Origin of the sequence: Priestia sp. FSL P4-0332, assembly GCF_038005845.1 — a bacterium.
Classification (GTDB): Bacteria; Bacillota; Bacilli; order Bacillales; family Bacillaceae_H; genus Priestia.
Genome location: NZ_JBBOUA010000001.1, coordinates 2,151,638 through 2,266,469 on the forward strand (window position 1 = coordinate 2,151,638; position 114,832 = coordinate 2,266,469).

The window sequence follows — 114,832 nt, forward strand, 5'->3', positions numbered from 1 at the left end:
ATTGCAGGTGTAGGAGCACTGGGCGTCATTTTAGCTCTTGTTTTAGCTATTCGTAAACAGCGTAAAAATTCGTTGACGAACTACCTAGGAGCCGCAGCGATGGTTGTCTTACTTGCGATGCCGGCGTACTGGGCGATGACACCAATTATTTATGGTGGAAATAGCATGCTTCCATCAGCAGGTCCTGATTCTTCAAGCGGTATGGGAGGACCTCCAAGCACAGCTACAAATAGCAAACAGTCTGGCTTTAACGGCATGCAACCTCCAGGAATCTCTAGCGGCAATTCATCATCGAACAATCAAATGCAGCCGCCAAGCGGTTCATCGAACGGCGGTCAAATGCCGGGCGGTTCGTCCAATAATGGTCAAATGCAGCCGCCAAGCGGTTCTTCAAACAGTGGTCAAATGCAAATGCCAGGCGGTTCATCCAATAATAGTCAAATGCCAAATAGCTTTTCAAGCAAATCATCATCTTCAAAACGAAAAAGTGGAGGGATGAACGCAGAAGTAAACCAAAAGCTACTAAACTATTTAACAAAAAATAATACAGGTGAAAAATATTTATTTGCCACAACGGATTCAACTTCAGCTGCGCCTTACATTATCAAAACGGGCAAGCCAGTAATGGCAATGGGTGGATTTAGCGGTTCAGATCCAATTTTAACGGTAAGTAAATTAAAAGCCATGATTAAAAAAGGTGAAGTGAAATATTTCTACTTGTCTGGAATGGGCAAGGGAGGTCAATCTGACGTTATCACGTGGATTAAAGAAAATAGTAAGGAGATTCCTTCTTCCAAGTGGCAGTCTACTTCATCAAGTGCTCAGCAAGGGCCATCTGGAAACGGAACACTATACGAAATAACGCTTAAATAAGGAGGGCATGAACATGAGTTCCATTGTTAAATATTCTATTGTTGTTCCTGTCTACAACGAAGAAGAAGTGATTCATGAAACCTACCGCCGTCTCACAGAAGTGATGCGTTCAACGAAAGAAGCTTACGAGCTTCTTTTCGTGAACGACGGCAGTAAAGATCGAACAGCAGAAATCATTAAAGAGTACAGTGAGCAAGACCCAGCGGTTGTTTTATTAGATTTTGCCCGTAACTTTGGTCATCAAATTGCTATTACAGCTGGTATGGATTATGCAAGAGGAGAGGCGGTCGTTGTGATTGATGCTGATTTGCAAGATCCGCCCGAATTGATTTTAGAGATGATTGAAAAATGGAAGCAAGGGTTTGACGTTGTATATGCTAAGCGTACAAAGCGAAAAGGAGAAACATACTTTAAAAAACAAACGGCTGCTATGTTTTATCGCTTCTTACGTGCGATGACCGATATTGATATTCCGCTTGATACAGGGGATTTCCGTTTGCTAGATCGCAAAGTGTGCGATCAAATGAATAGCATTCAAGAAAAAAATCGCTTTGTTCGCGGATTAGTAAGCTGGGTTGGCTTTAAGCAAATAGCAGTAGAATATGAGCGAGACGAGCGTTTGGCCGGGGAGTCGAAATACCCTTTGAAAAAGATGCTGAAGCTTTCAATGGATGGCATTACATCTTTTTCCTATAAACCGCTAAAGCTAGCTAGCTATGCTGGTGTAACTCTATCTGGTATCGGTTTTATTTATCTTTTAGTGGTGATGTATTTGAAGTTATTTACAGACAGCACCATCACCGGGTGGTCGTCATTAATTGTCATTCAGCTATTCTTTAGCGGCATCATTTTAATTATTCTTGGGATGATTGGAGAATATATTGGCCGCATCTACGATGAAACAAAAAATCGTCCACTCTATATCGTCCGTGAAAAGTATCAGCTTGAAACACGCGAGGAAGTATCACTTCGTGACTAACAAATGGATATCTTTTATTAAATTTGCGTTAGTAGGAGTTGTAAATACACTGATTGATTTTGTAGTATACGCACTTTTAACAACAATCGGTGTTAACTACATACTAGCGCAGTGGATTTCATACAGTGTGGGCATTTTAAACAGTTATGTCATGAATCGCAAATGGACGTTTGAGAGAAAAGAAAAAAGCAGTAAGCGTGAAGTGATTTCATTTGTGATCGTAAATTTGATCACTTTATCCCTAACATCATTTCTGTTGACTGTTCTATATAATAAATGGGGTATACCGCTGCTAATCAGTAAACTTTTAATTACAATCGCAAGTGTCGGTATCAACTTTATTGGTACTAAACTATTTGTATTTACTACTAAAAAAGAAAGAGGGATTCATATATGACGATAAAAAAAGCAGTTATTCCAGTAGGCGGTTTAGGAACTCGATTTTTGCCAGCGACAAAAGCGCAGCCGAAAGAAATGCTGCCAATTGTCGATAAGCCTGCTGTACAATATATTGTAGAAGAAGCTGTGAAATCAGGCATTGAAAGTATTATTTTTATTACAGGACGAAACAAAAAATCAATTGAAGACCATTTTGATAAATCAATTGAGTTAGAGCAAATGCTTGAAGAAAAACACAAGTTTGACATGTTAAAAGAAGTACAAACGATCTCATCAATGGCCAGCATTCACTATATTCGTCAAAAAGAGCCGTTAGGACTCGGTCATGCTATTCTTTGTGCTGAGCAGTTTATTGGAGATGAGCCGTTTGCCGTTCTTCTTGGAGATGATATTATGACTTCTGAAGAACCTGCGCTCAAACAGATGATCCAAGCGTATGAAACGACTAATCAATCAGTTATCGGAGTTCAAAAAGTGGATGTTGAAGAGGTATCGAAATACGGAATCATTCAGCCAAAAAATAAATCCGGCAGCCTTCATGAAGTGAGTGACTTGATCGAAAAACCATCGATAGAACAAGCTCCGTCAACTATTGCCGTTATGGGCCGCTACATTTTAAACCCTTCTATTTTTTCTTATCTAAAAACCATTGAAAGAGGGGTAGGAAATGAATTACAATTAACAGATGCACTGCGTGTAGTATGTGAAAAAGAGCGGCTGTTTGCTCTTGAACTGGAAGGACAGCGCTTTGACATTGGAGATAAGATAGGCTATATGAAAGCAATGGTAGAAGTGGCGTTAAAGCGTAAAGATTTACGTCAAACGTTTTTATCGTATTTGGAAGGAATTGTAGAAAAAGAACGAGCAAACAACTTCAGCTAATAAGAGTTAATCAGTTTGTTCATATTCAGTTCATATTTGAAGTATAAAATCATTGTATGATCTTATGTGGCTCTCTGTTTACGATAAACAGAGAGCTTACTGTGCGTAAAAGCTGGACAAACTTAGGAATAAGGAGAGACATGTATGATTCAAATATTAGTTGCAGATGATGATCAACATATTCGAGAGCTGATATCATTATATTTAGAAAATCAAGGATTTAAAATTATAAAAGCAGCAGATGGTGAAGAAGCGTGGGCGAAAATGGAAGAGTTTCGAATTGATCTAGCGGTCGTTGATATCATGATGCCATTTAAAGACGGATGGGAACTAACAAAGGAAATTAAGGAGTATTTTGATATACCGGTTTTAATGGTAACAGCTAGAGGCGAATCGCATGATAAGCTAAAAGGATTTGATATCGGAACAGACGACTATGTCGTGAAACCTTTTGATCCTCAGGAAATGGTTGCTCGTGTAAAGGCTCTTTTACGCAGGTATCGAGTAGAAGCTAACAATGTAATCTATATGGGGAATATAAAACTAGACCGTACCAAATTAGAGATGAGTGCAGGAGAAACAAGCGAACAGCTGCCGTTAAAAGAGTTTGAATTACTGTTCACGTTAGTTAGTTCTCCAGGAAAGATTTTTACTCGTGATCAGCTTATTCAATTAATTTGGGGATATGATTATGAAGGCGATGAGCGCACGGTAGACGTTCACATAAAACGTCTGCGAGAGAGGCTTAATCATATGAAAAACGTCGGTATGGAAATCAAAACAATTCGCGGACTAGGCTATAGAGCAGAAGGGTGTTAACGTGAAATCAATTTATGTAAAGCTGGTTCTGTCGTTCATCATTACAATTTTATTGAGCGTTGTGATTACCGTTGTCGTCACGACGTTTCTTAGCAAGCAGAAGCTCGAAATGCGATTAGGTCAGGATATGGTGAAGATGGGAGAAGATTTTATCGATTTGTACGGAGCAGAAGACTCCGACAAAGCTGCAAGGTTTTTATCTAATTCATCATTCATTCATTTTTCGTTTATTATTATTGATGATCAGCATGAAGAAAAAGTATTAGGACAGCCAGGACCGCCTATTCCAATTACACCGCAAGAAGTAGATCAAGTATTAGACGGGAAGCGTTATTCTAATTTAAACGAGGAGAAAGGTGATCGTCCACAGCCAAACGTAGTGGGTCTTCCTTTTAAAGAAAATGGACGGTCGTATGCTCTATTTATTCAGTCACATCCACAGCGGCAATTTTCAGTTATTCAAGATGTTCAAAATATCCAGCTTATTACAATTTTATTAGTAGGTATTGTATTATTTGCATATGTTTCAACGATTATTATTAAACCGATTAAGCGTCTCAGTACAGCGATGAAAGTTGTCGGACAAGGCGAATACAATGTGCAAGTCGAGCACGCGACAAATGATGAAATTGGTTTGTTAACTAAAAACTTTAATCAAATGACTAAAGAATTAAACAAAATAGAAACGATGAGGCAAGAGTTCATTGCTAGCGTTTCGCATGAGATTCAATCACCGCTGACCTCTATTCGTGGTTTTTCAGCGGCACTTAAAGATGATATCGTCAGTGAAGATAAAAAGATACAATATTTAACGATTATTGAAAAAGAAAGTACAAGACTTTCTCAGCTTAGTTCCAATTTGCTAAAGCTTGCTTCTCTAGACTCTGAACATCAAACGCTAACGCTGCAGCAATACCGGTTAGATGAACAAATCAGGCATGTGGTCATGGCTTTAGAACCTCAGTGGACAAAAAAGAACATAGAAATTGACCTTGATTTATCCAATGTTCAAATGGAAGCAGATAAAGATTTGTTGGAGCAAGTTTGGCTGAATTTAGTAACAAATGCTATTAAATATACGCCTGAAAATGGATTGGTGAAAATATCCATTCATCAAAAAAACGAAGAGATAGACGTGGAAATAAAGGATAATGGAATTGGTATTGCCGAAGAAGATCAAAAATATATTTTTGAAAGCTTTTATAAAGTAGATAAATCCAGAACGTTAAAAGGAAGCGGCCTCGGTCTAGCCATTACAAAAAAAATTGTTCGGCTGCATGAGGGCGCAATACGTGTTGAAAGCAAAAAAGAACAAGGAAGCATTTTTACGGTAACCCTGCCTATCCAAAAAAATAGGACTAAAAAAGACTCGTCTGTGTAAGTTCATGCAGATGAGTCTTTTTTATTAGGTCAAAGATATAAAAAAATTTAATAATATCTATTTATTTTTTTAATCCCTACTTGACATATAGGTAAAGTGTAAATAATATAGATAGTATAAATCTTTTGAAAAAATTGGGATGCTAAAGAAGCTGATCGGTCAACCGAAGGCTCATACTTGTTCGCTACTAGTGTGGGCCTTTTCTGTACATTGGTTGTGGTCATTAAAATCTCAATCTTCAACTGAACATATGGGGAGGATTACCATGTATTTATCTTCTGCACATTATACAAGTACTTATAGATGTTGTTCGCTTTGTTTATTCAACTGCAACTAAAATATAAATTTATCTATGAATAGGAGAATGATAAAATGGCTTCAATTACACAAGAAAAATTAGATTATATTGTTAAATTACTAACTGAAATCAACTATGGATCTGTACTAATTACTCTTCACGACGGACAAATTACTCAAGTGGACAGCACGGAAAAAAACCGCTTTTTAGCTAAAAGCAAAGTAGCAAGCCACAAATAAGCCTATTTAAATACGTATTTAGAGAAACTGAAGGGACAGCCTAGCTAGCGAATGCTTGACGGCGGGGCAAGCAAGTACTTTATTAAATATAGAAAACGTGCGTATTCGAAGAAAAATTGACTTTTTTTCCGGTCAAAGATTTAGAATTTTTTGAATTAAAATTATAGGTTGTACGAGTATGACGATGAGAAGTGTAAAGCTGCTAAAGCAGCAGCTTTATACTTTTTAAAATTATGAAAATCTGACAGTTTCATTCCTGTGCTGACCGGATTACCGAAGGCTTCTGACCTGTGTTAGAAGTCTTTTTTTTATTCTTAAATTAATATAATAGGAGGAGAAAAGATGGAAAATTTATTACGAGCAGCGGTGCGGCAAAGAAAACAATACCTCATTGAAGAGTTACTGAAAAAAGGGATTTACAAAAAAGAAAACCATCATCTTTTTGAACTCACACTCTCTGACTTAGAAAAAGAGTATCAGGCACGCAGTAAATAAGGAAAACACGTAAAAAGAACTAAAATAAGTGTAAAAAAGATTAAAAACCTAGTTGACTAATAGGTAAAGTGTGTTTATTATAAAAACAAGAATAAATTGTCTTTTCAGAAAGTATCTTCTTTTTATTCTTACGAATAAATTTAATAAGAATAATTTAAGAGCATATACGCTGATCAGACTAGCTGAAGGCTGCTTCTCTTTTCAAAGAGATAGCAGCCTCTTTGTATTTTTTTATAAAAAGGGGAGTAAAACATGAAGAAAAAAGCAGTTCAGTTTTTAATGGTGCTAACAGCATTGCTCGTCGTGCTAGCAGGTTGCGGCAATGGGAAATCTACTGAAACAGCAGGGAAAGATAGTTCTGTGAGTAAAAACGATTCAAAAAAATCAGTAGAGCTTTTAAACGTTTCATATGATCCTACACGTGAGCTTTATCAGGAGTTCAATAAGAGCTTTGCATCTTATTGGAAAGATAAAACAGGGCAAGACGTTACTATCAAGCAATCACACGGTGGCTCTGGTAAGCAAGGCCGAGCAGTTATTGACGGTTTGGAAGCGGATGTAGTAACGCTGGCGCTTGCTTACGATATTGATGAAATCGCTCAAACTCGCCAATTATTAAACAAAGACTGGGAAAAAGAATTGGCTCATAATTCTACACCATACACATCAACAATTGTTTTTTTAGTTCGTAAAGGAAATCCAAAGGGAATTAAAGATTGGGATGATTTAACGAAAAAAGGTACATCCGTTATTACGCCAAATCCAAAAACTTCTGGAGGCGCACGCTGGAATTATTTAGCAGCTTGGGCATACGCGAAGAATAAATATAACGGAGATAACAAAAAGATTGAAGACTTCATGAGTAAACTTTATGGAAATGTCGAAGTGTTAGACTCAGGCGCACGCGGAGCGACAACTACGTTTGTAGAACGGGGCATTGGAGACGTGTTAATTGCATGGGAAAATGAAGCTTACTTATCGTTAAATGAGCTAGGAAAAGATAAATTTGAAATTGTAACACCGTCATTGAGTATTTTAGCAGAACCGCCTGTTGCTGTAGTAGATAAAGTAGCTGAAAAGAAAGGCACAACAAAGGTAGCAAAAGCATACTTGAAATATCTATATACAGAAAAAGGTCAGGAAATCGCAGCGGAAAACTACTATCGTCCTCGAAATGAAAAAGTATTAGAGAAACACAAAGATCAATTTCCTTCTCTTAACCTAGTCACCATTAAAGATTTTGGCGGCTGGAAAAAAGCTCAAGAAACTCATTTTAACGATGGAGGAACATTCGATCAGATTTATCAGCCAAAGTAATATGATGCATTAAAAAAAGTAAATGAGGAAGATACGAATGGTAATTCGTATCTTCTGTGTACATGTATCTTGAAAGCAGAGAGAGGTGTAAGACGTGAGCGTGTTACAACGACAGAAGAAAAAGAAAAGCATCTTACCTGGATTTGGGCTTTCTTTAGGTTTTACGATGTTTTATGCAAGTATCCTTGTGCTTTTTCCGTTAGCTATGATTTTTTTAAATACGGCATCTATGGGATGGAGCGACTTTATTAAAACTGTTACAGACTCTAGAGTAGTAGCATCATATAAATTAAGTTTTGGAGCAGCATTTGCAGCAGGCATTATTAATGTTATTTTTGGAACCATTATTGCATGGGTATTAGTGAGATATCATTTTCCTGGAAAGAGGTTTATTGATGGACTTGTAGATTTGCCGTTTGCTTTACCAACGGCTGTTGCCGGCATTGCCTTGACCACTCTTTACGTCCCAAAAGGATGGATTGGTCAATTATTTACGTTTAAAATCGCATTTACGCCTATCGGAATTATTATCGCTCTGACATTTATTGGTCTGCCGTTTGTTGTCCGAATGGTGCAGCCAGTATTGCAAAACTTTAATGCAGAGATTGAAGAAGCATCTGCTAGTTTAGGAGCCAGCCGAATGCAAACGTTCAGAAAAGTTATTTTTCCAGAGCTGGTGCCTGCTATTTTAACAGGCTTTTCTCTTTCATTCGCAAGAGCGCTTGGAGAATACGGGTCAGTTGTTTTTATTGCTGGAAATATGCCGATGAAAACTGAAATTACGCCGCTTATTATTATGACAAAACTCGAGCAGTACGATTATGCGGGCGCTACTGCTATTGCATCAGTCATGCTCGTTGTATCATTTTTTCTGTTATTACTTATTAATATTATTCAATGGTGGACAAATCGTAAATTTGTACATAGTTAAGGAGGGATGGCATTGGCAGGACATGTTCCAATGCAGCATGCAAAAACGAATGTGGAACTTAATCATTCTAGTTTAAAAGAGCCCAAAGTCGTCCGATGGCTGCTTACATTTATTGCGCTGGCTTTTTTAGCTCTATTCTTAGTGCTTCCGCTCATCACCATTTTTATGACAGCTTTTCAAAAAGGGTGGGAAACGTATCTAGCTGCGATTACGAATCCGGATGCTTTGGCTGCTATTAAACTAACGTTAATCGTTGTGCTTATTACCGTTCCTTTAAATGCCGTTTTTGGCGTAGTAGCTGCATGGTTAATTACGAAGTTTGATTTTAAAGGGAAAAATCTTTTAATTACGCTTATTGATTTACCGTTTGCCGTTTCGCCTGTTATTGCTGGATTGGTTTTTATTTTATTATTTGGTGCACAAGGGTTATTCGGAGAATGGCTGTTTAATCAAGATATTAAAATTGTATTTGCTATTCCCGGTATTATTTTAGCTACGCTTTTTGTAACGCTGCCGTTTGTTGCTAAAGAATTAATTCCACTTATGCAAGCTCAAGGATCAGCAGAAGAAGAAGCATCGTTAACGTTAGGAGCCAGCGGTTTCAAAACTTTTTTTCTAGTGACGTTACCTAATATTAAATGGGGCTTATTATATGGCATTATTTTATGTAATGCGCGGGCGATTGGGGAGTTTGGAGCTGTTTCCGTTGTGTCTGGGCACATTCGAGGAATGACAAATACGATGCCTCTTCATATTGAAATTCTCTACAATGAATATCAATTTGCAGCCGCATTTGCGGTAGCTTCTTTAATGTCAGTTTTAGCTATTTTTACCTTAATTGTGAAAAACATTATCGAGTGGAAAGCCAAGCATATTTAAATAGGAAGGAGCTTATGAGATGAGTATCCATATTAAGCACGTATCAAAGAACTTTGGTGATTTTAAAGCGCTGGATTCTATTAACATTGATATTCAAACGGGTGAATTAGTAGCTTTACTCGGTCCGTCCGGTTCTGGAAAAACATCTTTGCTTCGCATCATTGCCGGTCTTGAACACCTTGATCAAGGAGCTATTTTATTTGATGGAAAGGAAATTACGCACGTAAATCCAAAGGAGCGGAATGTAGGGTTTGTTTTTCAACACTATGCTTTGTTCAGACATATGACTGTATTTGATAACGTTGCGTATGGTTTAAAAGTACGACCTAAAAAAACACGACCTTCTAAAGCGGACATTAACAAGAAAGTAGCCGAGCTGCTGCAGCTTGTGAAACTAGAGCCGCTTGCAAATCGCTATCCCTCTCAATTATCCGGCGGACAGCGGCAGCGAGTGGCGCTTGCTCGAGCGTTAGCAGTGGAACCTAAAGTACTGCTATTAGACGAACCTTTTGGAGCTTTGGATGCAAAAGTTCGCAAAGATTTGCGCAGGTGGCTGCGTAAATTGCATAATGACTTTCATATTACGAGTATATTCGTTACGCATGATCAAGAAGAAGCTTTAGATGTGGCCGATCGTATTGTTGTGATGAACAACGGAAAAATTGAGCAGATTGGAAGTCCTGAGGAAGTATATGATCATCCTAACAGTCCGTTTGTGTACGATTTTTTAGGGAACGTCAATTTATTCAAGGGCCGCATTCATAAAGGCAGACTAAAACAAGGAAGCTTTGAAATGGATGTTCCAGAATTTAGCGGAAGAAATGAAGAAGCAGCTGTTGGTTATGTGCGACCTCATGATATTCACCTTGAAAAGGTAAACACAAGCGCAGATGCCGTTTCTGCAACCGTTAGCCATATTCATGTGATAGGACCTATCGTGCAAATTGAATTAAAAAGAGAAGATGCAGAAGAATTTTTAGAAGCTGAATTAAGCAAAGAGCATTATAAAACACTCAGCCTTCAAGTCGGAGATCAGGTGTATGTAAAGCCTAAGCAGCTAAAAGTATTTATTCCAGAAGATTATTCTATTTGATAAAAAGCGTAAAGGGTATGCCTTTGCGCTTTTTATCTAACAATAAATTAGTACCAGATATTAAAGGCAGATGTTATAATTAAGTATCAACTGATTTGAGGTGGAGAAATGATACAATCAAAAGCTAGAATCACGGGAATGGGGATATATACACCAAAGCAAAAATTAACGAATGACCATTTAAAAGAAATGGTTGATACAAGTGACGAATGGATTGTACAGCGTACGGGAATGAAAGAACGACGAATTGCAGGAGAAGGCGAATACACGTCCACGCTTGCCATTCAAGCCGTTGAAAATTTGCTTAACCGATATGATGTAAAAATAGAAGATGTAGATGCAATTATTGTTTCGACAACAACGCCTGATCACTTTTTTCCTAGCGTAGCATGTCAGGTTCAAGATTACTTTCATATTGATCAAGCTGCTGCATTTGATTTAAGTGCCGCATGCGCCGGTTTTACATATGGACTTCATGTGGCGAACGGCTTAGTGACGTCGGGATTGCATAAAAAGATTTTAGTTATTGGTGCCGAAGTAATGTCGAGAATTACAGATTATACGGACCGTGCAACATGCGTGCTGTTCGGTGACGGAGCGGGAGCGATGCTTGTAGAATACGACGAGCATAACCCAAGTTTCTTAGGATGTCACTACGGAACGGACGGGAGCGGAGGGGGAAATTTATATCGTTCTAATTTATCTAATACTCTTTCAGGAAAAGAAATTAACTCGAGTGGAAATTTAGTTCAAAACGGACGTGAAGTATATCGCTTTGCTGTACGAACGATTCCAAAAGGAGTAGAAGCATTATTAAAGGATACTTCCATTTCTCTTTCTGATGTAAATTGGTTTATTCCGCACAGTGCAAACCTTCGAATGATCGAAGCTATTTGTGCTAAAACAGATGTTTCAATGGATAAAACGTTAACGAGTGTGCAATACTGCGGAAATACATCTTCAGCTTCTATTCCGCTTGCTTTAAACGAAGGAATAATGACAGGAAAAGTACAGGATAATGACCTCCTTATTCTCTATGGGTTTGGAGGAGGATTAACGCACTGCGGTCTGTTAATCAAATGGACGTGTAAAGAAAAAAGCTAAAAGGCGTCGCCTTTTAGCTTTTTTCTTTTTCATTACAGAGCTTTTTATTGTCGTTATAAGAAAGTTTTTTCTTTTTATAACAGCAGGTTTACTGTATTTTCAGCGCAAACATATATAATAGAAAAAACCCGCTTTTTTATAGCGGGTTTTCAGCTGGCTTTTGGAATGGTAAAACCTACTCCAAAGACGTCGCGCACATCGTGGACGACCACAAAAGCCTGTTCGTCAACTTTATGAATAATGCGCTTCAACTCCAGAAGTTCTTGTTTGTTCACAACGACGTACAATACGTCTTTTGCTTCTTTTGTATAGCTTCCATGAGCAGAAAAGACGGTGACTCCGCGCTCCATCTTTTTATTGACTTGTTCGGCTACTTCAGCTGAACGGTGTGAAATAATGGTGATTGCTTTGCGAGGGTTGAGTCCTTCAATGATATAATCAAGCACCTTTGTTCCGATGTAAAGAGAAATAACCGTATACATCGTCTTTTCTCCACCGATAACAAAATAAGCGCTTGCTACAACTAATAAGTCAATTGCCAGCATCGTTTTGCTAATATTCCAGTCTAGATATTGATTAGCTAAACGGGCAATAACTGCAGAGCCTCCGGAAGTTCCGCCTCCTCTAAACACAAGTCCAAGTCCTACACCAGCTAAAATACCAGCAAAAATAGCCCCCAGTAACGTATCGTCAAGAGGATTTCCCAGTCCTTCAGTTATATGTAGGAATAGAGACGTGAAAATAATACATATAATTGTGTAAGCAATAACACGTTTGTGAAGCAGTTTGTATCCGATCAGTACCAGCAAACCGTTTAATATAAAGTTTGTGATACCGGGAGACCAGCCTAATACATAATAGGTAATCATTGTTACACCGGTTACACCGCCTTCAGCTAATTCATTTGGAATGGCAAAGTAATTAATGGCCAGTGCAAAAATGAGGCTCCCTAGAATAATGAGGATAATTTCTTTTATTTTATTAATCATGAACGTTACCTCCAATCATCAAAAACTCCGAAAACACAGTCATGACAATGTATTATACCAACTCTAGAGACCGAATTAAAGATGGGATATTATTATTTTTTTAAAAATCAGTTTCTGCTATTAACATAAAATCTTTTGACAGTTTTTATGGAGTATGAAAAAATGAATTGTTTGCTTTTATTTTGATTAAAAAGTTTTGCAATGAGAATGTTCGTTCGGTAAAATAGAAGCAAGAGTCAAGGGGGAGAATGAACGTGTATCAAGATGAACTAAAACAGTATGCAAAGTTAGTAATGCCCGAGCATTTAGAGAAGATGAAGAAAATGTACAGTCCCGAGGCGCATAAGCAGTCTTTAGGGTTGAAAAAAGAAAAGATTGAGCATATTGAAAATGTCATTATGAACAGTTACTCGGAGCATCATCCAGTAACGCTTCACGTCTATGAAGCAGGACATATTCAAAGGTATGAACGAGTGACGATTGATAAAGTCTCGCTGCAGTCGAATACGCTGATGGTTACAGGCCCTTGTTATACATATTCGATTCGAGCGGATGCAGTAATTGAAGCAGATGTATGGAAAGATGAAAGCTACTCTAGCTAAGAGTAGCTTTTTTGTTCGTTTTGTATCTTTTTTTTAACGCATGCATACAATACATAAAAGCATATTCTGCGAGTAGTAACTTCTAGCTACTAGGAAATTTTAATTAAAGAAGGGATTATTGTATGCAAAATGAAAAAACTCAAGTAAGAGAAATCGAATTAACGCAGTTCATTAAAAAAAGACTCGTTCGTTTTATCTCAAGTTTAGCTATTTCTTCTGCCCTTGCTTCCATATTATATATGCTTCTGTTTTTATTTAAATGATGGGTCACTTTGAGTTGTCCAAAAAGGTGGACAACTTTTTTTGTGTGTAGGCTTTTATGAAATCAGGATAAGCTATACTCGATTCAGTCAGAAAAATTCAATCGGTCAAGAAATAGTCAAAAACAGTCATAGCTAATTGAGTAGAAGAAAACCTTTACATATAATGAGAAAAGTAGACAAATTCTTGAATTACCAGCATATTTCCTTTTGTACGAACTATTATTAAACCAAATACAAATCTAATTATTCGTTCAAAAAACTTTATTTTGTAATTAAAAAAATGAATGTTTTTGATTTTTTATGATTGATTTTGAATGTAAACCGTGATAAAGTAAGTACATGAAATAAATGAAAACGCTTTTTTGAAAAAGGAGCTAGAACATGTTAACGCCGGAGAGACATCAACTAATCTTAAAACTTTTAAAAGAGAAAGAACTTGTAAAAGTGCAAGAGTTTATCGAAGTTACAGGCGCTTCGGAATCCACCATTAGAAGAGACTTAAGTCAACTAGAAGAAGAGCAAATGCTCAAACGTGTTCACGGTGGCGCTTCGCTTATTCGCAGTAAACGAATCGAACTGAGCGTTATCGAAAAATCTGCTAAAAATGTTCAAGATAAACGAAACATTGCAGAGTATGCGGCTTCCATTATAAATGAAGGTGACTGTATTTTTTTAGATGCAGGAACTACAACGTATGAAATGATTCCTTTTTTAAAGCAAAAAGATGTAGTTGTCGTGACAAATGGTTTAATGCATTTAAACCCGATGCTAGAACAAGGTATCACCCTCTATTTAATTGGGGGATCTGTTAAACATAAAACGGGCGCTTTAATTGGCAATGGAGCTCTTTTAAGTCTTGAGCAATATCGTTTTGATAAGTGCTTTATGGGAGCGAATGGAATTCATCATCAATATGGATATACAACTCCTGATCCAGAAGAAGCATTGATCAAGCAAACGGCAATGAAGCTGTCTAGAGAATCTTATATTTTATCAGATTCCACTAAGTTTTTTGAAACAAGCTTTGCGAAAATAGCCGATTTACATGAAGCAAAAATTATAACAAATGACGTACCTAGCGATGTACTTATACAGTATGCAAACAAAACAGACATAAAGGTTGTGAAATCATGATTTATACATGTACGTTGAACCCATCCGTTGATTACGTAGTACATGTTTCAGCATTCGAAGAAGGCGGGCTTAACCGCACAACGAATGAAGCCAAGTTTCCAGGAGGAAAAGGCATTAACGTCTCTCGCGTTTTAAAGCGATTAGGTGTTGATAATAAAGCCCTCGGTTTTGTAGCCGGCTTTACAGGAACCTATATCGAAGACTACTTAAAAGCGGAGAATATCGAAACAGCTTTTACAAGAGTTGAGGGAGATACCCGTATTAACGTAAAGTTAAAAACAGAAAAAGAAACAGAAATTAACGGTCAAGGACCTGCTATTACAGACGAAGCGCTTCAGTCTTTATTGACTCAAGTAAAACAAATGACTGAAGGCGATATCTTCGTATTAGCGGGGAGTATACCGAAAACGCTTCCAAGTTCTGTGTATAAAACGTTAACTGAACTAGCAGCAGCGAACGGAGTAAAAGTTGTAGTAGATGCAAGTGGAAAAACTTTGCTAGACGTCGTGTCCCACAAGCCGTTTTTTATCAAACCCAATCATCATGAACTTGCAGAATTGTTTGATGTAGAAGTAAACAGTGCAGAAGATGCGCTAGTGTACGGTAAGAAGCTCGTGGAACAAGGAGCGCAAAACGTCGTTGTGTCTATGGCAGGTGATGGAGCACTTCTTATTAACGAAAGCGGTGTCTACAGTGCCACAGTCCCTAAAGGAACGGTAAAAAATTCTGTTGGAGCTGGCGATTCACTTGTAGCTGGATTTATTGCTTCTTATGTAAAACAAGGAGATTTATTAGAAGCTTTTCAAACAGGAGTAGCTTCAGGAAGTGCCACAGCATTCTCACTTGAATTATGTACAGCAGAAGATGTAAAGACGCTTCGTGAACAAGTGTCAATCACAAAGGTAGAGTAGGGGGAGACGAGAATGAGAATTACTGAATTATTAAAAAAAGATACAATCATTCTTGATTTAAAAAGCACGTCAAAAGCTGATGTTATTGATGAATTAGTTGGAAAATTAGACGAAGCTGGTCGCTTAAGCGACCGAGCTGGCTATAAAGAAGCAATTTTGAATCGTGAATCTCAAAGCACAACGGGAATTGGGGAAGGCATTGCCATTCCGCATGCGAAAACAAGCTCGGTAAAAACACCGGCCATTGCATTTGGACGCTCAACAGAAGGTATCGATTATGAATCATTAGACGGACAGCCTGCGCACTTATTCTTCATGATTGCAGCGAGTGAAGGAGCGAATAATGCTCACTTAGAAACACTATCTCGTTTGTCTACGTTATTAATGGATGAATCGTTCCGAAAAACGTTGCTAACAGCATCATCAATTGATGAAGTCATTAAAGCAATTGATGATAAAGAAACTGAAAATGAAGCGCCGGAAGAGGAAGTAGATACAGCTTCAGATCAATTAGTGCTTGCTGTAACGGCTTGTCCAACGGGAATTGCCCACACATATATGGCAGCGGACAGCTTAAAAGCAAAAGCGAAAGACATGAATGTGACGCTCAAAGTTGAAACAAACGGTTCCAGCGGAGTTAAAAACGCGTTGACGAAGGAAGAAATTGAAAACGCTACCGCTATTATCGTTGCAGCGGACAAGCAAGTAGAAATGGAACGTTTTGCAGGTAAAAAAGTCATTCAAGTTCCAGTAGCTGAAGGAATTCGCAAGCCGGAAGAATTAATTAACCGCGCGTTAAAAGGAGACGCTCCTGTATACAGCGGCGGCGGTGGCAGCAAAGAAGGCGGAGAAAGTAAAGGATCAGAGCGTACAGGGTTTTACAAGCATCTAATGAGCGGTGTATCCGCAATGCTTCCGTTTGTTGTAGGGGGCGGGATCTTAATTGCCATTTCATTTATGTTTGGCATTCACTCAGCAGAGCCGAAAGATCCAACGTACAATGCATTTGCAGCGGCGCTAAAAACAATTGGCGGAGATAATGCATTCTTCTTACTAGTACCAGTACTAGCAGGGTTTATTGCAATGAGTATTGCTGATCGTCCTGGTTTAGCTCCCGGTATGGTGGCAGGTCTTTTAGCAGCTTCTGGCGGAGGCGGTTTCTTAGGTGGTTTAATCGCTGGTTTCTTAGCAGGTTATGTAGTAGTGGGGTTAAAGAAATTATTCAGCGGTTTACCGCAAGCGCTTGATGGAATTAAGCCAGTTCTTCTTTATCCGCTATTTGGGATTTTTATCTCAGGATTGATTATGCTTTATGTTGTAAATGAGCCAGTTAGTGCAATTAACAAAGGATTAACGCACTGGTTAAGTGGATTTGGTACAGGTAACTTAGTATTATTAGGTATTATCTTAGGCGGTATGATGGCGATTGATATGGGTGGTCCTATTAATAAAGCAGCCTTTACATTTGGTATTGCAATGATTGATGCTGGAAACTATGCACCACACGCAGCGATTATGGCAGGCGGTATGGTTCCACCATTAGGTATGGCTATTGCGACAACTTTGTTCAAAAACAAATTTACTCGCCAAGAGCGCGAAACAGGTAAAACGTGTTATGTAATGGGTCTTTCATTTATCACAGAAGGTGCGATTCCATTCGCAGCAGCTGACCCAGGACGTGTGATTCCCGCATCGGTTATCGGTGCTGCAGTAGCAGGTGCTTTAACAATGATGTTCCACATCGGTTTACCAGCGCCACACGGCGGCGTATTCGTTATCGGAATTGTACAAGGAAATCCTCTTTTATATGCACTAGCAATTTTAATTGGTGCAATTGTAACAGCGGTCCTTGTAGGTGTATTAAAAAAGCCAAAAGCAGAATAACAAATAAAGACTGATTTTACATGATGTAAAATCAGTCTTTTTGTGTTTTTGTGGTAGACATTTGTTCTTTATGAGAGTACAATTACGGTAGTATTCCTTTAATTTTTAGAAAAGTTAGATAGATAAGCTTTTCTACTTGATAAAATATGGTACAATAATCGAATATTAAAAACAAAGTAAGGAAGTGTCTCAAACATGAAGGTTGCGAAGTTTGGCGGGAGTTCAGTTGCAAGCGCAGAGAAATTTAAACAGGTTGCGCATATTGTAACGTCTGATAAAGAGAGAAAGCTGGTGGTTGTATCAGCTCCGGGCAAGCGATACGGAGAAGATACAAAAATGACAGATTTGCTAATCGCACTTTCTGCCAAAATACAGCTTGGAGAAGATTACGTCGATGAGTTTGGGCAAGTAATTGATCGCTATCGTGAAATCGTTGTGGACTTGTCTATCCCAGAAACGATTATTACTGACATTATTACGAATTTACAATCACTTATTGATTTACATAAAAACGATCCATTTCGCTTATTAGACTGTCTAAAAGCAAGTGGAGAAGATAATAACGCAAAGGTAATGGCTGCTTATTTAAACCATTTAGGGTTTGAAGCTCATTATGTAAATCCAAAAGAAGCAGGTATTTTTGTTTCTGATGAACCCGGAAGAGCAAGAGTGCTCCCACTGTCTTATGAAAAATTGCCGAAGCTAAGAGAGCGTTCGGGTATTCTAGTGATCCCAGGATTCTTTGGCTACTCCGAAGAAGGGAACATGGTTACGTTCTCGCGCGGTGGTTCAGATATCACAGGCTCAATTGTAGCAGCGGGAGTAAAAGCTGATTTGTATGAAAACTTTACCGACGTAGATGCTATTTATAGCGTAGATCCAAGACTTGTGGAAAAGCCTCATGAAATGAAAGAGGTAACATACAGAGAAATGCGTGAACTATCCTATGCAGGTTTTTCTGTCTTCCATGATGAAGCGCTAGAGCCGGTTTATAAACTAGGCATTCCTGTATGTGTAAAGAATACAAATAATCCTGAAGCAAAGGGTACATTCATTGTAGCTGAGCGTCCTCACGGAGATACGCCGGTGGTTGGAATCGCTGGGGACAAAGGTTTTTGCAACATTCACGTGAGCAAATACTTATTAAACCGTGAAATTGGTTTTGGCAGAAGATTGCTTGAAATTTTAGAGGATGAAGGTATTTCATACGAACATACCCCTTCAGGAATTGATAATATCTCTGTCATCATGCGCGAGCATCAGCTTACGCCAGATGTGGAAAAGCGTGTATTTGCTCGAATTGAAAAAGAACTTGAAGTGGATGAAATCTTTATTGAACGTGATCTTGCTATGGTTATGGTAGTAGGAGAAGGAATGAATAGCACAGTAGGAATTGCTGCAAAAGCTACAGAAGCTTTTGCTCGTGCTGAAGTGAATCTTGAAATGATCAACCAAGGTTCTTCTGAGGTGAGCATGATGTTTGGTGTGAAAGCAGATGCTTTAGACCGTGCTGTTCAAGCTCTATACAATACGTATTTTAACAGCATGTACAGTATTTCTTATTCGAATATAAAATAAACAAGACGAAAAACCCCGCTTTCTTTTTAGAGAGCGGGGTTTTCTAGTGAAGGCGTATAAAAATCAAATTTGTGGACATAAAGGGAAGGAAGAGTGAAGTCAAAGGAGGAAATACAGTGAAGAAACGACCCTTTTTCATATTCTTTTCCCTTATAGGTATTAGCGTACTTTCAGCATGCCACAATGATGATGCAGCACCGGCAAAAGAAGCTCAAAATAAACAAGGTGTGACGAATGGCGGAACGCCGATGAGCTATGATAATCAAAGCGAAAACACATCTTTTAACTTTTCAAAATTTGATTTAGAAGTAGACTATAAGGGGCTCAACAATGATTATGAAGCCGACTACGAAAATGAAAATGATGAGATAGAAGCCAAAGTGGATGATAATATTAACGATGAGCACTTGAACGGAGACAAAGCTTTTAATAAATTATCTTCAAAATTTAAAAAGTTAAATTTTGATCAGCGCACCCCCGATGAAGATGTAAAAAAGGAAGTAATCGATGCGTTTGGCCTAAAAAAAGATTTTCAGTCGTTTGAATTAGAAGTTCGTTTTTCAAACGGAACGGAAAAAGAATACAACTTTAAACAAAAGTAAGACGTTAAAGCAAAATATTTTAGTTGAAGGAAAATCCGAACGATGAATTGAGGTTCTTCATTAAGAATCCAACTCGTTCGGATTTTTTCATTGGTAAGGTGAACGTATGTCTCAATCTTATTTTTGATGTCTAAAAAAAGGAAAATAGTGAAAGGATGGTGATAAATAAGAAAAAGGAGGAATTACGGATGCAAAAGTTAATAATGAACGGATGTGTAGTCTTTGTTCTGTTATTGTTAGGAGCATGCAGCATGGTAAAAGAGCAAAATAATGCTCATGAAAACCACTTGAAAACAGAGGAAGCGAAAGAAACAAGCGAAGTATCGGTAGAACCTGTTAAAGTGGATTTAACGAATACATCGGGCAAAAAAGTAGGAGAGGCTACCCTGTCAGAAGCAAAGAACGGCGTGCAAATTAAATTAACTGCTCAAGGTCTTTCACCGGGAAGACATGGATTTCATATTCATGAAATAGGAAAATGTGAGGTGCCGGATTTTAAAACAGCGGGTGCCCATTTTAATCCTTTTAAACGTGAACACGGTTTTAAAAATACAAAAGGCCCGCATGCAGGTGATTTGCCCAATCTAGAAGTTGCTCCAAATGGCAAAGTAGATACAGAAATTTTTGCTTCTCTTGTCACGCTGCAAGAAGGAAAGCCGAATTCTCTTTTGGATATGGATGGATCGGCATTAGTGATACATGATAAAGTCGACGATTACACAACGGATCCTTCAGGAAACTCAGGAGATCGGATTGTTTGTGGAGTGATTACAAAATAAGCCAAAAAGCTGTGAAATCATTCACGGCTTTTTTATTTCAGTAACGAGCGTCTTCTAAATTGCGGTGAGCTTCTTTTTTTTGCACAATAGAAGAAAGAGCAAAGAAGGTGAAAACATGCATAAGCAAGTTGTCGTAATAGGCGGAGGAGTAGGTGGGTTAACAGCGGGAGCGCTTTTAGCTAAACTTGACTATGAAGTGACGGTTTTAGAAGCTTCTCGAGAATGGGGAGGCTGTGCAGGGAAATTTCAGCGCCATTTGTATACGTTTCCTGTTGGAGCGACGCTTGGAATGGGATTTGAGCACGGAGGGATACATGAGCGAATCGGCATGTACCTTGGCCTAGAAATTGAAAAGGTTTCTCTTGAGAAAATCATGAAAGTTCATCTTCCTCATCGTACACTGATTTATTATCAAGACCGGTATCAGCATATTTCCTATCTTCAAAAACAATTTCCTCATAAAGCAAAAAATATTAGGAGCTTTTATGAAAATGTTTTTAGAATTGCAAAAGAAATTCGCAAGCTTATGCAGTCTCTGCCGGTTCTTCCTCCTCTGACAGTCGGTGAGTGGAGCAGGCTGGTAAGTTCGTTGAATTTTGGTTCTGTGAAGCTGTTGCCTTATTTTCATCAATCGTTTAGTTATTTACTAAAAAAACACAGCTTGTTAGACGAAGCGGACTTTCTTCATTTTGTTGATGGTCAATTAATAGACAGCATGCAGACAACGAGTGAGAACTGTTCAATGCTTATTGGATGTTTAGCGTTGGATATTTATCACGAAGGAGCTTTTTATGTGAATGGCGGCTTATACAAAGTCGCAGAAGCGCTGCAAAAATCGATTAAAGCCAACGGAGGAAAAACGACTCTAGGAAGGAAAGTAGTAAAGATAGAGCGTGATAATGACGGGTGGATCGTGCATGATCATAGAGGTAACCGTTACCGTGCATCAGACGTTGTATGCAACGCCCCGGTTCAAAGCTTAAAGTCTTTGCTGCATGATGAAGATTACCAACATATTCATAAGCGGGCAAAAGAAAAAAGCGAGCTTCCGCAGTGGGGAACGTTTTCGATGTATTTTGCCATTGATGAAAGAGATCTGCCGCAAAAGGTAGAGTTGTTTCAGCAAGTACTTCAATCCGAACAAGGGGAAATGACAGAAGGAAATCATTTATTTATCTCAGTCTCTCATCCTGATGATCGTTTTCGAGCGCCTGAAGGCAAGCGTACAATTACAGCGTCTACTCACATTGATCTTAGCAAGTGGAGTAACAAAGAAGCCTATGACCTTCAAAAACAAGTTCTTGAGAAAAAAATGGTAGCAGGCATTAAAACCATTATTCCTAGCATTGAAAAAGCAGAGCATCAAATTTCGGGAGCTCCTAAAGCATGGGAAAGGTTCACTTCTCGCCCAAACGGCGGAGTGGGAGGCTTTCCGCAAACGTTAGATCATGCCTTGTTCAACAGCATTTCGCATCGATCTGGCTTACAAGGACTGTGGTTATGCGGAGATACAGTGTTTCCAGGAGCGGGAACTATAGGCGTATCGGTAAGCGGCTATCATGTGTTTCAAAGTATAACGTCTCACCGCCATACGTTACCTTAACATTTCTTACATACAAACTACTATTGTTCATACCATTAAAAACACCGGCCCCATTACCATAGGGCCGGTGTTTTCAGGAGAGAAACAGCTTCCACCACTTCCGTTTTCGCTTCATATCAGCAGCGGCGGTTTGTCTAAAGGTTTGGACGAAATCACTAAACATCTCTTCGCGTTCAGCTACGCTTTGACGATGAAGCTTACGTTCTTTCTCCATTTCTTTTAAATAATAGACTCGTTCCTCATTCATTGAATCAATTAAATCACGAAGCTCTTCTGTCGTATTAGTTGAAGAATTATTTAATTTTTCAACCATAAATTTTACTTGATTCATCGCAACGGTGGAGTTGCTTGAGAATCGGTCTAATAAATACTGCATTTCTTTAGAGGATTCATCCGCATTCTCCATGACATCTTTCATGAACAGGCGCATATCCTCGGTTTTCTCTTCAGCGATTGTTGAATAATCTTCAATCAAAGAAGTGACTTCATCAAACGATTTTTCGTTAGAACGGATAATTTTTTTAGACATATTTTCTACATCTCTTGCGCTGCGTTCTGAAGACTCAGAAATGTATGCCCCGACCGACTCCACCATTTCTACAGTTTGGGTAGCACTTTTTTCAAGCTCTCTTTTTACTTCTCCGACAATTTCTTCGCGAACTTCATTTCGCATACCTTCTCGCATTTCTTTTAACAAATCAGCTTTAAATGTATCAAGTACCTCAAACACATCTTCATAGCGGCGAACAGCTTCTACTAATTCCCCTTGAAGCAGTTCTTTTTCATTCACAACAAGGTCGTTTGGTTTTGGCTCTTCAATAGAAGCAGAAATAGCCTGCTTTTCTTCTTCAGTAGCTAATCGTGCTTCAGGTATAGGAGGGGTCTTCTCTTGCTTATTTTCTGAAATGCTTTCCTGCTTTTCAGCAGCTTTTTTCTTTTCTTGCTTTATTTGTTTGTTGGAATGTTCTTGAAAATCAATGACGTTTTCTTTTTTAGAAGTTTTCAACTTTGCTGGTTCCTCTTCTTTTGAAACCGCTGCCTCTGATTCCATCACTAAATGCTCCTGTTCTTCTTGTTCCTTTATCAGCAGCTGAACATATTCTTTGACTTCATCTAACGTACATTGTTCATCAAACAGCTGTTTAATATCATTAAATAATTCAATTTGTTCCTCTGTATAGACACGAGCCCCATCTACTCGTTCAATTGTTAAATAGCTGCCCAATAATTTTTCCCATTGTTTTAGCGTTTTCTTTTCTACCTCTAATTGATCACTTACTTTTTTAATTGTATATGTCTCCATCATTTTTCATTTCCTCCCTTATCTATTTTCATCCAACTATGTAATGGATTATTTGTTGTATGTTGTATTCACCATATCTTCACTTGTTTTCCTGCTAGGTGACAAAGGTTGTCAAAACTAGACGACATTAGCCTTCTATGTAAAGAAAACGCATATTTTGTAAAAAAATGTACAGAAATGCGCAAATGGCAAAAATGGAAAATATAAAAGAAAAGGAGAGTATAGAAAACAGTTGACGGGAAAAAATGAATCCTATAAGATAAGTTTAAATGTTTAAGTTCTTAAACATATAAACATAAGGAGTGAACACTATGTCACAGCATTATGCGCTCATCACCGGTGCGTCGGGAGGAATAGGTAAAGAGTTAGCTTATCAATTCGCAAAGGATGGGCATCCTGTAATTTTAGTTGCCAGAAGCGCTGATAAACTAACAGCGATTGGAGAGAATTTAAAATCTACTTATAATATTGAAGTGATAACGGTTGTTAAGGATTTATCAAGAGAAGAAGAGATACAGTCATTATATGAAGAACTTAAAAATAAAAAAATGCACGTTGATTATTTAGTGAACAATGCTGGTTTTGGACTATACGGCAAATTTATTGAAACAGCTTTAGATGAAGAGTTAAACATGATTGATTTAAATATTCGAGCATTAACTCATTTAACAAAATTATTTTTACCGGATATGGTCAAAAGAAATCGCGGAAAAATTTTAAACATTGCATCTGTTGCTGCATTTATGCCAGGTCCGCTTATGACGGTATATTACGCAACGAAAGCGTACGTGTTATCTTTCACAGAGGCCCTTGAAAATGAATTAAAAGGTACCAATGTAACGGTAAGTGCTCTATGCCCGGGTCCAACTAAAACTGGTTTTAGCGACCGAGCCCAGCTAAGCAACTCCAAGCTTTTTCAAAGCGGTGCAATGGATGTAGAAACAGTAACGAAAGTTGGCTATAAAAAATTTATGAAAGGGCAGACGGTTATCGTACCAGGAGTACAGTTTCATCTTGCTACGTTCATCCCGCGCTTCGTGCCAAGAAAGTGGCTTACATCCGTTGTCCGAAGAACACAAGAAATTAAATAAAGGAGAATATATATGAGTGAAAAAGCAGTCGAGTTATTTCGTGCCAGCATTCCTGTTTTTCAGGCTCTAAGTGATTCAGCAAGACAAGATATTATTTTGCTGCTCGCCGAAAAAGAGCCTTTAACCGTTAATGAGATTGCAAACGAGTCTACTCTATCACGACCGGCAATTTCTCATCATTTAAAAATTTTACGCGATCAAAAGCTTGTGCAAATTGAGCAAAAAGGGACGCAGAGATATTATTCACTAGCTTTAAGTGAGGCAGTTGAGCTATTAAAAAGCTTGCTTGCTACAGTTGAAGCCGAATGTTTATAGGGAGATGAAAGAGATGAACCACGAGCGATTTTATATCACAGATGAAACGGTCATTGAACATATTGTCTCTACACAAAAGCAGTATTTCTATGCGCAAAAGACAAAGAGTATCAACAGCCGTATTCAAGCGCTGAATAAGCTAAGAGACGCAGTCAAACAAAACGAGCAGAGAATTATGGATGCTTTAAAACAAGATTTAAATAAATCTGAAGTAGAGGCCTACACGTCGGAAATTGGGATTTTACTAGAGGAAATTCGATTTACGCTTAAACATTTAGCAAAATGGATGAAGCCTAAAAAAGTAAAAACCGCTTTAACACATGTGGGCTCTAAAGGGAAAATTGTTCCTGAACCGTATGGAGTCGCGTTAATTATTGCTCCGTGGAACTATCCGTTTCAATTAGCACTGTCTCCTTTAGTAGGAGCGATTGCCGCTGGAAACACGGCGATTATAAAACCTTCTGAATTAACGCCTAGCGTATCTCGCGTTATACAAGAATTACTAGCTGAAGCTTTTGACCCAGCATTTGTGACGGTGGTTGAAGGGGCTGTAGACACTACAAGTCTGCTTTTAAAACAGCCCGTTGATTATATTTTCTTTACGGGAAGTGTAAATGTAGGGAAAATTATTATGCAAGAAGCAGGGAAGCAGCTTATTCCCGTCACGCTTGAGCTAGGCGGAAAAAGTCCGTGCATTGTACATGAAGACGCAAACCTAGATCTTGCAGCGAAGCGAATTATGTTTGGTAAAGGGATGAATGCAGGCCAAACGTGCGTTGCTCCTGATTATTTGCTCGTGCATAAAAAGGTAAAAGCGCAGCTTGTAGAGAAACTTCGCGAAGCGATTTCTCAATTTTACGGTAGTAATCCGCTTGAAAGCGACCGCTATGGCCGTATTGTCAGTGAGCGCCATTTTACTCGGCTAGTTGAGTTTTTAAAAGACGGAAATGCTATAGTTGGAGGCGGGTACAATAAAAACACGCTAACAATAGAACCTACGGTGTTAAGTGAAGTAAGCTGGACCTCAGATGTCATGCAAGAAGAAATCTTTGGGCCTATTCTTCCTATGATTGAATATGAAACACTAGACGAAGTCATTCATAAAGTTCAAGAAAAAGCTAAGCCGTTAGCTCTTTACTTATTTACAGAAAGTGAAGATGTGCAAAACGCCATAACGGAGCGTCTTTCATTTGGAGGAGGCTGTATAAACGATACGCTTATGCATATCGCTACGCCATATTTACCGTTTGGCGGAGTGGGAGAAAGCGGCACGGGTCAATATCATGGAAAAGACAGCTTTCAGACATTTACTCATTTTAAAAGCATGCTGTCTCAAACAACCAAGTTTGATTTGTCATTCCGCTATCCTTCGGAAAAACAAAGCTTGAAAATGATCAAAAAATTACTGAAATAAAAGAGCCTCCTGATAGGAGGCTTTTTCGTTATTTTGAAAGTGAAAGCTGAGAAAGCGGCCATTTTTCTTGGGTATATGCCATTTCCCAAAATAAATACTCGAGTTCACAGCTTTTGATGAAGTGATCTTTCATACGGTTACGTTCTTCTTCAGTCGCTTGTTCGGCGAGTTCATCGAGCTTGTTACAAAACCATTGTGTTGTGCCATTCATTTCTTCATTATTATAAAACTGAATCCATTCATAAAAAGGATGAGAAGGAGATGGATTTACTTGTTCTGTAATGCGCTGCCCAATTTCAACGTACGTCCATGGACATGGAAGAAGCACTGCAATGATTTCTGCTAAGCTGCCTGTATGCGCAACGCTTGTCATATGGTTAATGTAGTGGCTGGCTGTCGGTGAAAGCGTCTCAGTGTGAAGGTCTTCATAACGTACGCCTGCTACTTCACAAAAATTATTGTGAGGGTGTACTTCACTATGTAATACCGTAGAAATGCCGGCATTAAAGGCTTCCATTTCGGTACGCGTGCGGCATTTCGTTAAAGCAGCGCCGTAAATGCGAACAAATGCTGTTAAGTATTCGTAATCTTGAGAAACGTAGTGAATAAGCGCTTCTTTTGGCACGTTTCCTTCAGCAATTCCTTTAATAAAAGGATGGTTAAAAATGGCTTCGTAAATATAGTTTGCTTCTTGTCTTAATTGAGATGAAAATGACATCAAAATCCTCCTTTAATATGAGGAAGTCACAAACAAGCACATAAAGGAAATAAAAAACACTCCGTTTATAAACGGAGTGGCAAAGGACAGTAAAAAACTGAACATTGCCACTTTCCTACGCTGGTATGAGCCAGATCAGGTTCAAAGGGATCAAGAAAACTTGTCTCAGCCGGTGGGCACCCCTAGTGGACTTCCTATTAATCTATGTTTAACTTACCATATATTCTGAAAAATAGAAAGCGTTATGGGAAATTGTGTGCTAACCGCTTTTCTTTCTTAAAGAGGAAATTTCTTAAAGCTATTTTTAATCATTTTTGTTTAAAAATGCATATTTTTAGGGAAGAAGAGGTATTAATGAAGGGAAGAGCCGTTTTCGTCTCCGAAACACTCCCATATAAATAGAAGAAAGGAGAGAACAAAATGGCGAAATTTCGTTTGTATGCTGTATTAAATACAGTAGGCTTGGCTATTACACTGCTTGTGAATTATTTAGCAAATGCCATTCCAATAGGAGGCAAAACAACGGGAGAAGCTTCTGCGCAAGTTCCTACGTTGTTTACACCAGCGGGTTATGCCTTTGCTATCTGGGGCGTTATTTATTTATTATTAACCATTTGGGTTATACGCCAATTTTTTGCAAGAGAAGATCAAAAGGAAATATATGCACGTATCGGCATTTGGTTTTTTCTAAACTGTTTGTTAAATAGTGCGTGGATCTTTATTTTCCAAAACGATTACTATAAGTTATCTCTTTTAGTTATGCTCTTTATTCTAGGCACATTAATGATTGTATATTCCATTATTCAGCATTCTCGGATGACGACATGGTTTATGCGTCTGCCGATTTCGCTTTATCTTGGATGGATTTCTGTTGCGACTATTGTCAATGTGTTTGTCGTATTTCAAGCAAATGGAATACAGCATTTGCTTGGCCTGAGCGAGTTAGCATGGACGATTATTATGCTGCTGGTAGGAGCTGCGCTGGGCATTATGTTTACATTAAAAAACCGAGACGCTGTTTATCCGCTTGTTTTTATTTGGGCTTATATTGCCATTGCAGTGAAGCAAAGTGGAAATCAGCCAATTGTCATTACTGTCATCATTTCAGTTGTTTTATTAGCAATTGCCATTATTGTGGGATTGATTAAACGCTATAGACGTTTTTAAAAAGAAGCTCTAGCTTTTGTAAGCTAGAGCTTTTTATGATGCTCTTTTGATTGTAAAAAAGCAGCTGTAAAAGCAATTAAGCTAATTAAAATACCAAAAGGAACAACAATTGGTACGAATGATAAAATAAATGTCATAAGTGTAACCTCCATGTTGCATCGGTGCATAATGAAAAATTCAACTTTTTTAAATTGAAGTTCCGCTATTATAGTATGCTAGGCTTTATGTTTGGAGCCTATATGTTTAGAAATAAACGAAAAAGGCAACATACGTTACATACAGGTTGTATTAGGAGGAGTTAAAATGGAAACATATTTAGTCGCTTACACAGATAAAGATGATATGGAATATAAACAAGTGACGTGCGAGAGTTATGAAGATGCAGAGCGTACGGTCCTTCGTTTAGAGAGAGAAGGGCATATGCATATTGAAGAAATTTCAAATCAAGAAGCCTACCGGGGAGATGAATCATCGTACAGAGAATAAATTTTGAATAGAAACACCAACCTTAAAATGAAGAAGCAGCTGCTTCTTCATTTTTCTATTCTATATAGATATCGTTTTATAGAAAAAAGTAAAACGGGAATGATTTTCTTCTGCATTTATGGTACAGTACTAATCAGGTGAGTTTTGAGTTTAGAAGAGGAGAGAGTAACATTATATGAGTAAAGGAAATCAGTGGTCTTCACGCCTCGGTTTTATTTTAGCATCTGCTGGGGCAGCAATTGGTCTAGGAGCGATATGGAAGTTTCCATACGTAACGGGAACCAGTGGCGGTGGAGCGTTTTTTGCGTTGTTTATTTTATTTACGATTTTTATTGGATTGCCGCTTCTGTTGGCAGAATTTATCATTGGAAGACATACGGGAAAAGAAGCGATTAGTGCTTATAAGGCAATTGCTCCAAAATCCGCTTGGGTATGGATTGGCAGGCTGGGAGTACTAAGCTGTGTCGTTTTGCTTTCCTTTTACAGCGTCGTTGGCGGCTGGGTGATTTTATATACGATTATGAGCGTAACCGGTATGCTAAGCGGAAAAGAGTACGGCCCGTTGTTCAATGCCGTCATTAGCCAGCCTTATGTAGTATTAGGTGCGCAGGCGCTGTTTTTATTAATTACAGTGTTTGTTATTTCAAAAGGCGTACAAAAAGGAATAGAGCGTGCTAATAAATACATGATGCCGCTGTTATTTATTTGTTTTATCATTATCGTGGTGCGTTCTTTAACATTAGACGGAGCAATGGACGGAGTAAAGTTCTTTTTGAAACCAGATTTTTCAGCCATTACAGGGTCATCTGTTCTCTATGCGCTCGGTCAGTCGTTTTTCTCGCTTTGCGTGGGATTATCCTGCATGGTGACATATAGCTCTTATTTAGGGAAAAAAGTAAGCTTGACGCGTTCAGCTGGCACTATTGCTATTTTGAACTTGTTTGTTTCGCTGCTGGCGGGCTTGGCTATTTTTCCAGCCGTTTTTTCATTTGGATTAAAGCCAACTGAAGGACCTGGACTTTTGTTTGTGGTCTTGCCAACAGTATTTGAGAAAATGCCGTTTGGTACCGTCTTTTTAGCACTGTTTTTAATTTTATTTCTATTCGCTACGCTTACCTCTGCTTTCTCACTGCTGGAAATTATCGTAGCTGCTTTAACCAAAGACGATCAGACAAAACGAACTCGCTACGCTTCTTTATCAGGGATTCTTGTGTTTGTGGTAGGTATCCCATCAGCGCTTTCGTTTGGTGTACTAAAACATGTCTCACTTTTTGGCAGAAGTATATTTGACGTAGCTGACTTTTTTGTGAGCAACTTAATGCTGCCTCTTGGAAGTTTAGCCATTGCGATTTTTGTGACATTTAAAATGAAAAAAGAAGCCGTGTATGAAGAGTTTATTTCAGGAAGTACAAAAGGCGCTAAATTATTCAATGCATGGTTCTTTCTAGTTAAATACGTATTGCCTATTATAATTATAGTTGTTCTATTAAGCTTACTTGTTGCATATTAAATAGGCTGAGACAAAAAATATGTTAGTTGAAGAAAGCTCCGAACGATGAATCGTTCGGAGCTTTTTATTGTGATAGTGAAGGTAAGTTTAATCGATTTAATTGCTTCTAGCTGTTGATTGGAGCGCAAGACCAAGACTCCTGCGGGAAAAGCGGAACAGGTGAGACCCCGCAGGAGCGTAAGCAACGAGGAGGCTCACCGGCCGCCCGCGGAAAGCGAAGACTTGCACGGAAATCAACAGCGGTGTCACAAGCAATCCATACGAGCTCCTTTACGCCATTTGTTCGCCTTTGGATTGGAGCAATTTTTTATGTCTCAATCTTTTGTTTATTTTGCAAAAACGTGATTTCCGATCGTAATCGTAACCTGTTTTTGACGAAGCCATTGGTCGCTTGTTTTATCTGGATTAAAGAAGAATAACGAACCTTTTCCTTGACCTCTAAAAGCTAGTGCTTCATTTACAGCTTTTTTTGCGTCAGCATCCGCTGCTTTATTAATTTCACCGTTTTGTACAGGTGTAAACTGTGTACCTTGATAAATGACATCATGAATAGAGTTTGGGAAAGAATCGCTATCCACGCGGTTTAAAACGACTGTTGCTACAGCCACTTTGCCAGCGTAAGGTTCGCCTTTTGCTTCAGCTTGTACAAGGCGAGCTAACAATTCTTTATCACTTTCGCTAATAGAGTTAGGGATTGTTAATGTTTCATTTGCATTAATAGAGTCGGTAGATTTGTGATTCGCTTCTTTTAACTGTTTAACCGTAACGCCGTATTCAGCGCCAATCTTGTAAAGAGTCTCTCCGGCTTTTACGCGATGGGTTGTTTCAGCGGCATTTGCCCCGTGACTCATGCCGAACATAGGAACTGCTAGTGCTCCAATAATTGCTAGTTTCTTAAACATAAAGTAAGTACCTCCTGAAATCCTTTTGAACGCCCCTTTTATCACGGATCGGTGCGTGCTGTGCACCGAACTTTATATGTACGTTTCAAAGATTAACAGGTGTCAATACATCTTGTCACTGCTTAAAACATACCAATCTAGGAAGATATTATAATAGTTAACAGATAATTTGAAAAATACGTTGACTGATAATAAAGGAGTGAATTATAATGAACGAGTAAATAGTTAACCGTTTAACTGGAGAGATTTTATGGGAGAAAAGATAACGATTCGTGATGTAGCAAAGCATGCAGGGGTGTCTGCAGCTTCAGTATCTTACGTCTTAAACGGAATTAACAAAGTATCCGATGAAACAAAAGAGCGAATTTTAACAGCGGTAAAAGAATTAAACTACGAACCAAATTTAACCGCCGTTAGTCTTTCGAAACAAAAGTCAAATATGATTGGCGTTATGTTCCCGCTTACAGATGATTCACTTTCTACTATATTTAAAGATAACCATTATTACAGTGAAATGATTAGTGGAATTGAATATGTAATCCGTAAGCATGGTTATGATCTAGTCATATCTGGAGCGAGTAGCCCAGCTGATTGCCTAAAATGGATTCGAACGAGAAATATTGATGGTCTTCTGTTTTTAGGAGCCTTCCCGCATCGATTGTATGAGAAAATGAAAGCGTTATCGAATCCGATTGTGCTAGTAGATACATACGAAAGGTACGAACGCGATTATCATCATATTTCTGTAGACGATGAGTATGGAGGATATCTAGCTACAACACATTTAGTGAATTTGGGTCACAAAGAAATTGCCTTTGTTGCTCATCACCTCGTCAATAGTCCAGTGGATAAAAAGAGGTATATAGGCTACGAGAAAGCATTAAAAGAAGCGGGCATTACACCATCAAAGACGTTTGTTTTTGAAGTGAACGAAAGTTCGTTTGATAACGGTTACAATTTAGGGAACAAGCTGCTGCAAGATCATAAGGATATTCGGGCGGTTTTTGCATCCTCTGATACGCTGGCGCTTGGAATTATGAAAGCACTGCAAGAAAAGGGGAAAAAAATTCCGCAGGACTACTCAATCGTAGGGTTCGATGACATAACGTTTAGTAGCTATGCATCTCCAAGTCTAACAACCATTCGTCAAGATGTATTTAACAAAGGAGTCGTCGCCGCGACGTCTGTTATTCAAGCAATTGAGCACCGTTTCAGCACGCTGCAGCATGTGAAATTATCGGTTGAACTTATTATTCGAGATTCGACTGCTAAGCGCGGGTGAATCAGAGTAAGTTAACCGGTTAACCAAAGTTTAGCATTTATGAAAAAAGGGGATATAAGTTAGCATTCACAAAAAAAAGGGGATATGAAAATGATTAATGTTACAGTATGGAATGAAAATCGTCATGAACAGAAAAATCCGGTTGTAAGAGAAATTTACCCTGAAGGCATTCACGGTGCCATCGCTTCTTTTTTAGAAGAAGGAGGGTTTCGTACACACACCGCAACATTAGACGAAGTAGAACACGGGTTGACTGAAGAAGTATTAAATCAAACGGATGTTTTAGTATGGTGGGGTCATTTAGCACATGACGAAGTGAAAGATGACATCGTTGAGAAAGTAAAGCAGCGCGTGCTAGACGGTATGGGGCTTATTGTCTTACACTCAGGTCACTTTTCTAAAATTTTTAAAACGTTAATGGGCACAAGCTGCGACTTAAAATGGCGTGAAGCAGATGAAAAAGAGCGCTTGTGGGTAGTAGAACCGAGTCATCCGATTGTGGAAGGTATTGGTGAATTTATCGAGCTTGAGCGCGAAGAAATGTATGGAGAGCACTTTGATATTCCAGCACCTGATGAACTGATTTTCACGAGCTGGTTTGAAGGCGGAGAAATTTTCAGAAGCGGCTGCACGTACAAACGCGGAAACGGAAAAGTATTTTATTTCAGACCTGGACATGAAACATATCCAACATACCATAACAAAGACATTCAGCGTGTCATTATGAATGCTATTAAATGGGCGAAGCCAGCAGAGAGAAAACGTCCTGTTTACGGCAATGCGCAACCGCTTGAATCAATCGCTGTTAAAAACTAATTAATAATGCTTAAGCAAAGGGGATAGGAAAGATGGAAAAAGTAAAAATTGGCGTTATTGGGTGCGGAAGCATTGCGCAACACCGTCACTTACCAGAATATAAGATGAATGAACAAGTAGAATTAGTAGCCGTTTGCGATATAAACACAGAACGTGCAAACAGCGTAGCGCAGCAGTACGGTGTAAAAGCTTACACAAACTACGAAGAACTTTTAGCAAGCGGTACAGTGGAAGCAGTGAGCGTATGTACGCCCAATTATCTTCATGCGCCTATTTCGGTGGCAGCGTTAAACAGCGGAGTTCATGTCCTGTGTGAAAAGCCGATGGCAACATCAGAAGAAGAAGCGAAAGCAATGATTGAAGCAGCAAAAACAAACGGTAAAAAACTAATGATCGGACATAATCAGCGCTTTGTAGCTTCTCATCAAAAAGCTCGTGAACTTATTGGAAAAGGGGAAATCGGTAAAATTTACAGTTTCCGTACGGCTTTTGGCCACGGTGGTCCTGAAGGTTGGAGCGTGGACGGAAAAGACAGCTGGTTCTTTAAAAAAGACGAAGCGTTTATTGGTGCTATGGGGGATTTAGGCGTTCATAAAACCGATATGCTCCGCTACATATTAAATGAAGAAATTGTAGAAGTCGGTGCATTTGTAGAAAGCAATGCAAAAGACTTTGCAAATGTAGACGACAATGCTGTGTGCGTATTAAAAACGGAAAGCGGGATTATCGGTACGCTTGCGGCAAGCTGGGCTTACAATGGAAAAGAAGACAACTCCACGATTGTTTACGGCGAGAAAGGGATTCTTCGTTTAGAGGACGATCCGACGTATTCATTAGTTGCCCAATATGCAACAGGTGAAGTGGTGAACTATGAGTTAGGAAAAATCCAGTCGAACGATGAAGGCGGACAAAGTAATTCTCACGTCATTGAACAATTTGTAGATGCAGTTGCAGAAGATAAAGAATCTCCTGTTCCTGGTGAAGAAGGATTAAAATCACTTGCTGTTATTTTAGCAGCTTTAAAATCAAGTCAAACGAAACAAATTACGCGCGTGTAAGAGGTGAAAAACGTGAGAATTGGCATAATCGGAGCAGGAGGGATTGCTGTAAGCAGGCATATCCCAGCATTCAAACAACTGGGTGATGAATGTGTGATTTGGGGGCTTAGCGATATTAATAGTGAAAGAGCCACAGAGGTAGCCAATGAGCATAATATCCCTCACGTATTTGTTGATTACAAAGATATGTTTAAAGAAGTGGACGCTGTATGTATTTGTACACCGAATAAATTTCACGCCGAGTTTGCAGTAGAAGCGCTAAAAGCAGGCGTTCACGTCCTATGTGAAAAGCCAATGGCGATGTCTAAAGAGCAAGGTGAAGAAATGCTTGCTGCTGCTAGAGAATCAGGTAAGCAGTTAGCGATTGCGTATCATTACCGATTCATGAAAGAAGCGCAGGCTGCGAAAAAAATGATGACAGAGGTAGGGCGCCCATTAGTTGCACGTGTCAGAGCAATGCGTCGCCGAAAGGTTCCCGGTTGGGGGGTATTTACGAACAAAGATCTTCAAGGAGGAGGCAGCTTAATTGATTACGGCTGCCATTTGCTTGATTTAACGCTTTGGCTGATGGGAAACCCAAAGCATACTGAAGTGCTGGGAAGTACATATAATGACCTGAGTAAAACGCCTAACCAATTAAATCAATGGGGAGCATTTGATCATGAAACATTCAGCGTGGATGATCATGTAACGGCCTATATTAAATTTGAAAATGGAGCGTCGCTTCTTTTAGAAACTTCTTGGGCAGCTAATATCGAAGATGATGAAGAGCACGTAAGCATATCAGGGGTAGAGGGCGGTTTAAGTGTGTTTCCGTTTGAACTATACACGTCTAAAAACGGTATGCTCATGAACAGTACGTCACCTTGGATAGATGGAGAAGATGATTACAGCCTAAGTCAGGCTAAAAATTTCGTTGAAGCGTGTAAAGGAAATGCTGAATTAGTGGTAAAGCCACAAGAAGCGCTTCAAGTCTCAGCTATTATTGACGAAATATATCGCACAGGGGGAAATTAAAATGAAACTTGGAGTATTCACGGTCTTATTTGCGGATCTTTCTTTTGAAGAGATGTTAGATAAAGTAAAAGCAGCAGGTCTTCATGCTGTTGAAATCGGAACGGGCGGCTATCCGGGAAACAGCCATTGTCCGCTAGATGAGCTGCTTGAAGATAAAGAAAAAAGAGAAGCCTATATGAAGCAGATAAAAGACCGCGGACTTACAATCAGCGCATTTAGCTGCCACGGCAATCCTATTTCACCTGAGGCAAGTTTTGCAAAAGAATCTGACGAAACGCTTCGCAAGACCATCCAACTAGCATCATTAGTAGATGTTCCAGTGGTGAACTGTTTCTCTGGAACAGCAGGAGATCACGAAGAAGCCAAGTACCCAAACTGGCCTGTTACTCCTTGGCCTAACGAGTATGGAGACGTATTGAATTGGCAATGGGAAAATAAGCTTGTTCCTTATTGGAAAGAAATTGGAGAACTAGCCGAGGAGCATAATGTGAAAATTGGTTTAGAACTTCACGGCGGATTTTTAGTTCATACTCCGTATACGCTCCTAAAGCTTCGCGAAAAAACAAGTCCAGCGATTGGCGCTAACCTTGATCCAAGTCATTTATGGTGGCAAGGAATTGATCCGGTAGGAGCTATTAAAATTTTAGCAAAAGAAAATGCGATTCATCATTTCCATGCAAAGGATACGTACTTGGACCAGGATAATATTAACATGTATGGCCTGACGGATATGCAGCCATACGGAGAAGTCCAAACGCGTGCATGGACGTTTAGATCCGTAGGGTGCGGACATGATGTAAAAGAGTGGTCTGATATGATGAGTGCACTTCGCACATACGGATACGATTATGTAGTCAGCATTGAGCACGAAGATCCAATCATGTCGATTGAAGAAGGATTTAAACGCGCGGTTACAAACTTACAAAGTGTATTAATTGAAGAAACTCCCTCACAAATGTGGTGGGCGTAAGCAAAAAGAAGCATCTCTAAAAAGAGGTGCTTCTTTTATTTTCGTTAGTAAATCAATTCGCCTTTGGTTCACCTGAATTTCGATACAAAAGGGTGATTGGCAACCCAAAAGCGCCAAGGGTAATCCTTCGCTTCACCAGAATTATCAATGCCAACGCGAGGTCCGGCGGAAATCTCTGAAGGAGTGAAGCCACGAGCAATATAAAGAGGAGGGCTGGTTAAATCATGACCGTACAAATCCATTGAAACCCCTAGTGCTTTTGTTAGTTTCCCAGGACCGTTTGTCCAATTTATTTCATTTTCCATCCCTCGACGTCTATTTTTCATCAAATTTTTTCCGCTAAATGGCTCAATAGCTCGAATGAGGACGCCTTCTGGACAATCGATGTCGCTGCTTACAACATTGAGTAAACAATGTGTATGCATTGTATGCGTATAGGCATGACCAGGAGGACCGAACATTACCTCCGTTCTTTTTGTGCGCCGGTTATTAAAGCTATGAGCTGCTCGGTCGAAAGGCCCTTTATAAGCCTCTGTTTCTACAATAAAACCAGATGCAGTTCCTTCTGCCGTTTCGTGAACAAGAAGACATCCTAACAGCGACTGAGCTAATTCAAGTGTAGGCTGTTGGTAAAATAAAAGAGGAAGTGGTTCAATCGCTAAAAGAGAACGCGTCATTTGCTGTAGTCCATCCTTTCAAAACAGAGTCATTCACGCTGTTATGCGCATCTTTTATTATGATGTTTTCTTTGTTATTTTGCAAAGGGAGGCACTGATTAATACAGTAATCTTTCTTATCCCACGTTCAAGTATTTATCATGATTCAACTCACTCTATGAAATTATTTTATTTTAAAGAATGGTTTCGTTTTGCACGTATAGGGGGAATATTTTACTACAATACTTCGCTTTTGCTGCTGGTATGATATACACAGTTCATCCATATTTTACATGCTTTTAGTTTTAAAAAATAGTGATCCGTCTTTTCTTTATTTTCGTTCTACACATGAAAGCAAAATAAAAAGATTGAATTGTAGAAAGTTCTTTATAAATGGAAATAAAGAAAAAATATCCTTCAAAGAGTCTTTAAGGGATTTTAGAACATATTAAAAATAAAATTTATACACTGTGAGGAATAGCTATGAACATCCACTTTGATACATTAATGAACTTATCAATTAAACATATTTTTGGGCCTGCATCTCAAACGATCAACCATCTGACATATCATTCAAAGCAGGTTCACGACGGATCAGTATTTTTTAGTATAAAAGGTGAAAATGAAGATGGACATCAATATATCAAAGAAGCTATAACTAGAGGAGCCGTAGCAGTCTTTGGGACAAGCATTGAGGAGCTGCGTCTTTTGAGTACTCAGTATTCTCACTGTACGTTTTTAGCTGTTGATGACGTTCGCAAAGTAATGGCGTCTTTTTCTAAAATGTATTTTGATTATACGGATGAAAAAATTGAGACAATTGGCGTTACAGGTACAAATGGTAAAACAACCGTAGCAGCTTACGTAAGGTCGCTTTTAACTCTTTTAAAATTGCCGACAGGATCGATTGGAACGACCGGCATTTGGTCATCAAAGAAGAAGTTAGTTTATAAAAAAAGTACGCCTACAACACCTGAATCGGTAGACTTACATAAAATTTTTTATGATTTGTATACAAGAGGCGATGAAGCGGCAGTGATGGAAGTATCTTCAATTGCGATTGATCAGCAGCGAGTAGAAGATATTTATTTTGATGTAGCCATTCACACAAATCTTTCAGAAGAGCACTTAGAGTATCATAAAACGTTTGAGCACTATAAAAAATGCAAGATGAAATTATTTCAGCAGGCAAAACATGCCGTTATTAATATAGATGATCAGGGCATGGGGAAAGACTTGAGCAGGCTATTTGAAGGACCTAAAGTCACGTATAGCTTATTAAATAATGCGGAGGCAACTCTGCAAGCAAAAAACATTACTGTCAAAGAAGGGGGCTCTTTCTTTGATTTACTGTATAAAGGACAGTCATACAAAGTAGCAGTGCCTGTATATGGCGATTACAACATTGCTAACGTGCTAGCGGCCATTGGTACAGCTCTTCATTTTGAATACCACATTGAGGATATTATTAGCGTGCTTCCTCAATTGGAAAGTCCAGAAGGGCGCTTTCAAGTGGTAGAAGGTCCCAATAACCAAAAAGTGATTTTAGACTATGCCCATACGCCTGTTGCCCTTACGCGTCTAGTAGAAGAAGTAAAAAAGATGGAGTATAACCAGCTAATTGTCATGATTGCAGGAATCGGCATTCGAGATTTTAATAAAATGCCTAAAATGGCGCGTGTCATTGAAGGAAAAGCGGATGAAATTATCGTAACGGTTGATCATCCAGGTCATCATGATCCGAACGTAATTGTAGATCAAGTGATGACGGGTTTTTCAAATCCGAGCGCAAGTAATATTCACCGCGCCCCTACTCGAACAGAAGGAGTATTAAAGTCGCTTTCTTTAGGAAAGCCGAATGATATTATCTTACTTACAAGCGGCTGTATTAACGGCGCTCAGCTTGTAAAAGGAAACGAAATTCCGCATTCCGATGAAGAAATTATTGCTTCTTATTATACATCGTTAAGCAATATTTCCTAATACTCTTCTTCATTTATCTATCGAACGAACGTGTAGAAATTGAAACAGCATACGAAAGAAGGTCTCTTACTATTTTTAGAGACCTTCTTTTTGCATCAAAACTATAGGCTGTTTTCTCGCTGTGTTTTTGGTTCTTCAATTTTTACATCATGTTCTTTAGCCAGCTTTTTAATAGCTGCAGTGTAACCGCGTATGCCTTTTCGTGCTTCATCAAGCATAGCGTTTGCCTCAGCAATAAGGTTGCGGTCCTGCTTTTCTAAAGCGCTGACAATTTTAATGAAAGCATTATACTGGGTATTGGCAGCCTTTATATAGCTTTCATGAATCTTTCGAAGATCGTCGGTTTCTACATCGATGTTTTCTAGTTCGTCAACAAATTTACGATAGGTAGGAATGACTTCACTCGTCATCGTATCATACATCACTGCGTCACTTGTGTAGTTAGCGCCTGTAACAGAATCGTATGCGTCAATCGCTTCTTTTTCAAGCTGAGCCGCTTTTTTTAAATCTTGATTGTTATAGTCGATTAAATCATCTTGAACAGGATCACTAAAGCAGGCGGATAATAAAAACAAAAGAGGGATAAGACAAAATAAAACCTTCTTCAATGAATTTCACCTCCGTTTAACAATGTATGAAACATCTGCTTGGCAAAGTCGGTTTTAATAACTGGAGAAAAAGAAGGGAGTGTATAAAAGGATTTTTAAAGGTCGACAGTGAATTTATTCATAAGTCGGTTTGTAGTTGACCACCCCTTAGTAGCAGGAAGGAAGAGAAAATGATTAAAATAAAAAGAGACCACTTAATGAACAATGAAGTTATTGAACTGGTAAGTTCTCACCTTCAAGGAATGAACTTACATTCACCCCCTGAAAGTATTCATGCTCTAAATATTGAAAACTTAAAGCAACGTGATATTACGTTTTGGAGCGTGTGGAAAGACAGTCAGCTAGCAGGGTGCGGGGCTTTAAAAGAGTTAGATGAGCATCACGGAGAAATTAAATCGATGCGAACAGCTACCGCCCATTTGCGGAAAGGAATCGCTAAAGAGCTGCTGCAGTACATAATAAACGAAGCACAAAAACGAGGGTACCGACGCTTAAGCTTAGAAACAGGATCCGCGTCTGCTTTTGAACCGGCTAGAAAGCTGTACGCCAGTTTTGGATTTTACGAGTGCGAACCGTTTTCTACCTACAAAGAAGATCCATACAGTGTATTTATGACAAAGAAATTGAATGATTAAAAGAGGATGGGACAAAAGTATTTTAGTTGAAGGAAAATCCGAAAGAGGAATCGAGATTCTTGATGGAGAATCCAACTCGTTCGGATTTTTTCATGGTAATCGACAGCGGTGTAACAAATGATTCATACCTGATCATTTATCCCGTTTGTGTGTCTTTAGATTGAATTGATTTAGTTATGTCTCAACCTCTTTGTTTTTTGTTTTGTCATAATTCATATAAAAAGGTATAAACTAGGTTTTCTTACTAGACAAAGAGGTTTTTCCTAAGTAGTATAGGTATCAGATAATACAAAACGAATGTTCAGTATAAATAATAAATGTGCGGGGCGGTGGAAATAGCTTGAATAAAAAAAAGCTTCAAAGTGAACAAACCAAAAGAAAAGTGGCAGATGCCGCTAAAGCATTGTTTTCTCAAAAAGGCTATAAAGCTACATCTATTGAGGAAATTGTAGAGGCTACGGGAAGCAGTAAAGGGAATATTTATTATCACTTTAAAAGTAAAGAAGGGCTTTTTCTCTATTTAATAGACGAATGGGATCTCGAGTGGGAACGAAACTGGAAAGAAAGAGAGTCTCTTTACAAAACAACAAGAGATAAGCTTTTTGGAATTGCGGAGCAAATCATTTTAGATGATTTAAATCATCCTCTTACGAAAGCCGCCGATGAGTTTTTTAACAACGAGGAAAAGGGCAGCGACATCGAAGAGCGAATTGATGAGATGGTGAAAAGACACGTGGAGTTTAACCGGGAACTTTTGCAAAAAGGCATTGATGAAGGAGAGTTTTCTCCTAAAAATGCAGAACAGCTTGCAGTGATTTTAGAAGGGCTGTTTGTTGGAATGAGCCGTATGTCTCGAAAAACGAACACGGAAAATGCCCTGCAGCTTTACCATTCAGCAATTGATGTATTTTTAAACGGAATTATAGCAAGGTCTTCTTAAATAATCGGGGATGCTTATTGCGGTAATGAGTAATCCCTCATTATTTTGTATTTTTATAGACCGAACGTTCAGTATTTTTGTAATCAGGAGGTTTATATGTCATTATTGTTAAGAAATCGAGCGGCGATTCTGCTGCTCATGCTAAATATTTTTATTATTTTTACAGGAATCGGTCTCGTTATTCCAATTATGCCAACATATATGACGGAGCTTCATATCAACGGCAGCGTGATGGGGCTTTTAGTAGCGGTGTTTTCACTAACTCAATTTCTGTTTTCACCTTTAGCGGGCCGGTTATCAGATTCGTTAGGGAGAAAGAAAATTATTGTAGCGGGAATGATTGTTTTTGCCTTGTCTGAATGGTTCTTTGGTTCAGTGAGTACACCTCTTTTATTATTTGTATCGAGAATGTTAGGCGGGGTCGGGGCCGCGCTTATTATGCCTGCTGTTATGGCTTATACAGCGGACGTGACGTCTGCTAAAGAACGCGCTAAAGGAATGGGCTATGTGACGGCGGCGATTACAACAGGATTTATTATTGGGCCCGGTATCGGAGGCTTTTTAGCTGAATACGGCATGCGTGTACCATTTTATATGGCCGCAGTAGCAGGAGGCTTGGCTGCAGTGATTACGCTTTTTGTTTTGCCAGAGTCTCGTCCTGTACAAAATCATGCTGTTTCAAACAATGAGAATCCAAAAGAAGATCGGCTGCTACTGCAGCTTATGAATTCCTATAAAGAACCTTATTTTCTAAGTTTAATTATTGTTTTTGTGACATCGTTTGGATTATCCAATTATGAAACGATTTTTTCACTATTTGTTGATCATAAATTTAGCTTTACGCCAAAAGATATTGCGTTTGTTATTACGTTTGGCTCTATTGCGGGGGCTGTAGTGCAGGTTACGATTTTTGGCTGGATTTTAAATAAGTTTGGTGAAAAAAGAGTGATTTCGTTTTGCTTGATGATGACGGGACTTTTTATTTTACTTACGCTATTTGTGCACACGTACTGGCTTATTATTGTTGTGACATTCATCGTCTTTTTAGCAACAGATATTTTACGTCCGGCAATCAGCACTCAAATGTCGATGATGGCACAAGACGACCAAGGGTATGTAGCCGGACTAAATTCTGCTTATACAAGTCTTGGGAATATTATTGGACCAGTTGTAGCAGGCTTCCTCTTTGATATAAACATTAATTATCCGTACGTATCAGCTGCACTTGTACTGCTGCTTTGTTTTCTTTTATCTTTAAGAGCAGGGAAGGACAGAAAAACAGCTGTGAGAAATCAAGCGGTTCAAGAGAAATAACCATAAGGAAAAAATAATAGAATTCTTAGGGAATAGAAGATCTCTAGTAGCTTACTGGAGGTCTTTTGATTATTCTTTTAGTAAAGGTGTAAGGTTTACAACGCCACTCAGCCTATAGAGAAGCTTTATTTTATCGGCAAAACAGTGAAATGGTTGCAAATAAAAAAGGTTAATAGTAAACTTTAAACGTAACAAGAATAGTATGGGAGCTTGCGCGGGGCAGGCTGAGAGTACAGGGACGCCTGTTGACCATTTGAACCTGTTGGATAATGCCAGCGCAGGGAATGTGAGTACATACCAAAGCACTTTGCGCATGCAAGGTGCTTTTTTGTCTTTTTTTTGCAGTGTTAAAACTAAATGAAAAGAGTGAGAGAATATGGATATTAGTAAAATTTCAGCTCAATTAGAAAAAGTAAGAGATACAAGTCCGCTTGTTCATAATATTACGAATGTTGTGGTAACCAATTTTACTGCAAATGGACTGCTTGCACTAGGAGCTTCACCTGTTATGGCTTATGCGAAGGAAGAAGTGGCTGACATGGCACGAATCGCCGGAGCGCTTGTTTTAAATATGGGTACACTGACGGCTCAAGAGGTAGAAGCGATGAGAATAGCAGGAAAATCAGCAAATGAAAATGGCGTGCCGGTTATTTTCGATCCTGTAGGAGCCGGAGCGACACCGTTTCGTACAGAAGTAGCACGTCAGCTTGTAGAAGAATTAAATATTGCAGTTATTCGTGGTAACGCTGCTGAAGTTGCGAATGTAGTAGGCGAGTCATGGCTCATTAAAGGCGTTGATTCATTAGAAGGGCAAGGAGACGTCATTGAACTTGCTGAGAAAGCAGCGAACAAATTAGATACAGTGATTGTTATCACAGGTAAACAAGATGTAATCACAGATGGAAACACAACGTATACAGTAGACAACGGTCACCCGTTATTTACGAAAGTGACGGGTACTGGGTGTCTGCTGACATCAATTATAGGAGCTTTCGCTGCTGTAGAAAAAGAATATGTCGAGGCAAGCGTTGCTGCTTTAAGTTTTTACGGAGTGGCAGGTGAGATCGCCGCAGCGAAAAAAGGTGAAGAAGGGCCGGGAAGCTTTCAAATTGAGCTGTTAAACCAGCTTCATCTTTTATCTGGGCAGGATATTGAATCATATGCAAGAGTACATCAACGTTAAAAGGAGCCGGAAAATGACAAACGAAGAAATCAAAAAGCTGCTGCAAGTTTATTTTATAATGGGCAGCAATAACTGTAAAAAAGATCCGAAAGAAGTGTTGAAAGAAGCAATTGAAGGCGGCGTTACCGTGTTTCAATTTCGTGAAAAAGGCGAAGGTGCCTTAACAGGAGAAGCGAAATATCAGCTGGCGAAGGAACTTCAGCAAATTTGTCAGCAGCACAGCGTTCCTTTTGTTGTGAATGATGATCTTGACTTAGCGATCCGCTTACAAGCAGATGGCGTTCATATTGGACAAGAAGATGAAAAAGCTCATATTGTTCGAGAGAAAATAGGAAAAGGGATTGTGGGCGTCTCTGTTCATAATGTACAAGAGCTGCAGCAAGCGATAAAAGACGGGGCGGATTATGTAGGAATGGGACCTGTTTTTCCTACTTCTACAAAAAAAGACGCAAAAGCAGTGCAAGGTACAAAATTAATTGAAGAAGTGCGAAACCAGAATATTGACTTTCCAATTGTAGGAATCGGTGGCATCACGCCTGAAAATGCCAAACAAGTAGTAGAAGCAGGTGCAGATGGCGTTTCTATTATTACCGCGATTAGCTTAGCAGCGTCTCCAAAAGAAAAAGCAGCTCAATTGAAAGAAGCGGTAGGAAAATAAAAAAAGCGCACAGTGTGCGCTTTTTTTATTATAGCTGAACAGTTTGAGGAGTTTCTTCGCCTTCATTCATAAAGCGAATTTCGTTCGGCGTAATTTCAAGAACAACATACTCAGGGTCATTTGGACCGTCAAACCATTCTTTCATGTGATCGTTCCATATACGCCCTTTTAATTGATCACCAGTACGAAGAACAGCTGTACCAGATAATTCTAAGTATTGATCGCCATATCCTTCACCGCTGTAGCCCAATAGTACGTGCACGTTCGGATTGGCTTCGATTTCTTCTGCCTTATGTGTATTGATATTTGTTGGTGTGTAAAGAGCGATACCCTCTTCGTCGCTAAAGAATGTCATATAGCGAGAATGGGGTTTGTTGTTTACAACTGTGGCTAATGTTCCTACACGATTTCCTTCTAATACTTCGTTTACTTTTTTAGCAATTTTTTGTTCATTCATTTTATCCATCTCCTTTATTACTTTTTATGTTCCTCAATCGAAGATAAATAAAACATACATGTCTAAAAAAAATATAAGTTAACAATAAAATAGTTATGTAAACTAATAAAATGAAAAATAAAAAAAGCTAGCTACAGCTAACTAAAAAATAAGCCCGCACTGCCGTAACCCTAAGTGTCTTAAATACCCAGATCTACTAGGTGGGTGCCCTCATAGCCGGGTTTAGCGTCCCAAGAAGGGCGTGCTATCTGCAGCTAAATTTTGAGCTCCCTTTTAACACTCAAAGGTTTAAGACAACATGAGTATACGCACAGCGCAGGTATGTATAACAAATGTAAATAAGATGCCGATATATAAATGTTTTCTAATTAATCAACTTTCATCGTACAAGAAATGATTATAACGGAATAATGAATGGAACGCAAGACTTTTATTTAAAGTTTTTCTTCTCTAACATCTTGGCGGGGAAGCAGTAACAAAATAAGAAAAGGGCCCGCAACTGGAATGAAACATAAAAGAAGGTAAGGCCGGGATGCAATCCTTTCTTTTGTCATAACGGAGTAAGAAAGCCACGTTAAAACAAAAAAATCAGCGGTCATCACGCTAACAAGCTGTGACTGCATAAAAGCATCTCCATAAGCTTTTATTGAACCTACGGATAGTCCGTATACGTAACCTGAAATCGTGAGCGCTAAGCACAGTCCAATCCATAGACGAGAAGAAATGATAGCAATGAAGCGTGAAGAAATACGCGAACGTGTTCGAACTTTTTGTCCTTTCCAATGATAATAGAACAAAAGAGAAAAAGCTCCAAGCGCAAATGATAGAAGAGAAAATGGCCATCCAGGCAGTTTGTATGTATCTTTTTTACAGATCATTATCATAAACAATACTGGGAAAAGTCCTAAAAAAGAGAATACCATAACCACGAGCGGATCTACCTGTTGAAAATCTCCCGTGATAAGATTTTTAAACAGCAAATCATTAGCGGCGCTTGCTCCCGGAGCTAGCAGCAAGGCGTATAGTACAAGCATAGCCCATACAATGATATACATATTCTCAACTCCTTTTACTTGTTTTAATGTACAAAAACCATTTCAGTATATTTCCCCGTCTTGTGACGAAGGGAAACGCTTGAAACTCTTCTTTAATTAGGTGTAATATTACACTAAAGAAATGTACGTGTATAGAAAGAAAGGGCTGTGAAAATGAATAAACAAGAAGTAATTAAATCAGTATCGGATAAAATACGATTAATTCGTTTAGAAAGAAACTATTCACAAGACAGAATGGCTGAAGTCATTGGTATTTCCAAAAAAACATTGGTTCAAATTGAAAAAGGGCGCACGGAAGCAGGGTGGACGACCACTGTTGCAGTATGCGGTTTGTTTGGTGACAGTGAAATCCTTCAATCGGTTTTAGGAGACGTTCCTTTAGAAGTAGTAGAAATCATTGCTCATAACGGCGTATCTTCTCCAAAAGATAAAACGCTCGGAGGAAGAGTATGGTGGAAAGAAATTCAAAAAGAAGGCTCTTTTCGTCTGCAGCAAAATATGATTAGTCAGCACTATCGCATTTTAGATGACCAAGACTATCGATGGTTTAGTTCATTTGATAAAAGCGAAGCGGTAAAAAGGTTTGAAGAATTAACGAATGAATAAAAAAGAGGCCGAGACGTAACGAAATCACTGCATATATGAAACCTACGTTCACCCTATCCATAAAAAAATCCGAACGAGTTTGATTCTCCATCAAGAGTCTTAATTCATCGTTCGGATTTTTCTTCCATTGCTATACTTTTGTCTCAGCCTCTACTGATTCATTAAGGTACCTGATGAGGGACGACTGAACCAATTCCATAGCTCTACATCTCCAAGTGACGCATATGTGATCGACGGATCATTTTTTAATTTCAGAAGCTTTTTTGTAGGCCCTGTAATCACAACGCCGTACACACCGACGCCATGTTTTTTCACATAAGAATATCGCTGCTTTAGCAACAGATCCGAATGGTCTAGCTGACGAACTTTTTGGACCGTTTCTTCATTATCAGCTAATAGTTTCATCATATTTAAAACGTTCGACTTGCTAGTAGAGTGGGTTTGATTTCCTTTGTGTTCGTAAGGTAAGTCTAGAAACTCTGGAAAGCCAAATGTTGATGTTAAGTCAATTAATGGCTCGTCTTTTGTACTTGTTTTTTGTTCGTGCCCTGTATTAAGCGCGTACCAAGAGGTAGAAAAATCACGGCTGTCGATGGCGTTCATTTTTTGCTGAACTTCTTTTAGCGAGTACGTATCATCAAAAGAAATAGCCACTTCGCTTACCGTTCCTTTTGGCAGATTTTCTAATGCTTTCCATGTTTCATTTGTCCATTCCTTATACTCTTTTGTATGTAGCTTTAGTTTTTTTGGATCAGGATAGACAAAAGAAAGGTTAAGATCGTATTTGCCGCCAGGAAATTCTTTTTCTACACCGCTTGTTTTATCAAACAGCTGATGAAATGTAAACGTCCCAATGGCCTGCTCTTCACGTCCAATTTGCTTATAAGCTTCCATTTGCGACTGCATGCGGAAAAAGGACTGTGTATCAGAAGTGGTTTCACGTATATGAACGTTCGGAAAAGCAGATTCGATAGCCGCTTGATTCACGCTGTTTATGTATTCGGTTTTTGATTGATGATAATATACAATAGATAAAAAGCTGCCGATTATCCATAGCAGAACGACAGAGCCAATGACAGTTGTCACATTTGAAAGGCGCTGCTTCCATTTGGCGATATAAATGGACTTTTTAACTTTTTTATTATCCAACATCGTATCGTCACTTAATGAAGTAGCTGATGCAGTTGGCGATAACGGTTCATCTTCGGTTAGCAAGTGCTCCAAATGAGCTGAGCATGCTTCACAATTTTCCGTATGTTCTTCAAGTGTTTCTGCTTCTTTGTCTGTCAAAGTGCCGTTTTTATATTTTTCCCATTGATGCTTCATATCTTGACAGCTCATCCGTCCTCTTCCTTTCTTTTTTTCAATTGTTGACGACCACGATACAAGTCCATTTTCACTTTTGACAGAGTAAAGCCAGTCATTTCTGCAATCTCTTCATATGTGAAGCCGTGATAATCTCGTAACAGTACAATATTCTGCTTAGCCGGAGGCAAAGCAGATACATCAGAAAGCCAGCCGTCGATTTCACTTTGAATCATCACTTGTTCTTCAGCACTTGGCTGAGGAGTAAAGTGCCATTCTTCTATTTCGACAGTAGGGCGTTTTTTTTCTTTTCGATACCAGTCAATAAAGGCGTGATAAGCAATTTTGAACAGCCAAGGCTTCACTTCCTCGCCTTTATATGTTTCTAAGTGTAAAAGTGCCCGGTAAAAGGTCTCCTGCATTAAATCTTCCGCTGATTCTTTTCTGCGAGTAAGAGAGAGAAGATAGCGCAGCAAATCATGCATGTGCTGTTTATAAATGTGTTCAAAGTTATGCTGTTGTGCCATTTTCTCCCCCTTTCATTTAATCAACGCAATTTGTGGATAAAAGTTTCGGTTTTTTTATTAAAAATCGTATGTAATAGATAAAAGATGCTTAAAATACGATATATAGCTTATCATACTAAAAAGAAAACCATATGAAATTCGACATAATTCCGTGTAATTTGTCATTTTTTTAAAAAACTAAAGGGTAATTGGTGTTCGAAGGAAACAGAAAATGTTATGATAGAACAAGGATGTGCTCTTACAAAAAACAGCTACATACATAATAAAAAATACAGCGTTTGTTTGCAAAATAAAAATGGACAAACACATGTTGTTTAACCATGGATGTTTGTGGGAAAATGAACTAAGTATTTTCAACAAAAAGTAAATTAAATTGTGTTTTCACTTATAAAAAACACGGTAAATTGGAAAAGGTGGGGTCATGATGGACGTAGAAAATACACAAGGTACAGAAGAACAAGCACCTAAAGTCAAAGCAGCTAAAGTTGGCGATACGATTCAGCCAAAAAAAGGCGACTATAAAGGATTTAAAGGAATTGTTATGGTAGTGCGAGACAATTCGGTTATCGTAGATTTTGGGAAAGATGCTGAAACGGGCGAATCCATGAAAACAGTTGTTAATCATAAAAACTATAAAATCGTAAAAAAGTAGGTGAATAACCTACTTTTTTTTACTGAATATATGTTTAAAGGCTGCGATTTTTCTATCGGAAACCTTAGAGAAAAGCGTAGGTAAAGCAATTCTTTGAGATGAACAATGTTTTTTAGTAAACTATAGAAAGTATGCAGAAAGAAAGGATTTTTGTTATGTCAATTCAACTATCACAATTATCATTACCGCAAGAGGTTCTTTCGCTTTTAGCGAATCGTAAATATGAAAATTTGTCCGATGCTGATCAGCTATTAATTGGAAAAGGCGGCTATACAGCAGAAGAAGCAGATATTTTAGAAGATGCCATTATTGCCTTGTCACTAGGGAAAAACGTACTTTTAAAGGGGCCAACAGGTTCAGGTAAAACAAAGCTGGCTGAAACGCTGTCGCATTTATTTTCTCAGCCGATGCATAGCGTTAACTGCTCGGTTGACTTAGATGCAGAAGCGCTGCTTGGTTTTAAAACAATTGCTGAACAAGAAGGGAAAACAGGTATTGAGTTTGTGGAAGGACCTGTTATTCAGGCAATGAAAAAAGGCCATTTATTATATATTGATGAAATTAACATGGCTAAACCTGAAACGCTTCCTATTTTAAACGGGGTTCTTGATTACCGGAAAATGATTACGAACCCATTCACTGGAGATGTAGTACGCGGTCAGCAAACGTTCGGCGTAGTAGCGGCTATTAATGAGGGGTATGTTGGTACTGTTCCATTAAACGAAGCATTAAAAAATCGTTTTGTTGTTATTGAAGTTCCGTATATTCAAGGAGGCAGCTTAAAGCAAGTTCTGATGTCTCAGTCTCAGTTAAAAGACGAAAAATTAATTGATAAATTTGTCACGCTCTCTGCAGATTTAATTACTCAAGTTCAAAGCGGCCATGTATCAGAAGAAGCTGCGTCTATTCGTGCGCTTATCGATACGTGTGATTTAGCTCTTTATATGCCGCCTCTTCGCGCGATTAAACGCGGTATTATTGAAAAGCTAGAAGATGAAAGGGAAAAAGCCGCCATTCAAAATATTGCTGAAACATTATTTGAGTAAGGAGTGGCGCTATGCGATTTATTAAATTTAACGACAAAAATGTAGATTCCTTTCTCTATATGGAGCTGGCAGATTTAACGAAAACATTAACAAAAAATGATGAAATTGAAGTAGAGTATCGCGTTTCGTCTTATTATGATCCTGTACACGGCATTATTTATCTCAGTCACTTTTGGGATAACCGTCCAGAACAAGACAAAGTGTACGGCTTAAAAAGTGATGTATTTTTAAGAAGTATTGGAAGCTATAAGCATTCAAACTTCAAAGAAATTAATGCATATTTAAAGAAAATAAATAAAACCTCGGTACCTAGCTTAGCTAAGCAGCTGTTTATGCTGTTTGAAGATATTCGTTTAGAAGAAGTATGCAAACGCGAACGTTCTGGAACGAAAAAAGCCTTCGCCGTCAGAAGACAGCTCTATAGAAAATATTTTGCTACACAAATGAGCGCAAATTTAACAAAAAGCGTGTATACGGATGCACTTTTTAACGGCATCTACTTGCTATTGACGGCCGAAAATCCATTTGAAGAAATTCCTTCAATGAGTGAATCGATTAATTTAGCGATGCCTTTTATTCGCAGACAGCTAACAAATGTATATGAAGCTAAAACAACAAAAGATGTATCGCGCATCTGTCTTGAACTTGTAGATGTTTTTGATGATATTATTGAAAAAGATATGCTTAATACTTATTTCTTCTTGGCTGAACTCCAGTATGATCAGTTAGAAGAAGGGTTAACATTTGAAGATTTAAAGCGCAAAGATTCATTAGTGAACGATGATATTTTAGAGCATGAAAAAGACGGGGATGAAGACATTCACGAAGAGAAAATGGAAATGTGGCATCGAGAGACAAGCGAAGCGACGCAAAGTTTTCTACAGTTTGATATGGATCAAGGCTCAAAAACAGACATGCTAGGCGATGGTGTTCGTGAAGGCGACGATGGAGATCAAGCAATGGGCATGGTGCAAGGGTCTTCTCAAAAAACATCGCGCAACGATTATTCTCAAATCGAAGCCATGGAGCAAACGCATCCGGAAAAAGACGGGGAAGCGGATTATGAGTATGGGAAAGAAAATAAGCATGCCTATGCTGTTTTTATAGATTCTAAACTTCCGAACGACGATCACGTTGTTCAGTATGATGAGAATAAAAAAATTATTGCATCGTATCAAAAGAAATTAAAGCAAATGATTGAAAAAACGCTTGAACATAAAAAAACGCTTCCTAGAAGCGAGCTGCACTTTGGCCGATTGAATAAAAAGCTTCTAAAACTATGGACAGACGACAATCCTCGTTTGTTTTATAAAAAAGATGAAGATTCTGCGCAAATTGATGCCGTCTTTTCTCTTTTAGTTGACTGTTCCGCATCGATGTACGACAAAATGGATGAAACGAAGCTTGGGATTACGCTATTTCATGAAGCGTTAAAGTCTGTTATGGTGCCTCATCAAATTGTAGGGTTTTGGGAAGATACAAATGATGCCACCGAAACGAGCCAGCCTAACTACCTGCAGACGGTTATGGACTTTCAAGCATCGTTAAAGCGTAAAAGCGGTCCTGAAATTATGCAGCTTGAGCCTGAAGAAGACAACCGTGATGGGTTTGCTATTCGCCATATGACACGCCGTTTGCTTCAGCGTTCTGAACAGCAGAAGTTTTTACTTGTGTTTTCAGACGGTGAACCAGCCGCTATGGGATATGAACAAAATGGTATTGTAGATACGCACGAAGCGGTATTAGAAGCACGCAAGCACGGAATTGAAGTCATCAACGTCTTTTTATCCAACGGAGAAATTGATGAAGGACAAAAGAAAACCATTCAAAATATGTACGGGAAATATAGTATTCTAGTACCAAACATCGAAGAACTTCCCGATGTGCTATTTCCTTTACTGAAGAAATTACTTCATAAAAGCATTTAAAAAAGTCGAAGCATATTGCTTCGACTTTTTTTGCTATTGACCGTTAAAGAGGAGCGAGGTAAGTTAAATATATATGAAAAAGAGAGAAGGAATGGCAAGTGGAAGGAGTTCAAACGTCATCTAGAAGAGCATGGGGGCTGCTGCTTGTAATCATTGGTGCCACAATGTGGGGAGTATCTGGCACGGTGGCTCAATATTTATTTCAGCATAAAAGTTTTAACGCAGAATGGCTGGTCGTCGTTCGTATGTTAGTATCCGGATTGCTGCTTTTGGCAATAGCCTCTAAGCAGCGCAATATTTTTGCAATTTGGAAAACAAAAGAAGAGAGGACTTCGCTGCTTTTGTTTGGTGTAATCGGTATGCTCGGCGTGCAGTATACATATTTTGCAGCTATTGAAGCAGGAAACGCTGCTACAGCTACAGTGCTTCAATATACGTCGCCAATATTTATTATTGGCTATTTAGCTGTGCAAGCAAGAAAGTGGCCGGTGAAAGTAGAAATGATTTCTGTTGCGCTCGTCATAACGGGGACATTTTTTCTTGCAACAAGCGGAAATTTTAACGAGCTGTCTATTACAGGATGGGCGTTGTTTTGGGGGATTGGGGCAGCTGTGACGTCTGCTTTTTATACGCTTCAGCCTAAACGCCTTCTTGCGAAATGGAGCTCAATTGAAGTAGTAGGCTGGGGAATGGTGATAGGTGGAGTAAGTTTTTCATTTATTCACCCGCCGTGGCATATAGCAGGTGAGTGGTCGCTATTGTCGCTGTGTGCGGTGTTATTTGTAGTCATCTTTGGAACGCTTATTGCATTTTATTGCTATTTGGAAAGTTTGAAGCATATTAGCGCTTCTGAAGCCATTGTTCTTGCGTCAGCAGAGCCTTTATCAGCAGCGGCGCTCTCTGTTCTATGGCTTCATGTGACCTTTGGATGGACGGAGTGGTTAGGTACGATTCTTATTATCGCTACGGTATTTTTACTTTCTCAGCGAAAGCCAGAGGTGACGTCATAAGTAAAAAGGACTTTCATTTGAAAGTCCTTTTTACTTTTATAGAGGTTTTAGTGTAAACGTGTTTGTATACGAGCGGTTAGCATATAGTGTGTAATCAGGATGTGTTTTAGCTCCCCAGCTGTCGTCTCCGCCAACGCCCATTTGCTTGTAGTTAACCCGCACGGTTACTGAATCGCTTGACGGCAATTTGTAAAAATGATCGTAAGCCTCCAGTTCAAAAGGTGAGTAAGGTAAAGCGTTCAGCTCGACTGTTGGCAAACCTTTTATCAAAAAGCCGCGTCCTTGATCGTTTGTAATAGTGGCCCATCGAACGTCCGTTTTATTTCCGCATTCTTGAGGGCGTAAATACGGTGTAACTTGCTCTTTTACACTGCCTTTATGAAGGGCCAGCTTAGCGCCAGTTTTACGGTCCCAATAATTTTCATGAGGTCCTCTTCCGTACCACGTTAAAGAATCAAAAGCCGCATTCATCATAAACAGCATGCCGATTTCAGGAATTTCAGGCATTGTCTCAGAAGGTGCTAAAGATTGTTCAATCTTCATTTCACCATCGTTATATAGCGTATACGTTACATAGCAAGAAGCAAGAGAGTTGTCTAAAGCTAGTTCAACCGAAATGATAACAAAGTCAATTTGCGGCTGAACACTTATGTTTTGCACATGCTGCCCTAAGCTTGCTTGACGCCACGTTTGACATCTTTCATGCAGTTTATTCCCGAGGTCATTATCGGTTACTGCACGCCAAAAATTCGGACGGAAACCCGACGCAAGCAGCTCGGTGTGCTCATAGTTGTAAGAAATAAACTGTCCTTTTCGCTTATCAAAAATAGCCGTGAAGTTAGTTCCTGTAACCGTAAGCGTTTGTTCATTTTGGTCAACGGTTAAAGCAGGATGAGCAGCTTTTACTGAAGGTACAGCGGTTTTGGCAGGCAGTACAAACTGTTCGTATGCCACTTCATATCCAGCTGAAGCCCAAGCTGTATCTTTGGACAATCTGAGAGAAAGAGTTAAAACAAATTCATCAGTTTCATTTTCTTGCTCATAAAGAGGATAAGAAAGCGTCAGTTCTTCTGTACCATCAGGAGCTACATTTAAAAGAGACGCATGCTTTTCAACGAGTTCACCGTTTTTTTCAACAGTCCAAACAAAATCATAGGCGTTCAAGTTTGTAAACAAGTGTTTGTTTTGAACGGAAAACTTTCCTTTAGCAGCGTCGACTGCTGTCCACTTTACGGGCTGATAGCATTTTTTTACTTCTGCAATTTTAGGGCTAGCTGTCCCATCAGCAAAGATTAAGCCGTTTCCGCAGAAGTTACCATCGTTAGGCGTATCACCAAAATCTCCCCCGTAAGCTAAGTAAGAAGTACCGTCTTCTGCTGTTGTTTGAAGAGCTTGATCTTTCCAGTCCCATATAAAACCGCCTTGCAAGATCGGATATTGATCGAACAGCTCCCAGTATTTGTATAAATTCCCGCATGAATTGCCCATTGCATGACTGTATTCACATAAGATGTAAGGTTTTTTCGGATTCATTAATGCATAGCGCTCTACATCTGCTGGCTTAACGTACATCGTGCTTTCTATATCTGAAGCATCATAGTCGCGATGATGGAAGATTCCTTCGTAATGAACAAGTCGTGTGGAATCTTTTTCTTTAAAAAAGGTATACATATGGTGAAAGTTTTCTCCGCCAAATGATTCGTTTCCAAGCGACCAAATAATGATAGAAGGGTGGTTTTTGTCACGTTCGTACATCGAACGACAGCGATCCAATACGTTTTCTTTCCATTCTGGCTTGCTTCCTGGAACGGCTTTTTGCTCACCTTCTTGTAAATAAGTCCACGTTCCGTGCGTTTCTAAATTGGTTTCATCAATAACGTACAGTCCGTATTCATCACACAGTTCATACCATACTGAATCGTTAGGGTAATGGGATGTACGCACGGCGTTAATATTATGCTGTTTCATCAGCAAAATGTCGTGAAGCATGTCTTCGCGCGTGATGCCTGCCCGGCCTTTTACTGAATCAAATTCGTGGCGATTCACTCCTCGAAGTACAATACGTTTGCCGTTGATTGTCATAAGACCGTTCTTTAGTTCAAATGTACGGAAGCCGACTTTACAGCTTTCTGTTTCAATAATAGAACCAGCAGAATTCTTTAAGCTGAGTACAAGCGTATACAAATGAGGGCTTTCTGCACTCCATTTTTCAGGGCTTTTAATGTGTGTACGCAAGGAGACTGTACGTTGATCGCTCACACTTAAATTTATTTGCAGCGGAGCTTGTAGTACTTCTTGGTCATTCGCGTCATACAGCGTGGCTTCAAATGTTAGACCTTGAGTATCGTGCTCAAAGTAGTTTAAGATATCAGCTGAAACGATAAGTTCACCATCTTGGTAGTTGTTATCAAGCGACGAACGAACGCTAAAGTCATAGATGTGAACTGGTGGAGTAGAATAGAGATACACATCTCGGAAGATGCCGCTCATTCGCCAAAAATCTTGGTCTTCAAGCCAGCTTGCATCACTCCAGCGATATACTTCTACTGCTATCGTATTTTCACCTTCTTGAAGGTAAGAAGTTATATCAAATTCAGCTGGAGTAAAGCTGTCTTCGCTGTATCCAACAAACTCACCGTTAATCCATACGTAAAAAGCAGATTCGACGCCTTGGAAGCTGACGTACACCGGCTGATCTTTCCATTCTGGTTTAGGTGTAAAAGTACGGATGTACTGACTGACAGGGTTATATTTAGTCGGTGCAAAAGGAGGTTCGAGCTCTTCATTTTCAACCCAAGGGTATGCCACGTTTGTATATTGAGGATAGTCATATCCTTGCAGCTGCCAATGTGAAGGAACTGAAATAGAGTCCCATTTCTCATATGAAAACTCAGGTGCGAAAAAGTTTTTGACGCGGGCATCTGCATTTTCAGCAAAATGAAAATACCAGCTGCCATTTAAGCTTTGATAGTAAACAGAAGATTTTCTATCATTTTTTAAGGCCTCTTCGACCGTTTGATAAGGCATAAGTAAAGCGTGTGCTTTTGAACGGTTCAATTGAAAAATTTCAGGGTTGTTATTCCATTCAGGGTATCCGTTTGCAGGTGCTGTATAATGAAATTTCTTGCCGGTTTTTAACACGTCGATCCCTCATTTCTAAAGTACTAGGTTATTAGTTTATATGGAAATGATAACGTTTTCTGAAAACCTTATCAATCTAATTATTTTCATGATAATATAACTATATTCACATAAAAAGGGGGAAGTAATGTGGACCGTATGTACTTTCCGGCTCTTTCAGATGAAGATATGAAACTGCCATTCTATGTTACAAGCGCTGGAAGCTGGAGGCACCAAAAGCATATTAAGCGTCAGGGAGAGTTTCCTGATTATCAATGGATTCAATGCATAAAAGGAAGAGGCGAGCTTCGTGTAAATGATGAGGTTTATATTATAAAAGAAAATGAAGGGATGTTTCTGACGCCGCACGTTCCGCACGAATACTATCCCGTTACGAGCGAATGGCAAGTATGCTGGGTTTCTTTTAACGGAAGTGTGATTGATGATATCATGCTTTCTCTTCAATTTATTAATTCGGGAAAAATCGTCCTTACAAATGCTGAAAGTCTTTACAGGATGCTTCAAGAACTAATGGATCGGTTAGAAGAAAATCATACCTCTAGCACCATGCAGTGCTCTGAACTACTATATAGCGTCATTTTAAAACTTCGCCAAGACAGCGTATATATAGAAAGCAAAAGTCGCCTGCAGCAAATTACTCAGCTAAACCCAGTCCTTCGTTATATCGAGGAATATTATCATCAGCCGTTAACGCTAGAAGTACTGGCGCAGCAGCTCAACGTAACGGAGCAGTATACGTGTTTGCTTTTTCAACAATCTCTTGGCATCCGGCCATTTGAATACGTAACGCGCGTGCGGATTCAAAAAGCAAAGAAACTGCTGCTTAAAAACAACCAAATCTCTGTACAAGATATAGCAAGACAAGTAGGGTATGAACATCCAAGCTACTTTATCAAGCGTTTCAAAGAACAGGAAAACGTTACGCCAACTATTTTTCGAAAAATGTATTTTTCATAAGCTACATACATCAGGGTTTATCTAGGTCATAAGACACGAAGTGTATGCTAGTTATTCCGTATGAGTTTTAAAAAAGAAATTAAATGTAGTTTTAAGTGAAAACGGGGAGGAAAAGTAGAGAGAAGAAACAAAAAGGAGGGATAAACGTGTTTGGGTTAAATGATCTTCCAAAGTTTGTGTGGTCATTCTGTCTTGTATTGCCACTTGTATCATTTGTTCATCAGCTGGGGCATTCCGTCATGGCAATTATTTTCGGAGGGAAGGTCGATTTTACTATTGGGCGAGGGAAAACGATTCTTAAAATGGGGAAGTTTAAAATTAAGTCAGTCTATTTTTTAGACTCGTTTTGTAAATATGAAAATCTTAAGAATGACAGTCGCATTTCTCATGCAGTGGTGTATGCGGGTGGTGTACTGTTTAATGTGCTTACTATTTTTATAATAAATGGATTAATTATGGCTAATATTCTGCCTGAAGATATATTTTGCTATCAATTTGTTTATTTTTCAGTCTATTATGTTATTTTCTCACTGCTGCCAATTCAATATACAGAGACATCTGCAAGTGATGGACGTGCTATATATAACGTATTACGGTACGGGAAAACGTGTGATCCAGATTAAAGGGCTGTGTGTAGCAGCCTTTTTTGGTGCGTTTTTTCTCGTTCATTTAAATAAAAAAAGGAAAACTTTACGAAAAGAAAATAGTAGCGGATAATAAAGATAGTAGATGTTGGAATGTAAGAAAGGAGAGGATTCATACGATTATTGAGACAGAACGAATGACGTTGCGAGCCATGGCCGAAAGCGATGCAGAAAATTTACTGAAAATCTTTGAGGATGCTGAAGCAATGAAGTATTATTCTTCTACTAAAAGCGAACAAGACACACGCCGCTGGATTCAATGGATGAAGCAGCATTATCAAACGTACGGCATTAGCATGTGGATCGCTGAGGATAAACAGAAAGGAGAGTTTCTAGGGCAGTGCGGCATGGTTCTTCAAAAAGTAGACGGAAAGGTAGATCCAGAACTTGGTTATTTATTCTTACGCAGCCGCTGGGGGAAGGGCTATGCGAGTGAAGCAGCAAAAGCTTGCTTAGATTATGGACTTCATACGCTGAAATTTCAGAAAATTACATCATTGATAGATCCTGACAATTACCCATCGATTAAAGTGGCTGAAAGAATTGGCATGAAAAAAGAAAAGCAAGTTAACAAATGGGACAAATCATTATTCTTTTATAGTATATATAATGAAAAATGAGAGTATAGGAGTGTTAGCATGATCAAAATTAAGAGCGTTTCGGTAAAACGAGCAGAAAAAGAAATTTTAAAAAACGTGTCGTGGTTAGTGAAAAAAGGGGAACATTGGTGTTTGCTTGGGTTAAATGGTTCCGGAAAAACGACGCTTTTAAATATAATCAACGGATATATCTGGCCTACAAAAGGCCAAGTAGAAGTTCTTTCAAGGAAATTTGGAGAAACAAATCTGTCTGAGCTCAGAAAAGAAATCGGGTGGGTAAGTTCTTCGCTTCAGCAGCGGTTTCAAGATGACGATACGGTTTTAGAAATGATTTTAAGCGGCAAATTTGCATCTATTGGTTTGTATGAACAAGTGGAGCAAAAAGATATGAACCAAGCTATAGAATTAATGAAGCTGCTAAATTGCGAAGATTTACAAAATCAGGCGTACGGAACACTTTCTCAAGGAGAGCGCCAGCGAGTGCTAATTGCCCGAGCTCTTATGGCTTCACCAAAGCTTTTAATACTTGATGAGCCATGTACAGGACTAGATATAATGGCCCGAGAACAGCTTCTTCAGCTGATTGCAAAAATGGCAGAGCAGCCAAAAGCGCCTACGCTTATTTATGTTACTCACCATGTAGAAGAAATTTTGCCGTGCTTTACCCATACGCTTTGTATGCGCCAAGGAGAAGTGTTCTCTTCTGGAAAAACGAAAGACCAGCTCACTGAGCCGCATCTTTCTAAATTTTTTAATCACTCCGTAGAGATTCAGCAGCAGAAGGAACGCACTTGGCTGTCATTAAAAGAACCGGTAAAAAGCTGAGCTAGCGTCGAGAAACCTTCTTACATACCATGGGAAAAAGAGCGCTGCTTGCAATGGAAACAAGCTCATTGTGGAGATAATGTTTACATGCTACATAAATAGTGGTGCTGCAAATAATATCAATTAGTAAAAAAGCAGCAATGTCATGTTTATCAATGGTTACAAATACAAAAGAAGAGGAATCATAAGCTGTCATCGTTGGCTCCTTTGATTATATCGTTATGTTACTTTATTCACAAAAGGCTTGGGCTATACGAACTTTTAAAGAAGTAGGATGACGACAGCTGATTCTCTTTTCTACAGCTGATAATATTCTTGTTCGAGTATACTCATGATAAGATCTGTCTGAAATGCTTCTTCAATAAAAGCACCTTCACGCTCTATTCCTTCTTTTACAAAACCGCATTTTTCATAACAAGCAATGGCTCTATGGTTGTATTCGAGCACTCGTAAATCGACTCTGTGCAAGTGAAGGTGTTCAAATGCGTACGCAAGTACCAATTTTGTAACTTCGGTGCCTAGCCCTTGATTCCAGACGGAAGAATCAAATAAACCAATTGCATACCGTGCGCGCCGGTCGTGCTCGTTAACGGTCAGCCGTGCTTCTCCAACAAAACGCTGCTCATATTCAATACACCAATTCAGCTTTTGAGACTTTATGTACTCGACGTGCCGCTTGGCATCTTGTAATGTAAGAGGTTTTAAGTTTCGGGTATCGCCTCCGTACATGCGAATAAGTTCTTTTGTTTGTTTGCATGCTAGATAGTCATTTACATCGCTGTCTTTTGGTTTTCTTAGTATCACGTTTTTTCCTTTTAAAAGTGGTGAAACATTATTCATTTGATGCATCCTTTCTTTTCTAACATTTAAAAAGGTATTCCACTTGTCTCCTAAAAAACCTGCTTTTATGTATAAAAGAAATTCAGACATAACTATGTCCATCGAATCTTAAAACAAATGGGATCGGCACGCTAGTATGGAGTGCTTGTTACACCGCGGTTGACTTCCGTGCAAGCCTTGGCTTTCCATTAACTGCTCTACATACATGAAGCCTACGTTCATTCTACAAATGAAAAAATCCGAACGAGTTGGATTCTCAAGCAAGAATCTCGATTCATCGTTCGGATCTTCCTTCAGCTAAACTACTTTTCTCCCAGCCTCTTTACGAAGAATGTTTTTTTGCGTAGTGAGCAAGTGCAAGAAGAGGAAAAATATCATTGTAGCTGTGGTACTGAATATAAAATTGTCCAGGAAGACCAATTCCCGTGGGGTAATGAGTTTGCTGCTCTGTAAGATTTGGATTCAGTAAAAATTTAATTCCTTTTTCAACGGCTCGATCTTTTAATGGACATATTGTCATTAAAGCATCGAGAGCCCAAGCCGTTTGAGAAGGGGTGCTAAACGATAGTGGCACATATTTTTTTAAAGAAGCGCTATAGCATGATTCTCCGAATCCACCGTCTTCTTGTTGAATGCTTTTGAGCCAGTTGATAGCTTTGATGATACGCGGATCAGAAGCAGAAACCCCTACAGCACGAAGTCCTGTAATAGCGGCCCACGTTCCGTAAATGTAGCAAACTCCCCACCGGCCGTACCAGCTCCCGTTATCCAACTGATGATCAAACAGCCATTTTACTGCAGCTTTAATCGAAGGGTGGGATTTATTCATACCAGCAAAGTTTCCGAGGCACTCAAGCACTCGACCGGTTAAATCGGCAGTAGCCGGATCCGTCGCTGCATCTTTTGCATTTTCAAGCGGGAGATAAGTAAATAAAATAGAGTCAGTATTTTTTTCAAATGCAGCAAAACCCCCGTCTTTGTTTTGCATGGACAGCAGCCAGTTAATGCCTCTTTGCCAAGACTCCAAATAATCTGTATCGGTTTGTGCTCTTCTAGAAAGAGCTCTGATAGCAGCAGACGTATCGTCTAAGTCAGGGTTATTCGTATTAATATCGGAAAACCCCCAGCCTCCAGGTGCTGTATTTGGGTTATGAAACTGCCAATCTCCAAGCTTTGTATGCTGTCTTTTCTTTAAGTAGCGAGTTGAGCCTTTAATCATAGGATCTTGCTGCGGTACACCTGCTTCCTGTAGAGCGTAAGATAGCAGCGCGGTATCCCAAACGGTTGACGTGGAGTTTTCTACGTGCACGTGGCCGCTGCATGTACTAAGTAGTGAACAAATACCGTCAATTGCTTTTTGGATCACAAATGAATCTTTTTTATAGCCAAGAGCCAAAAGACCGTAAATCATAAAAAAAGTAGAGGTGGCGTAGCTGTAGAGTGTTCCGTCTTTTTCAATTCTTTCTAGCATGTAACGCTCCGCTGCTTGATAACCAAGCTTGTGGATGTAAGAAGGTAAAGAAGCCAGCTGTTTTAAATGGTCGACTAAAAAAATAGAAGCGCGTGATTCTTGAGTAGTTTCCTCCGATTCCTGATTCTGTTCTCTTACATCTAAATGAGAAAGAGAAGGTGTATGCCTAGAAGTAAGTGAAAATTTTTTGTTTCCTGCTACCATCATCGGAACGAAGTGAATTCTGGCATAGGTGCTTAATTCATAAAAGTTAAGCGGTACATAGGTAGGCACGAGCAAAAGAGAAAGCGGGAGGTAAAATAGCTTTGGCCACTCGTATAAACCGTTAACAGAAAGCATCCATCTTGTAAGAAAATGAGCGCGCGAAATGCCTCCCGAATCTATAATATATCTTTCTGCTTTTCGCAAAATCCGGTCGTTTTTTTGGTAATACCCTGAATATAAAAGAGCTGTATAAGCTTGAATAGTGGCGGATAAGTTATGTTCTTCATCATCAAACAACGTCCAAAGACCATCTTCATTTTGAAGGGAAACGATCCGTTCGGTTAATTGTTTAATCAACCCTTCTTTATCTAAATCAAAGGTGCGAAGAAGCATAATTAAAAACGCATCAGGCATAACGCCTGTTTCAAAACAGTAGCGAAATGACCCGTCATTTTTTTGTGTTGGGCGCAGATAGGCGATTCTTCGCTGAATCTCTAGCTGAACTTCCTTTAGCAATATGATCACCTCTTATGATAATGCTTTTCAATCTTTCGACCTGTTTCTTTATAACTGTATTCAAAGGAAGAGAGTTCTATGAGAGGAGAAAGTTGCAAAGAATAGAGCGCTTGCTGCACAATAAAGGTACTGGAAAATTGGAGTGATAGAAGTGAAAGAAATACAGGTAGAAGTTATTCAAGGACGAGGCTCTTACCGAGAGCTTGGTGAAATGCAAGGGAAATTACATAAAGGAACAAAGCTGTTTGAAAATCATCAAAAAAGAAGAAAACGTTCATTAAGAAGCTATCAAACGATAGCAAAAGAAGCGCGTCATTATTACGACTTATTTGCTCCGGGACTGTGGGATGAGCTAGTGGGCTTAGCAGAAGGCTTAGATTGGCCTCTTGAAGACGTTATTCATGAGTACAGCGGGTATCAGCAAGAGTGGAAAAAAACGGGATGTTCGGCTCTTATGCAGCACGGCGTGTATGTGCGAAACTACGATTATCATCCTAAAACGTACGAAGGTCGATTTTTGCTTTTTCAGCCAAATGAAGGATATGCAAGCGTCGGATTTGGAACGAGAATGGTGGGGCGAATGGATGGAATGAATGAAAAAGGATTAGCAATTGGCTATCATTTTGTTAATCGCCGCCGTCAAACGAACGGATTTATTTGCTGTACGCTCGCTCGGTTTATTTTAGAAACATGTGAAACGACAGAAGAGGCTATTGCTATTTTAGAAAGAGCACCGCATCGTCATGCGTTCAATTATTCCATTTATGACCGCAGCGGACAGGGAGCAGTAGTCGAAGCATCTGGACGAGGCGTTCATGTACAAAGAGGAACGATGATGGGGTGTACGAACCATTTTAATCAGCTGGTCGAAGAAAATCGTCATCATTTGGTAGAGTCAAGGGAAAGGCTCGATCATATTCGAGATCATATTGAAAAAAAGCTATCGCCTCTTGAAGCTTTCTCTTTATTTAATGAAGATGAATACGGTATTTTTAAAGAAGATTACCGGAATTCTGCTGGAACGCTTCATACAGTAGCATATGTACCGGAGACGCTGCAAGTCATTGTGGGGATTGGACGAAAAGCAAAGCCTCTCATTTTCTCGTTTGAAGATTGGATGAAAGGAGAACAATTAACTATAACGAAAATAAAAGGAACGGTAAATACAGATGAACCATTTCCGTTTCAGTAAGGAGCAGCATAATGAGAATTGTAACGAATCAAGAGATGTATCAAGTAGATGATTATATGATGAATACAATTGGGATGAGTGAAGAGTCCCTTATGGAAAATGCCGGGCAGGCTGCTGCAAACGCGCTGAGTGAGCGAATCGAAAAACATGAAAACATAGGGCTGCTTATAGGAACGGGAAACAATGGAGGAGACGGATTTGTTATTGCCCGTGCTTTGAAGTCAAAAGGCTATGAAGTTGACGTCTGGGTAGTTCCTGCACGGGAAAAAATAAAAGGCGCGGCTAAAAAAGCAATGATCATCTATGAAAATGCCGGGTTCACGTGGCAATCGGCGGGAGATAATTTCTCTGTAAAAAAGTATACGGTGCTTATTGACTGTCTACTAGGGATAGGAGTAAAAGGCAGCATCAAATCTCCTTACGATGATATTATAAAAAAAATAAACGACTCTAAGGCTTACATATACAGCATCGATGTCCCAAGTGGAGTAATGGAACAGAAGCAAGAGCTTACAGTACGTGCAGATGCTACGATTACGCTTCAGCAGCCGAAAATCACGGCATTTACATACCCCAGCAAAGAAAGTTATGGAGAATTGATTGTGGTAGATATTGGAATTCCGCCGCTAGCAATTGAAAAAAGTTCATCTTTTAAAGAGGTATGGTCAACTCAGCATATTAAACAATCTTTTCCTATTCGGAATGCTTCGTCCAATAAAGGTACACACGGAAAAGGAATCGTAATAGGAGGTTCACTCCAAACACCCGGAGCGCCGATGTTAACGTCAAAAGCAGCGCTCACAAGCGGAGCGGGACTTTTAACGCTTGCGCTTCCGAGCGATATTCATGCGATTGCAGCTGGTCACATGCTGGAAGTGATGTATAAACCATGTCCAAGCAAAGATGGCTTTTTTGCAGGGGAGATACCTTTAGAAGAAGCGAAGTATGATGCCATTGCAGTCGGACCAGGGCTTGGGAGAACGAAAGAAACGAAGAAAGTCGTCGAACAAGTGCTTTACCAGCCGGTTTCTGTTGTGGTGGACGCCGATGCTCTTTTTCATCTTCCCCATTTAGAAACAGAAGTAAAAGAAAGAGAACACGCCACGATTTTAACACCTCATCCGGGAGAAATGGCAAGGCTCGTGGACACAACAATCGCCGAAGTAGAAGCAAATCGATTTTCAATATCTAGGCAATACGCAGTGGAAAATGGTGTGTACCTTGTATTAAAAGGTCCAAACACGATTGTTACAACACCTGACGGAAAACAATACGTAAATACCACTGGAAACGCGGGACTTGCGAAAGGAGGAACGGGTGACACGTTAACAGGGATCATCCTCGCTTTTATTATGCAGCATGATTCTCTTCAAGAAGCAATCAGTAATGCGGTATATGTTCACGGAAAAGCAGCGGATGTGCTGCTCGATCAGGGGCATACAATGATGGATATGTTAGCAAGCGACGTTATTTCTGCACTGCCGGCAGTCTTAGGGCAGCTGGGTGAGAAGTAATTTCTTCTAGATTATTAAAATTTGTTGACAAAATCCTTCAAAAAGTTGTCAAAACTCTTTGTAAATGATAACGTTATTTTACGTAAGATTTTACATAGAAAGAAAGTGATGTTGTGTACTACTCAATGAGACCAAGAGGCATTCATTTAGCTGTGCCTACACTTTTCTTCCTTATCACAGTCGTGTTATTTGCGATGATGCAGTTTGGTTTTTATTTGGATTCCAGCATTCTTCGTAAAATTTGGGTCATCGTTATGGCTTTATTGCCCATTGCTGGACTAATCACGGCTATTAAAGGTAGAAGAGGAAGCGCAAAGCCGTGGTTAATTATAGGGAACGTGATTCTTATTTTAACCGTTACAATAATGAGCGTACAGGCTATTATTTACTAAACAAAAAAACGTGTTCGCCAAATAGGCGGACACGTTTTTATTAGGAAAGAGAAACGATTTGCTTGGTTACATAGACCGCTTCTCCTGCGATTACCACACCATACGTATTCTCTTTTTTTGTAATTTTTACATGAACGAAGCCATCTTTATCTATTTCCTGTCCTTGCTCAATCACAAATTGCCAGCGGTCATTATCTTGCTGGTCCACATATCTCGCATAATAGGCGCCCATTACGCCTGATGCTGTTCCAGTTACGGCGTCTTCTACCGTACCTGAAAATGGTGAAGAGAAATGTCTTCCGTGCATATGGGCTTCTGAGTGAATCGTTTCAAAACAAAAGGGATGAATAGATGCTTTTGGCATATCTGTTAAAATATGAGGGAAATCTTCTTGATTAGGCTTCATCTTTTTACAGGCATCTAAATTTTTTAAAGGTACAATAAGCGTCCAGTTCCCCGTACTTCCATATACAATAGGAAGTCTTTGATCAAGGTCATCAATATGAAGATTAAGAGCTTTTGCCAGTTTTTCTTTTGAACCCGAAAACGGATGAAACTGCGGAGAAGCTTGACTCATGGTGATAACAGGTTGTCCGTTTCTATTCTGTACAGTCATCGGCAAAATTCCAGCATTTGTTTCCACTGTAAATGTAGTTTTTGGAAGTTTGTTTTTACTATGTAAAGCATAAAGAGAAGCGACGGTTGCATGACCGCACAAATCTGCTTCTTGGCCGGGCGTAAAGTATCGAATTCGTAAATCAGCGCGGGAAGACTTCATGATAAAAGCCGTTTCGTTAAACTGTGCTTGATAAGCAATCTTCTGCATTTCTTCAGCTGAAAAATCATCTCCGTTAAACACGATTCCTGCAGGATTTCCTTTATTAGGGCGCGTGCTGAACGCATCGTATTGATAAACAATCGCTTCTTTCATAGAAATTACCTCCATTTTTATATCCTTGTATGAAAGCTTTAACCAGTGTTATTAAATGATTGGCTATTAAAATAGTGAAATACCTGAACGTTAGAATAAAAAAACAGCAGTTTTACCCGCTGTTTTTCACTTCGCAAAACTATTTTTGCATCGCGGCATTTATTCCTTCTTTTCTAACTTCTAGCATATGAGTAGCTTTTTTATCAATATCTTTAGCTGTATCGGAAGAAATGACGCCTACGCTGCTTAAGTCATAGGCAAGACTTGTAACAAGCAGATGCTCTCTTTGTGCTAGTGTGCCGTATGTAAGTGCAGCGGTTTTAGCTTGAATGCCACTCATATTTAATTCATCAGTAGGAGAAGCTGCTTCTTTTTTTGCGGCTATTGCTTCTTGATAAAGAGAATCATATCCTCCAAACCCCACTTGGGCAATTAGAAAGTTATAAATATCATCGGCCGATTTTTTAGAAGGCTGAGAAAAAGCTCTTTGAAATTTATTGCGCGGTAAAAAGTTTAGTGCCGCTTGTCTTCCGTCTTCATAAATTTTTTCTTGTATTTCTTTAGTAGCTTTTTCGTCGCTTTTCTTCTGCGCTGCATCTAGCTGTTTGCGATATTTTTGAATAATGACTCCGTCCTGCTGATTGTTTCCATCTTTGAAAGTATCTGCGGCTTGTGGAACATCTGACGTTGCTAGAGTCTCAGCGGCGTTCTCTGAAGAAGAAAAGAACGTATTTTTGACAAAAATAAGTGCAAAGATCAGCAGAATAAACCATAAAAACCTGAATTTCTTAAACAAAATGTTCACCTCTGTATAATATTTCTAAATTATGTAAAACAACATGGACCAGTATACAGCAATTTTAGTGTTTTTTTACACATTTACCCAAAAATAAGAAAATAGTAAGAGGTGGTTTTATTAATCTAATAGATATATAGGTTCATTGTTATGGTTCTAAAGAAACCATTGATCTATTTGTACTGATTCACATAATCGAATATGTTTTTGCTAATAAGGCTTAAAGTGACAAGGATAAAAAGCGTTCGGACGTACGTCACGCCTTTTGATAGAGCGACATTTGACCCGACAAAAGAACCCACGATCATCGCAAACCCCATAATTAATCCGTAAGAAAATACAACAGAATCGAAATATAAAAACACAAGCAAAGCACCTAAGTTACTGCCGAAATTTAAAAATTTTGCACTGCCTGCTGACTGCAGGAAATCAAATCCCATAAATAAAAAAGCAAATAAAATAAATGAACCTGTGCCTGCTCCTAAAAAACCATCGTAAAAGCCAATAATAAAAATAAGTGCAGTAAAGAAAATAAGTTTCTTAATAGACAGCGGCTTATACGTGGACGTGGTGCCCCAGTTTTTTTTGAAGATTGTATAAATAGCAACTAAAACAAGGAGAATCAAAATAACAGGTTTCAAAAAAGCAGAGGATAGAAAATGAACGGTGATTGAACCTCCTAAAGAACCAATAAATACAAAAGGAAACCATTTACCTACGACGCGAAAATCGACTTTTCCGGATTTAACAAATCGAATGGTACTCGTTAATACGCCCATCGTTCCGGCTAATTTATTTGTAGCTAAGGCAGCAGCGGGAGGCAGGCCTAAAAATAAAAGGGCAGGCGTTGAAATTAAACCCCCTCCGCCAACTACAGAGTCGATGAATGCAGCTAAAAAACCAAATAGTAAAAGCAAAAGAACAATCTGTAAACTTAATTCTTCCATAAAGCACCTTCCTCATGTCATAATATATAGTGACTACTTAAATAGTAACTATATAAAAAGCAGTTGTAAATATGTAAATGATGAAAATTTCAAATAACTTAAAAAACAGGGAGGTTTCCTTTATGGAAAATATTATTCAGCAGCTGCAGTCGCTTGGATTTAATCAGTACGAATCAAAAGTATACGTGACGCTTGTCAAAAAAGGATCTTCCACTGCTTATAGTATTAGTAAACATTCAGGTGTGCCAAGAGCGCGTGTATACGATATTTTACAAACACTAGAGGAAAAAGGCATGGTGTTAAAAGAAGAGAGTAATGATGGCACCCAGTACACATCGTTGCCCGTCGATGCTTTTTTGCATTCGCTGCAGAAAAAATGGAACGAAACGTATGAAGACGTTAGCGAAACGCTTAAACGTCTTGAAGCTGCAGAGTCTATAGAAGAAAGCCGGGTTATGACGATGAAAGGGGAAAGAGCGATTCTTGCTTTTTGTGAGTCGCTATTGTTAAAAGTAAAAAATAAAATTGTCATCTCGCTTTGGCCCGATATTTATAATGAGTTGAAGCCCCTTTTATTACAGCTAAGGGAGAGTGTCACACTAAAAGGAATTGTGTTTGAACAAGATGAAGCGATGGAGGAATTTGACCGGCACCGTCATACAAGCTATACCGAAAACATTGGGAATCAAAACTGGTTTATTATATCTGTTGACAGCAGTGAAATGATTTATGGTCATAAAGAAATGGCTTACTATACAAATAACGCAGTCAACATTAATTTACTTGAAAACTATATTTGGCATGATATTCTCGTTAACAGACTTGTAGAAAAAAGTGATCAGGAAATGGACAGATGGATCGAAAGGGAAAGAGAAAGTTTTTTTGCGTAGAAAAACCCGCTTTATGCGGGTTTTTGTATTAAAAAGTTTGCGCAAGTTTTTTGGCTTCGGCTATTCCCTTTTCTTTAATTTCCTGCGCTTTATCTGGCATTGCGTTATGCCCTTCGACAAAAATGCCGTCTAACGAAGGTACTCCGAAGAAATTCATCATAATTCCAATATAACGATGCCCCATTTCCATATCAGCTGCGGGACCTTCAGAATAAATGCCTCCGCGCGCTTGAATATGAAGCGCTTTTTTATCCGTTAATAGCCCAACAGGACCTTCTGCCGTGTATTTAAATGACTTACCGGCTACGGCTACAGAGTCTAAATAAGCTTTCATAACCGGTGGAAATGAAAAGTTCCACATAGGCGTTACAAAAACATATTTGTCCGCGGTTACAAACTGTTCGCTCAGTTCTGCAAGACGATTGACCTTTTCCTGTTCATGAGAAGAAAGTTCAGAGCCAGACTGAAGTTTGCCCCAGCCGCTAAATACATCCGCATCAATATGAGGGATATTTTCTTTATAAAGGTCAATATGTACAACTTCGTCACTTGAATTGTGCTCTTTGTAAGCATCGATAAATGCTTTTCCAGTTGCCATACTGAATGATTGAGACTCATCGTGAGGATGAGCTGTAATATAAAGTACTTTTGCCACGTCTTATCATCTCTTTCTTGTTTGAAATAATGTACTGTCTTATCGTTATCACTCGTATAAAAAACTATACGCACTTTGTTCAGTAAGTTGAAAAAGAGCATATGAAAAGAACTTTTATATAGAAAATAATGGTATAATAAATGTTTGAATATTTATATAACAAGTATGTGTAACAGAAGTAAATAAGAGGTGTCGAGATGAAAGGAAAATGGATAATAGTTACAGGTGCAGGTTCTGGAATTGGCAAAGAAATTGTAAAAGAGTGTGTGTCAAAGTGCTATTCAGTTATTGCTTGTGATATTAATGATGAAGCTTTGAGACAACTAGCTGAAGATACAAAGGGCCATATTGAAACGTATGTAGTAGATGTTAAAAATGGAAAGGATGTAAAAGATCTTTTTTATCAAATAAAAGATAAAAATTTGTATGGGTTAGTTAATAATGCAGGCGTGTATTTAGGGAAAAATTTATTGGATTATGAAGAAAACGAAATAGATTTTGTGATGGATATTAATATTAAAGGATATGTTTATTTCTCCAAGTACTTTGGCGAATTATTAATGAAAAAGGAAACAGAAGGGGCGATTATTAATATATCGTCCGTGTCAGGAATGGAAGGAAGCTCCGATGCTATATATGGAATGTCTAAAGCAGCAGTATTAGGATTAACCAAGAGCTGTGCGATGAATTTTTCTCCTTATATGCGGGTGAATGCAGTAGCACCTACAATGGTAAATACCGATATGATGAAAAATATTCCAGAGTGGCGCAAAAATGAATACATCGCTCATCAGCTGATTCCAAGCTTTGTTACGCCTCAAGACGTGGCAGATACGGTCCTGTTTTTATTAAGCCCTCAAGCAAAACATTATACAGGAGCCACCTTTGATCTTAATAGCGGATGTTATTTACGCTGAATACTCTTTCAAAAGGAATTGAGACATTAACTACATCAATCCAAAGACGAACAAATGGGATAAATAATTCAGTATGGCGCGTGTTACACCGTTGTTGATCTCCGTGCCAGACTTCGCTTTCCGCGGGCGGCCGATGAGCCTCCTCGTCGCATGCGCTCCTGCGGGGTCTCATCCCTTCCGCTTTTCCGGCAGGAGTCTTCGCCTTGCCCTCCAATCAACAGCTAGAAGCACCTACATACATGAAACCTACGTTGACTATCACCATAAAAAATTCGAATGCACTTAATTCTCAATAAAGGATTTTAATTCATAGTTCGGATCTTCCTTCAACTAAAATACGTTTGTCCCATCCTCCTTTTTGTTTTCTTAAGAATTCTTAAGGAATTTACTTAACGTTTCTTTAGATTTTTTTTCTATTCTAGAAAGAAAGAGTAGAAAGAAGGAATAGAAAATGAATTTAGCTTTTATGTATCAATATTTTCACCAGCCGCGAACGGTAGGAGCACTTTTGCCAAGCTCTAAGCACTTAGCGAAAAAGATGATAAAAGGGATTGATTTTGAACATGCAGCCTGTATAGTAGAGTACGGACCAGGAACCGGAGCTTTCACCCGTGAATTAATAAGAAGACGAAGCGCTTGTACAACTTTGCTTCTTATCGAATATAATCGGCATTTTTACGAAAAAGTAAAGGAACAAGTAAGGAATGAAAAAAATGTGTACATGATAAACGGATCCGCTGAAAATGTTCAAAAGTACTTGATACAGTATGGTATTACAAAAATAGATTACGTATTATCAGGTCTTCCTTTTGCCTCGTTGCCGTCTGAAGTGTCGGACTGTATTCTGCAAAACACGCGCAGCGTATTAGCTGATGAAGGGAAATTTATTACGTTTCAGTATACGAATTTAAAAAAAGAGTTGATTCGTACGTTTTTCCCGAAGTTTAAAGTAGAAAAAGAGTGGAGAAATGTTCCGCCTGCATACATTTTTACATGTGAAAAGAATGAGATATAAGGAGTTTGTAAATGAAAGACAGAATTTTAATTATGGATGACGATGAGCAAATTCGTAATTTAATTGCTATTTACTTAGAAAATGAAGGATTTGAAGCGCTGAAAGTTTCTAATGCTGTATCTGGGTTAGCGCTTTTAGAAGAACAAGAGGTAGATTTAATTATATTAGATATTATGATGCCGCAGATGAATGGAATTGAGACTGCTTTTAAAATACGTGAAGAAAAAAACATGCCCATTATCATGCTGTCAGCTAAGTCAGAAGATATGGACAAGATATCTGGCTTAACAGCAGGCGCAGATGATTACTTAACAAAGCCATTTAATCCTCTCGAGCTCATCGCGCGGGTTAAATCACAAATTAGACGCTATAAAAAATACAATCAACGTGCTGAGCATGAAATTATTCAAATTGGCGATTTGGAAATTAACCGCAGCACCCGACTCGTCTTTGTACGCGGCCAAGAGATTCGCTTAACGCCAAAAGAGTTTGATATTTTAGAGCTGCTTGCACGCCATAAGGGCACGGTGATGAGTATGGGGAAAATATATGAAGCCGTTTGGCAAGCAGACGCGCTTAAATCGGATAGTACCGTAATGGTTCATATTACAAAAATCCGCGAAAAAATTGAGGATAATCCGAAAAAGCCCATTTATATTAAAACAATATGGGGCGTAGGATACAGGATATGAGAAGAATAAGTGTAAAGCTTCTTTTTGCTGTCATTATAAGCTTTTTGGCTACTAATTTAATTTTTATTTTAATTTCTAGGCTTGTTTTAAGCAGGTATATACAAGAAGAGAAAATGAATGTTTCTGCATATAATCTATTGGCGTTTGGGCTTACTTCTATGGCGGTTGTGGTCTTTATTTTTGTTTTTTTAGTACTTATTCGTTCCCATATTCGTTACCTGAAAGAAATTTCCGAACAGGTTCAAAAAATATCAAATGGAGATTTAGGAGCAACCATCCATGTGCGAGGAAAAGATGAACTGGCTGAGTTAAGTCAAAATATTAACAAAATGTCTGCTCAGCTTCGTACAAAATTTAATCGCGAACGAGAAATCGAACAAGTAAAAAATGAGCTAATATCCAGTGTGTCTCACGATCTGCGCACGCCGCTAACCTCCATTGTGGGGTACCTCGATTTAATTAAAAAGAGAGCAAATTTAGATGATGAAACATTAGATAGCTATTTATATATTGTCGATTCAAAAGCAAATTATTTAACGGATTTAATTGAAGAGTTGTTTGACTATACAAAATTAACGAGTCCCGATCTTCAGCTTCAACGAAATGAAGTGGATATGAAACGTTTGCTTCAGCAGGTGATAGGAGAGTACGAGCCGATTTTAAAAAGAGAAGGCATTGACGTTCAGACTAGTTTTGCTAGTGAATCGGTTGTATTGATTGATGTAGAGAAAATGGTAAGAGTATTTCAAAATTTGCTCGAAAATGCCAAAAAGTACAGCGAAAAGCCTTCCGTATTAGAGGTGAATCAGGAAATTGATGAGGATTCGTTGATTATTTCCTTTAGGAACAGCATTAACATCAGTGAAAAACTTGAGGTAGAAAAGTTATTTGATCGATTTTATCGAGGTGATGAATCAAGAACGGATGCGAATGGTTCAGGCTTAGGACTGGCTATTGCTAAACAAATCATCCTGCTTCATCAAGGAGATATACGAGCGGAGCTTCAGCGTAATAAGCTCACTTTTTTTATAAAGCTGCCGCTAACACAAGAAAGCCTTGAGAATCATAAATAAAGATTCTTAAGGCTTTTTGCTACTATTTTAATACCGTATTCAAATTCTGGAAGCGTCGCATAAGCAAAGGATATTCTGATATGCTGCGATGTTTCATGATCATATAATGCGCCTGGATTTAAAAGGACGCCTTGATCTAGACAGTGCTTAAATAATTTACGCATCGAAACAGGCTTATGCAGCGTAAGCCAAAAATAAAAACCTCCGCTCGGAACATTCCATGTAGCGAGACTTTCCAAATGCTTCTCTAAAATAGCCTGTGCTTTCTGAGATTTTTCTTTTAATTTGTACCGTACGCTGGCAACGTGATTGTCATAAATTCCTGTCTTAAGAGCTTCAGCAGCAGCCCATTGAGATAAGGAACTAGCTCCGTAGTCAACTTGCATTTTAAGATCGGCCAATCGCTCAATCACATGTTCTGGCCCGACAACCCATCCAATTCGAAATCCTGGGCTGAAGGTTTTAGAGAGCGTTCCTAAATAAAGAACCATTCCGTTTTTATCTTGAGCTTTTAATGAAAGCGGAGGGGGTGAATGAAACCAAAGCTCTCCGTAAGCATCATCTTCAATAATAGGCAAATGCATCATTTCACACCGATGAAGTAGCTCTTGACGCCTTTGTTCGCTCATCGTCACATTGGTCGGGTTATGAAAGTTGGGTATCGTATATAAGACTGTGCCTTTTTCTTTTTCATGCTGGTCTTTTAATGAAGATAATTGAATTCCTTCTTTATCTAATGAAACGCCCGTTATTTTCATTTGTGCGGACTGAAACAAGGGCAGAGAATAAAGATAAGATGGCTTTTCAGCTAAAATATTGGCACCTGGAGGCAGCAGGCCGATTGAAATTAATTGAAGCGCTTGAAGTGAACCAGATACAATTAAAATAGATGAAGGAGACGTTTCAATGCCTCGTTTTTTTACATGCTTCGCTAACTCTTGTCGCAGTTCACCGTTACCTTTTGGGTGCTCGTACCCCAAGTGTACGCTTCTATGTTTCATTCCGCTAAACAGCTCGGAAAGCTGATCAGAAGGGAGCAGGTCAGGTGCTAACTCTCCAGTTCCCAAACGAATAATGCCCCGTTGAAATTCAGCTTCGTTAATATGGCGGATAGTCGAAGAATTTGGTTGGTATATTCCTGCCTCTACATAAGAACTCCAGTTCATGTGAGAACCTGCTGCTAGTAAGCTCCACGTATTGTTAATGACTTTGGTTCCACCACCTTTGTTTCCACTAAGCAGTCCTTCAGCAATTAAGTTTTCAGTTGCTGTTACCACTGTGCTTCTATTTACAGAAAAGGCAGCAGCCAAATGGCGCTGCGAAGGAATTTTAGTTCCAATAGGCCATTCTCCATTTGTAATTTTCTCTTTCATATACTCTTGAATTTGTTTGTGCATTGGCTTTTTATCAGCCGGATTTGGAGTCCAATTCATGTGAGACCACCTTTTTGTAATTTGGTTGGTATTATAAATCAAAACTTGGATGGAGACAACAGGGGATGTTAATTGTAAGATGAAAGTGAAAGGAGAGAGTAACATGTTTACAGTGGTTATACACGCTTTGTTGTTAGCATTCGGTTTGATTTTACCTTTAGGAGTACAAAATGTGTTTGTTTTTAATCAAGGAGCAAATCAACGGATGTTCAAACAGGCGCTTCCCGTAGTGGTGACGGCTTCTGTTTGTGATACGATTTTAATTATAGTCGCAGTGCTGGGAGTTTCAGCAGTAGTTGCTGCTTTTTCGTTTTTTCAAACGCTTATTTTTGGAATAGGTTTTCTTTTTTTAGCGTATATGGGCTTTGTAACATGGAAGAGCGAACCTTCGAAAACGTCATTAAAGGAAGGAATGACGGTAAAAGCGCAGATTCTATTTGCTGCTTCTGTATCTCTGCTAAATCCCCACGCGCTGATGGATATTATAGGCGTAATCGGAACAAATTCTCTACTGTACAGCGGAAAGGAAAAATGGATTTTTACGCTGGTTACGATATCTGTTTCGTGGATATGGTTTTTATTTTTAGCTTTTGCAGGAAAAGTGATAGGAAAAATGGATACAAATGGGAAAATAATGATTTGGGTGAATAAGGTTTCTGCATGTATGATTTGGGGAGTGGCTCTTTACATGGCAAAAAGCATTCTTTTTCATTAGAATAAACGTTGAAAGGAAAGTTATGTAATATAAAAATGCTTTTTTCTAGAAAGCGAGGGTAAAAAATGATTCAAGGAATTAATCATATGTGCTTTTCCGTGTCAAATTTAGAACAGTCCATCACCTTTTATCAGAAAGTGTTAGGAGCGGAACTTTTAGTGAAAGGAAAGTCCACCGCTTACTTTAGTCTTAAGGGACTGTGGCTGGCGCTAAACGAAGAAAAAGATATTCCTAGATCAGACATTCAGTATTCGTATACTCATTTAGCGTTTTCTATTTCCATTGAAAGCTTTGACGAAGCAAAAGAGCTGTTAAAACAGTATAATGTAACCATCTTATCTGGAAGAAATCGTGACGAGAGAGACAAAAAATCTATTTATTTTACGGATCCTGACGGTCATAAATTTGAATTTCACACCGGTACGCTTCAAGACCGTTTAGCGTATTATCAAGAAGAAAAGCCCCATATGACATTTTATTCGCTAGAAGAGTAGTACTAAAATAGTTATATAAGGTTACAGTTTTATTACATTCGCATTCCTCGCTCAGTTATCATTAAATAAACGATTCTGTTGTGATATAATGGAAAAAAAGTGAGGAGGAGGAAGAATGTATACCGCAAAACAGGTGAAGTTTGGTTCGCATATTGTGATAGGCGTACTTTTCGGCATCCTAGCTGCAATGTTCATCGGCACTTTTTATCAAAATGTACCGGGTGTATTACCATACGGGATGATTAGCGGACTTGCAGTGGGGCTAGTAGCAGATACATATTATACAATTAAAACAAAAATAAAGGTTATCTAATATAGAGAGTAAGAAAAAGCAGTGAAGCGATCGCTTCACTGCTTTTTTCTATTTCAAAATGACATTACTCAAAAAGCACTACATCCAATCGATTTCTGCGGTAACAGGTTAGAAGCGTATACAGTTCTGCACGGTGGTGGTATAAGTGAGATTGAATTTCAAGTAGCCACTCAAAACGTGTATACGTGCATCCCCAATAGGATGTCTGCAGTGAAAATAGCTTTTGTTCGTCAAAAGAAGAGTAGGCTGCTTTTAGCTGATTGAAGCCCTCTACTAAAGCAGCTTTGAGTTCAAGCTTTGTATAAGCTGGATGCTGCAGATAAAAGTCATTCATTTTATCTGCAGAGTAGCCTAAGGAAATATAATAGTCTGCACTACAAATGAGACATAAATGCTGCAGCAGCTCTTGAATAGACCGCTTGTGAGGGAGGGGACGATAAGCAAGCTCTTCTTCTGTAACGTCATTAATGATTGCGGTTAGGGAATGGATGTTAACGTTTATTTGATTAAACACCATCTCACAGTACGAATTCATGTATTCACATCCTTTTTATTCAACTAAATACCGCATTTTTTGATCCAGCCAGTACTCTGATTTTTCATTGTTATCGAGCTTAATATAGCAATCGACAATTTCATCATAAATGAATTCCTTTTCTTCTACTAAATCAATAAATTTAATGAGTAAAAATACGGCTTTTGAAACTTTTCCATTCTCACAAAGCCATTCTTTCATCCAGATTAATAAGTCAAGAAGAATAATCTCTATTTTTACTCGGATATCAAGGAACCAGTCGTCATAAATCGTTGTTAAATAATGAGGAACTAATTGGTGCAGTCGCTGTTCAGCTTCCTTGAATTTCAACGTCGGATCAGACTGTTCGGTAATCCACTGAAGGTCAGTTAATAAATCTAATCCATCGCTTGATACATCTGCGTTTAAAGAAATGAGCTGCCTGTTAACAAGTAAAACTGGCTCTTCCTTTTCTGCATTCAATAACTTTTTTAAATGAGACAAGTAGACGCGTAAATTCTTTTTGGCATTGCTTAAAGGTATGTCAGGCCACAACGCTTCGCATAGCTGTTCTCTGCTGATAGAATGATGAAAAATAAGATATAGTAAAATTTCTTGAGCAAAGCGCTTATTCCAGCCCTCTGTAATAAGCTGGCCATTTACATAGACGGAAAAAGAGTACAAGAAATCTACTTTAAGAGAGGGTGTGTGGGCATGGAAGTCTTTTTGTATGTCTATAGCCGTATCACTTTCCCAGTTTTTAAGTATTTTCATAGAGTCATTTCTTAAAGAAGACGGCTGAGTTTTGTTACTTTTAATAAAATCTACGGCAATTTCTTTGAGTAAAGTTGTTTTTTCTTTTACCAAAAATAAAGAATGTGCGTTAGGTATGGTCATATGACTGTAGTTTTTTAAAAACATCGTCTTTGAAATGAGATACTGAGATGAAAACAGAAAATCATGTTGACCAGATAAAGTGAGTACAGGAAGTGAAATGCTAGTCAACTCTTGAAATAGATTGTCTGTAATAGATAGTTTAAGAAAGCGGAAATATACACCGGGATCCATTTTTTTTAGTCTTTCAATTACCTGTTGTATGTTTGTAGGTTCCAGACTCTCTAGTTTGCCTAATTCGAAAATTTTATCTACCGGTATTTGGTTTTTACTTTCTTCGTTGTAACATCTCTTAATCTTTTGAAGGGTGCTATCTGAATAAAAAGGAAGAGACAATAGTATCAGTCCCTCAATAAGAAATTCATAGCGGGCAGCAAATTTAACAGCGATTTGTCCTCCAAATCCCACGCCAACTAAGTAACATTTCTTTATATGTAACGTATGTAATAAGTGGAAAAGATCTTCAATATGAGCCTCAAACGATATCTCCCCTGTAGCGGAGGCGCTATTTCCTGTCTCTCTCAAATCGTATTGAATAACACAATAATGTTGGGTTAATTCTGCAGTAATAGAATCAAAAAGCGTATGATCAGTGATAACAGAATGAACCATCACAATGGTTTCTGTCTTGTCAGTGAATACGGGCGAATGAACTTCATAGTAAATTTTTTCTGTCGCCGTATGCAGAAAAGGCATAAAAACAATCCTCCTAGTGTCTAACTGTAGCGTTTGTGTAACGGTAAAATTATTATGATAAGAATAGACAAAAAATTCAAAAAAATGGGTACTTTTTAGTAATTAAAAAATGTCTAATGTTCTAGTAATATCCATTATACTGTAAAACCATAGTGAAAAATAAGGGAGAATGCCCAAAAACAGCAAAAAGAAAACGTTATCAATTTCGAAAAAAGAAGAAAGGAGGAGAATTATGAATTTTAAAGACGAAAATGCGTTAGACTTAGAATGGGTTATGCTCATAATGGAAGCAAAACAAACAGGTATAAGCATCGAGGAAGTTAGACAATTTTTACAAAGTATTAGCTCAAATTCTTAGCCAATACACTAGTAAGAAAATAAAGAATTTTCTAAGCATAGATAACCTTTATAGCGAGTCTCAAGCTATGTCTACTAGATGTATAATCATCCCTTTACAGTAAGAACGTTTATTTATAATGCACGGTAAAGTGAAATTATGGTATTATTATCGATAAGTAAGCATTAGTAAGGGTGATTAAAATGACAATTGGCCAACGTATTCGAGATCTCAGAACGAAACAGGGAATATCGCTAACAGAACTTGCAAACCGAGCGGGTGTTGCTAAATCGTACATATCTTCAGTAGAAAGAGGAATTCAGCTCAACCCATCTATTCAATTTCTAAACAAAATTTCTACCTCATTGAACGTCAGTATTGATAGATTGATTCATGAGCCTATGGATAAATCTGAATCGTTGGATATTGATGATGAGTGGCTTGAGTTAGCAAAAGAAGCAGCGGAGTCAGGAATAAGCAAAGAGCAGTTTAAACAATTTCTTGAATTTCAAAAATGGCAGCGGGCAAAGCAAGATTAACTTCGTGGAATATACATAAAAGAGAACTTACATAGAACAACTGCTGAAAAATCATGATTGTAAAAAAGAGATTCCATTTATCTATGGAATCTCTTTTTTAGGCTTAAGAAGAAATAAAATGGGACGAGAATTCTTTTTCTCGCTGAAACTGAATACGTTCAAGAGTTATTAATTCAGGCTTTCTTTTCTGTTCAAACTGTCTCAATGTTTCTGAAATCTTTTTGTTTTGATAAAAAACTTGATGCAGTAAGTCAGACAGTAAGTCAGCATCTTTTAATGACTCGTTTAATCCAAAAGCGCCAGTGGGAGTCATCGTATGAGCAGCATCCCCTAATAATAACAGGTGATGCTTTGACCATACTTCGCTTATGCTGCTTTGCACAGAAAGAAGCGTAAAGTCTGACCACGACGTAATAAACCTTTCTATTGAAAGGTTTAAGCTAGGGAAAGCGTCTATTAAACGCTGAATAAACGGTCTAAACGATTGCTTTCGAAGAGCAGGATAGCTGCCTTTTTCAATATTCCATCCGATTTGAACAAAGCCTTTTGCTTGAGAAAAAAGCGCCACCTGCTGCTGCTTCACAAGTGAAAATTTAATAGAAGGCTCCCAATTGGCAGGTGCAGGAATTTTCGCCCAAAGCAAATCGTATCCATGATTGTGGATATTGTTTTTTATGTGCGCAAGTTTGCGAACAGTTGAATATCGACCATCTGCTCCAATAATGATTTTACTTTCAACTATTATTTCACCCCGGCCTTTTTGCTGAGCTTTTATTCCAGTATATTGTCCTTTTTCATTCTGCATTAGCTCCGTTACTTTTGTGCCCAGCATAAGCTTGTAGGAGAGATGGATGCTTGCTTGGTTATTTATAGACTGAAGGAGATGCTGCTGTGGAACATGAATTCCTGCATGTCCAAGTTCAGATTCTATCGTTTTGAATACATGTCCATCCTTCCAGTATTCGACCCTAGACATTCGAAGGAGGCCTAAGCTTTCAATTTCTTCAAATATATGATGTTTCTTAAGAATCATTTCTCCATCTTCATTTAAATGTTCGCCTCGAAATTCTTTTCCAAGCTCATCAGATCTCTCTATCAGTATAGTTGATATATTTTGTTTAGCCAGTAGATAGGCCAGTAGAGCACCGCCTGGTCCGGCTCCTATTATACACACATCTGTTTGATAGTTCATTTTCTTCACCTTGTTTGTTATATGCAATTAAGTTACTTTTAGTAAGTATATTAACTTTTATAAATGTTAATGTCAACTTTTTTATAGCTTTTCTTCTATGAAATTCGCTCTTTGGACAAAACACAAATAAGGTTCTACATAATCAAAGTCAAAGATTAAGTTTTATGATAAACTAAAATACACAAATTATTTTGAATAATTTGTATAAAAAGGTGAAATTTCAAAATTGTTGAGAAAAAGCACGGTTGGAAAGCTGCAGGATTTTTAGCAAGAAGAGTAGAGATCGTTTCTGAAAATTCTAGCAAACTCCAATTTCGACTGGAGGATGATTATGACAAAAGTAGAACATTATATTCAAACATTGGGTAACAGTGCAGATTTGCTAACAAAAAGGCAGACAAGCATTTACTTCGAAAAACTTTCAAACACCTTTCCTTTTTTAACAATCATGCAAATTAATTGGAGAAAAGTATTAATTAAAAAGTCCACCCGGCATATTGAAGAAATCAAAAAATGGCTTCAAGAGATGAATATAAAAGAACATCAGGTTGTTTTATCTTGGAAACGAGCAACTAAAGCTGTAAGCGTCGATTTAGCTCAGGCTTTACTATTTTTTCAACAAACAGCTGATCTTACAGAAGAAGCATTTATTTACTGTCCGTCTGTTGACTATGTAATTGAGTATTTTAAAGACGGTAAAATGATGATTGGTTTAGCAGCACGTTAATTAAAAGGAAAAAAAGCTGAGGGAGGAGGCGAATTAGAACCTCTTCACTCAGCTTTTTATGCATATAAATCTAAAAAATACGAAACATAACGTTATTTACAACATAAATTACCTTCTCTTTATAATTAGTAGGAAAAGTATTGACATTTTCCATAAAACAAATATAATTAACATTAATCATATTGTTAATTGTAAAAAGAGCGATCAGGAGAAATGATGAATGTCGAACAATAAAGCAGTGACGAATCAAACGAAAAAAGAATACCCTAAACCCTATGGCTATACGTCAGATATTGCTGTATTTACGATTGTGACGGAAGAAAAAGAACCATACAAACCACCTAAAATGAGTTTGAAATTAATGCTTATCCAACGAGCAATGGTGAATGCAGAAGGAGAAAAGAACAGCGAAGCAGGAAAGTGGGCGCTTCCCGGCGGATTTGTCCATCCTGATGAATCAGCTTTTGAAGCGGCTAAAAGAGAGCTCGAAGAAGAAACGGGCGTAAAAGATATTCATTTAAAACACTATGGTGTCTATGATGAGCCTGGCAGGGACGATAGAGGATGGGTCATTACAAACGCACATTATGCAATCGTCCCAGAAGATAGTCTAATAAAGCGAAAAGCGAATGATGATGCTGCTCGAGTTGAATTATTTAAAATAGATGAAATCTTTTCATTGCCTTTAGCATTTGATCATGAAATCATCATTCGAGATGCAATCAAGGAAATTAAGAAAGATTTATTGCAAACGACCATTGCCCAGAAGTTTCTGCCTTCTCAGTTTACATACTCTGAGCTGCAGGCTGTGCTGCTTACCGTAACGGATGATGCAGCGATTAAAAGTGATCAGGCCTTTGCACGAAAAATAAGAATGCTGCCATTTATTGAAGAAGTAGATGGAAAAACAACGACGAGAACGTCTAAAAAACCAACAAAGCTCTACCGGTTTGTTGAAATGAATGTGATGAAGCCAATCTATACAGCACGCTACTAAAAGAAAAACTTTCAATTCAAATAATTAACAATATGTTAACTGTTAATTTTCACGTATGAGGGGGAAACATAATGAAAAAAGCACTGATTAACATCGATTATACAAATGATTTTGTAGCTAAAAACGGAGCTTTGACATGCGGAGAACCAGGGAGACACATTGAAACATCCATAAGCGATATTACGCGTCAATTTATTGAGCAAAACGAGTATGTCGTGTTCGCCATTGATTTTCATAAAGAAAATGATTCCTTGCATCCAGAATCAGCGCTGTTTCCGCCTCATAATGTTGAAGGTTCTGCAGGAAGAGAGCTATACGGAAAGTTAAATGATTTATATAATGTGTATCAATCAAAGGCAAATGTAGAATGGATGAATAAGACGAGATACAGCGCATTTGCTGGAACGGATCTGGAGATTAAACTGAGAGAAAGACAAATTACCGATGTCTACTTAGCAGGTGTATGCACGGATATTTGTGTACTTCATACAGCAGTAGATGCCTATAATAAAGGATTTGCTATTTATATTTATGAAAAAGCCGTAGCAAGCTTTAATCAAAAAGGTCATGAGTGGGCGCTTGAACATTTTAAATCTTGCCTCGGAGCAGAAATTATTTAAGGACATAAAAGTGGAGGAAATCAATGAATATGTTTACAGATGACAGCGTAATGCTACACACCGATTTATATCAAATTAATATGGGAGAAACGTACTGGGAAGATAATATTCATCAAAAGAGAGCTGTTTTTGAAGTTTTCTTCCGCAAACTTCCTTTTGGAAATGGCTATGCTGTTTTTGCTGGATTAGAAAGAATTATTGAATATATTAAAGCATTTAAATTTAGCGAATCAGATTTAACCTACTTGCACGAAGAATTAGGTTTTAAAGAAGATTATTTAGCTTACTTAAAAGATCTTACGTTTACTGGAACGATTCGATGTATGCGTGAAGGTGAGCTTGTGTTTCATAATGAACCAATTTTACGTGTAGAAGCACCATTAATTGAAGCTCAGCTCGTAGAAACAGCTATTTTGAATATTGTGAATTACCAAACGCTGATTGCGACGAAAGCAGCTCGAATCAAACATGTAGTGGGAGATCAAGTGGCAATGGAATTTGGAACACGCCGCGCTCAAGAAATGGACGCTGCTATTTGGGGAACAAGAGCAGCCTATATTGGCGGATTTGGTGCTACTTCTAACGTGCGAGCAGGAAAGAAATTTGGAATTCCAGTTGCAGGAACGCATGCTCATGCCATGGTGCAGGCTTATAAAGACGAATATATTGCATTTCATAAATATGCTCGTCGCCATAAAAACTGCGTGTTTCTAGTTGATACGTACGATACGTTAAAATCAGGAGTTCCCAACGCCATTAAAGTAGCAAAAGAATTAGGCGATAAAATTAATTTTACAGCGATTCGCTTAGACAGCGGCGATTTAACATATTTGTCTAAAAAAGCTCGTCAAATGTTAGATGAAGCAGGGTTTACAGACACAAAAATTGTTGCTTCCAACGATTTAGATGAAGATACGATTATGCATTTAAAGTCGCAAGGGGCACGAATAGACATGTGGGGAATTGGCACTAAGCTCATTACTGCATATGATCAGCCGGCGCTTGGAGCAGTATATAAACTCGTCTCTATTGAAGGAGAAAATGGCGAGATGATGGATACGATTAAAATTAGCGCCAATCCTGAAAAAGTGAGTACACCAGGGTTGAAGCGCGTATATCGTATTATTAATAATTTGAATGGAAAATCTGAAGGGGATTATATCACGATGGAAGATGAAGATCCTCAAAGCGAAGAACGTTTAAAAATGTTCCATCCTGTTCATACGTTTATCAGTAAATTCGTCACAAATTTTGAGGCAAAAGAACTCCATCATGATATCTTTGTAAACGGAAAGCTTGTGTATGAAACAGAAGAACTTCAGGAAATTCAGCAGTACGTAAAAGATAATTTAGAGCTGCTTTGGGATGAATATAAGCGTACGCGCAATCCTGAAGAATATCCAGTAGATTTAAGCGAGAAATGTTGGGAAAATAAAACGCGTCAAATTGCGTACGTAAAACAAAAAGTAGCGGAAGCCCTAAATAAAAAATAGTAGGGAGCTGGAGACATGTCAGATACGCGTGCTTATTTTCAACAGCTAAACCCTGATAAAAAAATAGATAAGCTTTTAGAAAAAGGAGCGAAAATTGGTATTTATGGTTCTTCTTTTGATCCGGTTACCAATGTTCATCTTTGGACGGCATCAACGGTTGCGCATCGAAAGAAGTTAGATGCTATTATCTTTTTGCCTTCATCGCACAAACGAACAGATAAAAAGCTCCAGACGTCGGATGAGCACCGTGTAAATATGGTTAGCTTAGCGATTAAAGATAACCCAAAATTTTTACTCGATACGTATGAGCTAGACGTATTGCCCGGCTATCATTACACATACTACACTATGGAGCACTTTAAAAAATTGCTTCCACACGCTGATTTATTTTTTATTATGGGAGCCGACTTACTGCAAGATATTGGTGAAGGCAAGTGGAAGAAAGCAGATGAACTTATTAGTAAAAACCAGTTTATCATCATGGCAAGAGAGGGAATAGACATGTTGAAAGCTATTAGTCATTCTCCATTGCTTCGAAATTATGACGACGGCCGGTTTCAGCTTCTTGATAAAGGGCTGGCGATGGAAATCAGTTCTACTTATATTCGTCAAGAATTTGCCCGGGGCGGAGAACCAAGATATTTAATGCCTGATCTCTGTTATTTTTATAGTAAAAAACATGGACTGTATCAGTAACAAATCTACATATAATGGAAGGAGAGCATGTATCATGTCAGACATGCAAGAAAAAATAAGAAAAGAGCTACATGTGAAATCTGAAATTGATCCAGCACAAGAAATTCGTGCCCGCGTTGATTTTCTGAAAAGCTACCTAAAGTCAGCAAATGCAAAAGGCTTTGTATTAGGTATAAGCGGGGGGCAGGACTCTAGCTTAGCTGGGCGATTAGCGCAGATTGCTGTAGACGAATTGCGAAAAGAAGAATATGAAGCAAAATTTGTAGCCGTTCGCTTGCCTCATGGCACGCAGCATGATGAAGCAGATGCGAAGGCGTCACTAGAATTTATTAAACCTAATGAAACATATACGTTTAATATTAAAAACACGGTGGAAGCATTTGAAAGTTCGTTTACAGGCGCGACAGATATAGCGCTGTCTGATTTTCATAAAGGAAATGTCAAAGCACGTACACGTATGATTGTACAGTATGCAATCGGGGGAGAAAACGGCCTTTTAGTTATCGGAACCGATCATGCAGCAGAAGCAGTAACAGGCTTTTTTACGAAATACGGGGATGGCGGAGCAGACGTGCTGCCTCTAACGGGATTAACAAAACGTCAAGGAAAAGCATTGCTAAAAGAATTAGGTGCAGATAAACGATTGTACGAAAAAGTACCAACAGCTGACTTGTTAGATAATAGTCCTGGTCAATCTGATGAAACGGAACTAGGAATTTCTTATGATGAACTAGACGATTATTTGGAAGGAAAAGAAGTATCACAAGAAGCCGCTGAAAAAATTGAACAGCGCTATCGTATTACTGAACATAAGCGTCAGTTACCGGCTAGCATGTTTGATAAATGGTGGAAATGAGAGAAATGCCCATATTAGGTATATCTAATATGGGCATTATTTTGACTGATTTCTTTCATAAAACAAAAAAGTGGCGGAAAAAGTGTAAATTAACGAATTGTTTTCTCATACACACTTTGTTATTCTTACGCACTTTGGTATAATGAAGTGCTTTTAATATTATTGAGGAGGAACATTTTTTATGGCAGTTGAAGTAGGTAGCAAGGTACAAGGTAAAGTAACAGGTATTACTAATTTTGGAGCATTTGTAGAATTACCTGGAGGTCAAACTGGGCTTGTACATATTAGTGAGGTAGCTGACAGCTATGTAAAAGACATTAATGACCATCTTAAAGTTGGTCAAGAAATTGAAGTGAAAGTCGTTAATGAGAAAGACGGAAAAATTGGATTATCGATTAAAAAAGCGATAGATAAACCTGAAAGACCCTCATCTTCTTATTCACAACGCCCGCCACGTCAGGCAAGAAATAATGATAATCGTTCTAAAAGCAACTTCCAACCAAAGGAAAACTTCGAACAAAAAATGGCGCGTTTCTTAAAGGATAGTGAAGATAATTTATCTACACTAAAACGCAGCACTGAATCAAAACGAGGTGGCAGAGGCGGAAGACGCGGATAAATCCCTTCCACTTTAACTACTTTATTATATAGCTGAAGCAAGCCAGTAAAAATTGGCTTGCTTCTTTTTTGTAATAGCTTAAGTACATGCGCTAGAAGAGTAAAGAGAAGGTTAGGTACTTACTTGGTTGTAAAGTAGATGCCAATAGTGACAAGAGATGAGAGAAGATCAAGGATGAGTAGGATGAAATTTAAATCTATCATAATCATGCCTCCCTTTGTGCGAGCGTTGACGTTAGTATCTGCAAGACCTCCCTTTATTATTCGTAATCTTTTAAAATTTCATTTAATTAAGTGCGATATTTTATATTAAATTAAACTATGTTCTAAATAATAATTTATAAAATAAAAAGCGCTTATAAGAACAATTTTCTTAAAATAATAAAAAACCTTATAAGTAAACGAAGGGAAAGTAGGGATGAGTCCCTGATAAAAATAGCTAAATTAACAGAAATTCGTCAGTATTCTTGTATATTCATCTAATCTCTTCATAATTTTAGGAATAAAAAAGTTACGGAAAGACGAGAAATAGACAAAATTCTTCATTTTTTGAGCATTAGTGCTTAATTTTTAGGGATATATAAAATGATTCCATAGACTCAAGGATTTTATAGTAATATATAGAACTTCCATACTATTCTAATTTTTAGCTCGCAAGCTAAGTAAAAGATGCGTATGTTCTGGGGATGAAGACATACATAGTTGCATGAATTATAGAGAGAAATGGAGAGGGGAAAACGATGAAAAAAGTATCAATTCGGGCTGTATTGAGTACAGTAGCATTTTCGGTTGCTTTATCTTCTTTTGCAATGGGAGCATCCGCTAACGGAAATTCAAAACCAGCGCTTGAACCGTCTTTAGTTAAAATTCAAGGAGACTATAACTTAAAGTCGGCTAAAAAAGTAAAAGTTATTGTAGAGTTAAATGAAGAGTCTGTAGCGGAAGCAAAGAAAAAGGGAGTAGCGCAAAGTAAAGGAAAGATTAAAAAAGCGCGTGACGAAGTGAAAAAAGAGCTTTCAAAAGCTTCTAAAACTTCAAAAGTAAAACGTGAATATGACCAAGTGTTTTCCGGATTTTCAGCGGAACTTCCGGCTAATGACCTTGAAAAAGTAGCAAGTTTACCTGGAGTAAAAGCTATTTATCCAAGCGTTGAATATCATACAACAGAAGTGAAATCGAAAGAAGTGAGCGCCGAAGAATACGGTTCTGAAATGGATAAAAGCATTTACTATGTGGGAGCAGATCAAGCGTGGAAGTCAGGATATACAGGTAAAAATATGACCGTAGCCGTTATCGATACAGGCGTTGATTACGACCACCCGGATTTAAAGTCAGCGTTTGAGAAATATAAAGGATGGGATTTTGTAGATGATGACAAAGATCCTCAAGAAACGCCGGCTGGAGATCCAAAAGGAGAAGCAACAACGCACGGAACCCACGTAGCAGGAACAATTGCAGCGGACGGGAAAATTAAAGGGGTAGCTCCTGATGCCCATTTACTTGCTTATCGTGTATTAGGCCCAGGAGGAACGGGTACAACGGAAGACGTGATCGCCGGTATTGAACGTGCGGTAGAAGACGGAGCGGATGTAATGAACCTGTCGCTTGGAGACACAATTAATAATCCTGACTTGGCAACGAGTATTGCGTTAGATTGGGCAATGGAAGAAGGAGTAGTAGCTGTTACATCAAATGGAAACAGTGGACCAGCTAACTGGACAGTAGGCTCTCCAGGGACGTCTCGTGAAGCTATTTCAGTTGGTGCAACTCAGCTTCCTTACAATTTGTATAAAACGACATTAACTGTAGATAACGCAAGCTATGCTTCAGCTGAAGTAATGGGCTTTCCAAATGACAAGGCATTACTAGATGCAAGCGGTAAAAAGTATGAATTTGTACCTGTCGGACTCGGTAAACCAGAAGACTTTGAAGGAAAGGATGTAAAAGGAAAAGTAGCGGTTATTTCTCGCGGCGACATTGCGTTTGTAGATAAAGTTGATAATGCGAAAAAAGCCGGTGCTGTTGCAACGGTGATTTACAACAACGTAGAAGGGACAATTCCTGATATTCCAGGTACATCTCTGCCAAGTATTCGCCTATCAAAAGCCGATGGACAAGCTTTGGTAGCTTCTTTAGCAAAAGGATCCGTCACGGGCTCTTTTACTGCAACATTTGATCAGACAGTTGATGAAACAATGGCTGATTTTTCATCTCGCGGACCGGTTGTGGATACGTGGATGATTAAGCCAGACATTTCAGCACCTGGAGTAGATATTATCAGCACAGTGCCAACAAATGATCCAAGCAACCCTCATGGATATGGGTCAAAACAAGGAACAAGTATGGCCGCGCCGCACGTAGCAGGAGCAGCAGCGTTAATTTTACAGGCGCATCCAAATTATAAAGTAGAAGACGTAAAAGCATCTTTAATGAATACAACGGAATTGCTTCGTGACCGCAACGGGCTGGTTTATCCTCATAATACGCAAGGTGCAGGAAGCATGCGCGTAGTAGATGCAATTAAAGCAAAAACGCTTATTACACCAGGAAGTCACTCGTACGGTGTCTTTTATAAAGATAAAGGGAAACAAGTAGAAAAACAAAGCTTTAAGATTAAAAATCTATCAAATCACAGTCAAAAATACTCGGTCAAAGTAAAATTTAAGAAAAGCCATCAGGCAATTGACGTTAAATCAACAAACGATTTAGTTGTTAATGCAGGAAAAACGCAAAAAGTAAACCTGAATGTAAAAGTAGATGCAGGGAAATTATCTCCTGGCTATTACGAAGGGACAATTACCGTAAGTAACAATAAAGAAACGTACGATGTTCCAACCATCTTATTTGTAAAAGAGCCGGATTACCCGCGCGTTACTTCTGCGTATGTAGATGTACTTGGAAATGGATCATTTGAATACGGCAGTTATTTACCAGGAGGAGCAGAGAAGCTTAGCTATTACATTTACGATGCAACGTTAGAAAAAGGGGAATTGTTAGGTTCGTATACGAATGTAGAAAAAGGATTCTCTAGCGCAACGTGGGACGGAAAGATTAATGGTGAAGCTCTTCCAGCGGGAACATATTATTTATACGCAGAAGCAGTAAAAGCAGGTCAGACGACAGGTTCTTTAGGAGAATTCGAAATTAAATAAATAAAAAAAGAGTGCCAGTCTCTAACTGACACTCTTTTCTTATTGAGCCGTATATCCACCATCGATCACAGCAGCTTGGCCGGTTACGCCTTTTGCTAAATCACTTGCTAAAAACATTGCATAATCTGCAATTTCATCGACAGCAAGCAAACGTTTTTGAGGAACAAGAGGATAAATGACTTCTTCTAGTACTTTTTCAAGCGCTACATTTCGCGTACGTGCCAAATCTTTTAATTGATTTTGAACAAGCGGTGTATCAACATAACCAGGGCAAATCGCATTTACCGTAATGCCGTGCTCCGCACCTTCAAGAGCAGCCACTTTCGTTAAGCCAATCACGCCGTGCTTAGCGCTGTTGTATGCCGCTTTTCCTGAGAAACCAATCAATCCGTTAATGGAGGACATGTTCAAAATGCGGCCGAATTTTTGCTTTTTCATAATAGGAAACGCATGCTTAGTCGCAACAAAAGGTGCAACAAGCATAATTTTCGTTAAAAGTTCAAATTTTTCAGTAGGAAATTCTTCGAGCGGGGAAACAAATTGCATGCCGGCATTGTTAATCAATACATCAAGGCGGCCATATGTTTCAACCGTTTGAGCAATCATTTGTTCAATATCACTTTCATTTGTCACATCTGCTTTAATGCCTAATGCTTCGTAGCCTTTTGTCTTCAATTTGTCTGCTGCTTTCTTAACTCCATCTTCATTCAAGTCAGTTAAGACAACAGTCGCTCCGTCTTCAGCGAAGCGCTCACCAATTTGATAACCAATACCTTGAGCTGCACCTGTAATTAACACAATTTTGTTTTCAACCATCGTTTTTTCCCCCTTATATGTAGATGATATAAAATCGCTTACTTTTCCATTTTATCAAAAAATATCTTGATTTAGCGAGTTTTTTAACTGTACTTTACGCGAAAAGAATGGGTGTGGGAAGGGGTGTTTACTACCTTTACTTCCACATTGCTAACAGAAGCGAACGGCGAGGGACCTTTTTTAATTTTTTCAATAAATTTTTGGATATTACTTTCTTCACCTTCAGCATCAATTTCCACTTTTTGATCGTCTCGATTTCGTACCCATCCGTTAATAGAGCATTCCATTGCTTTTAGCTGCGTATAGTGACGGAACCCAACCCCTTGAACGCGTCCGTCTACGATCATATGCACATGTTTTTTCACTGTTCTCACCTCACAGGCAATTTTCCCTTTTTTATAAAAAAGAAAACAACTACAATCTTAACTTTCACTGTATAATAGAAAAAGACATTGTAAGACTTTAACAATTATAATGTAGATTAAATTAAGAAAGAAGGGTTATGAATGCAAGCAGCAGCACGAACGCAGCAAGCGCAGTCGGCAACGATTTATCGTATTTTATTTGCTATTAGTTTAGGACATTTCCTAAATGATTGTATGCAGTCCGTTATACCGGCACTTTTTCCTGTCCTTGAAAAATCGATGAATTTAAACTACACGCAAATCGGCTGGATTGCCTTTGCTTTAAACATGACGTCATCGATTATGCAGCCGGTATTCGGCGTATTTGCCGATAAGCGTCCCTCGCCATTTTTATTGCCAATTGCAATGTGTTTAAGCATGATTGGTATGGTTGGACTCGCTTTAGCGCCAAATTTTTATTTTGTGATTATATCTGTCTTATTTGTAGGATTTGGCTCAGCTATTTTTCATCCGGAAGGTTCTCGCGTAGCGTATATGGCAGCAGGAGGAAAACGGGGGCTGGCGCAGTCTATTTATCAAGTTGGCGGAAATACAGGACAGTCGATGGCTCCGCTATTTACGGCATTTATCTTTATCGGACTTGGTCAGTTTGGAACGATTTGGTTTACGTTAATTGCAGGTATCGGCGTAGTGGTTTTGTATAGCGTCTCTAAATGGTACAAATCGGAGTTAGCTACTCATCAACGCTTGAAGAAAAAGCAGTCAGATGTTTCATTTACGATGAACAAGCAAATTATTTTTGCGATTGGACTTTTAATTTTTCTTGTTTTTGCACGTTCATGGTACGGAGCAGGTATCCTTAATTTCTTTCAGTTTTATATCATTGAAAAATTCAATTTGCCTATCAAAAGCGCTCAGCTTTACGTCTTTTTATTTATGATTGCAGGGGTAGTTGGAACATTCTTTGGAGGTCCGCTTGCCGATCGTTTCGGAAAGCGAAATATTTTATTGTTTTCTATGTTAGGGTCAGTCCCTTTTACTTTATTACTGCCTCACGTTTCTCTAGGAGTGGCAGCACCTCTTTTAGTACTAATCGGCTTTATTCTTCAGTCAAGTTTCAGCGTCACGGTCGTCTATGCTCAGGAGCTGATGCCAGGGAAAATTGGCTTGGTTTCCGGCTTAATTGTAGGGCTTGCTTTTGGAATGGGAGCTTTGGGAGCTGTTGTATTCGGTAAATTAGCCGATGTCTTCAGCCTTCAGTTTATTATGCTGTTTTGCAGCTATCTTCCAATTCTAGGGCTGTTAACATGGCTGTTACCGAGCGATAAGCGTGTGAAAGAAATACACGAAGCAAAATAAGAAAAAGAAAAAGCAAACGCGCCTTAGCGTTTGCTTTTTCTATGAGCGTGAAGCAAATTTCAAGACGAATTCATATTTTTCTCCTACAATAGAGACAATAGAAATTGAAAATCGAAAGGAAGAATCACCTATGATTAAGCTAAGCGTATTGGATCAGTCTCCTGTTTCAAGCGGATCAACACCAAAGGAAGCGTTGAAACGTACGGTAGAGCTGGCTAAATTAACGGAAGAGTTAGGCTACCACCGCTTTTGGGTAGCGGAACATCATAATACTAACGGTCTTGCAGGCTCATCTCCGACACTTTTAATGACGCACTTAGCTTCTCACACGAGCCGAATCCGAATTGGGTCTGGAGGAGTCCTTCTTCCTCAATACAGTCCGTATAAAGTAGCAGAAGATGCTCAGCTGCTTGAAAATCTGTTTCCTAATCGAATTGATTTAGGTCTTGGACGGTCACCGGGAGGAGATGCGCTGACTCGGCTTGCGCTGACAGATGGAGTCCGTAAAAGCCTCAATGAATTCCCGCGGCAAATTCAAGCGTTAAAAGGACACCTTGAGCATAATTTGCCGTCGGATCATCCGTATTATGGCGTGACGGCTTATCCGTTAAGTGAAACAAAGCCGGAACTGTGGCATCTTGGCATTAATAAAAGAGGAGCAAGGTCGGCTGCTGAGCTAGGCATCTCTTTTACATTTGGACACTTTATTTATTCAGTTGGAGGACAAGAAGCCATTCGTCATTATAAACAAGAATTTATCCCTTCTTCGTATCAATCAAAGCCTAAAACCAACGTATGCGTATTTGTTGTATGTGCAGAAACAACAGAAGAAGCCGAGCAGCATGCCAAAACGCTAGATGATTGGCTATTGAAAGTAGCTAAAGGCGGAGATACAACAATTTCATCGATAGAAGAAGTGCACAATCGTTCTTATTCAGAAGAAGAGCTAAAAAAAATAAGCACCAATCGTCCTCGTATGATCGTAGGAAATCCAGTTGAAGTAAAACAAGGATTAACTCAGCTGCAGAAAAAATACGATAACGACGAATTTTTAATTATTACAAATATCCATGATTATGAAGCGAAAAAGAAGTCCTATGAATTGCTTGCAGAGCTATTTCCTCAACCCTCATTTTTTTAAGAAAAAGATGGGGTTTTTTTACGGAATTAAATGTTAGAATATTTAAAAAGGAGGATTGACATGCACGTAAATCAGAAAAGCGTAAGCAACCAAACTCATAGGATTACCTATACACATATTAAAACGGAAGGGTCTAGTCAAATTTGCTTTATGTTTTCAGGCTTGGGTTATACATATGAAAAGCCGCTATTGTATTATGTAACAATGCTGATGCTAAAACACGGAATTGACGTTGTTCATATTCACTATACATATCCAAAAGAGCTCATGACAAAGTCTACAGATGAGATTGCAGACGTTATGATGAAAGACATTGATCTCGTGCTGCAAGGCGTTTTATCTCACAATGACTATAAAAATATCATATTTGCAGGAAAATCGATTGGCACAATTCCGCTGATTCAGCGAATTATGAAAGATGAAGTCTACAAAGATGCAGTGATGCTTTTACTGACCCCGCTTTTAACAAGAACAGAACTGTTTGAAAGTTTACTAGAATGCACTCATAAAGGTCTTCTTGTAATAGGAACTCGTGATCACTATTATACTGAAGAAGTTTATCAATTAAAAACAAACACAATGAATATTCAAGTGATTGAAAATGCCGATCATTCATTGGACGTTTTGTATACTCCCACGGAATCGTTAAAGGCGCTGGAAACCGTTTTGAATGGCATAGAACAGCTTCTATAAGATAGGAAATAAGGAAAGGAGTACAAAATGGATACGCTACGTGAAATTATTTGCGAAAAAAGAGCCTACAGCTATTCACCTCATACTCATGATCATAACTACAGTCAGCTTTTGTTTCCGCTAGCAGGTGCACTTGATATTCAAGCAAGTGAGCAGCACTTAACGCTGCAAGAAGGATGCTTTTACATTCCGCCTCGTCAGCTTCATACGTATCAAGCTAAAAATACAAATGAATGTTTAGTTGTTGATATTCCGTTGAAATTTACAGAAAGTGCGCATCTTTCTCAACAAGCCACTTTTATTCAATGGGATTCAACGTGGAAAGCAATTCGCTACCTTTTACTTGATGGGCTTCAAAAAAGCACTGACAGGGGGGCGCTTGAAGATTTAGTCCGTTACGTTCAGCATTATTTGCCAAAGAAACAAACGTTTAAATCCATTGATTATCTTCATGCTAACTTTAATCAAGAGCTAAACATAGAAAGTCTTGCCAAGCTGGAAAATTATCATCCCGTTTATTTTTCCGCTTGGTTTAAACAAAAAACGGGCTATTCGCCTCAAAGCTATGTAGCGCGTATACGTTTAAATAAAGCAAAAGAATTGTTAAAAGAGAGCAGCTATTCGGTAACGTATATTGCGCATGAAGTCGGCTATCACAGCTTGTCTTCATTCACTAAATGGTTTGCAAAACAAGAAGGAGTCTCACCCACGCAATATCGAAGTATCTTAAAAACAGACAAATAATATCATAAAAGCGGAAAAACTTTTTTCTTTCTTTTAGCTATGATAAAAGAAAGGAGATGGAAATATGAATACTTCATTATCAAAAATACTTATATTATGTGCAGCTGTACTATGGGGAACAACAGGGACTGCCCAAGCTTTAGCATCTGCTGAAGCGCATTCTGTGGCGATTGGAGCCGTGCGATTAGCTGTAGGGGGACTGTCGCTTCTTGCAGCTTGTCTTATTCAAAAAAAGAAAGTGGACGTGGACGTAAGACGCCTTCCTATTCTGCCTCTTACGGTTGCTGCAGCAAGTATGGCCGCTTATCAGCCGCTGTTTTTTTCAGCTGTTATCAAAACGGGTGTTGCAGTAGGAACAATGGTTGCAATTGGGAGTGCGCCGCTTTTGTCAGGAGTGTTAGATTACATAGTGTACAGCAAGAAACCTACAAAAAAATGGCTGCTTGCCACGTTTACGGGTATTCTAGGGTGCTGCTGCTTGTTGTTAAAAAAAGATAGTCAAATCGACGTGATAGGTTTGGGTATGGCGATAGGAGCAGGGGCGTCTTTTGCTTGCTATACGACTGTTAATAAAAAAATTGTTCAGTATGTTGATCCGCAAGTAGGCGCTTCTCTTGTGTTCACAACAGCAGCTGTTCTACTAATCCCATGCTGGTTTATGTATGATATGAGCTGGCTAGTTTCTTTAAATGGAATAGGCATTGCTCTTCACTTAGGAATACTTACGACTGCTCTTGCTTATGTATTATTTTCTACAGCGCTTAAGTCGGTGCATGCGTCTACCGCCGTGACGTTATCGTTAGCAGAGCCCGTTACCGCTTTTTTACTGGGCGTATTTTTGTTGGGGGAATCCCTCACTTTGGTGAACATATGCGGAGCAGCACTAGTGTTTGTTAGCTTAGCGTTTTTAACGTATTCTCCGAAGTCATCGCTAAATCAGGAGGTGCATATATAAAAAAACCCCTTTCTTTAAAGAAAGGGGTTTTTTTATTAAGCGTACATGCCTGCTACTTGTTTTTGTAGGTTGCTGTCTTCTAAATACTCATCGTATGTCATTTGCTTGTCAACTACTCCGTTTGGCGTAATTTCAATTACACGATTCGCAATCGTTTCAACGAACTGATGGTCATGAGATGTGAAAATCATTGAACCTTTGTAGCTGATAAGTCCATTGTTTAGCGCTGTGATTGATTCTAAGTCAAGGTGATTCGTAGGATCGTCTAGTAAAAGAACGTTTGAACCGCTTAGCATCATTTTAGAAAGCATACAGCGAACTTTTTCTCCTCCGGAAAGAACGTTGGCTTTTTTCAACACTTCTTCACCAGAGAATAGCATTCTGCCTAAGAAACCGCGTAAGAAGCTTTCGCTTTGGTCATTAGGTGAATACTGACGCAGCCAGTCTACTAAGTTTAAATCTCCGTTTTCAAAGTACTCGGAGTTGTCTTTTGGGAAAAAGGCTTGAGACGTTGTCACACCCCATTTGTACGTACCGCTGTCTGCTTCCATTTCACCCATTAAAATCTTCATTAATGTTGAATTTGCAAGTTCGTTGCGGCCTACAAGGGCGATTTTGTCATCTTTATTCATAATAAAGCTTACGTTATCAAGCACTTTTACGCCGTCAATTGTTTTTGTTAGACCTTCCACGCGAAGTACGTCATTTCCAATCTCACGTTCCGGCGTGAAGTTCACGTACGGATAGCGACGAGAAGAAGGGCGGATGTCATCTAATGAAATTTTATCAAGCAATTTTTTACGAGACGTTGCTTGTTTTGATTTCGATGCATTTGCGCTAAAGCGAGCGATAAAGGCTTGAAGCTCTTTAATTTTTTCTTCTTTTTTCTTGTTCGCATCTGACGCCATTTTTTGTGCTAATTGACTTGATTCATACCAGAAATCATAGTTACCAACGTAGACTTGGATTTTACTGAAGTCAAGGTCAGCAATGTGCGTACATACTTTGTTTAAGAAGTGACGGTCATGAGATACAACAATGACTGTGTTTTCAAAGTTAATTAAGAACTCTTCTAACCATTGAATTGCTTGAATATCCAAGTTATTCGTAGGCTCATCTAAAAGTAATACATCAGGTTTTCCGAATAAAGCTTGTGCAAGAAGCACTTTTACTTTTTCACTACCCGTTAGTTCAGCCATTTTTTTTGCGTGAAGATCTTCAGAAATACCTAATCCTTTTAAAAGAATAGCTGCTTCTGATTCTGCTTCCCAACCGTTTAATTCAGCAAATTCACCTTCAAGCTCAGCTGCTTTCATTCCATCTTCATCTGTGAAGTCTGCTTTCATATAAATAGCATCTTTTTCTTGCATTACTTCATAAAGGCGAGCGTGCCCCATAATAACGGTTTTCATAACTTCTTGATCTTCATATTCGAAGTGGTTCTGTTTTAAGACAGCAAGGCGTTCGCCAGGGCCCATATGTACATCACCAGTTTGAGATTCAATTTCACCAGATAAAATTTTTAAAAACGTTGATTTTCCAGCACCGTTTGCGCCGATTAATCCATAACAGTTACCAGGCGTGAATTTAATATTCACATCTTCAAATAACTTTCGGTCGCCAAATCGTAAACTTACATTACTAACTGTAATCATGTATGAGCAGTCCTCCAAATTCAATATCTATAAAATTATACCATTCTTTTGAGATAAGAGCGATATGAATACAATATTTCAAACATAAAGTGTAACCGACACTTTAAACACGCGTCAACCATTTAAGGGATTTTTTGAGCGGTAAAACTTGATTATTCTAGCATTCACCAAAACATTGAGCGGCAAACCAGCATGTATAATCCTTCAGTAATCAGCTCTTTTTCATTTTTAAGATGGATGTTGTATTCCTTTGTATAAGAAACAAAAAGAAGAATAATACTACCTGGTAAATAAAAGAATTTTTATAAAGTAAACACTGATATTTTACGGGTGCTTATTTCTAAAATTGGTTTGACATAGACATAGATAGGGTGATTATCATGTGGAAATTAGTTGTTTCCTATCTTCCAGAAGGGCCAGTTTTTATACAAGCAGTTCTGGTTTTTTTCATCCCATATATAATCTACAAATTATTAAGCGGGATTCGTAATTCAGAGGAAGAGTGATGGAAGTGAAAAAATGGAAATCGGCAGTGAAAAAAATAGGTAACCATGCGAACGAGAAGGAAAACAAACAGGAATCTATACATCAAGATTCACCTAATCATGTTACGGATCATTTAGCTTTAACTCTAGAAGTAATTAAAAATGAAATTGGTCATAATTCCGACGTTCATTTTCGTGAGTTTATTATAGGACGCACGGGCATTCAGGCAGCTATTATTTTTGTAGAGGGGCTCTCAGATAAAGATCTTATTGAAAAACATATTTTGTCATCATTGATGGCTGATTTTTCAAAAGAATATCAACAGGATCAGCTTTACGTAAAGGGAAGCCTTTCAAAACAGTGTATTAAAAGCCAAGTATTATCAATTAGTGATGTAGAAGAGGTCCATTCTATTAAAGAAGTAATATCAAAAGTCTTAACAGGATCTACGGCTCTTTTAATTGACGGGTTATCACTTGCCTTAATTCTTGGTACAAGCAAATTAAAAACAAGGACGATTGAAGAGCCCGTATCAGAAGCATTAGTGAGAGGGCCAAGAGTAGGCTTCACTGAATCTTTAAGTGATAATACTTCTTTATTAAGAGGAAGCGGAGATATTGAAAATTTGTCGCTGGTGAAATTTCAAGTAGGAAAGCGTTCCAAAAAAGATTTAATTGTTGCTTACATAAAGGAAATTGTTGATCCAGAACTAGTTGAAGAAGTAGAAAAACGAATTAAAAAAATTGACCTTGATAATGTACCGGAGTCTGGATATGTTGAACAACTCATTGAAGATAATTACCTTAGTCCCTTTCCTCAGGTACAGAATACGGAGCGTCCCGATCGTGTAATTGCTGCTTTGATGGAAGGGAGAGTAGCCATTTTATTAGACGGGACGCCTTTTGCTTTGATTGCTCCCGTTACGTTTAGCATGATGTTACAGTCGCCGGAAGATTATTATGAAAGGTGGATTCCCGGTACATTCATTCGTTTTCTTCGTTATATTGCAGTGGTTCTTTCCCTTTTTACACCGGCTTTGTATATTGCGTTTATTTCATTTCATCCAGGATTAATTCCGACTAAGTTAGCTATTTCTATTATAGGATCAAGATCTGGTGTTCCGTTTCCCGCCCTTATCGAAGCCTTATTTATGGAACTATCGATCGAAATTTTGAGAGAAGCCGGACTCCGGTTGCCGAAACCAATTGGTCCAGCAATGGGCATTGTCGGTGGGTTAATCATTGGAGAAGCTGCGGTGCAGGCAGGAATCGTTAGCCCTATTTTGGTGATTGTAGTGGCGTTAACTGCTATTTCATCGTTTTCTATTCCGCAATATAGTGTAGGAATCACATTGCGTATTCTTCGTTTTGTAGCCATGCTTTGTGCTGCCATACTTGGATTATATGGCGTCATCTTATTTTTTCTTTTTATGATGAGCCATTTAGTGAAACTAAAAAGTTTCGGCGTGCCTTATATGAGTCCAGCTGTTCCTTATCGTTTAAGTGAATGGAAAGACTTGGTAGTCCGTATGCCTCTGATGATGATGAAACGACGTCCAAAGATGATGCACACCAAAGATCCTCTGCGAAAAGGGTAGCTTATGATGAAAGGAAATGGGCCGTTAGAAATGATAAATTCAAAAGATCGTATTACGACGCCTCAAACAACTATTATTATTACCAACTTTATCCTTGGAACAGGGATTCTTACCTTGCCCCGGGCAGCTGCGGAAAAAGTGAAAACACCAGATGTTTGGCTAACTGTTATTTTAGGGGGGATAATCACCATGATAGCAGGGGTAATCATGGTGAAATTAAGTCAACGTTTCCCTGAAAAAACCTTTTATCAATACAGCCAAGAAATTGTAGGGAAATGGATAGGCAAGTTATTTAGTTTCTTCATAATAGGTTATTTTTTAGTACTTGGTGGGTTTCATGCTCGTTCATTGGCAGAAGTAACAGGATATCTATTGCTGGAAGGAACCCCTAAATGGGCTATTATTATGCCCTTTATGTGGGCAAGTCTCTACCTAATCAGAGGAGGGATAAATCCAATTGCTCGTCTATTTGAGATTATATTACCTATTACGGTTATTCTTTTTTTACTTGTTGCCTTTATGAGTATCAAAATATTTGAAGTGGATAATCTGCGCCCGGTACTAGGTTCAGGTATTACGCCGGTGTTAAAAGGGATAAGGACAACAGCTCTTGCGTTTACTGGGCCTGAATTCATGCTTTTAATATTGGCATTTATGAAAGAACCAAACAAAGCAGTAAAAGCTGTACTAGTTGGTACTGCGATTCCTTTGCTTCTTTATGTTATTACCGTCGTGATGGTTATCGGAGCGTTCTCAGTGGGTGGAGTGGTTACGAGAACGTGGCCTACGCTTGATTTGATAAGAAGTTATGAATTAACTGGGTTAATCTTTGAACGCTTTGATTCCTTGTTGCTGGTGGTATGGATTATGCAAATGTTTACTTCTTTTACTGTTAACCATTACGCTGCTTCATTAGGACTGTCTCAGCTTTTCAAAAAAAATATCCATCCATTTATGTATGGTGTGCTTCCGGTTATTTATCTCATTTCCATGGTTCCTAGAAATATCAATGATGTATTTAAATTAGGAGATATGGTTGGCAATGCTGCCCTGATTTTATTTGGCTTTTTACCGGTACTGCTTCTTATCATTTCAAAAATAAAGGGGAAAAAGTATGAGACAAGCCTCTAATCACGTACGGTTCTTCTTATCGGTTTTGCTTTCTGTTTTTTTGCTCGTTCCTCTGGCGGGCTGTTGGAGCAGTCATGAAATTGAAGAACGAAGTTTAGGAGTAGGTATGGCTCTTGATAAAGCTAACAAGTCCATGACTGAAAAAGAATTTGATGAACAAGAAGAGTATCCCAAAAGGAACTTGATTACGTCAACCTACCAACTGATCACCCCGCAAGTGGCAAGTTCAACAACTGTCCAAGGAGGATCTCAGCAGAAGGCTTACGTGAATATGGCTGAAACGGGAGATTCTATTCATCAAATGACCCGTGAATTATCATTGAGAAGAGAGACTTCGATTGCCAGCCAACATCTAAAAGTAATTATTATTGGCGAGGCTCTTGCAAGAACGTATAGCTTAGGAAAATTAGTGAATGAGTTTCTTCGTGATAATGAGATTAGACCAAGCTGTCTTGTACTTATTAGTAAAGGGAGAGCTAGCGACGGGCTAGAATCGAAGACAGCAGGAGAGATCCCGGCATTTCGTTTGGCTGGAATGGTGGAAAATGCCTATCGAACAACAAGAATTTTACCTCCCACTTCGCTCATTAAATTAGAGAGCAATATTGAATCAGGGACTAGTTTTCTATTGCAAAATGTATTATCGGCAAATGGGGAAATCAAATTTGCTGGTGCTGCCATAATTAAAGGGAAAACAAACAAAATGATCGGTTTTTTGAATGAAGAAGAACTAGATGGTCTGACTTGGATCACAGGAAAAGGGAAAGGCGGGCTAGTGAAAAGCTTTGATAAAAAGACCGGTCAGCTGATTGTATACGAAATAGAATCCATGAAAAGTCATATTGAACCTCATGTTAAAGGAAATAGCATCTCCTTCAATGTGCATATTGAATCCGAGGGAAGGCTATCTGAAAATTGGGTGGTCTCAGGAAATCCTTTAGAAAATCAATTTTTACATAAGGTGCAAAAAAACTCAGAAAAAAAAGTGAAGCACCTCGTAAGAAACACGGTAGAAAAAATGCAAAAAGAATATAAAGTCGATGTAGCCGGGTTCGGAAACCAATTGAGAATTAAGAGGCCCAGAGTATGGATGAGGGTTAAAGACAATTGGGATCAAACATTTAGTGAAGTTCCAATTAACTATGATGTAAAATTAATGATTAAAGATTATGGAACGTCAGGATCAAGAAAATGAGTAGCTAAGTACAATTTTGCTTGTTTTGATGTTGAAAATGAAAGAAGCTAAAAGGAAATAGCCTTAGAGCTTGCTAAAAAAATATTTCCCCTAGTAATGAGCTTGAGGGATAAATGAAAAATAAGAGCTGTCCAGAACCGACAGCTCTTATTTGCTATTCAAAAATATAAGCTAATGCTTGAAGAGCCTGTTCTGGCGTTTCGACTACAACCTGCGCTTTGTTTGACAGTTCTTTAAGCGGGTGATGCAGTTTTTCAGGGCGAACCAAAATTAACGGTTTATCTAATGCAATGGCTGTTGCCGCATCCATTGCGCTGTTCCACTGCTTGTATTTTTCGCCAAATAAAGCAATAACCACATCAGATTTTTTAAGGAGCACCTGCGTACGTAAATTATTAATTTGAGAAGCAGCTTCATCTTTTAAGACAGCGTTAGGCTGTTTTCCTAAAATTTCTTCTCCAATGTTGTCGGAGCGGTCATGGTCTGTCATGGGACCGACAAAGGTAAGGGGAAGGTTTAATTGTTCTGCTTGGTTTTTAATTTCGTCCCGCCAATTATCGTGAATTTGCCCGGCAAGGTATACGGTTAAGTTCATTATGTAGAAGTCCTCCTCTAACTAAAGTTTGTTTTATTTTATCAAATGTAAGCGGATAATACGAATGATTTGAATGGGCTACTTTTCCAAAAATAAGGTTATAGTAGACAAATAGCTAAAAAAGAGAAACAATAGAAGGCGTATTGCTAATTAAAGAAAGGATGTACATGATGACAGAAACAGTGCTACAAGTAGATCATGTCAGTAAAGTAATTGGGAAGAAAACCATTTTGCATGATGTATCCTTATCGGTTGAGCGCGGTGAGATTTTCGGATTGCTTGGTCCAAATGGTTCTGGAAAGACAACGCTAATTCGTACCGTCGTAGGACTCATTAAAGAAACAGAGGGCACGATTACCGTTAACGGCTTTCCTTTAAAAGAACAGTTTACATCAGCTATGAAATCAATTGGAGCGATTATTGAAAACCCTGAGTTTTATGATTATCTGACGGGCTATCAAAATTTAAAACACTTTGCGAATATGCATGAAGGGATCACATCAGAACGCTTGGATGAAGTGATTGCTTTAGTAAAGCTTGAAAACAGCATTCATGCAAAAGTGAAGACGTATTCTCTTGGGATGAGACAGCGTTTAGGAGTGGCTCAAGCTATTTTACATAAGCCTGCATTGCTTTTATTAGACGAACCAACAAATGGTCTAGACCCAGCGGGAATGAGAGAATTTCGTACATATTTACAAACGCTTTGCAGGGAAGAAGGAATTTCAATCTTAATCGCGAGCCACTTATTAAAAGAAGTAGAAGCACTATGTGACCGCGTTGGCATTATTCAAGACGGTGAGTTAAAAGCCATTCAAGATCTATCTCCAAATCGTCAAGATCAAGGAATGTACGTAGAATTTGAAGTGTCTGATGCGCAAAAAGCAGCGGATCTTTTATCACAAGAATTTGAAGTAACGATGAGATCACATAGTATCGACGTGGCGATTGTAAAAGAACAAATTCCAGCTGTGAATAAAAAATTAGTGGACAGCAATATTTTAGTCTACCGAATCACTCCTGTGTATGAGACGCTTGAAGATTCGTTTATGTCCGTTACGGAAGGAGAGCACCATGCTTAAGTTAATTCAAAATGAACATATGAAATGGTTTCATAAAAGAAGTACAAAAGTCACGTTTATTACAATCGGTATTTTAACTCTTTGTATGGCTCTTTTAATGAAGAAAGTAGCAAACAGTGCAGGAACAGAAGACAACATTTTGAACTTCCTGTCATTTAGTTCAGGTATGCTCATTCTTGTTCAATTTTTTGCTCTTGCTGTTGGAGGGTCAATGGTTGCAAAAGAGTTTGAAGCAGGTACCATTAAGTTTCTTTTAATTCGTCCTGCTAGACGTTCAACGATTTTAGCATCCAAGTACCTAACCCTCATTTTAATTAGCTTGTATTATTTACTGAGCTATTTGCTTTTTTCGTTTGTATGGGGAGCATTGTTCTTTGGCTTTACCAGTCTAGAAGGAGATGCGCAGCTGCTTAAAAACATTACGCTTACGTATGATAGTGCGTATATGGAAACGTTTATGATGATGACGTTCGCATTCATGCTGTCGTCTTTATTTAGAAACAGCGCGCTTGCTTCAAGTCTAGCTATTGTCGTAAGTATCGGGGCAAAAGCTGTAACAGGACTAGTATCAGAGTTTGGTTTATGGTGGGGGAAATTTTTACTGTTCGCCAACACAAACTTTGTGCAGTATATGGACGGAATGAAGACGATGTTTGACGGCATGACGATTCCATTTTCAATCTTCGTCTTAGTCGCGCATTTTGTCTTCTTTATGGGCGTAGCTTGGGCAGCGTTTTTAAAACGAGACGTAGCTAATTGATGTGAGAATTTTCGCACTATATATTTTTCTGAAATAGCATTTGACAATTAAATAAAAAGAGATTACAGTAGTGAAAGACTATTTTTAAAACAACTATAAACTTCTTATCAAGAGAGACGGAGGGACTGGCCCTATGATGTCTCGGCAACTGGCTGTACGCAGTGCGGTGCCAAATCCAGCAGACGATGTTTCGTTTGGAAGATGAGAAGGGTAATCTTATGATACAAAATAAGAGACCTCTTCTTATCAATAAGAAGAGGTCTTTTTTTATTACGTAAACAAGAGGTGTTAAGAATGGAACAACAAAAAGGAAACGGCTGGGCGCTGTTACCGCTGGGCGTCTTTTTAGTCCTGTTTGTCGGATCAGGAATTATAACGGGAGACTTTTATAAGCTGCCTGTATTAGTAGCCATTATCATTGCAGCCATTGTGGCGCTGGCTATGAACCGCAAAGATTCACTTAATGTAAAAGTGGAGCGTTTTGCTAAAGGAGCAGGACATCCTGATATCATTATTATGGTGCTTATTTTTATTTTAGCAGGTGCTTTTTCTGAAGTCGCTAAAGGCATGGGAGCTGTGGATTCAACGGTAAACTTAGCGCTTTCTGTGCTTCCGCAAAGCTTAGTCGTAGCAGGAATCTTTGTTATTGGCGCATTCATTTCAATTTCGATGGGAACATCAATGGGAACAATTGCTGCGCTGGGACCTATCGCTGTAGGAATCAGTGAGCAAGCGCATGTTTCTGTTACATTGGCAATAGCCGGTGTGATTGGCGGTGCAATGTTTGGTGATAATTTATCTGTTGTCTCTGATACAACCATTGCGGCAGTTCGTACGCAAAAAACAAATATGACAGATAAATTGAAAGTAAACTTTTTTATCGTACTTCCTGCAGCGATTGTTACAGTGATTCTATTGCTTGTAATGACGCTAGGAAACACGTCATCAGTAGAAATTAAAGATTTCAGCTGGTTTAAAATCTTGCCTTATATCGGCGTACTCATTGCTGCAGTATTTGGTGCAAACGTATTAAGCATTTTAACCGGAGGAATTGTGCTAGCCGGCGTGATTGGATTAGCTGACGGAAGCTACACGCTTTCTTCTCTTGCTAAAACTGTGACAGAAGGTATTGGCGGAATGTCAGAGTTAATTATTTTATCTCTGTTAATTGGCGGAATGGTTGAGCTTATTCGCTATAATGGCGGTATTCAGTTCTTATTGAATTTATTAACACGACGCATTCAAACAAAAAAAGGCGGAGAATTCAGCATCGCCGGACTGGTAAGTTTAACTAATTTAGCGACGGCTAATAACACGATTTCAATTATTACAGCAGGTCCGTTAGCAAAAGAAATCTCTGATAAGTATTCAATTGATAATCGTAAATCAGCCAGTCTGCTGGACTTGTTTTCATGCAGCGTTCAAGGGCTTATCCCTTACGGCGCACAAATGCTTCTCGCAGCAGGGTTTGCTAAAGTTTCACCGATTGAGATTATTCCATTTACATTCTATCCAATGTTAACAGCGGTTTGCGGAATCATTGCGATTGTAATTGGATTTCCTCGTTTAAATAAAAAGTCTAAGTCATCTAAAGAAGCTGCGTAATATGAAACCCTTAAAAAGAATGTTCTTTTTAAGGGTTTTTTACTGTTTGAAAAAATCAGTCGGCTTTTCTTCATCTAACTCCTTCCAAAGCGTCTCATTTTGTTTAAGTGCATAAGCCGCTCCTCCAATTTCAATTCCGCATAATAAAATAAATAATAAAATACCCATGAAATGACCTCCTTACGTAAATGAATAAAAACACGATGGTAACGGGTTTAGCTTCTTGCTGTTTCACTTTATAATGAGAATAAAGTATGAAACGCGTTTCAGCGCAAGAGAAAAAGGTGAAAACATGACAAATATCCGAGATATCGCAAAAAAAGCGGGTGTATCTGTTTCGACTGTATCCCGGGTGCTAAATCATCATCCGTATGTAAAAGAAGAGAAACGCCGGCTGGTAGAGCAGGTTATTCACGAACTTAATTATGAACAAAACATTAATGCCGTTCACTTATCAAAAGGGAAAACAAATATGATTGCCGTCGTCTTGCCTTTTATTAATCATCCGTATTTTAGTCTGCTTTTAGAAGGAGTGGCATCTAAAGCGTTAGAAAAGCAGTATCAGCTTGTTATTTGTCAGACGAACTATGATGTGAAAAAAGAAGAAGAAGCGCTTCATATGCTGAAAACAAAGCAAGTTGATGGAGTGATTATTTGTTCTAGAGCAAGCAGCTGGAGCACGATTGAATATTATCAGCAGCACGGGCCGATAGCCGTGTGCGAAAACGTACAGAATCGTTCTATTCGCTCCGTATACGTTGATCATTATGCAGCTTTTAAGCAGGCGCTTATGTATTTAAAAGAAAAAGGATATACGGATATTGGCTACTGTATTGGAAGAATGACGGGTACAAATAGCCTGCAGCGGCAACAAGCATACAAAGAATATGTAGAAAGAATAAATCAGCCTTATCATCCGGAATGGGTTTTTCAAGGCTGTTTGAACGTGACAGATGGTGAAAAAGTGGTGGAAAAACTAGTGCAGATGAAAAATCGGCCTCAGGCGCTTTTAGTAACAAATGATCAAGTAGCTATTGGAATAAAAGCTCAGTGCGAACAAGCGGGTATTTCAGTTCCTGGTGAGTTAGCTATCATTGGTTTTGATAATCATCCGCTTTCTTCTTATTTACAAATAACAACGATAGAACTTCCTCTTAAGGAAATGGGCGAAACGCTTTTTACATTAGTGGGAAGCAAGGTTCCTCAGAAAATTGAGCTCCCTTTTCGGTTTATTGAGCGTAAAAGCGTATGAATTCTTGATGATGCTATGAGGGTTTTTACCGGATAAAATGAGCAAAAGCGGACATCATACGAGTAAAGAAAAAAGAAAAGGATGATGATCGTGGAGAAAAAAGAATATCAAGTGGGAGATCAAGTATTTGTTATTTACCGAAATCCTCATACGGCAAACGTTGCAAATATTAATCAAGCTGAAATTGTTGAACATCCTGAAAACAAAGGTGAAAAGGCGCTGTTTTTACATGAGTCTTATCATTTGTTAGCTGAAGATGATGCCGTGTATTCAACATATGAAGAAGCTGAAAAAATGTATAATAAGATATTTGATTATGAACAATATGACTGACGCAAGGCTCTCTTAAACGGAGAGTCTTTTTTGTTTGAAAAATAATTACCAAGGATAGAGTCGTTTTATTTTTCAAACGCTATTAATATTAGAAAAAAGGAAGTGTACATGATGATAAAACCTTTTGTACCTCAATTAGTATATATTGAGCCAGGGGCAATGGAGTACCCGCTTGGTGTTCAATTAAAAGAAAAATTTGAGAAGATGGGAATTGAGATTCGTCAAACAACTTCTCATAATCAAGTGCGTAATATACCGGGAAAAAATGATTTGCAAAAATATCGCAATGCCAAGTCGACTTTAGTAGTTGGCGTGCGTAAAACATTGAAATTTGATACATCTAAACCGTCAGCTGAATATGCAATACCGTTTGCAACAGGGTGTATGGGGCACTGTCACTATTGTTATTTGCAGACAACAATGGGAAGCAAACCATATATTCGCACGTACGTGAATGTTGAAGAAATATTAGGTCAAGCAGAGCAATATATGCAGGAGAGAGCCCCTCAAATAACGCGATTTGAAGCGGCTTGTACATCTGATATCGTAGGAATTGACCATTTGACACATTCATTAAAGCGCGCGATTGAATATTTTGGGGAAAGTGAACTAGGTCAACTGCGCTTTGTGACTAAATTTCATCACGTGGATCATTTATTGGATGCTAAACATAATGGTCGCACGCGCTTCCGCTTTAGCATAAATGCAGATTATGTTATAAAAAACTTTGAACCTGGTACATCTCCTCTTGATTACCGGATTGAAGCTGCTAATAAAGTTGCAAAAGCCGGATATCCACTTGGCTTTATTGTGGCGCCTATTTACATTCATGAAGGTTGGCAAGAGGGATACCGTCAGTTGTTTGAAAAGCTTGACGCCTCTATACCTGAGGAGTCAAGAGATGATATTACGTTTGAAATGATTCAGCATCGCTTTACCAAGCCGGCCAAGCGGGTAATCGAGAAAAATTATCCGAAAACAAAGCTTGAGATGAATGAAGAGGAGCGCCGCTACAAATGGGGGCGTTACGGAATTGGAAAATATGTATACGCAAAAGATGAAGAACAAGAATTAAGAGAGACGTTGGAATATTACATTGATCAGTATTTTCCGAATGCAAAAATCGAATACTTTACGTAATTATTCTACAGTAATTGAAAAGTTATTCTGACGCCTTAGTCAAAATAACTTTTCAATTTTTAATGTAAAAAAATAAATTGCTTGCTAATAAGTTGAAAAAAAGAGGTTATTTTTATCTCTTGTCGTATTACATACAAAAGGGAGGTGACTGAGATGTTAAAAAATGAAGAGTTTGCGCTAACAAAAGAATTAACAAACGAACAGCAAGAAGCTGCACGAAATTTTATTCAAGTGTTGTTCCAAGAAAATTTATCTGAATTTTGGAACATATTATGTGATATCGATAAGTCTCGTATTTACGGCTTGTATGAAGCAAACCATTATTATGATTCTGATATTGAACTACATGGGTTTGTACAAGAAATAAGAGATAATGTAAGAGCTGTTTATGCGCCTCTTCAAGGGCAAGGGGGTATTTCGACGAAGGTTCGATATACAAGCGAAGGAAAGATGTATGTATACATATTAGGCAGTGGCGAAAACCCTAAGGTATATCCTGTTGGATTAATGCCTGAAACATATATCGAACAAGAACGTTTTTCTCAGCGGCTTCAAATTAGCATTTATAACGACGAGTTTCGAAACGTTGCCCTATAAACCATATATATAGAAAAATAAAGAATAATAAAATTAATTTGTTAAAATAGCAATATTTGGGGTATGTAATAGGTATACCATTAAAAAGGGGTGAAAGAAATGCATTATTATCGTATTTCAGAGGGAGACCATGAAGAGTATTGTGAAACGATTCTGCTTCATGAAAAGAAGTTTTGCAAAGAAACATTTCAATCTATGGTGCGAGAAGCAATGAACAATAAGCCCGGTAAAATTGACCGTGTGGATATTGTTAAATATTTAATTGGTCACCATAGCTTTCAAGTAGCCCACATCGAAGCGGGATTTCATAGTACATACAGCGAGAAAGTGACATAAAAAATGCAGCACATCCTATACAACGAACTTTTCTTTTGAAAAGGGCGCTGTATTTTTTTTTGCTAAAAATAGAATGTTTCTAAGAGATATTCCTTTTAATAGTATAATAGTTAAGCGCTGTAAGATATACATATAAACATCACAAATACTTTAAAGAGAAAGGGTGAGGAAATATGGAAAAAGAAAGAATAGAAGAACTTGAACGAAAAATAAGCAGTTTAGAAGAAGACGTAGCTAGGCTAAAGTCGCTCGTATATAAAACAAATTCTCCAAGATCAAAAACAGTTCACGCTCCTCCCAAGCAGTGCGAGGAGACCACTAAACGTCCTGCTCAAACAGCAGCTAAAAGCTCACAGGCAATAGAAGAACCTGTTGATTGGGAAAAAGTCCTTTTTCAAACATGGCTGCCGAGAATTTTTATTTTTGTATTTATTATTGGCGTATTATGGGGATTTAAAGCAGCCTCTGACTATGGGTTAATGAATGAAAAAGCAAAAGTTGTTCTCGGTTTCGTTGTTTCAATAGGTTTTGCTGTGACAGGTCGTTTCCAAATTAAAAAGGGCAGGTTGGTGCTCGGGCGAGTACTTGTAGGAGGAGCTATTCCTATTCTCATGTTAACGACGTTTGCGATGCATAGCCTGTATCATTTAGCGGGACCAACGCTTGCTTTTATACTAAATGCGAGCTGGATTATCCTAGGGATTATCGCGACAGTCTTTTATCGTTCACAGGCATTAGGTATTATTAGCGCGGTTGGAGGCGTACTAGTTCCTTTTCTTATTGAAAGTAATTCGCCTAATGCGCTCGTTTTCATTGGCTATGAAACGCTTCTGTATATTGCCTTTTTATATGTGGCAATCAAACAAAAATATTCAATTTTATATGTTCTTTCCGCGGTACTATTAAATCTTACGCTACTCATTTATTACTCGTTTGTTGGTGATAATGGTGTAAAAGAGTTATTAGGTATGGCGATTCTTATTCAGCATTTATGCTTAATTTCTAGTTTTTTTCTATCACAGTCCGTACTCCAAGTATATGCGTTTACCCTTCTATCGAGTTTAGCAGTTACGTACAGCTGGCTGCTCGCCGTTTTTGACGATGGCACGACCACAATGGTGCTGCTTGCGCTAGTTATTATTTACGCAGTAGGTGTTTACGCAGTAAGAAGTTCTAAAGAGAAATTTGAATTTTTTATTACCTATTTAATTGTTGCAGTAGCGTTTTTTATTCATCAGCTCGTCGATTTAAGAGAAGGAGTCATTTTATATGTGATTCAAGGACTTGCTGTTTACTATATCGCCATGACGTATAAAAATCTACTTCATCAACTATTTTCTTATACAATTTATATACTGAGTGCAACGTATATCTTAGTTACACCAATCGAACAAGTGCTGTCTCTTCCGACATTAAATTGGCTTGTTGTGTTAGCTTCTATTCTAGTATTTATATGGATCAGCATTCAAAAAACAGAACAGGATGAGCACGATACGTTCAAAATTGGAGGAAGTATTGTTTTTTCTATTCTTTCTTTAATTTTTGCTACGGAAGTTACGGCCGCTGGCACCAATGATCTTTCCGCTAATCCGCAAACGCTTATTATGACGGCCGTTTGGTTAGGGCTGTCCATTGCAGCATTTGTAATAGGATCACTTAAAACGTTTAAAACAGCAACGTATATCGGTGTGGGCATTTTGTTCTTAACACTTTTTAAACTTGTTTTATACGATTTACCTTTTATCCCAATGGCTATACGGGCCTTGTTATTTATCGTCTTAGGAGCTATCGGTTTAATTATCTCGCGACTATTTTATAAAAAGAAGTAGCTAGAAGCTGAAGAGAAATTCTTCAGCTTTATTTATTATAATATTATTATGTAAACTTAATCTTGAAGTCGTACAAAAAGTATACAATCATGTATAATGGAACAAGTGAATTGGAGGTATACATAAAATGAAATCACTTGTATTAGCAGAAAAGCCAAGTGTAGCACGTGATCTTGCGCGCGTACTTGGCAGCACCCAAACAAAAAAAGGGTATATTGAAGGACCAAAGTATGTCGTAACATGGGCACTCGGTCATTTAGTTGAATTACAAACACCAGAGGATTATGATAACCAATATAAAACGTGGCGATTAGAAGATCTGCCAATCATGCCTGAGAAAATGAAATTAAAAGTAATTCGTAAAGTGAGTTCTCAGTTTCGCACAGTATCCGATCTAGCAAAAAGAAAGGATATTGGAGAGCTAATTATTGCGACTGATGCAGGGCGTGAAGGAGAACTTGTAGCACGCTGGATTATGGAAAAGGTACGCTGGAACAAGCCGTTTAAACGCCTTTGGATTTCGTCTCAAACGGATAAAGCAATTCGTGACGGGTTTAAACAGTTAAAACCAGGAACAGAGTTTAATCGCTTGTATGATTCAGCTGTTTGCCGTTCAGAAGCTGATTGGCTTATCGGTTTAAACGTGACGAGAGCGTTAACGACTAAATACGAAGAACCATTGTCGGCAGGAAGGGTACAAACTCCGACGCTTGCGATGATAATTGAGCGTGAACAAGTAATTAACACATTCAAACCTAGTGAATATTGGACGCTTACAGCTCAGTTTTCATCTTTTGAAGCGGCTTGGCAAAAGGGCAATGAAAAGCGCATTTTTGATGAAAAACGCGCAAAAGAGCTGCACTCAAAATTATCAGGTGAGGCAGTTGTAAAAACAATTAAGCGCAAAATGCATAAAGAAGCGCAGCCGCTTCCTTATGACTTAAACGAACTGCAGCGGGATGCTAACAAACGCTTTAACTTCTCTGCTAAGAAGACATTGAATGTACTTCAAAAGTTATATGAACAGCATAAGTTAGTCACATATCCACGTACAGATTCCCGTTATTTAACAACAGATATGGTTTCCACTATGAAAGAGCGTTTGGAAAGCATCTCTGCTGTATATAAAGAAGAGGTTCGTTCAATTTTAAGAAATGCACAGTTGCCAAAGCGAGTGGTTAATAACGAAAAAGTAAGTGATCACCATGCTATTATCGTAACAGATCAGCCCGTGTTTCTACAGGACTTATCAGCTGATGAACGAAAGCTGTATGACTTAATTGCAAAGCGATTTATTTCATTATTTTATCCTGAATATGAGTATGAAGTGGTTAAAGCAGAGCTTGAAGTAAATGGGGAACAGTTAGTAGCAAGCGGAAAGCAAGTCGTGAATGCAGGCTTCAAAAAAGTTTCTGGTGGAGACTCAGAAGCAACGGTGAAGCTGCCTGATATGGAAGAAGGCAGCAAGCTGCTCATTCAAGATGTAACGATGAAAAGTGCATTTACAGAGCCGCCGCAGCGCTATACAGAAGCGGATCTTCTTGGACAAATGGAAAAACATAATTTAGGTACTCCGGCAACACGTGCAGATATTATTGAAAAACTTCTGCAAAATGAGTCCATTGATCGCCAAAACAATCGTCTGCACGCAACCAAAAAAGGAAAGCAGCTGATTGACCTAGTAGCAGATGAGTTAAAGTCGCCTGAGCTTACGGCTAAGTGGGAACGTGACTTAGAAGCAATTGCTAAAGGAAAAGGAAATGCAAAAGAGTTCTTAACAAATATTCGCGAACAAACAGAAAAGCTAGTTAAGCAAGTAAAAACGAGTAATCAAACGTACAAACCTCATAATTTAACGGGCTCTAAATGTCCGGAATGCGGTTCTTTCTTGAAAGAAAAGAAAACAAAGCAAGGAAGAGTGCTCGTTTGTTCAAGCCTTGAGTGCAGCTATAGACGCGCAAAAGACCCTAAACTATCGAATCGACGCTGTCCGCAGTGTCACAAGCGAATGGAAATTCATTCAGGAAAAGCGGGCACGTATTTCCAATGCCGTTCATGTCAAGTAGTGGAGAAAGCTGAGGACAAAAAGAAAAAGATTTCAAAACGAGAAGAACGAAAGCTTCTTAACAAATATAATGATGACGGAGCATTTGGTTCAAGCTTGGGTGATGCTTTAAAACAAGCCCTTCAAGATAAAAAAGATAAATAATCTAGAAAAGTGCGATACCACGGTATCGCACTTTTTTCGTATAATATGGATTAAGTGATGAGTAAGTAAGGTGGAGTGGAACAATGAAAAGAAAAAGCAGGGGAATGGATCGTTTAATCGCGTTCTTTATAGTAGGAGCGATGGTACTAATCATTTTAGCGATACTAATGGGAAGCTATTTTTTTGGTTTTATAGGCTTCCTTAAAGTAATGGGAGTGGAATATGAGTCCTACTGGGCCATATATTTATTTCTATTTTTTATTTTTGTATTTGGCTTTATAGCTTTTTTCAAAGACACTCATTTTTTTAATGAAGAATGCCAGACTGAATAGAGTACTATTTGTAACATTTGCAGCTTCTGTAGATATATTTTTTACTTTTCTATCAGTTTACATAGCAGACTTGCTTGTGAGCGGAATTCGTTTATCTATTTTAGCGATGATTCTTTTATCCGTCTTATTTTTTTGGATGGAGAGTGCATTGGATAGTAAGTTTCTACGTAAAAAAACAAGCTGATGAAGTTTTTCATCAACAGCGCATCAGCAAGAAAAGCGCATCATATCAAGCTTCAAAGCTATTTAAAGAACCCTGTAACATATTTTTTTAAAAAAGTATGTGATTTTTTTCACATACCTCTTGAAAAAGGACAAACATGTTTGTATAATAAGAATTGTAAAAGATATGTGAAACATTTCACAATATATGTGAATAAATTCACAATATCATATTTTCTATAATCCTAAGGGGGATATCATCTATGAAAATTGCAGTAGTAGGGTGTACACATGCAGGAACGGCAGCAGTAAAAAATATGGCAGAACTTTATCCAGAAGCTAAAATTACAGTTTATGAGCGAAATGATAATGTTTCATTTTTGTCTTGTGGAATTGCGCTCTATGTAGGCGGGGTCGTAAAAGATGCAAATGGCTTATTTTACTCTTCACCGTCTGAATTGCAAGAGATGGGTGTAAATATGAAAATGAAACATGAAGTTACGAATATTGATACAGATGGTAAAAAAATAGCTGTACGAAATTTAGAAACCAACGAAGAATTTGAAGATACATTTGATAAATTAGTGATGACAACTGGATCATGGCCGATCATTCCAAACCTTGAAGGCATCGATTTAAATAATGTTGTGCTTTGTAAAAACTATCAGCATGCTAATCACATTATTGAAAAAGCGAAGCAAGCGAAGAAAATAGCCGTAATTGGTGCGGGCTATATTGGTGCAGAATTAGTAGAAGCATTCGAAGTGTATGGAAAAGAAGTCACGTTTATTGATAGTGCTGATCGCATTTTAAATAAATATCTTGATCCAGAATTTACGAATCTAATGGAAACTGAGTTTGAAAATCGAGGAGTTAAATTAGCATTAAACCAAGCGGTTACTAAATTTGTAGGCAGTGAGGGATCTGTTGAAAAAGTAGTGACAACTGAAGGCGAATACGAAGCGGATCTTGTTATTCTGTGTGTTGGCTTCCGTCCAAATACAGACTTAGTAAAAGGACAAGTAGACATGCTTCCAAACGGCGCAATTGTGGTTGATGAATATATGCAAACAAGCAAAAAAGATATATTTGCTGCCGGAGATAGCTGTGCCATTTACTATAATCCGATTAAGAAACATGCCTATATTCCGCTTGCTACAAATGCAGTTAGAATGGGAACATTAGTAGCTCAAAACCTTGTTAAGTCAACGATTAAGTATATGGGAACACAAGGAACGTCAGGTCTGCATATTTATGATTACAATGTTGCATCTACCGGCATAACTGAAACAGCAGCTTCTCTTTTTGATATGAATGTGA

General features: G+C 38.5%; 117 protein-coding genes, 1 other RNA gene and 3 riboswitches (2 of these 121 cut by a window edge). Of the genes, 89 read left to right on the top strand and 29 right to left on the bottom strand.

What is annotated here, in order from left to right:
• From MKY06_RS10850 to MKY06_RS10910, 13 genes are all read left to right on the top strand, one after another.
• A protein-coding gene (locus tag MKY06_RS10850) for a glycosyltransferase family 39 protein (RefSeq protein ID WP_029321471.1) crosses the window boundary here: on the top strand, positions 1–873 show its end. Its footprint begins 1,401 nt before the window's first position; only the last 873 of its 2,274 coding nucleotides appear in the window; the start codon falls outside the window, past its left edge; it ends in the stop codon at positions 871–873.
• A gap of 13 nt (positions 874–886) precedes the next feature.
• Positions 887–1,852 carry a glycosyltransferase family 2 protein gene (locus tag MKY06_RS10855; protein ID WP_029321473.1) on the top strand — a complete coding sequence of 322 codons (966 nt, stop codon included), beginning with the start codon at positions 887–889 and terminating at the stop codon, positions 1,850–1,852.
• On the top strand, positions 1,845–2,249 hold the full coding sequence (locus MKY06_RS10860; RefSeq protein WP_013056820.1) for a GtrA family protein: 405 nt from the start codon (positions 1,845–1,847) through the stop codon (positions 2,247–2,249). Before MKY06_RS10855 ends, MKY06_RS10860 begins: the two co-directional genes overlap by 8 nt.
• Positions 2,246–3,133: a UTP--glucose-1-phosphate uridylyltransferase GalU gene (galU, locus tag MKY06_RS10865; protein ID WP_013056821.1), complete on the top strand. Its 888-nt coding sequence runs from the start codon at positions 2,246–2,248 to the stop codon at positions 3,131–3,133. Before MKY06_RS10860 ends, galU begins: the two co-directional genes overlap by 4 nt.
• A gap of 144 nt (positions 3,134–3,277) precedes the next feature.
• Positions 3,278–3,952, top strand: a complete 675-nt coding sequence (locus tag MKY06_RS10870; protein WP_013056822.1) for a response regulator transcription factor — start codon at positions 3,278–3,280, stop codon at positions 3,950–3,952.
• A gap of 1 nt (position 3,953) precedes the next feature.
• The gene (locus MKY06_RS10875; RefSeq protein ID WP_078081758.1) at positions 3,954–5,333 is read left to right on the top strand and encodes a sensor histidine kinase; all 1,380 of its coding nucleotides are present in this window, start codon (positions 3,954–3,956) and stop codon (positions 5,331–5,333) included.
• A gap of 372 nt (positions 5,334–5,705) precedes the next feature.
• Entirely contained in the window at positions 5,706–5,870 is a 165-nt protein-coding gene (locus tag MKY06_RS10880; protein WP_013056824.1) for a YezD family protein, read from the top strand.
• A gap of 342 nt (positions 5,871–6,212) precedes the next feature.
• On the top strand, positions 6,213–6,365 hold the full coding sequence (locus MKY06_RS10885; protein ID WP_013056825.1) for a Fur-regulated basic protein FbpA: 153 nt from the start codon (positions 6,213–6,215) through the stop codon (positions 6,363–6,365).
• A gap of 252 nt (positions 6,366–6,617) precedes the next feature.
• Positions 6,618–7,682, top strand: coding sequence for a sulfate ABC transporter substrate-binding protein (locus MKY06_RS10890; RefSeq protein ID WP_013056826.1), 1,065 nt, complete (start codon positions 6,618–6,620; stop codon positions 7,680–7,682).
• 94 nt (positions 7,683–7,776) lie between these two features.
• Complete coding sequence (gene cysT, locus MKY06_RS10895) at positions 7,777–8,613, top strand: sulfate ABC transporter permease subunit CysT (RefSeq protein WP_013082952.1); 837 nt, start codon at positions 7,777–7,779, stop codon at positions 8,611–8,613.
• 12 nt (positions 8,614–8,625) lie between these two features.
• Positions 8,626–9,492 (top strand): sulfate ABC transporter permease subunit CysW, encoded by an 867-nt coding sequence (cysW, locus tag MKY06_RS10900; protein WP_029321493.1) that lies wholly within the window; start codon positions 8,626–8,628, stop codon positions 9,490–9,492.
• Positions 9,493–9,511: 19 nt separating this feature from the next.
• Positions 9,512–10,585, top strand: a complete 1,074-nt coding sequence (locus MKY06_RS10905; RefSeq protein WP_013056829.1) for a sulfate/molybdate ABC transporter ATP-binding protein — start codon at positions 9,512–9,514, stop codon at positions 10,583–10,585.
• A 108-nt stretch (positions 10,586–10,693) separates the two neighbouring features.
• The gene (locus tag MKY06_RS10910; protein WP_035438927.1) at positions 10,694–11,689 is read left to right on the top strand and encodes a ketoacyl-ACP synthase III; all 996 of its coding nucleotides are present in this window, start codon (positions 10,694–10,696) and stop codon (positions 11,687–11,689) included.
• 149 nt (positions 11,690–11,838) lie between these two features.
• Here the strand turns inward: MKY06_RS10910 and MKY06_RS10915 are convergent, their stop codons facing one another.
• Positions 11,839–12,678 (bottom strand): YitT family protein, encoded by an 840-nt coding sequence (locus tag MKY06_RS10915; RefSeq protein ID WP_013056831.1) that lies wholly within the window; start codon positions 12,676–12,678, stop codon positions 11,839–11,841.
• A gap of 248 nt (positions 12,679–12,926) precedes the next feature.
• Between MKY06_RS10915 and MKY06_RS10920 the strand changes: the two genes are divergently transcribed.
• From MKY06_RS10920 to MKY06_RS10960, 9 genes are all read left to right on the top strand, one after another.
• Entirely contained in the window at positions 12,927–13,280 is a 354-nt protein-coding gene (locus MKY06_RS10920) for a YolD-like family protein (RefSeq protein ID WP_033578844.1), read from the top strand.
• 122 nt (positions 13,281–13,402) lie between these two features.
• A complete protein-coding gene (locus tag MKY06_RS10925) occupies positions 13,403–13,543 on the top strand; it encodes a hypothetical protein (RefSeq protein ID WP_013056833.1) in 141 nt (46 codons plus the stop codon).
• Between the two features lie 381 nt (positions 13,544–13,924).
• Positions 13,925–14,677, top strand: coding sequence for a DeoR/GlpR family DNA-binding transcription regulator (locus MKY06_RS10930; protein WP_013056834.1), 753 nt, complete (start codon positions 13,925–13,927; stop codon positions 14,675–14,677).
• Entirely contained in the window at positions 14,674–15,588 is a 915-nt protein-coding gene (gene pfkB / locus MKY06_RS10935) for a 1-phosphofructokinase (RefSeq protein WP_078081760.1), read from the top strand. Before MKY06_RS10930 ends, pfkB begins: the two co-directional genes overlap by 4 nt.
• A gap of 12 nt (positions 15,589–15,600) precedes the next feature.
• Positions 15,601–17,472 (top strand): PTS fructose transporter subunit IIABC, encoded by a 1,872-nt coding sequence (locus MKY06_RS10940; protein WP_013056836.1) that lies wholly within the window; start codon positions 15,601–15,603, stop codon positions 17,470–17,472.
• Between the two features lie 195 nt (positions 17,473–17,667).
• Positions 17,668–19,050 (top strand): aspartate kinase, encoded by a 1,383-nt coding sequence (locus MKY06_RS10945; protein ID WP_013056837.1) that lies wholly within the window; start codon positions 17,668–17,670, stop codon positions 19,048–19,050.
• 116 nt (positions 19,051–19,166) lie between these two features.
• The gene (locus MKY06_RS10950) at positions 19,167–19,652 is read left to right on the top strand and encodes a YusW family protein (protein ID WP_013056838.1); all 486 of its coding nucleotides are present in this window, start codon (positions 19,167–19,169) and stop codon (positions 19,650–19,652) included.
• A gap of 188 nt (positions 19,653–19,840) precedes the next feature.
• The gene (locus MKY06_RS10955) at positions 19,841–20,431 is read left to right on the top strand and encodes a superoxide dismutase family protein (protein WP_029321499.1); all 591 of its coding nucleotides are present in this window, start codon (positions 19,841–19,843) and stop codon (positions 20,429–20,431) included.
• A 115-nt stretch (positions 20,432–20,546) separates the two neighbouring features.
• Positions 20,547–22,034, top strand: a complete 1,488-nt coding sequence (locus MKY06_RS10960) for an FAD-dependent oxidoreductase (RefSeq protein ID WP_098449316.1) — start codon at positions 20,547–20,549, stop codon at positions 22,032–22,034.
• A gap of 73 nt (positions 22,035–22,107) precedes the next feature.
• Here the strand turns inward: MKY06_RS10960 and MKY06_RS10965 are convergent, their stop codons facing one another.
• Positions 22,108–23,340, bottom strand: coding sequence for a helix-turn-helix domain-containing protein (locus MKY06_RS10965; protein ID WP_013056841.1), 1,233 nt, complete (start codon positions 23,338–23,340; stop codon positions 22,108–22,110).
• A gap of 308 nt (positions 23,341–23,648) precedes the next feature.
• Between MKY06_RS10965 and MKY06_RS10970 the strand changes: the two genes are divergently transcribed.
• The 3 genes from MKY06_RS10970 to MKY06_RS10980 are packed head-to-tail and all read left to right on the top strand — an operon-like array spanning position 23,649 to position 26,157.
• Positions 23,649–24,428: an SDR family NAD(P)-dependent oxidoreductase gene (locus MKY06_RS10970; protein WP_064471622.1), complete on the top strand. Its 780-nt coding sequence runs from the start codon at positions 23,649–23,651 to the stop codon at positions 24,426–24,428.
• Positions 24,429–24,440: 12 nt separating this feature from the next.
• Positions 24,441–24,743 carry an ArsR/SmtB family transcription factor gene (locus MKY06_RS10975; RefSeq protein ID WP_013056843.1) on the top strand — a complete coding sequence of 101 codons (303 nt, stop codon included), beginning with the start codon at positions 24,441–24,443 and terminating at the stop codon, positions 24,741–24,743.
• Positions 24,744–24,756: 13 nt separating this feature from the next.
• Positions 24,757–26,157 (top strand): aldehyde dehydrogenase, encoded by a 1,401-nt coding sequence (locus tag MKY06_RS10980; protein ID WP_013056844.1) that lies wholly within the window; start codon positions 24,757–24,759, stop codon positions 26,155–26,157.
• 28 nt (positions 26,158–26,185) lie between these two features.
• Here MKY06_RS10980 and tenA read toward each other — a convergent pair whose 3' ends face one another.
• Complete coding sequence (gene tenA / locus MKY06_RS10985; RefSeq protein ID WP_013056845.1) at positions 26,186–26,875, bottom strand: thiaminase II; 690 nt, start codon at positions 26,873–26,875, stop codon at positions 26,186–26,188.
• Between the two features lie 95 nt (positions 26,876–26,970).
• A riboswitch (TPP riboswitch) is annotated at positions 26,971–27,069 on the bottom strand.
• Between the two features lie 226 nt (positions 27,070–27,295).
• Between tenA and MKY06_RS10990 the strand changes: the two genes are divergently transcribed.
• The 3 genes from MKY06_RS10990 (at position 27,296) to MKY06_RS11000 (ending at position 30,038) form a co-directional block, all read left to right on the top strand.
• Positions 27,296–28,042, top strand: coding sequence for a TspO/MBR family protein (locus MKY06_RS10990; RefSeq protein ID WP_013056846.1), 747 nt, complete (start codon positions 27,296–27,298; stop codon positions 28,040–28,042).
• Positions 28,043–28,345: 303 nt separating this feature from the next.
• Complete coding sequence (locus tag MKY06_RS10995) at positions 28,346–28,528, top strand: hypothetical protein (RefSeq protein WP_013056847.1); 183 nt, start codon at positions 28,346–28,348, stop codon at positions 28,526–28,528.
• 175 nt (positions 28,529–28,703) lie between these two features.
• Complete coding sequence (locus tag MKY06_RS11000) at positions 28,704–30,038, top strand: sodium-dependent transporter (protein WP_013056848.1); 1,335 nt, start codon at positions 28,704–28,706, stop codon at positions 30,036–30,038.
• A 326-nt stretch (positions 30,039–30,364) separates the two neighbouring features.
• Here the strand turns inward: MKY06_RS11000 and MKY06_RS11005 are convergent, their stop codons facing one another.
• The gene (locus tag MKY06_RS11005; RefSeq protein WP_013056849.1) at positions 30,365–30,940 is read right to left on the bottom strand and encodes a cell wall hydrolase; all 576 of its coding nucleotides are present in this window, start codon (positions 30,938–30,940) and stop codon (positions 30,365–30,367) included.
• Positions 30,941–31,190: 250 nt separating this feature from the next.
• On the opposite strand from MKY06_RS11005, the gene MKY06_RS11010 reads away from it, so the two are divergent.
• The 5 genes from MKY06_RS11010 (at position 31,191) to MKY06_RS11030 (ending at position 36,083) form a co-directional block, all read left to right on the top strand.
• A complete protein-coding gene (locus tag MKY06_RS11010) occupies positions 31,191–32,222 on the top strand; it encodes a LacI family DNA-binding transcriptional regulator (protein ID WP_029321510.1) in 1,032 nt (343 codons plus the stop codon).
• Between the two features lie 90 nt (positions 32,223–32,312).
• Complete coding sequence (locus MKY06_RS11015) at positions 32,313–33,038, top strand: ThuA domain-containing protein (protein ID WP_013056851.1); 726 nt, start codon at positions 32,313–32,315, stop codon at positions 33,036–33,038.
• A 32-nt stretch (positions 33,039–33,070) separates the two neighbouring features.
• Positions 33,071–34,096 (top strand): Gfo/Idh/MocA family protein, encoded by a 1,026-nt coding sequence (locus MKY06_RS11020; RefSeq protein WP_013056852.1) that lies wholly within the window; start codon positions 33,071–33,073, stop codon positions 34,094–34,096.
• Positions 34,097–34,108: 12 nt separating this feature from the next.
• Complete coding sequence (locus MKY06_RS11025; RefSeq protein WP_013056853.1) at positions 34,109–35,113, top strand: Gfo/Idh/MocA family protein; 1,005 nt, start codon at positions 34,109–34,111, stop codon at positions 35,111–35,113.
• Position 35,114: 1 nt separating this feature from the next.
• Complete coding sequence (locus MKY06_RS11030) at positions 35,115–36,083, top strand: sugar phosphate isomerase/epimerase family protein (protein WP_013056854.1); 969 nt, start codon at positions 35,115–35,117, stop codon at positions 36,081–36,083.
• Positions 36,084–36,151: 68 nt separating this feature from the next.
• On the opposite strand, the gene MKY06_RS11035 is transcribed toward MKY06_RS11030, so the two are convergent.
• On the bottom strand, positions 36,152–36,760 hold the full coding sequence (locus tag MKY06_RS11035; RefSeq protein ID WP_013056855.1) for a DNA-3-methyladenine glycosylase: 609 nt from the start codon (positions 36,758–36,760) through the stop codon (positions 36,152–36,154).
• A gap of 462 nt (positions 36,761–37,222) precedes the next feature.
• Between MKY06_RS11035 and MKY06_RS11040 the strand changes: the two genes are divergently transcribed.
• Positions 37,223–38,722, top strand: a complete 1,500-nt coding sequence (locus MKY06_RS11040) for a UDP-N-acetylmuramoyl-L-alanyl-D-glutamate--2,6-diaminopimelate ligase (protein WP_098287460.1) — start codon at positions 37,223–37,225, stop codon at positions 38,720–38,722.
• A 101-nt stretch (positions 38,723–38,823) separates the two neighbouring features.
• Here MKY06_RS11040 and MKY06_RS11045 read toward each other — a convergent pair whose 3' ends face one another.
• The gene (locus MKY06_RS11045; RefSeq protein ID WP_098278089.1) at positions 38,824–39,330 is read right to left on the bottom strand and encodes a hypothetical protein; all 507 of its coding nucleotides are present in this window, start codon (positions 39,328–39,330) and stop codon (positions 38,824–38,826) included.
• Between the two features lie 173 nt (positions 39,331–39,503).
• On the opposite strand from MKY06_RS11045, the gene MKY06_RS11050 reads away from it, so the two are divergent.
• From MKY06_RS11050 to thiE, 5 genes are all read left to right on the top strand, one after another.
• Positions 39,504–39,965: a GNAT family N-acetyltransferase gene (locus tag MKY06_RS11050; protein ID WP_371399866.1), complete on the top strand. Its 462-nt coding sequence runs from the start codon at positions 39,504–39,506 to the stop codon at positions 39,963–39,965.
• A 340-nt stretch (positions 39,966–40,305) separates the two neighbouring features.
• Positions 40,306–40,905 (top strand): TetR/AcrR family transcriptional regulator, encoded by a 600-nt coding sequence (locus MKY06_RS11055; protein ID WP_013056860.1) that lies wholly within the window; start codon positions 40,306–40,308, stop codon positions 40,903–40,905.
• 96 nt (positions 40,906–41,001) lie between these two features.
• Positions 41,002–42,219, top strand: a complete 1,218-nt coding sequence (locus MKY06_RS11060) for an MFS transporter (protein WP_013056861.1) — start codon at positions 41,002–41,004, stop codon at positions 42,217–42,219.
• A gap of 192 nt (positions 42,220–42,411) precedes the next feature.
• Positions 42,412–42,520: riboswitch (TPP riboswitch) on the top strand.
• Between the two features lie 75 nt (positions 42,521–42,595).
• Entirely contained in the window at positions 42,596–43,402 is an 807-nt protein-coding gene (gene thiM / locus MKY06_RS11065; protein WP_013056862.1) for a hydroxyethylthiazole kinase, read from the top strand.
• 13 nt (positions 43,403–43,415) lie between these two features.
• The gene (gene thiE, locus MKY06_RS11070) at positions 43,416–44,060 is read left to right on the top strand and encodes a thiamine phosphate synthase (RefSeq protein ID WP_013056863.1); all 645 of its coding nucleotides are present in this window, start codon (positions 43,416–43,418) and stop codon (positions 44,058–44,060) included.
• Between the two features lie 28 nt (positions 44,061–44,088).
• On the opposite strand, the gene MKY06_RS11075 is transcribed toward thiE, so the two are convergent.
• From MKY06_RS11075 to MKY06_RS11085, 3 genes are all read right to left on the bottom strand, one after another.
• On the bottom strand, positions 44,089–44,517 hold the full coding sequence (locus tag MKY06_RS11075) for a pyridoxamine 5'-phosphate oxidase family protein (protein ID WP_013056864.1): 429 nt from the start codon (positions 44,515–44,517) through the stop codon (positions 44,089–44,091).
• 147 nt (positions 44,518–44,664) lie between these two features.
• Positions 44,665–44,842: non-coding RNA, 6S RNA (gene ssrS / locus MKY06_RS11080), on the bottom strand.
• Between the two features lie 109 nt (positions 44,843–44,951).
• Entirely contained in the window at positions 44,952–45,572 is a 621-nt protein-coding gene (locus tag MKY06_RS11085) for a hypothetical protein (protein ID WP_098278087.1), read from the bottom strand.
• A gap of 153 nt (positions 45,573–45,725) precedes the next feature.
• Between MKY06_RS11085 and MKY06_RS11090 the strand changes: the two genes are divergently transcribed.
• Positions 45,726–46,178 (top strand): helix-turn-helix transcriptional regulator, encoded by a 453-nt coding sequence (locus MKY06_RS11090; protein ID WP_041816549.1) that lies wholly within the window; start codon positions 45,726–45,728, stop codon positions 46,176–46,178.
• Positions 46,179–46,328: 150 nt separating this feature from the next.
• Here the strand turns inward: MKY06_RS11090 and MKY06_RS11095 are convergent, their stop codons facing one another.
• Positions 46,329–47,519: an anti-sigma factor gene (locus MKY06_RS11095; protein ID WP_029321524.1), complete on the bottom strand. Its 1,191-nt coding sequence runs from the start codon at positions 47,517–47,519 to the stop codon at positions 46,329–46,331.
• The gene (locus MKY06_RS11100; RefSeq protein ID WP_013056868.1) at positions 47,516–48,010 is read right to left on the bottom strand and encodes an RNA polymerase sigma factor; all 495 of its coding nucleotides are present in this window, start codon (positions 48,008–48,010) and stop codon (positions 47,516–47,518) included. Before MKY06_RS11100 ends, MKY06_RS11095 begins: the two co-directional genes overlap by 4 nt.
• A 421-nt stretch (positions 48,011–48,431) precedes the next feature.
• On the opposite strand from MKY06_RS11100, the gene MKY06_RS11105 reads away from it, so the two are divergent.
• The 4 genes from MKY06_RS11105 (at position 48,432) to MKY06_RS11120 (ending at position 52,646) form a co-directional block, all read left to right on the top strand.
• Complete coding sequence (locus MKY06_RS11105) at positions 48,432–48,662, top strand: YkvS family protein (RefSeq protein ID WP_013056869.1); 231 nt, start codon at positions 48,432–48,434, stop codon at positions 48,660–48,662.
• A 131-nt stretch (positions 48,663–48,793) separates the two neighbouring features.
• Positions 48,794–49,708 carry an ATP-binding protein gene (locus MKY06_RS11110; RefSeq protein ID WP_013056870.1) on the top strand — a complete coding sequence of 305 codons (915 nt, stop codon included), beginning with the start codon at positions 48,794–48,796 and terminating at the stop codon, positions 49,706–49,708.
• Between the two features lie 11 nt (positions 49,709–49,719).
• Entirely contained in the window at positions 49,720–51,636 is a 1,917-nt protein-coding gene (locus MKY06_RS11115) for a vWA domain-containing protein (protein ID WP_013056871.1), read from the top strand.
• 98 nt (positions 51,637–51,734) lie between these two features.
• Positions 51,735–52,646, top strand: coding sequence for an EamA family transporter (locus MKY06_RS11120; RefSeq protein ID WP_013056872.1), 912 nt, complete (start codon positions 51,735–51,737; stop codon positions 52,644–52,646).
• 36 nt (positions 52,647–52,682) lie between these two features.
• Here the strand turns inward: MKY06_RS11120 and MKY06_RS11125 are convergent, their stop codons facing one another.
• Positions 52,683–55,787: a glycoside hydrolase family 2 TIM barrel-domain containing protein gene (locus MKY06_RS11125; RefSeq protein ID WP_098278086.1), complete on the bottom strand. Its 3,105-nt coding sequence runs from the start codon at positions 55,785–55,787 to the stop codon at positions 52,683–52,685.
• A 138-nt stretch (positions 55,788–55,925) separates the two neighbouring features.
• Here MKY06_RS11125 and MKY06_RS11130 point away from each other — a divergent pair, with 138 nt between their 5' ends.
• From MKY06_RS11130 to MKY06_RS11145, 4 genes are all read left to right on the top strand, one after another.
• Positions 55,926–56,744 carry an AraC family transcriptional regulator gene (locus MKY06_RS11130; protein WP_155660429.1) on the top strand — a complete coding sequence of 273 codons (819 nt, stop codon included), beginning with the start codon at positions 55,926–55,928 and terminating at the stop codon, positions 56,742–56,744.
• A 146-nt stretch (positions 56,745–56,890) separates the two neighbouring features.
• Complete coding sequence (locus MKY06_RS11135) at positions 56,891–57,367, top strand: site-2 protease family protein (RefSeq protein ID WP_013056875.1); 477 nt, start codon at positions 56,891–56,893, stop codon at positions 57,365–57,367.
• A gap of 158 nt (positions 57,368–57,525) precedes the next feature.
• Positions 57,526–58,008, top strand: coding sequence for a GNAT family N-acetyltransferase (locus MKY06_RS11140; protein ID WP_013056877.1), 483 nt, complete (start codon positions 57,526–57,528; stop codon positions 58,006–58,008).
• 18 nt (positions 58,009–58,026) lie between these two features.
• The gene (locus tag MKY06_RS11145) at positions 58,027–58,812 is read left to right on the top strand and encodes an ABC transporter ATP-binding protein (protein ID WP_098278085.1); all 786 of its coding nucleotides are present in this window, start codon (positions 58,027–58,029) and stop codon (positions 58,810–58,812) included.
• Between the two features lies 1 nt (position 58,813).
• On the opposite strand, the gene MKY06_RS11150 is transcribed toward MKY06_RS11145, so the two are convergent.
• From MKY06_RS11150 to MKY06_RS11160, 3 genes are all read right to left on the bottom strand, one after another.
• Positions 58,814–59,008 carry a hypothetical protein gene (locus MKY06_RS11150; protein ID WP_013056879.1) on the bottom strand — a complete coding sequence of 65 codons (195 nt, stop codon included), beginning with the start codon at positions 59,006–59,008 and terminating at the stop codon, positions 58,814–58,816.
• A gap of 101 nt (positions 59,009–59,109) precedes the next feature.
• On the bottom strand, positions 59,110–59,652 hold the full coding sequence (locus tag MKY06_RS11155) for a GNAT family N-acetyltransferase (protein WP_029321532.1): 543 nt from the start codon (positions 59,650–59,652) through the stop codon (positions 59,110–59,112).
• Between the two features lie 322 nt (positions 59,653–59,974).
• Entirely contained in the window at positions 59,975–61,852 is a 1,878-nt protein-coding gene (locus MKY06_RS11160) for a terpene cyclase/mutase family protein (protein ID WP_013056881.1), read from the bottom strand.
• A 142-nt stretch (positions 61,853–61,994) separates the two neighbouring features.
• On the opposite strand from MKY06_RS11160, the gene MKY06_RS11165 reads away from it, so the two are divergent.
• From MKY06_RS11165 to MKY06_RS11175, 3 genes are all read left to right on the top strand, one after another.
• On the top strand, positions 61,995–63,035 hold the full coding sequence (locus MKY06_RS11165) for a C45 family autoproteolytic acyltransferase/hydolase (protein WP_064471630.1): 1,041 nt from the start codon (positions 61,995–61,997) through the stop codon (positions 63,033–63,035).
• Positions 63,036–63,046: 11 nt separating this feature from the next.
• Complete coding sequence (locus MKY06_RS11170) at positions 63,047–64,549, top strand: NAD(P)H-hydrate dehydratase (RefSeq protein ID WP_098476082.1); 1,503 nt, start codon at positions 63,047–63,049, stop codon at positions 64,547–64,549.
• A 113-nt stretch (positions 64,550–64,662) separates the two neighbouring features.
• Positions 64,663–64,941, top strand: coding sequence for a hypothetical protein (locus MKY06_RS11175; protein ID WP_223268911.1), 279 nt, complete (start codon positions 64,663–64,665; stop codon positions 64,939–64,941).
• Between the two features lie 40 nt (positions 64,942–64,981).
• Here the strand turns inward: MKY06_RS11175 and MKY06_RS11180 are convergent, their stop codons facing one another.
• The 3 genes from MKY06_RS11180 to MKY06_RS11190 all read right to left on the bottom strand — a co-directional run bounded on the left by MKY06_RS11180 (position 64,982) and on the right by MKY06_RS11190 (position 67,615).
• A complete protein-coding gene (locus tag MKY06_RS11180) occupies positions 64,982–65,872 on the bottom strand; it encodes a PhzF family phenazine biosynthesis isomerase (RefSeq protein ID WP_053487239.1) in 891 nt (296 codons plus the stop codon).
• Positions 65,873–66,011: 139 nt separating this feature from the next.
• Positions 66,012–66,677 carry a hypothetical protein gene (locus MKY06_RS11185; RefSeq protein WP_237656855.1) on the bottom strand — a complete coding sequence of 222 codons (666 nt, stop codon included), beginning with the start codon at positions 66,675–66,677 and terminating at the stop codon, positions 66,012–66,014.
• A gap of 164 nt (positions 66,678–66,841) precedes the next feature.
• A complete protein-coding gene (locus MKY06_RS11190; RefSeq protein ID WP_013056888.1) occupies positions 66,842–67,615 on the bottom strand; it encodes a sulfite exporter TauE/SafE family protein in 774 nt (257 codons plus the stop codon).
• 122 nt (positions 67,616–67,737) lie between these two features.
• Here MKY06_RS11190 and MKY06_RS11195 point away from each other — a divergent pair, with 122 nt between their 5' ends.
• Complete coding sequence (locus MKY06_RS11195) at positions 67,738–68,505, top strand: TrmB family transcriptional regulator (RefSeq protein ID WP_098278080.1); 768 nt, start codon at positions 67,738–67,740, stop codon at positions 68,503–68,505.
• Positions 68,506–68,533: 28 nt separating this feature from the next.
• Here the strand turns inward: MKY06_RS11195 and MKY06_RS11200 are convergent, their stop codons facing one another.
• Positions 68,534–69,160, bottom strand: a complete 627-nt coding sequence (locus MKY06_RS11200) for an FMN-dependent NADH-azoreductase (RefSeq protein WP_013056890.1) — start codon at positions 69,158–69,160, stop codon at positions 68,534–68,536.
• A gap of 197 nt (positions 69,161–69,357) precedes the next feature.
• On the opposite strand from MKY06_RS11200, the gene MKY06_RS11205 reads away from it, so the two are divergent.
• The gene (locus tag MKY06_RS11205) at positions 69,358–70,077 is read left to right on the top strand and encodes an SDR family NAD(P)-dependent oxidoreductase (protein ID WP_053487241.1); all 720 of its coding nucleotides are present in this window, start codon (positions 69,358–69,360) and stop codon (positions 70,075–70,077) included.
• 83 nt (positions 70,078–70,160) lie between these two features.
• Here MKY06_RS11205 and MKY06_RS11210 read toward each other — a convergent pair whose 3' ends face one another.
• Positions 70,161–70,295 (bottom strand): hypothetical protein, encoded by a 135-nt coding sequence (locus tag MKY06_RS11210; RefSeq protein WP_255260861.1) that lies wholly within the window; start codon positions 70,293–70,295, stop codon positions 70,161–70,163.
• A gap of 233 nt (positions 70,296–70,528) precedes the next feature.
• On the opposite strand from MKY06_RS11210, the gene MKY06_RS11215 reads away from it, so the two are divergent.
• Genes MKY06_RS11215 through MKY06_RS11225 form a run of 3 tightly spaced genes read left to right on the top strand, consistent with a single transcriptional unit; the run spans position 70,529 to position 72,857 of the window.
• On the top strand, positions 70,529–71,092 hold the full coding sequence (locus MKY06_RS11215) for a class I SAM-dependent methyltransferase (protein ID WP_053487242.1): 564 nt from the start codon (positions 70,529–70,531) through the stop codon (positions 71,090–71,092).
• An 11-nt stretch (positions 71,093–71,103) separates the two neighbouring features.
• A complete protein-coding gene (locus MKY06_RS11220; RefSeq protein ID WP_098278079.1) occupies positions 71,104–71,784 on the top strand; it encodes a response regulator transcription factor in 681 nt (226 codons plus the stop codon).
• Complete coding sequence (locus MKY06_RS11225; protein WP_098278078.1) at positions 71,781–72,857, top strand: HAMP domain-containing sensor histidine kinase; 1,077 nt, start codon at positions 71,781–71,783, stop codon at positions 72,855–72,857. The genes MKY06_RS11220 and MKY06_RS11225 overlap by 4 nt, the downstream gene beginning before the upstream one ends.
• Here the strand turns inward: MKY06_RS11225 and MKY06_RS11230 are convergent.
• Complete coding sequence (locus MKY06_RS11230; protein WP_064471637.1) at positions 72,848–74,290, bottom strand: aminotransferase-like domain-containing protein; 1,443 nt, start codon at positions 74,288–74,290, stop codon at positions 72,848–72,850. The genes MKY06_RS11225 and MKY06_RS11230 overlap by 10 nt on opposite strands.
• 103 nt (positions 74,291–74,393) lie before the next feature.
• On the opposite strand from MKY06_RS11230, the gene MKY06_RS11235 reads away from it, so the two are divergent.
• The 3 genes from MKY06_RS11235 (at position 74,394) to MKY06_RS11245 (ending at position 75,812) form a co-directional block, all read left to right on the top strand.
• Complete coding sequence (locus MKY06_RS11235) at positions 74,394–75,005, top strand: LysE/ArgO family amino acid transporter (RefSeq protein ID WP_013056895.1); 612 nt, start codon at positions 74,394–74,396, stop codon at positions 75,003–75,005.
• 65 nt (positions 75,006–75,070) lie between these two features.
• A complete protein-coding gene (gene fosB / locus MKY06_RS11240; RefSeq protein ID WP_098278077.1) occupies positions 75,071–75,499 on the top strand; it encodes a metallothiol transferase FosB in 429 nt (142 codons plus the stop codon).
• Positions 75,500–75,614: 115 nt separating this feature from the next.
• Positions 75,615–75,812 (top strand): hypothetical protein, encoded by a 198-nt coding sequence (locus tag MKY06_RS11245; RefSeq protein WP_013056897.1) that lies wholly within the window; start codon positions 75,615–75,617, stop codon positions 75,810–75,812.
• Between the two features lie 64 nt (positions 75,813–75,876).
• Here the strand turns inward: MKY06_RS11245 and MKY06_RS11250 are convergent, their stop codons facing one another.
• Entirely contained in the window at positions 75,877–76,347 is a 471-nt protein-coding gene (locus MKY06_RS11250) for a DinB family protein (protein WP_098278076.1), read from the bottom strand.
• A 15-nt stretch (positions 76,348–76,362) separates the two neighbouring features.
• A complete protein-coding gene (locus tag MKY06_RS11255; protein ID WP_063671484.1) occupies positions 76,363–77,916 on the bottom strand; it encodes an alpha/beta hydrolase in 1,554 nt (517 codons plus the stop codon).
• A gap of 232 nt (positions 77,917–78,148) precedes the next feature.
• On the opposite strand from MKY06_RS11255, the gene MKY06_RS11260 reads away from it, so the two are divergent.
• Together MKY06_RS11260 and MKY06_RS11265 are read left to right on the top strand one after the other, a co-directional pair.
• The gene (locus tag MKY06_RS11260; protein WP_013056900.1) at positions 78,149–78,274 is read left to right on the top strand and encodes an anti-repressor SinI family protein; all 126 of its coding nucleotides are present in this window, start codon (positions 78,149–78,151) and stop codon (positions 78,272–78,274) included.
• A 182-nt stretch (positions 78,275–78,456) separates the two neighbouring features.
• Positions 78,457–78,792, top strand: coding sequence for a helix-turn-helix domain-containing protein (locus tag MKY06_RS11265; protein ID WP_013056901.1), 336 nt, complete (start codon positions 78,457–78,459; stop codon positions 78,790–78,792).
• Between the two features lie 103 nt (positions 78,793–78,895).
• Here the strand turns inward: MKY06_RS11265 and MKY06_RS11270 are convergent, their stop codons facing one another.
• The gene (locus tag MKY06_RS11270) at positions 78,896–79,984 is read right to left on the bottom strand and encodes an FAD-dependent monooxygenase (RefSeq protein ID WP_063671486.1); all 1,089 of its coding nucleotides are present in this window, start codon (positions 79,982–79,984) and stop codon (positions 78,896–78,898) included.
• Positions 79,985–80,315: 331 nt separating this feature from the next.
• On the opposite strand from MKY06_RS11270, the gene MKY06_RS11275 reads away from it, so the two are divergent.
• The 8 genes from MKY06_RS11275 to MKY06_RS11310 all read left to right on the top strand — a co-directional run bounded on the left by MKY06_RS11275 (position 80,316) and on the right by MKY06_RS11310 (position 89,143).
• Positions 80,316–80,711 (top strand): CDI toxin immunity protein, encoded by a 396-nt coding sequence (locus MKY06_RS11275; RefSeq protein ID WP_340960705.1) that lies wholly within the window; start codon positions 80,316–80,318, stop codon positions 80,709–80,711.
• Between the two features lie 220 nt (positions 80,712–80,931).
• A complete protein-coding gene (locus MKY06_RS11280) occupies positions 80,932–81,708 on the top strand; it encodes an NUDIX domain-containing protein (protein WP_013056904.1) in 777 nt (258 codons plus the stop codon).
• A gap of 71 nt (positions 81,709–81,779) precedes the next feature.
• Complete coding sequence (locus tag MKY06_RS11285; protein WP_064471638.1) at positions 81,780–82,328, top strand: cysteine hydrolase family protein; 549 nt, start codon at positions 81,780–81,782, stop codon at positions 82,326–82,328.
• Between the two features lie 23 nt (positions 82,329–82,351).
• Positions 82,352–83,821, top strand: coding sequence for a nicotinate phosphoribosyltransferase (locus MKY06_RS11290; protein ID WP_041816550.1), 1,470 nt, complete (start codon positions 82,352–82,354; stop codon positions 83,819–83,821).
• Positions 83,822–83,836: 15 nt separating this feature from the next.
• On the top strand, positions 83,837–84,517 hold the full coding sequence (nadD, locus tag MKY06_RS11295; RefSeq protein ID WP_013056907.1) for a nicotinate (nicotinamide) nucleotide adenylyltransferase: 681 nt from the start codon (positions 83,837–83,839) through the stop codon (positions 84,515–84,517).
• A 34-nt stretch (positions 84,518–84,551) separates the two neighbouring features.
• Entirely contained in the window at positions 84,552–85,373 is an 822-nt protein-coding gene (gene nadE, locus MKY06_RS11300) for an ammonia-dependent NAD(+) synthetase (RefSeq protein WP_340960707.1), read from the top strand.
• 181 nt (positions 85,374–85,554) lie between these two features.
• On the top strand, positions 85,555–85,992 hold the full coding sequence (locus MKY06_RS11305) for a S1 domain-containing RNA-binding protein (protein ID WP_013056909.1): 438 nt from the start codon (positions 85,555–85,557) through the stop codon (positions 85,990–85,992).
• Positions 85,993–86,731: 739 nt separating this feature from the next.
• The gene (locus MKY06_RS11310; RefSeq protein WP_098196443.1) at positions 86,732–89,143 is read left to right on the top strand and encodes a S8 family serine peptidase; all 2,412 of its coding nucleotides are present in this window, start codon (positions 86,732–86,734) and stop codon (positions 89,141–89,143) included.
• A 39-nt stretch (positions 89,144–89,182) separates the two neighbouring features.
• Here MKY06_RS11310 and MKY06_RS11315 read toward each other — a convergent pair whose 3' ends face one another.
• On the bottom strand, positions 89,183–89,959 hold the full coding sequence (locus MKY06_RS11315; RefSeq protein WP_013056911.1) for a 3-hydroxybutyrate dehydrogenase: 777 nt from the start codon (positions 89,957–89,959) through the stop codon (positions 89,183–89,185).
• Positions 89,960–90,042: 83 nt separating this feature from the next.
• Positions 90,043–90,324 carry an acylphosphatase gene (locus MKY06_RS11320; protein ID WP_013056912.1) on the bottom strand — a complete coding sequence of 94 codons (282 nt, stop codon included), beginning with the start codon at positions 90,322–90,324 and terminating at the stop codon, positions 90,043–90,045.
• 141 nt (positions 90,325–90,465) lie between these two features.
• Between MKY06_RS11320 and MKY06_RS11325 the strand changes: the two genes are divergently transcribed.
• From MKY06_RS11325 to MKY06_RS11345, 5 genes are all read left to right on the top strand, one after another.
• Complete coding sequence (locus tag MKY06_RS11325) at positions 90,466–91,683, top strand: MFS transporter (protein ID WP_289914112.1); 1,218 nt, start codon at positions 90,466–90,468, stop codon at positions 91,681–91,683.
• A gap of 130 nt (positions 91,684–91,813) precedes the next feature.
• A complete protein-coding gene (locus tag MKY06_RS11330) occupies positions 91,814–92,824 on the top strand; it encodes an LLM class flavin-dependent oxidoreductase (RefSeq protein WP_029321579.1) in 1,011 nt (336 codons plus the stop codon).
• A 60-nt stretch (positions 92,825–92,884) separates the two neighbouring features.
• A complete protein-coding gene (locus MKY06_RS11335; RefSeq protein ID WP_098238734.1) occupies positions 92,885–93,517 on the top strand; it encodes an alpha/beta family hydrolase in 633 nt (210 codons plus the stop codon).
• A gap of 27 nt (positions 93,518–93,544) precedes the next feature.
• On the top strand, positions 93,545–94,261 hold the full coding sequence (locus tag MKY06_RS11340) for a helix-turn-helix transcriptional regulator (RefSeq protein ID WP_098196445.1): 717 nt from the start codon (positions 93,545–93,547) through the stop codon (positions 94,259–94,261).
• 64 nt (positions 94,262–94,325) lie between these two features.
• Complete coding sequence (locus tag MKY06_RS11345) at positions 94,326–95,216, top strand: DMT family transporter (protein WP_098196446.1); 891 nt, start codon at positions 94,326–94,328, stop codon at positions 95,214–95,216.
• A 35-nt stretch (positions 95,217–95,251) separates the two neighbouring features.
• Here MKY06_RS11345 and MKY06_RS11350 read toward each other — a convergent pair whose 3' ends face one another.
• On the bottom strand, positions 95,252–96,871 hold the full coding sequence (locus tag MKY06_RS11350; protein ID WP_013056918.1) for an ABC-F family ATP-binding cassette domain-containing protein: 1,620 nt from the start codon (positions 96,869–96,871) through the stop codon (positions 95,252–95,254).
• 505 nt (positions 96,872–97,376) lie between these two features.
• On the opposite strand from MKY06_RS11350, the gene MKY06_RS11355 reads away from it, so the two are divergent.
• The 3 genes from MKY06_RS11355 to MKY06_RS11365 are packed head-to-tail and all read left to right on the top strand — an operon-like array spanning position 97,377 to position 101,280.
• The gene (locus MKY06_RS11355; RefSeq protein ID WP_098278075.1) at positions 97,377–98,954 is read left to right on the top strand and encodes a spore germination protein; all 1,578 of its coding nucleotides are present in this window, start codon (positions 97,377–97,379) and stop codon (positions 98,952–98,954) included.
• A gap of 3 nt (positions 98,955–98,957) precedes the next feature.
• Positions 98,958–100,085: a spore germination protein gene (locus MKY06_RS11360; RefSeq protein WP_098278074.1), complete on the top strand. Its 1,128-nt coding sequence runs from the start codon at positions 98,958–98,960 to the stop codon at positions 100,083–100,085.
• The gene (locus MKY06_RS11365; protein ID WP_064471641.1) at positions 100,069–101,280 is read left to right on the top strand and encodes a Ger(x)C family spore germination protein; all 1,212 of its coding nucleotides are present in this window, start codon (positions 100,069–100,071) and stop codon (positions 101,278–101,280) included. Before MKY06_RS11360 ends, MKY06_RS11365 begins: the two co-directional genes overlap by 17 nt.
• A 154-nt stretch (positions 101,281–101,434) precedes the next feature.
• Here the strand turns inward: MKY06_RS11365 and MKY06_RS11370 are convergent, their stop codons facing one another.
• Entirely contained in the window at positions 101,435–101,875 is a 441-nt protein-coding gene (locus MKY06_RS11370; RefSeq protein WP_025752263.1) for a YtoQ family protein, read from the bottom strand.
• Between the two features lie 170 nt (positions 101,876–102,045).
• Here MKY06_RS11370 and MKY06_RS11375 point away from each other — a divergent pair, with 170 nt between their 5' ends.
• From MKY06_RS11375 to MKY06_RS11385, 3 genes are all read left to right on the top strand, one after another.
• A complete protein-coding gene (locus MKY06_RS11375) occupies positions 102,046–102,957 on the top strand; it encodes an ABC transporter ATP-binding protein (protein WP_029321592.1) in 912 nt (303 codons plus the stop codon).
• Positions 102,950–103,717, top strand: a complete 768-nt coding sequence (locus MKY06_RS11380; RefSeq protein ID WP_289914142.1) for an ABC transporter permease — start codon at positions 102,950–102,952, stop codon at positions 103,715–103,717. The genes MKY06_RS11375 and MKY06_RS11380 overlap by 8 nt, the downstream gene beginning before the upstream one ends.
• Positions 103,718–103,818: 101 nt before the next feature.
• Positions 103,819–103,925: riboswitch (SAM riboswitch) on the top strand.
• Between the two features lie 86 nt (positions 103,926–104,011).
• A complete protein-coding gene (locus MKY06_RS11385) occupies positions 104,012–105,322 on the top strand; it encodes a Na+/H+ antiporter NhaC family protein (RefSeq protein WP_013056925.1) in 1,311 nt (436 codons plus the stop codon).
• Between the two features lie 39 nt (positions 105,323–105,361).
• On the opposite strand, the gene MKY06_RS11390 is transcribed toward MKY06_RS11385, so the two are convergent.
• A complete protein-coding gene (locus MKY06_RS11390) occupies positions 105,362–105,490 on the bottom strand; it encodes a hypothetical protein (protein WP_255256027.1) in 129 nt (42 codons plus the stop codon).
• Between the two features lie 124 nt (positions 105,491–105,614).
• Here MKY06_RS11390 and MKY06_RS11395 point away from each other — a divergent pair, with 124 nt between their 5' ends.
• From MKY06_RS11395 to MKY06_RS11440, 9 genes are all read left to right on the top strand, one after another.
• On the top strand, positions 105,615–106,574 hold the full coding sequence (locus MKY06_RS11395; RefSeq protein ID WP_013056927.1) for a LacI family DNA-binding transcriptional regulator: 960 nt from the start codon (positions 105,615–105,617) through the stop codon (positions 106,572–106,574).
• An 84-nt stretch (positions 106,575–106,658) separates the two neighbouring features.
• A complete protein-coding gene (locus MKY06_RS11400; RefSeq protein ID WP_016764006.1) occupies positions 106,659–106,907 on the top strand; it encodes a transcriptional regulator SplA domain-containing protein in 249 nt (82 codons plus the stop codon).
• A 111-nt stretch (positions 106,908–107,018) separates the two neighbouring features.
• Positions 107,019–108,047 (top strand): spore photoproduct lyase, encoded by a 1,029-nt coding sequence (gene splB / locus MKY06_RS11405; RefSeq protein ID WP_025752275.1) that lies wholly within the window; start codon positions 107,019–107,021, stop codon positions 108,045–108,047.
• Between the two features lie 153 nt (positions 108,048–108,200).
• Positions 108,201–108,644, top strand: coding sequence for a hypothetical protein (locus MKY06_RS11410; RefSeq protein ID WP_029321599.1), 444 nt, complete (start codon positions 108,201–108,203; stop codon positions 108,642–108,644).
• Between the two features lie 99 nt (positions 108,645–108,743).
• Positions 108,744–108,980 carry a hypothetical protein gene (locus tag MKY06_RS11415; RefSeq protein WP_013056931.1) on the top strand — a complete coding sequence of 79 codons (237 nt, stop codon included), beginning with the start codon at positions 108,744–108,746 and terminating at the stop codon, positions 108,978–108,980.
• Positions 108,981–109,153: 173 nt separating this feature from the next.
• Positions 109,154–110,809, top strand: coding sequence for a DUF2339 domain-containing protein (locus tag MKY06_RS11420; RefSeq protein WP_098322410.1), 1,656 nt, complete (start codon positions 109,154–109,156; stop codon positions 110,807–110,809).
• Positions 110,810–110,936: 127 nt separating this feature from the next.
• Positions 110,937–113,018, top strand: coding sequence for a DNA topoisomerase III (locus tag MKY06_RS11425; protein WP_029321603.1), 2,082 nt, complete (start codon positions 110,937–110,939; stop codon positions 113,016–113,018).
• A gap of 83 nt (positions 113,019–113,101) precedes the next feature.
• On the top strand, positions 113,102–113,350 hold the full coding sequence (locus tag MKY06_RS11430; protein WP_063671503.1) for a YrvL family regulatory protein: 249 nt from the start codon (positions 113,102–113,104) through the stop codon (positions 113,348–113,350).
• A 425-nt stretch (positions 113,351–113,775) separates the two neighbouring features.
• On the top strand, positions 113,776–114,832 hold the 5' portion of the coding sequence (locus MKY06_RS11440) for an FAD-dependent oxidoreductase (RefSeq protein WP_013056936.1). Its footprint extends 278 nt past the window's final position; the window shows 1,057 of its 1,335 coding nt (coding positions 1–1,057); it begins with the start codon at positions 113,776–113,778; its stop codon lies off the right edge, out of view.

What these genes read in the sequence shown, in the direction of transcription:
- MKY06_RS11290 (WP_041816550.1), top strand. Translation starts at nt 82,352, where the DNA reads ATGAATATGTTTACAGATGACAGCGTAATGCTACACACCGATTTATAT.
- MKY06_RS11225 (WP_098278078.1), top strand. Translation starts at nt 71,781, where the DNA reads ATGAGAAGAATAAGTGTAAAGCTTCTTTTTGCTGTCATTATAAGCTTT.
- MKY06_RS10925 (WP_013056833.1), top strand. Translation starts at nt 13,403, where the DNA reads ATGCAAAATGAAAAAACTCAAGTAAGAGAAATCGAATTAACGCAGTTC.
- MKY06_RS10880 (WP_013056824.1), top strand. Translation starts at nt 5,706, where the DNA reads ATGGCTTCAATTACACAAGAAAAATTAGATTATATTGTTAAATTACTA.
- pfkB (WP_078081760.1), top strand. Translation starts at nt 14,674, where the DNA reads ATGATTTATACATGTACGTTGAACCCATCCGTTGATTACGTAGTACAT.
- MKY06_RS11370 (WP_025752263.1), bottom strand. Translation starts at nt 101,875, where the DNA reads ATGAACTTAACCGTATACCTTGCCGGGCAAATTCACGATAATTGGCGG.
- MKY06_RS11305 (WP_013056909.1), top strand. Translation starts at nt 85,555, where the DNA reads ATGGCAGTTGAAGTAGGTAGCAAGGTACAAGGTAAAGTAACAGGTATT.
- MKY06_RS11385 (WP_013056925.1), top strand. Translation starts at nt 104,012, where the DNA reads ATGGAACAACAAAAAGGAAACGGCTGGGCGCTGTTACCGCTGGGCGTC.
- MKY06_RS11130 (WP_155660429.1), top strand. Translation starts at nt 55,926, where the DNA reads ATGTACTTTCCGGCTCTTTCAGATGAAGATATGAAACTGCCATTCTAT.
- MKY06_RS10960 (WP_098449316.1), top strand. Translation starts at nt 20,547, where the DNA reads ATGCATAAGCAAGTTGTCGTAATAGGCGGAGGAGTAGGTGGGTTAACA.
- MKY06_RS11310 (WP_098196443.1), top strand. Translation starts at nt 86,732, where the DNA reads ATGAAAAAAGTATCAATTCGGGCTGTATTGAGTACAGTAGCATTTTCG.
- MKY06_RS11230 (WP_064471637.1), bottom strand. Translation starts at nt 74,290, where the DNA reads ATGAATTGGACTCCAAATCCGGCTGATAAAAAGCCAATGCACAAACAA.
- MKY06_RS11220 (WP_098278079.1), top strand. Translation starts at nt 71,104, where the DNA reads ATGAAAGACAGAATTTTAATTATGGATGACGATGAGCAAATTCGTAAT.
- MKY06_RS11085 (WP_098278087.1), bottom strand. Translation starts at nt 45,572, where the DNA reads ATGTATATCATTGTATGGGCTATGCTTGTACTATACGCCTTGCTGCTA.
- MKY06_RS10980 (WP_013056844.1), top strand. Translation starts at nt 24,757, where the DNA reads ATGAACCACGAGCGATTTTATATCACAGATGAAACGGTCATTGAACAT.
- MKY06_RS11030 (WP_013056854.1), top strand. Translation starts at nt 35,115, where the DNA reads ATGAAACTTGGAGTATTCACGGTCTTATTTGCGGATCTTTCTTTTGAA.
- MKY06_RS11420 (WP_098322410.1), top strand. Translation starts at nt 109,154, where the DNA reads ATGGAAAAAGAAAGAATAGAAGAACTTGAACGAAAAATAAGCAGTTTA.
- MKY06_RS11345 (WP_098196446.1), top strand. Translation starts at nt 94,326, where the DNA reads ATGAATACTTCATTATCAAAAATACTTATATTATGTGCAGCTGTACTA.
- thiE (WP_013056863.1), top strand. Translation starts at nt 43,416, where the DNA reads ATGACAAACGAAGAAATCAAAAAGCTGCTGCAAGTTTATTTTATAATG.
- MKY06_RS10965 (WP_013056841.1), bottom strand. Translation starts at nt 23,340, where the DNA reads ATGATGGAGACATATACAATTAAAAAAGTAAGTGATCAATTAGAGGTA.
- MKY06_RS11330 (WP_029321579.1), top strand. Translation starts at nt 91,814, where the DNA reads ATGATTAAGCTAAGCGTATTGGATCAGTCTCCTGTTTCAAGCGGATCA.
- MKY06_RS11235 (WP_013056895.1), top strand. Translation starts at nt 74,394, where the DNA reads ATGTTTACAGTGGTTATACACGCTTTGTTGTTAGCATTCGGTTTGATT.
- MKY06_RS11090 (WP_041816549.1), top strand. Translation starts at nt 45,726, where the DNA reads ATGAATAAACAAGAAGTAATTAAATCAGTATCGGATAAAATACGATTA.
- nadD (WP_013056907.1), top strand. Translation starts at nt 83,837, where the DNA reads ATGTCAGATACGCGTGCTTATTTTCAACAGCTAAACCCTGATAAAAAA.
- MKY06_RS11205 (WP_053487241.1), top strand. Translation starts at nt 69,358, where the DNA reads ATGAAAGGAAAATGGATAATAGTTACAGGTGCAGGTTCTGGAATTGGC.
- MKY06_RS11380 (WP_289914142.1), top strand. Translation starts at nt 102,950, where the DNA reads ATGCTTAAGTTAATTCAAAATGAACATATGAAATGGTTTCATAAAAGA.
- MKY06_RS11335 (WP_098238734.1), top strand. Translation starts at nt 92,885, where the DNA reads ATGCACGTAAATCAGAAAAGCGTAAGCAACCAAACTCATAGGATTACC.
- MKY06_RS11035 (WP_013056855.1), bottom strand. Translation starts at nt 36,760, where the DNA reads ATGACGCGTTCTCTTTTAGCGATTGAACCACTTCCTCTTTTATTTTAC.
- MKY06_RS11100 (WP_013056868.1), bottom strand. Translation starts at nt 48,010, where the DNA reads ATGGCACAACAGCATAACTTTGAACACATTTATAAACAGCACATGCAT.
- MKY06_RS11360 (WP_098278074.1), top strand. Translation starts at nt 98,958, where the DNA reads ATGATGAAAGGAAATGGGCCGTTAGAAATGATAAATTCAAAAGATCGT.
- MKY06_RS10970 (WP_064471622.1), top strand. Translation starts at nt 23,649, where the DNA reads ATGTCACAGCATTATGCGCTCATCACCGGTGCGTCGGGAGGAATAGGT.
- MKY06_RS11255 (WP_063671484.1), bottom strand. Translation starts at nt 77,916, where the DNA reads ATGCCTTTTCTGCATACGGCGACAGAAAAAATTTACTATGAAGTTCAT.
- MKY06_RS11285 (WP_064471638.1), top strand. Translation starts at nt 81,780, where the DNA reads ATGAAAAAAGCACTGATTAACATCGATTATACAAATGATTTTGTAGCT.
- MKY06_RS11410 (WP_029321599.1), top strand. Translation starts at nt 108,201, where the DNA reads ATGTTAAAAAATGAAGAGTTTGCGCTAACAAAAGAATTAACAAACGAA.
- MKY06_RS11155 (WP_029321532.1), bottom strand. Translation starts at nt 59,652, where the DNA reads ATGAATAATGTTTCACCACTTTTAAAAGGAAAAAACGTGATACTAAGA.
- MKY06_RS11215 (WP_053487242.1), top strand. Translation starts at nt 70,529, where the DNA reads ATGAATTTAGCTTTTATGTATCAATATTTTCACCAGCCGCGAACGGTA.
- MKY06_RS11270 (WP_063671486.1), bottom strand. Translation starts at nt 79,984, where the DNA reads ATGAACTATCAAACAGATGTGTGTATAATAGGAGCCGGACCAGGCGGT.
- MKY06_RS10945 (WP_013056837.1), top strand. Translation starts at nt 17,668, where the DNA reads ATGAAGGTTGCGAAGTTTGGCGGGAGTTCAGTTGCAAGCGCAGAGAAA.
- MKY06_RS11060 (WP_013056861.1), top strand. Translation starts at nt 41,002, where the DNA reads ATGTCATTATTGTTAAGAAATCGAGCGGCGATTCTGCTGCTCATGCTA.
- galU (WP_013056821.1), top strand. Translation starts at nt 2,246, where the DNA reads ATGACGATAAAAAAAGCAGTTATTCCAGTAGGCGGTTTAGGAACTCGA.
- MKY06_RS11195 (WP_098278080.1), top strand. Translation starts at nt 67,738, where the DNA reads ATGGAAAATATTATTCAGCAGCTGCAGTCGCTTGGATTTAATCAGTAC.
- MKY06_RS10990 (WP_013056846.1), top strand. Translation starts at nt 27,296, where the DNA reads ATGGCGAAATTTCGTTTGTATGCTGTATTAAATACAGTAGGCTTGGCT.
- MKY06_RS11015 (WP_013056851.1), top strand. Translation starts at nt 32,313, where the DNA reads ATGATTAATGTTACAGTATGGAATGAAAATCGTCATGAACAGAAAAAT.
- MKY06_RS11005 (WP_013056849.1), bottom strand. Translation starts at nt 30,940, where the DNA reads ATGTTTAAGAAACTAGCAATTATTGGAGCACTAGCAGTTCCTATGTTC.
- MKY06_RS11245 (WP_013056897.1), top strand. Translation starts at nt 75,615, where the DNA reads ATGTATACCGCAAAACAGGTGAAGTTTGGTTCGCATATTGTGATAGGC.
- MKY06_RS11140 (WP_013056877.1), top strand. Translation starts at nt 57,526, where the DNA reads ATGACGTTGCGAGCCATGGCCGAAAGCGATGCAGAAAATTTACTGAAA.
- MKY06_RS11105 (WP_013056869.1), top strand. Translation starts at nt 48,432, where the DNA reads ATGATGGACGTAGAAAATACACAAGGTACAGAAGAACAAGCACCTAAA.
- MKY06_RS10920 (WP_033578844.1), top strand. Translation starts at nt 12,927, where the DNA reads ATGAACGTGTATCAAGATGAACTAAAACAGTATGCAAAGTTAGTAATG.
- MKY06_RS11190 (WP_013056888.1), bottom strand. Translation starts at nt 67,615, where the DNA reads ATGGAAGAATTAAGTTTACAGATTGTTCTTTTGCTTTTACTATTTGGT.
- MKY06_RS11325 (WP_289914112.1), top strand. Translation starts at nt 90,466, where the DNA reads ATGCAAGCAGCAGCACGAACGCAGCAAGCGCAGTCGGCAACGATTTAT.
- MKY06_RS11150 (WP_013056879.1), bottom strand. Translation starts at nt 59,008, where the DNA reads ATGACAGCTTATGATTCCTCTTCTTTTGTATTTGTAACCATTGATAAA.
- thiM (WP_013056862.1), top strand. Translation starts at nt 42,596, where the DNA reads ATGGATATTAGTAAAATTTCAGCTCAATTAGAAAAAGTAAGAGATACA.
- MKY06_RS10930 (WP_013056834.1), top strand. Translation starts at nt 13,925, where the DNA reads ATGTTAACGCCGGAGAGACATCAACTAATCTTAAAACTTTTAAAAGAG.
- MKY06_RS11115 (WP_013056871.1), top strand. Translation starts at nt 49,720, where the DNA reads ATGCGATTTATTAAATTTAACGACAAAAATGTAGATTCCTTTCTCTAT.
- MKY06_RS11390 (WP_255256027.1), bottom strand. Translation starts at nt 105,490, where the DNA reads ATGGGTATTTTATTATTTATTTTATTATGCGGAATTGAAATTGGAGGA.
- MKY06_RS10995 (WP_013056847.1), top strand. Translation starts at nt 28,346, where the DNA reads ATGGAAACATATTTAGTCGCTTACACAGATAAAGATGATATGGAATAT.
- MKY06_RS11315 (WP_013056911.1), bottom strand. Translation starts at nt 89,959, where the DNA reads ATGGTTGAAAACAAAATTGTGTTAATTACAGGTGCAGCTCAAGGTATT.
- MKY06_RS11350 (WP_013056918.1), bottom strand. Translation starts at nt 96,871, where the DNA reads ATGATTACAGTTAGTAATGTAAGTTTACGATTTGGCGACCGAAAGTTA.
- MKY06_RS10855 (WP_029321473.1), top strand. Translation starts at nt 887, where the DNA reads ATGAGTTCCATTGTTAAATATTCTATTGTTGTTCCTGTCTACAACGAA.
- MKY06_RS11415 (WP_013056931.1), top strand. Translation starts at nt 108,744, where the DNA reads ATGCATTATTATCGTATTTCAGAGGGAGACCATGAAGAGTATTGTGAA.
- MKY06_RS11145 (WP_098278085.1), top strand. Translation starts at nt 58,027, where the DNA reads ATGATCAAAATTAAGAGCGTTTCGGTAAAACGAGCAGAAAAAGAAATT.
- MKY06_RS10905 (WP_013056829.1), top strand. Translation starts at nt 9,512, where the DNA reads ATGAGTATCCATATTAAGCACGTATCAAAGAACTTTGGTGATTTTAAA.
- MKY06_RS10955 (WP_029321499.1), top strand. Translation starts at nt 19,841, where the DNA reads ATGCAAAAGTTAATAATGAACGGATGTGTAGTCTTTGTTCTGTTATTG.
- MKY06_RS11265 (WP_013056901.1), top strand. Translation starts at nt 78,457, where the DNA reads ATGACAATTGGCCAACGTATTCGAGATCTCAGAACGAAACAGGGAATA.
- MKY06_RS11375 (WP_029321592.1), top strand. Translation starts at nt 102,046, where the DNA reads ATGACAGAAACAGTGCTACAAGTAGATCATGTCAGTAAAGTAATTGGG.
- nadE (WP_340960707.1), top strand. Translation starts at nt 84,552, where the DNA reads ATGTCAGACATGCAAGAAAAAATAAGAAAAGAGCTACATGTGAAATCT.
- MKY06_RS11395 (WP_013056927.1), top strand. Translation starts at nt 105,615, where the DNA reads ATGACAAATATCCGAGATATCGCAAAAAAAGCGGGTGTATCTGTTTCG.
- MKY06_RS11040 (WP_098287460.1), top strand. Translation starts at nt 37,223, where the DNA reads ATGAACATCCACTTTGATACATTAATGAACTTATCAATTAAACATATT.
- MKY06_RS11110 (WP_013056870.1), top strand. Translation starts at nt 48,794, where the DNA reads ATGCAGAAAGAAAGGATTTTTGTTATGTCAATTCAACTATCACAATTA.
- MKY06_RS11400 (WP_016764006.1), top strand. Translation starts at nt 106,659, where the DNA reads ATGATCGTGGAGAAAAAAGAATATCAAGTGGGAGATCAAGTATTTGTT.
- MKY06_RS10890 (WP_013056826.1), top strand. Translation starts at nt 6,618, where the DNA reads ATGAAGAAAAAAGCAGTTCAGTTTTTAATGGTGCTAACAGCATTGCTC.
- MKY06_RS11275 (WP_340960705.1), top strand. Translation starts at nt 80,316, where the DNA reads ATGACAAAAGTAGAACATTATATTCAAACATTGGGTAACAGTGCAGAT.
- MKY06_RS11170 (WP_098476082.1), top strand. Translation starts at nt 63,047, where the DNA reads ATGAGAATTGTAACGAATCAAGAGATGTATCAAGTAGATGATTATATG.
- MKY06_RS11020 (WP_013056852.1), top strand. Translation starts at nt 33,071, where the DNA reads ATGGAAAAAGTAAAAATTGGCGTTATTGGGTGCGGAAGCATTGCGCAA.
- MKY06_RS11010 (WP_029321510.1), top strand. Translation starts at nt 31,191, where the DNA reads ATGGGAGAAAAGATAACGATTCGTGATGTAGCAAAGCATGCAGGGGTG.
- MKY06_RS10870 (WP_013056822.1), top strand. Translation starts at nt 3,278, where the DNA reads ATGATTCAAATATTAGTTGCAGATGATGATCAACATATTCGAGAGCTG.
- MKY06_RS11425 (WP_029321603.1), top strand. Translation starts at nt 110,937, where the DNA reads ATGAAATCACTTGTATTAGCAGAAAAGCCAAGTGTAGCACGTGATCTT.
- MKY06_RS11430 (WP_063671503.1), top strand. Translation starts at nt 113,102, where the DNA reads ATGAAAAGAAAAAGCAGGGGAATGGATCGTTTAATCGCGTTCTTTATA.
- fosB (WP_098278077.1), top strand. Translation starts at nt 75,071, where the DNA reads ATGATTCAAGGAATTAATCATATGTGCTTTTCCGTGTCAAATTTAGAA.
- MKY06_RS10910 (WP_035438927.1), top strand. Translation starts at nt 10,694, where the DNA reads ATGATACAATCAAAAGCTAGAATCACGGGAATGGGGATATATACACCA.
- MKY06_RS10975 (WP_013056843.1), top strand. Translation starts at nt 24,441, where the DNA reads ATGAGTGAAAAAGCAGTCGAGTTATTTCGTGCCAGCATTCCTGTTTTT.
- MKY06_RS11355 (WP_098278075.1), top strand. Translation starts at nt 97,377, where the DNA reads ATGGAAGTGAAAAAATGGAAATCGGCAGTGAAAAAAATAGGTAACCAT.
- splB (WP_025752275.1), top strand. Translation starts at nt 107,019, where the DNA reads ATGATAAAACCTTTTGTACCTCAATTAGTATATATTGAGCCAGGGGCA.
- MKY06_RS11250 (WP_098278076.1), bottom strand. Translation starts at nt 76,347, where the DNA reads ATGAATTCGTACTGTGAGATGGTGTTTAATCAAATAAACGTTAACATC.
- MKY06_RS11180 (WP_053487239.1), bottom strand. Translation starts at nt 65,872, where the DNA reads ATGAAAGAAGCGATTGTTTATCAATACGATGCGTTCAGCACGCGCCCT.
- MKY06_RS10885 (WP_013056825.1), top strand. Translation starts at nt 6,213, where the DNA reads ATGGAAAATTTATTACGAGCAGCGGTGCGGCAAAGAAAACAATACCTC.
- MKY06_RS11000 (WP_013056848.1), top strand. Translation starts at nt 28,704, where the DNA reads ATGAGTAAAGGAAATCAGTGGTCTTCACGCCTCGGTTTTATTTTAGCA.
- MKY06_RS11280 (WP_013056904.1), top strand. Translation starts at nt 80,932, where the DNA reads ATGTCGAACAATAAAGCAGTGACGAATCAAACGAAAAAAGAATACCCT.
- MKY06_RS11340 (WP_098196445.1), top strand. Translation starts at nt 93,545, where the DNA reads ATGGATACGCTACGTGAAATTATTTGCGAAAAAAGAGCCTACAGCTAT.
- MKY06_RS11095 (WP_029321524.1), bottom strand. Translation starts at nt 47,519, where the DNA reads ATGAGCTGTCAAGATATGAAGCATCAATGGGAAAAATATAAAAACGGC.
- MKY06_RS10915 (WP_013056831.1), bottom strand. Translation starts at nt 12,678, where the DNA reads ATGATTAATAAAATAAAAGAAATTATCCTCATTATTCTAGGGAGCCTC.
- MKY06_RS11260 (WP_013056900.1), top strand. Translation starts at nt 78,149, where the DNA reads ATGAATTTTAAAGACGAAAATGCGTTAGACTTAGAATGGGTTATGCTC.
- tenA (WP_013056845.1), bottom strand. Translation starts at nt 26,875, where the DNA reads ATGTCATTTTCATCTCAATTAAGACAAGAAGCAAACTATATTTACGAA.
- MKY06_RS10940 (WP_013056836.1), top strand. Translation starts at nt 15,601, where the DNA reads ATGAGAATTACTGAATTATTAAAAAAAGATACAATCATTCTTGATTTA.
- MKY06_RS11075 (WP_013056864.1), bottom strand. Translation starts at nt 44,517, where the DNA reads ATGAATGAACAAAAAATTGCTAAAAAAGTAAACGAAGTATTAGAAGGA.
- MKY06_RS11365 (WP_064471641.1), top strand. Translation starts at nt 100,069, where the DNA reads ATGAGACAAGCCTCTAATCACGTACGGTTCTTCTTATCGGTTTTGCTT.